The sequence below is a fragment of the Sodaliphilus sp. genome (genome assembly GCF_045598405.1).
In the GTDB taxonomy this organism is placed as follows: Bacteria; Bacteroidota; Bacteroidia; order Bacteroidales; family Muribaculaceae; genus Sodaliphilus; species Sodaliphilus limicaballi.
The window spans coordinates 1-115,343 of sequence record NZ_JAZLLZ010000037.1 but is presented as its reverse complement, the minus strand read 5'-3'; the positions used below and the strand labels follow the sequence as shown (position 1 = coordinate 115,343).

The following is a 115,343-nucleotide window of genomic DNA, read 5'->3' as shown; positions in this document are numbered from 1 at the left end:
CACTGTCGGTGCTGAGGTTAAGGATAGCAACCACCGCATCCAGGCATCAATAGGATTCCGTTTCTGATATTACATACTCTTATCATAATAACGATGGCAATTATTTCATTAAGAGATAGTTGCCATTGTTTTGCTATAACGAGTTGTTACTTTGGCGCATTTTTATTTCCTATTCTCGCTAATTTGTAGTAACTTTACACAAAATAAAAAGAAAATAATGAATATCGACCTGCCCGAAAATTTAGACCTGAACAATGCCGAGTTCCAGAATGTGTGGAACCTGGTGCAGCACACACGCCAAAGCGTTTTCCTCACCGGCAAGGCCGGAACAGGTAAAAGCACATTCCTCAAGTATATATGTGCCAACACGTCCAAGAAATATGTTGTGCTTGCACCCACTGGCATTGCCGCCGTGAACGTGGGTGGGCAGACGTTACATTCCTTTTTCAAGATTCCTTTCAAGCCGCTTTTGCCCGATGACCCTGATTTTGCTCCTCGCCAAATCAGGAAAACGCAACGTTATCCCAAGGATAAGGTGAACTTGCTAAAAAGTCTTGAACTGATTATCATCGATGAGATTTCGATGGTGCGGGCCGATATAATCGACTTTATTGACAAGATATTGAAAATCTATTCAGGCAACATGCGTGAGCCATTTGGTGGCAAACAGCTGTTGTTTGTGGGCGACATATTCCAACTTGAACCCGTCGTCACTCGCGACATGCGGGAGATACTTGGTCGATTTTACAAGCAGTTTTTCTTTTTCAACGCTCGTGTGTTTGCTGATTTAGGTTTGGTGCCCATTGAACTGCGCAAGGTGTATCGCCAAAATGATGCCGGATTCATATCGTTGCTAGACAGGGTTAGGGTGGGGCACACCAGCGCTGCCGACATGGCGATGCTAAATAGCCGTTGCGGCGCGCAGCAAACCGGTGAGTTTGCTATGACAATAGCAACTAGACGTGACACGGTAGATTCCATTAATGACGAGCACATGGCGGCTCTCAAGACTCCAGAATTCACGTTTACAGGTGTTATTGACGGCGATTTCCCTGAGAATGATTTGCCCACGGCAAAGGATCTGCAACTGAAGGTGGGTGCACAAGTGATCTTTATAAGAAACGACAAGGACAACCGATGGGTCAACGGCACAATCGGTAAAATCTCGTCACTTGAAGGGGCTGTTAAAGTAGAACTTGAAGATGGGGTAGTGCATCAGGTTGAGGAAGAAGTATGGGAAAACATGCAGTATTCTTTCGACGAGAAGAAAAATATTGTAGTCGAGAAAATACTCGGTTCATTCCAGCAATATCCCATTAAACCTGCATGGGCATTAACCGTGCACAAGAGCCAGGGACTTACTTTCAACAACATCACCATTGATTTCTCGGGAGGAGCGTTTTCTAGTGGCCAAACCTATGTAGCATTGTCAAGGTGTACGGCTATCGAGGGAATTACGTTGCTTAAACCGCTTTCGGAGAGGGATATAATCGTTAATATGGCGGTTGTACTTTTCAGTCAGCAATTCAACAACCAGAACCTTGTGAATGGTGCATTGAAGCAAGAAGAGGCCAATGTGCTGTATCGTCGCGCAGCCCATGCCTTTGACCACTTTGAATTTCAGGACGCGATAGACTGCTTCTTGAAAGCAAGCGAGATAAAGCCCTCCATACACAATCCTGCTGTTCAACGGCTGATAGCCAGGAAACTGATGCAGTTCAATAAACTGAACAACACAGTCGCCGAGTTAAAAAAAGTCATTAACGAAAAGGACGGAACACTGCACGACCTTGCTCAAGAATATACGTTAATGGGAAGTCACTCAATTACATACGCTGTCGATTCTAATAAACCTCTCGATGAGATTGCAATTAAGTCGGCTTTTGCCAATTTCAATAAAGCATTACGCATATGTCCAGACTTTTACGAGGCTCATGCCGGAAAAGCCAAGCTGTATGTTCTTATAGATGAGCAGGATACTGCCGAAGAAGAATTCAAGAAAGCCCTTGAAATTAATTGTGACTGCTATGAGGCTCATCTAGGTTTGGCGAGTCTTTACAGGGAACAAAAGAAAATCTCGTCGGCAATAAAAAGTTTTAAAAGAGCAATCAAGGCCGACAAAAAAAAATGGGAACCGCATTACGCACTTGCCGAGATATATGATAATCTCGATCTGGATGATTTGTCAACCAAGCATCGCAATACTGCTCAAAAACTGCAACAAGCAGCAAATCTGGAAGGGAAAAAATCTAAAACGAAGAAACGGAAACTGTGAACTTAATTGACTTGCAGGAAATACTTCCCGACGGAAAACCGTCGGGCACAGGGGCTTATATATATGTTTGAATTTAGAATCATAACCAATATTATGTTAAATAGACTTGCGGGGAATTTGATTATAATAAAACACGGAAGACTCTGCATAGGAATCTCCCGTTTGTTAGTGTTGACGAAATGATTGTTTTAGCGTTTAAACATTCTATCAATATTTCGTTTATCTTCGCGTTCTTTTATTGCTTGTCGTTTGTCATAAACTTTTTTACCTTTGGCAATCGCAATCACCATTTTGGCAAGCCCTCGTTCGTTTATAAATACGCGCAACGGCACAATCGAATATCCGGGTTGCTCAACGCTCTTAAAGACCTTCACTAGTTCTTTGCGGTTGAGAAGCAATTTGCGATCGCGGTGTGTGGTGTGGTTGTTGTAGGAACCATAGGAATACTCGGCAATATACATGTTTTTTACCCATAGTTCGTTGTTCTGTTTCAGGCAGTATGTATCGGTAAGTCCGGCTTTACCTTGTCTTAATGACTTGATTTCTGTACCAGTTAACACAATGCCGGCAGTCATTGTCTCTATTATTTCATAGTCGAATGACGCTTTACGGTTTTTTATATTTATATTTGATGATGCCATAGTTTTAATGTATCAGGTGTAAAAAGATTGGGGCAACCAGCAACATGGCTGATGCAATAAACACAAACTTGTTTTTCTTCTCTTCTTTTATGCCCAAATAAGGTGCACCCACGTTGACCAGCCAGATGACATAAAGCATCATGAATAATCCGGGCGTGAAGTCAATGGGCAACAGGTTTTCGATGATGCTCAAAAACATGAGATATATCAAGTTGAACAAAATGAAATCGTTCACTCGTTCCTTACCAGCTTTGGTCTTCACGAGTTCGGGGTAAAAACCTCCAAGTAAATAACTCACCAAGTAGTAAGACAAGAAATAGGCCGAGAAATGAAAGATAGAGCTGATAATTGCTGACACAAAGGTCAAGTTTGCGTCATAAATTAGCGGCGCAAACGCAGTCAAAGCCAGGAATATGAGCATTGGAAAGAATGCTTTAGACAAGATGTCGCTGGTCTTGACACTTGAGCGATTCACTTCGTCCCACCCGATGCGTGGAGACACCACTACAAGCATTATTATTTTAAGCAAATTCATGGAAAATCTATTTTGAAATGCAAAATTACTAAATTTATTTACATTGATACCTATTTTTTGAGTACTTTTGTAAAAAAAAGATTGAATAATGAATTTTGAACTTTTCATAGCTAGCAGACTAAAGTTGAACAAATCGTCCGATGCCGGAAGCCCTGGCATGAATATCGCTTTGCTGGGCATCATATTGGCAGTGGTTGTGATGATTCTCTCGCTGGCTATTGTCATGGGGTTTAAAAACGAGATAACCGGCAAGATTTTCCAACTGGATCCTCACCTGCGTGTGACAAACGCTGCTCTCGGCCTGGATGAAAACTACAGCACGGTCAACGGGCGAGACATATGCGAGGCCATTGTTGCCGATGGCGATTTCTCGAACAAGATACACTCTATCAGCCTCATTGCCGAAAAACCTGCTATACTGAAAACCGATGATAACTTCATGGGGGTACAATATCGAGGCGTTGACAATCGGTTTGACTGGACCTACCTGGAGTCTCGCATCGTTGAGGGACGTGTGCCTTGTCTTGCCGATAGTGCCAACGTGTCAGAAATCATTATCTCGCAAGTAGTTGCTAACTCGTTGAATCTCAAAAACGGGGATAAGGTGCTCACCTATTTTATTGATAATGACGTCAAGGTGAGAAATTCTTGCATTGTGGGCATTTACAGCACTGACTTTGAGGAGTTTGACAAGTCTATTATATTGGGTAACATAGCATTGTTGCAGAATGTCAACGGGTGGCATGGCGATATAGGTAACTATGTGGGGATTAACCTGAAAGACGTTGGCAAGGCGGGTACTGATGCCTATACCCTATTCTCTACATTGGCACAGGATTGTTATAATAAGGAAGGTAATACTCTGCACAATGTGTCTAACACATTTAATAATAATGTGTCATTTTTCTCCTGGCTATCTATGCTTGACATGAATGTTGTTATCATATTGGTGTTGATGATGATAGTCTCGGGTTTTACCTTGATCTCGGCACTTCTCATGATCATCCTTGAACGCATCAAGATGATAGGCACGCTCAAAGCCTTGGGATGCACCAATGGTTCGATACGTCGCATATTTATTTTGCTAACCCAAAAAATCATATTCAAGGCGCTGGTCATAGGTGACGTAATAGGGCTGGGGCTTGCGCTTATACAACAGTATTTCCATGTGATAAAACTCAATGCCGAGGTTTATTACATGCCTTATGTGCCCATTAGCTTGGATGTGTGGTCGATAGTCATTCTAAATGTTGCAGTTATAGTGGCTTCTTACGTGACGCTGGTAGGTCCCAGTTACATCATCTCAACGATCAAGCCTACTGCTACAATGAGGTTTGATTGACAAGCGTTGCCACTGCATCTTGCATGTTTCGCTTGGCTGTTGCGGGTTTTATTGCGTCATTAAGCAGCATCTCCGCAGGGGTTATTGCTGCTGCATAAATAAACCCCGCTTCAAGGAATTTCTTGGGGCAACTCATGCCGCCAGAGAGCAGAACTGCGGGAATCCCATGCCTGCGGGCGCGCGTCAATATAGCACAGGGGATTTTGCCCATTAAGGTCTGTTCATCGCTTCTCCCCTCCCCTGTGATTATCATGCTTGCGCCTTTGATTGTGTCGTCAAATCGGTTAGCCTCGAGAATGATGTCAGCGCCAGCTCTGAAAGCGCATTTGAAAAACGCGAGGAAAGCAAACCCCAGCCCGCCAGCGGCACCTGCGCCGGGCGTACACGAATGATCGGTCCATAAAGTGTTTGCCACGACATTGCTGAACCTGCGGGTTGCCTCGTCGAGCGACAAAGCAATCTCGCGTGTAGCGCCTTTCTGCTGCCCGTAAACCATTGCAGCCCCCGACAGTCCGCATAGCGGGTTGCTAACGTCGCTTGCAATAATCACATCCATGCTATGGCTGATGATGTCTAGCAATGGCGATGACTCAATTCGGGCTATTTTACCGATGTTTTCGCCACAAGCAGTCACTTTGCAGCCAGCGGCGTCAAGAAACCTCACCCCCAGAGCTTCGAGCATGCCAGTCCCGGCGTCGTGGGTAGCAGTGCCGCCGAGCCCAATTATTGCTCTCTTGCATCCCTTTTCATAGCAATACTTTATCATATCCCCCACTCCATGAGTGGTTGAGCGGAGCAAGTTGCGTTTGTCTGGGGATATTAAGGTTAACCCACAAGCTTGTGCCGACTCGATAATTGCGGTGTCGCCATTATCAATAAATGCGATTGTTGCGTTGGTTGTAGTGTTCAGGAATGGACCATTTACTTCGATTGTCTCGGTAGTGCTGTGCTCAAAACAGGAGATAAAACCCTCTCCCCCGTCGCTCACCGGCATCGCTAGACATTCGCACGAAGGAACCGTTGCTTTCAGGGCATTGCTCACAGCACTGCATGCCTCTTTCGACGACATGCACCCCTTGAATGAGTCCATCGCAACGACTATTTTCATTCTAATATGAGTTTGCCGAAAAATTGCGGACAGTGGAAATTAGGCTTCTCTGTTTTTATGGGGCTCCACGACACATAATGAGGATGACTTGTCTTGTCGGCGCACTTATAGAAATTGGCCATTATATATTCGGGAAAAGCGTCTGGACTCACGCCTATAAGGTCCATAGGTATGGCTATTGTCAATGACCATGTGTGAATGCCGTGTTTCTCGTCAAAAGGATTAAATCCACACGATGGGAAACGCTTGATTGATGCGATTTGTTCGTCGTTTAGCCTCACAGCATCCGGTCTGGCGACGCGATGGCTAGCGTTAACCGTACCTATGCAGTTGAACTCAAAGTTCCAGTACTCGGGGCTTCCGGGTACTTGCAGGAAGAATTCTACACAACTGTCCTGGGCCACGGGGCTCAGATTTGCGTGATTCACAGCCTTGAGGTCCTCACCGCACACATTAAACCGCACGTAGATGTGCTGCGAGTCGTGGGCTATTGAAAATGACGTGAGTGGAGAGTAAGAGTGGATTTCGGGCCAGTTCACGCAGCCGATGCTATGTTGCTGCAAATTTGTCAACTTGTTGTCAATAGCGGAGATTGACAACTCTTTCAATTCCTCAATGCGTGAAACAACTAGAGATTTCATTCTCTACGATTTTGTAGGGTTAAAAGGTTATGAGTCCTGCCGCATTAGCAATGCCATAGAGCGACATGGCTAGCAATATCGAGCCCATCACACGATTAATCTTTATCATGCTCTTGATATTGAACTGTGAGCGCACCTTATCGACGGCATAAGTGATAACCGCCCACCACAGCATAGCGCCCAGCGCAATAAACACGTAACCGATTATTATACCGTAGAATGGTATGTCGCTGCTAGGGAAGGAGAAGCGTGCGAATAGCGGAAATATCAAGAACAGGATGAGGGGATTTGATACCGTGAACAGGAATCCTGTGATCATGTCACGAGTGGGATTGACGTTCACCTCTGAATCTTTCACGCGATTCACTGGATTGTGTATGATCATGTATAAGGCATATATGACCAGAATCACGCTTCCCACAATCTGCAGTACCTTGGAGTTTGTTTCGATAAATTGCGTCACTACCGAGATTCCCAGTCCACCCAGCAGGCAGTAAAATATATCGGAAACAGCGGCACCTATACCAGTATATAAACCAGAGCTGCGACCTTTATTGAGTGTACGCTGAACGCACAAAATCCCAATAGGCCCCATCGGAGCCGAGAGTATGACTCCAATCGAAATGCACCCGATTATTATTGATATAAGTTGTTCCAAAATTCTAATTTCAAAATATCATACAAAATTACAAAATTTTGCGTGAATAATAAAATGTTTTGACAACAATTAATGTTTTTTCTTCGCAAGGGCTCGCGAGAGTGTCTATTCAAAAGTGAAAGTCAAGCGTTTTTCCCAAATATCAAAAAACGAAATACCCGGTTATGCCTGCGCACACAATAACCCAAATGGGGTGAATGCGAGTGAAATACACGACGCAGAAAGATGCTAGACAGATGAGTATCGACGCAATCCTTTCCATCGTCTCAACACCGAAGTTCTCGCTATTCATCAGCAACAAAGCTGCCGAGGCTATAAGACCCACTACCACAGGCCGCAGCCCTGTCAAAGCACCCTTTATCAGCGCGCTGTCTTTGTGTTGGGAAATATAATGGCTAGACAGCAACACTAGCACAAACGGAGGAAGCACAACAGTGATAGTCGCCACAATTGACCCCCACACGCTTCCTGTGATCACATAGCCAATGTAGGTCGCGCTATTAATTCCTATGGGGCCTGGCGTCATCTGGGAAATCGCGACGATGTCGGTAAACATTTGGTTGCTTATCCATCCCGAATTTACCACCTCGCTCTGGATAAGCGACAGCATCGCATACCCGCCGCCGAAACCGAACAGACCTATCTTCAGATAAGCCCAGATCAATTTGATATACACGTTCATTTGCCGTCCTCCTTTCCTTTGAGTTTGGAGCGTGAATTAATAATCACACCCGCCACTGCTCCCATGACTATATACAGGATGGGATTGGACACGACTGGCAGGCTTGAATATATTAATACAGCAACCGTAGCAGGGATAATTACCGTCTTCCATGTGATGCCAGAACTGCGCGCGGTAGTTATAACGGGCACAATTATCAATGCGACAACGGCCGGCCTGATGCCCTTGAAAACTTTGCTTATAATCTCGTTGTTCTTGATGGTGTCGGGAGTCAGGAACATAGCAATGAACAGTATGATGCAGAATGACGGTAAGATAGTGCCTAGCGCCGCGACAATGCTGCCTTTCAATCCTCGCAAATGGTCGCCTATCACTGTGGCTATGTTCACCGCAAGTATGCCAGGCATCGCCTGGGCCATGGCAAGTAGGTCGAGGAAATCCTCGGGGCTGATCCATTTGTATTTATCAACTATCTCGCGTTGGATTATCGATATCATAGCCCATCCGCCGCCGAAGGTGAACAACCCTATTTTGAAAAAGGAAAAAAATAGTTTCAGATACATGGCCTTAATCGTGTTTAGCATCAATGTGAGCAAACATTTCGGCTAGCACATACATGCTGCCTCCTACATAAACAACATCTTTAGGTTTAGCGTTGTTAATAGCTGTCTCATAGGCGATAGCAACGTTGTTAAAACAATCTCCGAGCAATCCGCGTCGCTGGCACATCTCGGCTAGTTTTTCGCTGCCCATGGCTCGCGGTGTTGACGCTTGCGTGAAATAATAACGAGCACCTGTGGGCAATAATTCCAGGACGCTTTCCACATCTTTATCGGCCATAAACCCAATGACGATGTGTAGTTGCTCGCACTTGAGAGTGTTGAGCTGGGCCATTGCGCACGACAAACCTGCCACATTGTGCCCCGAGTCGCACACCACAAGCGGGGTGTCATTGACAACTGTCCACCTGCCCCTAAACGACGTGAGAGTGCATACTGTGGCAAACCCTTGTTTCACGGCGCTATCGTCTATTTTAACTCCTATTTCTTTGAGGACGTTGATTGCGGTGAGTGTGGTCAGGGCATTCTTTGCCTGATAGGTTCCTGTCAACTGGCATGAAATCACCCCATGCGAGCGCGTGGTCAGTTCCATTGACAAGGCCCCAGGCTTCACATCTTCGATCTCATCGTGGTCTTGGGCAAAACGCACCTGTGCTCCCACGGTTCTCGCGCAGTCGGCAAACACGGTGCGCAGCTCGTCATGGGCCTCGCCTATCACTACCGGCACTCCTGCCTTCATTATTCCGGCTTTCTCTCGTGCAATATCAGCAACAGTGTCGCCCAAGAAATCTGTATGGTCAAGCGAGATATTGGTAATCACGCTCATAATGGGAGTGATTATATTTGTGCTGTCGAGCCTTCCTCCTAGCCCCACTTCGATTACTGCAAAGTCAACATCACACTCTGCAAAATACTTGAAAGCCAGTATGGTGGTGAGTTCAAAGAACGAAGGGTTCAAATCGTTTTCTTGCTGCTGGCAGTCATTGACAAATTCCACTACCCTGTTGAGAGGTATCGGTTTGCCATTCACCTTTATTCGTTCGGCAAAATCCACGAAATGCGGTGAAGTGTAAAGGCCCACTTTGTAACCTTGCGACTGAAGCACGGCGGTTAGAAGGTGTGACACCGATCCTTTGCCATTAGTGCCAGCCACGTGTATGGTCTTGTATTTGCGATGTGGATTACCGTAAGCATTGTCTAATGCGATAGTGGTTTGCAACCCCGGCTTGTAGCCACCAGCACCTTGCCGTTCGAATGCGGGACGCTGGTTGAACAGGTAGTCAATCGCCTCGTCGTAGGTTTTCATACCGCTCCCCTATCAATCTAACACGGCTATCACGTCAAGCGACACGAGAGCCCCTTTGGCCATTTCCTTCACTGCGACCGACGTGCGCGCTGGATAAGGTTCGCTGAACTCGGCTGCATACACGTCGTTCATCTGGCTGAACAGATACATCTCTTGCAAGTAAACCGTGGTCTTCACGACGTTGTCGAGCGTGGCACCGGCATCCGAGAGGATGTTGCGCACGTTGTCGATCACTTGCTTGGTTTGTTCTTGTATGGTCAATGGTACCACGCCATTGTCGGGGTTCACCGGCATTTGTCCTGACACGAAGATGATGTTTCCGCACTTGATGGCATTGCTGTAAGCACCTATCTCAACCGGGGCCTGTTTTGCATTTATCTTCTCTTTCATAGCGAATTAAATAAAAAAAGACAGTGGAACTATAAGCCGGGTTATGTAGTTGCCCCGTGAGGCAACCGCCTGTCATTTATCTGTCCATGCCATTGCTGGCATGATATAGCAGTCTACCCCTCGGCAATGGACGAGCAGCCCTTAAATGCCGATATACTTGACCTTGCAACTCACAGGTAGTGCGGCACACGGTGTCACCATCGTGCCCGGTGGGCTCTTACCCCGCCTTTTCACCCTTACCGGCAATGCCGGCGGTTGTTTTCTGTCACCTGAACCCTGCAGTCACCCACAGCTTCCCGTTAAGAAATGTGATGCTCTATGTTGCCCGGACTTTCCTCTCGATACCCGTTGCCAGGTGACGAGCGACAAGCCATTCCACTGTCTATTTGTGAGTGCAAAGTTACAAAAAATACTTTATTCTACATTAATATTATATAAAAAACCGTCTAACTATATGACCTATGTCGAAACTCTAATATGTATATGCCGCTTATTGACTGCAGTAATTTGTTAAAATGTTAAATTTCAAATGTTAATTATTAAAGGAGTTAAAAACAACCGCCTTTCCTATTAATTTAGTTTAAAAACCTAGTGTTTTCTATTGTTTTTGAAAATATTATCTGTACTTTTGGCGTTGTAATCACATAGTCCTAATTAACTATTGTGACACATATTTGATAATAAACAAAAATTAAATTGATATGAAAACTAACAGCAAATTAGCAATCATGCTCGTCCTGGCTTCTATGGCAGGTTCGGCAACAACGCTCATGGCTACCACCGCCTTGGATGGCGTTAACACTAATCTTGACAAGTTCATCCCTTCGAAGAACACCACAGCCGAGGAAAACTTCGTGCAAGTTTCAACCCGCATGCCCGACGCATCAACCGATTTCACAGTCGTGGCAGAGAAGACCGTCAACTCTGTGGTGAGCATCAAGAGCTTTGAAACTCCTCGACAGCAAATGTATGGCGGAGGCGACTGGGATCCGTTTGAATTCTTCTTTGGCCCTGGTTTCGGAGGTTCGCAACGCAGGCAGCAGCCACAAAAGAAAGAAGACTCCAAACCCCAGGCAAAGGGCAGCGGTTCGGGAGTTATCATCAGTGAGGACGGTTACATCGTAACCAATAACCACGTTATCGACGGAGCCGAGAAACTCGAAGTAACCCTTAACGACAACAGCAAGTATAATGCAACCGTCGTGGGCACCGACCCCAATACCGACATCGCCCTAATCAAGATTTCGGCCAAGGGACTCCAACCGGTCGTTTTTGGCAACAGCGATAACATCAAACTCGGTCAATGGGTACTTGCAGTGGGCAATCCCTTCGGTCTCAACTCGACTGTTACAGCAGGCATCATCAGTGCCAAGGCGCGCGGTATGGCAGAGAGCAATGCCGGCATTAAGGCATTTATCCAGCACGATGCAGCCGTTAACCCTGGCAATAGCGGAGGCGCACTTGTAAATACCGCTGGCGAGCTCGTGGGAATCAACACCATGATTGTGTCGCAGACTGGTAACTACTCGGGATGCTCGTTTGCAGTTCCCAGCAACACGGTGAAGAAGATTGTGACCGACATCAAGCAGTATGGAACAGTACAGCGTGCAGTTCTGGGTATTCAGTACCAGGAACTCGACGCCGACCTTGCCGAAGAGCATAAAGTAACTGCAACCAAGGATGGTATCTATGTTGCTAAGGTCAATGACCTCAGCGCTGCCAAGGAAGCAGGCCTTCAGGAAGGTGACGTGATTGTTAAGATTAATGAGGCATCGGTTAAGAACAGCGGCGAACTCCAGGAGCAGATGAACAAACTGCGTCCCGGCGATAAGATCCAAGTGTCTTACTACCGTGACAACAAGCTCAAGACCACTACCGTCACACTCAAGAACAACCAGGGCAGCACCAAGATCACCAAGAGCAGTGACATGCTCACACTGGGCTGTGCATTTGCCGAGCTTACTGACCAGGAGAAGAAAGACCTCAGCATCTCAAAGGGACTCAAAGTCGTGGGCGTGAAAGCTGGCAAGTTCAAACGCGCAGGCGTTAAAGACGGATTTGTGATTACCGACATCAACAACGCACCCGTGAGCACGCGCGAGGACGTGGAGAACATCTACAACCAAATCATGCGTTCATCCGATAGTGATAAGGTAATGTTCATCACAGGCCTCTACCCCACCGGCAAGAAAGTTTATTACGCAGTAGATCTCAGCGACATCGACGACGAGTGAAATTCTCGATAAAATGAAAAAAGCAGGGAGAAGACAATGAGTTTTCTCTCTGCTTTTTTACGTTAAAGCTGATAAAACAAAGGTGTTTTTAGCGGATTGACCTGACTTGTTATCGCATTTTCAGCGAGTATAGAGTTGCCCCAATCAGTTACCGTGAAATCTTATGCTCCTGTTGGGTTATATTCCATCTCCCTGGTGTATTCGCCTTTGAGGATGGCTGTCAGCTGGTCACACACTTTGCAGGTGTCTTGGAGTTCGCGTTTGAGGTTCTTCTGGTGACGCAATCCTATCAGGTAGAATGGCACACTCAGTGGCAACAGTGCTGCAAGCACGACACCTAAGGCGGGAATTGCCGCAGGACGGTATGTGAGAAGTTGGCGAATTATGGGGAAGTCCATTGCCTTGTTGATTACCATTAAGTCGCGTGAGTTAGACAGGTAGTCAACAAGTTCGTCAAGTTCGCTTGAAATTTCACGAAGTTGTTTCTTGTCAAATCCATATCTCCAGTATTCGACAAACGATTGACGTTTAGGATACTTGTCAAGGAATGCTTGGCATGAGACTCTCAATGCCGCAATCTTTTCGAGTGCAATAGTATGTTCAACTTCATTAATGATAACCTCCTTGATAGTGAGTTTTCTCACTTGATGCAAACCGGTCGCCTTGCGCAAGAAGTTGCGCCATGCATCGGGGTTAAACACTGCGCTGTCGTTAACGGCCTTTCGCGTAAGGAATATGCCCAGAGGCATGAGTATAGCAGAACTGAGCCACATGCCTTCCCACACTACCCAACGGCCTTCACGGGCAAGTTTGTAGCCCATGTTGTCAATTATGTAATAAATAATAAACAAGATGATAGAGATGACAATGGGTGTTCCCAGTCCGCCCTTGCGTATGATGGCTCCAAGCGGCGCTCCTATCAGGAAGAAGATGATGCACGCAAGCGATAAGGTGAATTTCTTCTGCATCTCAATTTCATGTCTCCTGATGATGAATTGGTCGTCCGACAGCGAGAAGCCTCTGAACTCGTAGTCCTGCTTCTGGTTCATGGCTGACGACATCGCTTGCTGCACAAGCATTGTCCTTGCCGATGGGGTCAAAGCATTAAATATCGAGTCAAAATTCATTTGCTTCTCGACATGGACTTTGTTCACAATGCGTGTGTCCTTGCCGTTTTTCTTGGCAAACTTGCGAGCTGGCACACCGCACACTGGCATTGAGCGCAGGTCCTCTCCTATGGCACGCGCCACAGTATCGACGTGTGCATTAAGCGAGTCAATGGTGAATCGCAGTTCAGAAATGTTCTTGCCGATGTATTGCGACGCCATGGCATCTTCGTCCATGCGGGTGAAGTTGTCGTCATATCTAATCATGATTTCCTTCTCCTTGAAGGTTTCTCGACGATACAGCTGCTGGCCCATTTGCGATGAACTTCCCGAATGCATGTCCTCATACCAATTACCGTGATACAAGTTGAGCACAAGATGTCGCTTGTCGTCGGTGAAACTGAGCCGTCCGGAGTCGGCTGCCACGATGCGCGGGTAGCCCGAACCATTAGAAACATCATAGATGAGCATGCCATAGAGCATGTCGTTATTCACGCCCTTCTTCTTCACATACAGGTTGTAGCCAGGGATTTGGGTATAAACTGTGCCCTCGGGGATGTCAAGGGTGGGTGTCTTTTGTCGCATAGAGAACATGAGCGTCCACATCTTGACTTGCGACCTGGGCAAAACATCGTTCTGGAAAAAGAAAGCACCTATCGACACGGCTACCATCAATGCAAAAAGCGGTGCCATCACCTTGGTGAGCGATATTCCCGATGATTTCATTGCCGTGAGTTCCACATGCTCGCCCAGGTTGCCGAAAGTCATGAGCGATGCCAGCAATATGGATAGCGGCAATGCCAGCGGGACCATTGACAAAGCGGCATAGAAAAACAGTTCGGCAATCACATCGATGCTCAACCCTTTGCCCACAAGGTCGTCAATGTATTTCCACAAAAACTGCATCATCACGATGAACAAACATATAAAGAATGTCATCGCAAAGAGCGGAATGAATGTCTTCAACATGAAAACGTAAAGTTTCTTTATTCTCAACATTGCTTCTTTATTTTTGTGGAAATGTGATGCAAAATTACAACAAACATCAGTTTAACGCAAATGAAAATTGTATTTTGTGCGTTTATATTATATTTTTAGGTAAAGATAAAGGCGTTGATAGAGAAAAAATGATTAAATTTGCATGTGAAATGCTCCTCCCAAGGGACAAATGACATATAATACATTAACAATCAAAATATGGAACCTCTATTTGAGAAACTAAGACAAAACGCTGTTGCATGCAAGCAACGCATTATCCTTCCCGAGAGTACAGAACCTCGCACTCTGCGTGCCGCTAACCGCATTATCGGTGACGATGTGGCCGAGATAATCTTGATTGGCAATAAGGATGACATCTTGGCAAAGGGACGTGAACTCAATCTCATCAATCTTGAGAAAGCAACATTTGTTGATCCTGCCGATGAACAGGCGATGGAAAAATACGCACAGCTGTTCTATGAACTGCGAAAAAGCAAAGGCGTCACTATCGAAGACGCTCGCAAGAAGATACAGGATCCTCTCTACCTGGGATGCCTCATCATCAAGAACGGTGATGCCGACGGTCAGGTTGCTGGTGCTGGTAACACCACAGGCGATGTGTTGCGCCCTGCTTTCCAGATTCTCAAGACTGCTCCTGGCATTAAGGTTGTGTCAGGTGCATTCATCATGATGATGCCCGAAGGCTCGCCCTATGGCGACAATGGCGTGATGGTGTTTGCCGATTGCGCTGTTCTCCCCGACCCCTCGGCCGAAGAACTTGCACAGATCGCCGTGTCGGCCGATAAGACTGCACGTGCGCTTGCCGGCATCGAGCCCCGCATCGCTATGCTCAGTTTCTCTACAAAGGGCAGTGCAAAGCACGAAAAAGTTGATAAAGTAGTTGAGGCTACCCGCCTTGCGCTTGAACTCAACCCCAATCTCAAAATCGACGGCGAACTCCAAGCCGATGCTGCTATCGTTGCTTCGGTGGGACAAAGCAAAGCCCCTGGTAGTGAAATCGCTGGAAAAGCTAATGTTCTCGTGTTCCCCAATCTTGAGGTTGGCAATATTGCCTATAAACTCGTTCAGCGCATAGGCGGCGTGACAGCAGTAGGTCCTGTGCTGCAAGGTCTTGCTGCTCCTGTCAACGACCTCTCTCGCGGTTGTAACGAGGAAGACATCTACAAGACAATCCTTCTCACCTGCAACCAAGCCATAAACAAGTAATAACCATAATTTAACAGATAAAGCTATGAATATATTAGTGTTAAACTGCGGTAGCAGTTCGGTAAAGTATAAGCTCATCGAGATCAAGGCCAATAAGACTCTCGCAGAGGGCGGCGTGGAGAAAATCGGTCTCCCCGATGCATTCATCAAGCTCAAGTTTGAGGACGGCGGCAAGAAAATCATTCCCCTTAACATCACTGACCATGTGGGCGCAATCAAGTCAATACTTGACGTTCTCACTCATGAAGAGTATGGCTGCATCAAGTCATTTGATGAAATCGATGCTGTGGGCCATCGTGTAGTGCACGGCGGCGAGAAGTTCAGCAAGAGCATGCTCATTACCGACGAGGTTAAGGCGATGATTAAAGAATGTTATGGCATAGCTCCCCTTCACAACCCTGTGAACATGCAAGGCATTGAAGCTATCGACGCAGTTCTTCCTAATGTTCCCCAAGTGGGCGTGTTTGATACTGCTTTCCACCAGACTATGTCTCCTGCGGCTTATCGATATGCTCTGCCCGAGAAATTCTACACCGAAGACCACGTGCGTCGCTATGGTTTCCACGGAACCAGCCACCGCTTTGTTGCATCACGCGTGTGTGAAATGCTGGGTGTGTCACCCGAGGACAAGAAAATTATCTGCTGTCACATTGGCAACGGTGCAAGCATTTCGGCCATTAAGAATGGCAAGTGCGTAGATACCACTATGGGTCTCACTCCCACCGAGGGTCTTATGATGGGTACTCGCTCGGGTGATGTTGATCCCGGAGCCCTACTCTTCCTCATGGAGAAGCACAACTTCTCGGCAAAAGACATGCTCGGCATCCTCAACAAGGAAAGTGGCGTGCTGGGTGTTACTGGAATCTCGAGTGATATGCGCGAAATCGTCGAGGCTGCCGAAGAGAAAGGCGATCCCAAGGCACAACTCGCTCTTGACATGTATGAACTTCGCATTCTCAAATATATCGGTGCTTATGCCGCCGAACTAAATGGTGTAGACATCATTGCATTCACAGGTGGTGTGGGCGAAAACCAGTATGGAACCCGCAAAGTTGTTTGCCGCAACCTTGAATACCTGGGAGTAAAACTCGACGAGAAAGTAAACGACGAGACTTGGCGTGGCAAGGAAGGTGTTATCAGTACCCCCGACAGCAAGGTGAAAGTTGTTGTTGTCATGACCGATGAGGAATATATGATTGCTCATGACACCGAGGCTATCGTTGAAGGACGCGAGCCCTGATATTAAAATAGTTATTCTATCACAAATAAGAGTGCTTGCCCTCCATGGCAGGCACTCTTTGTAGTAAAAATCACGGAATTGGTGGATAAAAACGACGATTTGTAATATTATATATGTGTTACTGCAAAAAAAAAGAGATAATATTTTTGCATTTTCACATTTAATTGTTAATTTTGTGCCGTAATGTTAATTTTTTATTGATAATTACACAGTATGAAAAAATCAACTATTTGGCTTTTGACCATAGTCATGGCGTTTGCCATGATCGGTTTGCTGTTCATGCAGATCATGTATATGGAAAACATGATCAAGATGCGCAACGAGCAATTCAAGGAAATTGTGGTGCGCAGCATGTATAGTGTGACTACTATGCTTGAACAGAATGAGACCAAATATTACCTAGACCAAGATTTAAAGGAAGCATCAGCAACCTATAGTATTGCCAGCGATGCTATCACCAACGATTTCAACTTGCCGAATGACAAGGTTGACACAGGATTATCGGTAGATGAAATTAAAGTGCCCAAGCGTTCCAACTTGAGTCCTATTAAAGACCTCAATGATAGTTATCAGACCAAGCAGGAAATCCTCAAAGGACAATATCTGTATCAAAAAGGCCTGCTCAATGAGGTTATCCTTAACATATTGTCGCAGTCGAGCGATCGCCCCATCAGTGAGCGTGCCGACTCGGCGACAGTGCGTGAATATCTCAACACCGAGTTTGCCAACAATGGGTTGCCGCAGCTGCCATTTGGTTTTGCTGTTGTCAATAAGAGTTCGGGCATCGTTTACCAGTCGCCCGAGTACTCCCCCGACGACGTGGAAGACGTGTACCAGCAGCAACTCTTTCACAATGATCCGGAGGGAAAGATATATTATCTAAATGTGTTCTTCCCCACTAAAAGCGACTACATTTTCTCGACGGTGAAGTTCATGATTCCGTCTTTCATGTTCTCCTTCGTATTGCTGGTTATCTTTATTTTCACCATCATCGTTGCTTTCCGCCAGAAGAAACTCACCGAGATGAAAAATGACTTCATCAACAACATGACTCATGAGTTCAAGACTCCCATATCTTCAATATCTATTGCGGCGCAGATGCTCAATGATGATTCGGTGCGCAAGAGCCCTGCAATGCTCAAGCATGTTTCAACGGTCATCAACGATGAGACCAAGCGATTGCGTTTCCAGGTTGAGAAGGTGTTGCAGATGTCCATGTTTGACCGCAAAAATGCCACAATGAAGCCAGAGGAGATTAATGCTGATGAGATTATCTACGGTGTTATTAATACCTTCAAACTCAAGGTGGAAAAGTATGGAGGCAGTATCGGTGCCACGCTTGAAAGCGAAGATCCCATTATCAATGTGGATAAGATGCATTTCACTAATGTGATTTTCAATCTGCTCGACAACGCTATCAAATATCGCCGAGAGGATGTGCCGCTAGAACTCAATGTCATCACATCTAACCCCGATGAGGATCACATAAAGATTGTCATTGAGGATAACGGCATAGGCATCAAGCGTGAGGACTTGAAAAAGATATTCGAAAAGTTCTACCGCGTTTCCACCGGCAACCGCCATGACGTGAAGGGGTTTGGACTTGGACTTGCTTATGTCCACAAAATGGTCACTCTCTTTGGCGGCACAATCAAAGCCGAGAGCGAAGTGAACAAAGGAACGAAATTTATTATATTATTACCACTTATAAAATAGAAAATTATGGAAGAAAAACTGAAAATCCTTTTGTGCGAGGATGACGAGAATCTGGGAACACTCACCAGAGAGTATCTTGAGGACAAAGGCTACAAGGCTGAACTCTTTGCCGATGGCGAAAGCGGATACAAGGCGTTCTTGAAAGGCAAGTATGACATCTGTCTGCTCGACGTGATGATGCCTAAAAAGGACGGTTTCCAACTGGCTCAAGAAATTCGCACAGTCAACAACGAGGTGCCTATTATATTCCTAACAGCAAAGGCTCTCAAAGAAGATGTTCTTGAGGGTTTCAAAATCGGCGCCGATGACTACATCACCAAGCCTTTCAGCATGGAGGAGCTTGTGTTGCGCATCGAGGCAATCTTGCGCCGCGTGAAGGGCAAGAAAGGCAAGGAGGTTACTGTTTACAAGATCGGTAACTTCACGTTTGACACTCAACGCCAAATGCTCTTCACCGATGAGAAAAGCGAGAATCTCACCACGAAGGAGTCAGAGTTATTGAGTTTGCTTTGCGCTCATGTCAACGAGATTCTTGAGCGTAATTTCGCACTCAAGACCATCTGGATTGATGACAATTATTTCAACGCCCGTTCGATGGACGTTTACATCACTAAACTCCGCAAGAAACTCAAGGCTGATCCCAACATTCAGATTATCAATATTCATGGCAAGGGTTATAAACTCATTGCTCCCGACACAGAGGTTAAGTGAAATTCTCATTTTAGGTGAGTTGGCTTCGCCTTTAAAATCGGCGTTACTTCATTCTTTTTATTAATAAAGTTGGAAGTATCGCCGTTTTTTTTTAATTTTGCAGCCAAATTGACTAGAAATTAGAGATGAAATTGTTTCTTTATCGCATATATCAGTGGTGCATTGCTACTCCGCTTGTTATTATATTCACTATCATATATGCACTTCTGTCGTGCATAGGCAGCATTGTCAGCCCTAACCGCTGGGCGCACTATATGGGTGTTGCTTGGGGGTGGACATGGTGCACGCTCATGCTTGTGAGGGTCAAAGTTGTTAGAAGTCCAAAGGTTAGCAAGAATTCTTCATATGTATTTGTTGCTAATCATCAGAGTGCTTATGACATATTCTCTATCTATGGTTTCTTGGGTTACCAGTACAAGTGGATGATGCGAAAGGCACTCACTAATATACCTTTTATAGGATGGGCATGCCGGACAGCGGGTCACATTATGGTTGATAACAAGTCGGCTACTGGCATCAAGGCCACTATTGCCGATGCCAAGAAAAAACTGCAAGGCGGAGTCTCGGTTGTCATCTTTCCTGAAGGTCGTCGCACTGATACCGGTAAAATGGGTCCGTTCAAGAATGGTGCTTTCAAACTCGCTGTAGAATTTGGACTACCTCTTGTTCCCGTAACAATAGATGGCGCTTACAAAGTGATGCCCCGCAACACTTTTAATGTGACACCAGGAACAATCAAGCTTACGGTACACGATCCTATAGAACCGGGCGAAGACGGCCATAACGTATCGCACGTCAGTGAGTTGTGTCGCAAAACCATTCAATCATGCTTGCCTGCCGAAAACTGTGACTAGATAAAAAAGTGATTTTTTTACAAAAAAAACACTGAAATATTTTGCAGGTTCAAAAAAAAGCAGTAATTTTGCAACGCAATTGACGGAACGCAATTGACAAACTGTCTTATGGTGTAATGGTAGCACGACAGATTCTGGTCCTGTTAGTAAAGGTTCGAGTCCTTTTAAGACAACAAGAGAGGTGACCGTAATGCGGTTACCTTTTTTATGAAATTTACTTTTTTAACAATTTAAACTAATTATCACAAATGGCAACTAAAATCAGATTGCAGCGCCACGGTCACAAGGACTACGCGTTCTATCCCATTGTAATCGCCGATAGCAGGGCACCACGAGATGGTAGATTTATTGAAAGGATTGGTTCTTATAACCCAAACACTAATCCTGCTACAATAAGTTTAAATTTCGAGCGCGCACTCTACTGGGTGAATGTAGGTGCAATTCCTACTGACACAGTTCGTAACATTCTTTCTCGCGAAGGCGTTATGCTCATGAAGCATCTCCAGGGCGGCGTTAAGAAGGGCGCATTTGATCAGGCTGAGGCTGAGCGTCGTTTCAACGCTTGGAAGGCCGAGAAGGATGCAAAGCTTGAGAATGTTAAGAACCAGGAGCGTGAAGCTAAAAAGGCTAACGCAAAGCAAGCTCTTGAAGAGGAAGTAAAGAAGAATGAAGCTAAGGCTGAGGCTGTAGCAAAGAAGAAAGCTGAGATCGCTGCCGCTAAGGCTGCTGCTGAGGCAGAAGCTGCTGCTGCACAGGCTGAGGCTGAAGCTCCCGCTGAAGAAGCAGCAGAGGCTTAATTCTCAAAAAAGACGAAAACAAAAAATCCTGCTTTTTGTGAGCAGGATTTTTTTTCACCCTTTTCTGTCTGTTAATCACTGAAAATCGTTGGCGAGGCACTCGGCACATCTCTCACCGTCAATAGCACTTGACACAATGCCGCCGGCATAACCTGCCCCTTCTCCACATGGATAAAGCCCTTTTATAGCGATGTGACATAAAGTCTCGTTATCACGGGGAATACGCACGGGTGATGATGTCCTTGTCTCTACACCAATCACAATCGCATCGTTAGTGAGGAATCCAGGTCTAGTACGGTCAAATTCCTTAAAACCCTTACGCAACCTGTTACCTATAAACGGAGGTAACCATTTGTCCAGACGTGATGGTTGCACTCCTGCTGGATAAGACGACGGAGGGATGAGTTTAGACGGTTTACCTTCCACAAAGTCTTTCATGCGCTGTGCTCCTGCAACCAGGCTGTTACCTGCTTGTTCATAAGCCACTCGTTCTAGGTCTTCCTGGAAACGCATCATTTTCAACACACCCATGTCAGAATATTTTTCGGGCAAATCTTCTGGATGAATTTCAACCACCATGCCCGAGTTTGACCAATAGGTGTTGCGCAAGCTAGGCGACATTCCGTTCACAACAAGTTGTCCGGGTGCACTGGCAGCAGGCACAATCACGCCACCAGGACACATGCAGAACGAATATACGCCTCGTCCATTCACTTGGGTCACAAACGAATATTCCGCAGCAGGCAGATACTTGCCACGTCCTTCACGAGAGTGATATTGCAACTGGTCAATAAGATGCTGCGGGTGTTCTAGTCGCACTCCCACGGCGATTCCCTTGCTTTCAAGTTCAATGCCTTGTTTGTTGAGCATCTCATAGACGTCACGGGCCGAGTGGCCGGTAGCGAGGATAACAGGTCCCACATACTCCTCGCCCGTTGATGTTACAACACCATTTACCTCATTATTGTCAACCTGCAGATTTGTCACACGAGTCTGAAAATGTACCTCGCCGCCACATTTGATAATTGTATTGCGCATGTTTTCAATCACATGCGGCAGCTTATCGCTACCTATGTGGGGATGAGCATCAATTAAGATATCCTCTTTGGCTCCATGCTGGTGCAAAATGCCCAATATTCTTTTTACCGAACCACGTTTCTTGCTGCGGGTGTAAAGTTTTCCGTCACTATATGCTCCTGCCCCACCCTCGCCGAAACTATAATTGCTGTCGGGGTCCACAACGCCTTCTCTAGAAATGCGTGCCACATCCACTCTACGGTCCTTGACATTCTTTCCGCGTTCAAGCAAAATGGGTTTTATGCCAAGTTCAATAAGCCTCAATGCGGCAAATAGTCCGCCAGGGCCAGCACCCACAACAATAGCCTGCTTTGTGCCGGTTACCTCTTTGTAGTCGATGGGGTCAACAAGATTCTCTTCGGCTACGGGTTCATCGATGTAAGCTCGAACTGTTAGATTTATCATTATCTGACGTTGACGAGCATCTATTGAGCGCTTTATGATTCTAACACCATTTATTCGCTCAATGTTTATCTTTAATTTGCCAGCCACAGCACGTATTATCTCATCGGTACACGATGCTACGCGGGGTATTTCTCTTATTTGTAGTTCTTCTACCATTTCTTTTGTACTTTTTCAATGCAAATTTAATGCTTTTTTGCCTATTTAGTTGTATCTTTGTAAAGTTTTTAACTCACAATGGTTGACAATGACTAAAATAAAAGGAGTATTATTTGATTTAGACGGTGTTTTGCTAGATACCGAGGGGATTTATACTGAATTCTGGGACGCTGTAGAAGAGCGCTACCCTACCCACATTCCTAACTTTTCAAGCGTGATCAAGGGATCTAATCTTTTTGAGATTCTTCATGACCATTATGCCGACGAGAATACAAGGCAACTCGTTACCGAGATGCTTAATGACTTTCAGCGTAGCATGAAGTATGAATATTTTCCTGGGGCGATTGAATTTGTTGAACAACTCAACAAAGCTGGCATTGCCACTTGTATTGTCACCAGCAGCGACCAGAAGAAGATGGATGCGGTATATGCTCAACACCCTGACTTCAAGGAGCACTTTAATGCCATTGTCACTGGTGATATGGTAAAAAACGCTAAACCCCATCCTGAATGTTTCCTTCTGGGGGCAAAACTCATCAACTGCGATTGCTCGCAATGTCTAATCTTCGAAGATTCGATTAAAGGATTAAGAGCAGCGCAAGCTGCCGGGGGTAAAGTCATAGGACTTCCTACTACCAATCCAGAGGATGTTGTCAAGCAATATGCTCATGTCGTGATTAATTCATTTGAAGGTCTCTCTCTTGAAAATTTATTATAACGGCATGAAGTTCACACTCATGGTTGTTGGCAAAACTGCCACAGGGTATCTCAAGCAAGGTATTGATGAGTATGTCAAGCGTTTGTCGCATTACATTACATTTGACATAGTGCATCTATCTGACGCGAAAAACACGAAAAAGCTCACTGAAAGCCAGCAGAAACAAGCCGAAGGCATCACAATCTTGCAGAAACTGGAGAGCAGCGACTATGTGGTATTGCTCGATGAACATGGCAAGGAATACACATCGATGAACTTCTCGGCCTACATTCAGAAACGCATGGCAAGCGGTTCGCGCAGGGTGGTATTCATTGTGGGAGGGCCTTACGGGTTCTCGGAGGATGTGTATGCAAGGGCTAATGACATGCTTTCATTGAGCAAAATGACATTTTCGCATGAGATGATAAGGCTCATTTTCACCGAGCAGCTTTACCGAGCATGTACTATTCTTAACCACGAACCCTATCATCACGAGTGATGTGTGGCATGTTTTTTGCAATTTATATTCTGTGTAAATAATTTTATATTGTATAGATGAACAATTACTTTGACGATAACAATAACGAAATGAGCGAATGCTCACCTACTAGAGTTATGCCTATAATCACTGAAATACACCATACTAAGGACGAAGACCCTGTTGTTGACGAGAACGGCAAGATGTCAGTTGCAATGCTGGCACTTCGCGACATGGTCCTTTTCCCTGGCATGACTATGCCCGTAGCTGTGGGAAGAGAAAAGTCACTTAAAGTAGTGCGTGAAGCATCTAAAAAACACCAGCGCATAGGTGTTTTCTGCCAAATTGACCGCGCAACCGAAGATCCCGGACAAAAAGACCTATATAATTATGGCACACTTGCCGAAATTATTAAGGTCATCGAGATGCCCGACGGCTCGGTTAATGTCATTCTGCAAGGTCGCGTTGGACTTTGTCTTGACGAAGTGACCGAGACTGTGCCTTATCTCAAGGGAACGGTTTCTCTCACCGAGGAAATCAAATCACCTAATAGAGACACAGAGTTCAAGGTGCTCATTTCTTCGATCACCGAGGTTACTTTTAACATGCTGGCCAACATGGGCGACAGCGGACGTGAACTCGCCTTTGCGATGAAGAATATTGATAACTCTTATTATCTGATTAACTTCTTGGCAACAAATGTGCAGTTCGACCCTGAAAAGAAGCAGGCGATGCTCGAAGAACGTAACATGAAAAAGCGTGGTTACATGCTTTATTCTTATCTTCGTCAAGAAGCCCAATTTGTTGAAATCAAAGCAGAAATCCAATCTCGCACGAGAGAAGATATATCTCAACAGCAGAGAGAACATTTCCTTCAGCAACAGATTCGCACCATCCAGGAGGAACTGGGCGCTGCTGGCGGCGATGACATTGATGTTCTCGAAAACCGTGCTCTCAAGAAAAAGTGGAGCGACAAAACTAACGAGCAGTTCCAGAAAGAACTGCGCAAACTCGAGCGTCTCAACCCGCAGTCGCCCGACTATGCAGTCCAGTTTGCCTACCTTGACAACTTCCTCAACCTTCCCTGGTTGGAGTACAGTAAAGATAATTTTGACTTAAAGAAGGTAGAGAAAAAACTTGATAAAGACCACTATGGTCTCGACGATGTCAAGAACCGCATCCTTGAACACCTTTCAGTGCTTAAATTGCGTGGTGACCTCAAGGCTCCCATCATCTGCCTCTATGGTCCTCCGGGAGTGGGCAAGACATCGCTCGGACGTTCTGTTGCCGAGGCGCTTAACCGCAAGTATGCACGCATCTCATTGGGCGGACTCCATGATGAGGCCGAGATTCGCGGACATCGTCGCACCTACATAGGTGCTATGCCGGGACGCATCATTGACGCTATGATCAAGAGTGGCACATCTAACCCCGTGATTGTTCTTGATGAGATTGACAAGGTGGGCAAGGATTACAAGGGCGATCCCTCTAATGCACTGCTTGAAGTCCTCGATCCCGAGCAAAACAACAAATTCCACGACAACTATCTGGACGTGGATTACGATTTATCGAAGGTGTTGTTTATCGCTACCGCCAATTCGCTTGCAACCATCAGCCAACCACTGCTCGACCGCATGGAAATCATCGAGATAAGCGGTTATATCCAGGAGGAAAAGCTGGAGATAGCCAAGCGTCACCTTATTCCCAAGCAACTTGAGCAGAATGGATTTGATCCTAAAGAAGTGAAATTCAGCAATCAAGCTGTTTCTAAGGTCATAGACCTTTACACAAGGGAAAGCGGTGTGCGTGAGTTGGAGAAAAAAATCGCAAAGGTATTGCGCAAGATTGCCCGCCTCAAGGCTTATGGTGACGAATATCCCACGACGGTTAAGCCCGACATGGTCTCTGATTATTTAGGTCCCAAGACATTCACTCACGACATCTATGAGGGCAATGACTATGCGGGCGTAGTGACTGGTCTGGCATGGACCGCAGTGGGCGGTGAGATCCTTTTCGTTGAGTCTTCGCTTTCAAAAGGAAAAGACGGCAAACTCTCGCTCACAGGCAATCTGGGTGACGTGATGAAAGAATCGGCCGCTATCGCAATGCAGTACATCAAGGCTCACTGCGAAGAATTAGGCATCAGCATGGACACTATCAACTCTCACAACGTGCACATCCATGTTCCAGAAGGTGCTGTACCCAAAGACGGACCTTCGGCTGGTGTCACAATGGTAACGTCACTTGTATCTTCATTCACACAGAGAAAAGTGCGCAACAAACTTGCAATGACAGGCGAGATTACCCTACGCGGCAAAGTGTTGCCAGTGGGAGGAATCAAGGAGAAAATCCTCGCTGCCAAGCGCTCTGGTATCACCGATATAATCTTGTGCGAAGAAAACCGCAAAGACATCGAAGATATCAAACCTGTTTATCTCGAAGGCGTGACTTTCCACTATGTAAAGACAATATCCGATGTCCTTGACTTTGCACTACTTGACGAGATGGTAAAGAATGCGCTCACGCTGTGATGCCCGAGTTGAATACGGTTCTATTAGAAGATTAAATTTAACTTAATAAGTCCGGAGGGAATTGCTCTCAGGACTTTTTTCTTGACTGTCAATGATGTTTATCAGCTATTTAATGATATAATATCATTGGTGTCCAATAAAAATGGACGAGTTAATTAATTTAATCAAATAGTCCCTTAAAAAGGGGATAATCGAGTACGCTCGTCACCTCCATGTGCAGTGCTGCCGAGTTCCTTGACATCAATTCTACCAGAATGACTCGAGGAACAGGCGATCGCTGTATGGGACTAACCATTCGTCCGGTGCGAGCGGTTAAGACGGAATAAACCATTTAAAAAATGTTATAACACATTGGTATATCAAATAAATTATTTAAATTTGAAAAGTAATTTTTATATCAATTTAGGTTATGAACGATATATCTGATTTATTAAGAGAATTATTGGATCGATGTGGCAATAATGAGACACTCGACAGTGAGTTTCAAAATCTATTGCAGGCCGACGTTAGACTACAAGATGAGTATAAATTGTGGTGTAACGCACATGGCTACACTGTGCGCAACGGCTATCGTGACTATATAAATGAACTTGTTGAATCTCAAGATTCTATTTGGGATAATTATAAAGAATTTGGAAACGAAATTTAAACATGAGCACTAATTTACGTTTTCCTGCCGAGTGGGAACTGCAAGACGCTGTGATGATTACGTGGCCTTTCGATACCACCGACTGGGCATATATTATTGACGAAGTGACCCAATGCTATGTCAATTTGGCACATGCCATTGTTCAGGACGAGGATTTGGTGATTGTCACTTCTTGCATTGATGACACGAAGCAGGCACTTGGCGATATTGACTTGACTAGGGTGCATTTCTATGAAATGGCCAATAATGATACATGGGCAAGAGATTTCGGACCTATCACTGTGATAAGAGATGGCAAATTGCAACTTCTTGATTTCACATTCAATGCATGGGGTATGAAGTTTGCTGCCGACTGCGACAACCTCATCAACTTGCGTCTTCACGATATGGGCGCGTTTGCCGTCGATATGCAATCATGCCGAGAACTTGTGCTTGAAGGCGGAAGCATAGAGAGCGATGGCAATGGCACAGTCATGACTACCTCGATGTGCTTGCTGCAGGAGAACCGCAATCCCTGGCTCAATCAAGCGCAGATTGAAGCAGAATTGAAGAACCGGCTTGGTGCCAAAAAGATTCTCTGGATTGAAAACGGTTATCTCACAGGTGATGACACCGATGGCCATATTGATACTATCGCTCGTTTTGCTCCTGACAATACCATAGTGTATGTGGGGTGTGACGACCCCAGCGACGAGCAATTTGAGTCGCTCAAGGCTATGGAAGACGAACTCAAGGCTGCTACCAATGCGCAAGGCGAGCCCTACCGACTGCTGCGTCTCCCCTCTCCCGCCCCTATCTTCGAGAACGACATCCCGGCTTTCCGTCTGCCTGCCACTTATGCCAATTTCTTGATTATGAACCATCAAGTTTTGGTTCCCGTTTACGGCCAACCCACCGACGAGCAGGCTCTTGAAGTCATAGGGCAAGCATTCCCCGGACGTAAGGTCGTGGGCATAGATTGTAATTCACTCATTAAACAACACGGATCTCTGCATTGCGTCACAATGCAACTTTTCAAAAACACATTGAAGAAATGAAAGTAGGCATTATCCAGCAACACAATACCAGCGATATCATTGACAATCGCAACCGACTGATTACAAAAGTTAGGAAATTGGCAAGTGAAGGCGCGCAACTTGTTGTGCTTCAAGAACTACATGATTCGCTTTACTTCTGCCAGGTTGAAGACGTTGACAACTTTGACCTCGCTGTGCCCATTCCTAGTCAAGAGACCGACCTATACAGCAACGTTGCTCGCGAGTGCGGCATCGTGCTTGTTACATCGATGTTTGAACGTCGTGCAGCGGGACTATATCACAACACTGCTGTTGTGTATGATACCGACGGCAGCATTGCAGGAACCTATCGCAAGATGCACATCCCCGACGATCCAGCCTATTATGAGAAATTCTATTTCACCCCTGGCGATTTGGGATTTGAACCCATCAACACGTCACTAGGTCGTCTTGGTGTACTGGTATGCTGGGACCAGTGGTATCCCGAAGCGGCTCGCCTCATGGCTCTCAAAGGGGCACAGCTACTCATCTACCCCACTGCCATCGGCTATGAAAGCAGCGACACCCTTGATGAGCAAAACCGCCAGCGCAATGCTTGGATCACGGTGCAGCGCGGACATGCTGTAGCCAACGGCCTTCCTGTCGTTACTGTCAATCGTGTGGGTCACGAGTCAGACCCGTCAGGACAAACCAATGGAATCCAGTTCTGGGGCAATAGCTTTGTTGCTGGACCACAGGGCGAATTGATTTTCGAGGCTCCCGTTGATGAAGAGGTGGAAACAATTATCGACATCGACATGAAACGCAGCGAGAACGTGCGTCGCTGGTGGCCGTTCCTGCGCGACCGCCGCATCGAGAACTACGAAGGTCTCACCAAGAGATTCCTTGACTAAATACAATTATTTATAAACCAATACAAAATTTATTAGCTTATGATAAAGAAATTATTGCTCTTGTTAACTGTAGCCGTTACGGAACCCTGAACAATATGTCCGCGTGAGCGACATCAACGATGACAAGGTCACAGATGTAAACGACCTCAACACCATCATAAACAAGCTTCTGGGCAAATAAATCATCAAAGCGAATAAAGTCCAAAACAGCACCATCAAGTGGATTCCACTATTGATGGTGCTGTTGCTTTATGAACAATACTTCTTAATCAGAATGTAAAGTGGAGTTGGATGCGGACGCCGTGGCGGTCAACACCGGGGGTGTCACGGTAAGTAAGTCGCCACACATAATCTACTCGCAAGAATGTGAGGATGTTATCAAGGCCCACGCCCATTTCCATATAAGGACTCTTTCCCATTTCTTGCGATAATGTTCCGTCGGGGAACATGAAGACATCACCGCATTTTGCTGGATTATTTCGGTCGCTAAGGCTGCCCCATAGACCTCTGAACGATACAACCTCACGCAGTTTGAGTTTCTTAATCAATGGCAAATGGTTCATCAGCAACCCATTGGCCCAGTAGGTCACATCCCACGACAAGTACTGGTCGTTCACAAATTCCATGGGGCTCATGAGGGCATAAGACTCGGGCTGCACCGTGTATGACAAATTGGCATTGGGCAGCAACAAGTCGGGGTAACTCACTTTGCTCCAAATCTTTCCGCCTTTCAAAATGATATCTGTATAGCCGAATGCTGAGAACCAGAACCTCTTCTGCAACCCCACTTCGGTTTTGTTGATTTCATACAAGTTGCCCATAAACCCTTTGGGCATATAGGTGTGAGACAATGTGATAATGGGAGCATCCATGTTGACGGGAAAGCGGAACAGGCGTGTTTGGTAGAACTTCTCGCCTCGGGCATATCGCAATGTGGCTTTGAAACCCGCCTCGGTGTATTTGTTGCGGGTTGTTCCATCTGGATAAATAAAGTTGAGGAATTTAGAATGCTCATGTATATTGTGCTCAAATCCCACCGCTACCGAGAAGTGGTTAAGCGTCTCCAGCTTATACTCCAGTTGAGTCTTGCGGAGGTAAAGTAATTTGTTGTCTTCTTGTCTTTTCAGTGCCAAGAAAACGTTGTCGGTATTGGTGTAAAGGTATTTCTGACCCAGTTTGTCCACGTCATATTGGTGCATGAGCCTTATCGAGTGTATTGGGAACTCTTGGTCGAGATGTTGCTTTTCATTGAATGAATATTCCAGTTGCCCTTGGTATTTCAACTTCTCGTCACGGCACCCATAGGCCACGTATGCTCTTGTGAACCATCTTTTGCTCAGGTTTACAGTGGACATGCCGCCCAGCCTCAATCTCACTCCTTCAAGAGAGTTGCCGCTTATAGTTGTGTTGAGCGGGCCGAAATCCCATTTGCTGTTCTTCCCGTTGGTGGGTATATAGCCATTTACGAATGTCACGATGATTTTCTCTCCCCAGTAAAATATTTTGTTTTGCCTCAAACGGTTGAGCATGTTCTGCACTGTATTGCCGTCAACGCCATGAGTTTGCGGCCGGTTAAAGGTCCAGTAGGATTCTTCACGCTTGAAAGCCTTGCTGTCGATAATTTGCTCGCCAGGTTTCTCAAATATCAGCATGTCGTTAGGACTGTAAAAGCTGTGGTTGCTATAGGAGGTTTCACGACGCGCAAACATGCCCGGCGTGCCCTTTACAAGACGAAACTCTACTTCTATGTCATCACGCAACTTGAGTCTTGAACCGTCCTCGGCCTTTTGGTAATCTTGTATTATGTGCATGCGCTCCACATAGTTCAGGTTGATATTGTGCGGCACATTCATTGTCACTCGCTTGATAAACAAAGTGGTGTCGTTCAGCGGGATATACATTCGTCCCAGGAAACCAAATCCCTCGGTGTTGAACGGCACAAAGCTCAATTCGATACACTTCTCGCCTCCTATGTCGAGCGTGTCGTTGAGATAATATTTGTAGAATGTGGTTCCTATCGATGACAAAGGGCTCACAAACTTATTAGACATCAATGTCACGTCATTGCCAAAGATGTCCACTTCCCTAAATACTTCGTTAAGAAAGGTCTTAATGCTTGTTTGGTCAAACGATTCGTCAAGACCATTGCTTTTGAGAGCATCGATATATTCCTTGTGCGACTTGGGTGACTTGCGGAAATACTCGGTAGAAAGCTGTTCCTTTATAGATATGGGCAAGACTTTATGCCCGGTCAGTGTCGATGTGTCGGCATATTCTTCGAGGAACTTGTATTTCCTCAACAAAGAGTTTTTGCCTCCTGCTTCTTCTAGGTCGTTAAATCCATAGGCCAACCGCTCGTATTTGTTGAAAGAATAGGAAGAGTTGTTGGTGGGATCTCCTTCTTTGCGTTTAGCAATCAGTTTTTTTGCCAACTCTACTGCGGGATTGTTCTTCTTGCTGTATTTTTCTTTTCCTCGTTTAATAACTACCTCGTCGAGCGAGACAGCGTCGGCACTCATTTCGATGATTGCAACGCTTTGTCCTGGCTTTATTGTAATTTCTTTGGTCGCATAACCCACGGCCGACACGCGCAGTTTGGTTATTTTCTCTCGTGTGTTTATATTAAATCCGCCATGTTCTGTAGCTATCAAGCCCACATCAGATCCGGGAGCTGATATCGATGCAAAAGGGACAGGCTCGTGTGATATCGAGTCTCTCACCATTCCCGTTATTTGCACCATTGATTGAGCCGATAACTGTAAAACTGACGATAATACAAGTATTAAAAAAATATTTACTTTTCCCATAATTGGTTGCAAAATTAATAAATTTATGTTTTTATGCCAAATATACCTTTGAAATAGACCGCGTTTTTGTAAATAATTACTTACACATGTGCCACTTTCTTTGTAAGTAAACAAAAATGTTGTACCTTTGTACTTTAATATAAGTATTATGGATAGTGTAAGAAATATTGCCGTCCTTGGCAGTACTGGTTCAATAGGACGGCAAACCCTCGACATAATAGCAGAATATCCTGCTCTATTCAAGGCATGGTTGCTGGTGGCCAACAACAGTGCCGATTTGCTCATTGAACAGGCATTGAAGGTTATGCCCCATGCCGTTGTGATTGGCAATGAGGCTTTGTATGATAAGGTCAAGCAAGCATTGTCTCACACCGATATTGAAGTGCATGCAGGTGCCAAGGCCATCGCACAGCTTGCTGCACATCCCGATGTCGATACCGTGGTCACTGCTATGGTAGGTTACAGCGGACTGGAATCAACCATTTCGGCTATAAACAACGGCAAGAAAATTGCGCTTGCCAACAAAGAAACACTTGTTGTTGCTGGCGAATTGATTACTAAACTGCTTGAAACATCAACCTCTGTCCTGTACCCTGTCGATAGTGAGCATGGTGCATTTTACCAGTGCCTTGTGGGTGAGAGGCATGAGGATATTGAGAAACTTATCCTCACAGCTTCGGGTGGTCCATTCCGCAACACGCCCATTGAGCAACTTGCCCATGTCACTGCGAGCGATGCGTTGAAACACCCCAACTGGAGCATGGGTGCCAAAATCACAATCGATTCGGCAACAATGATGAACAAAGGCTTTGAAATGATAGAGGCAAAGTGGCTATTCGGCGTGAAGCACGACGATATTGAAATTGTTGTTCATCCGCAATCTATCGTGCACTCAATGGTACAGTTTATAGACGGGTCGGTAAAGGCACAACTTGGACTCCCCGACATGCATTTGCCCATACGCTATGCGCTGGGGCTTCCTGAACGCCGACTTCCGACCGACGAGCGCAAGATGACACTTTGCGACTATGCATCACTCACTTTTGAGAAACCCGATTTCAACAAGTTCCCATTGCTTAATGCTGCTTACGAGGCGGCTCGTCGTGGCGGCAATGTAGCGTGCGTGATGAACGCTGCCAATGAAATAGCCGTGGCTGCATTCCTCAAGGGCGAATTGAGCTTTAACGGTATCTATGAGACTGTTTACAAGACTATGCAGTTCATTCCGTTTATTGAAACGCCCACCTATGAGCAGTATGTTGAGACTAATCTTGCTGCACGGCAATATGCAACATCACTTTTAAAATAAGAATATTAAAACACATACATAAGGTTCAATTAAATGAGTACTACTTTTTGGTTTAAAGCACTTGAATTAATTCTTGCATTAGGACTGCTCGTGATGGTTCACGAGTTTGGACACTACTTCTTCTCACGCATTTTCGGCGTTTGGGTAGAGAAATTCTATTTGTTCTTCAATCCTTGGTTTTCTATCGCGAAATGGAAACCAAAAGCTAAAGTTGATAAAGACGGCACAGAACTCAAGAACTCATGGAGAGCAACAACTTATGGCATAGGTTGGGTGCCTCTGGGAGGATATTGCAAGATAGCAGGTATGATTGATGAGTCGATGGACAAAGAGCAGATGAAGCAACCTGCACAACCCTACGAATTTCGATCTAAACCTGCATGGCAACGATTGTTCATCATGGTGGGCGGTGTGCTGTTCAACTTCCTGCTTGCCATTGTCATCTATGCCGGCATCGTTTATACCTATGGTGAGATGATCATAAACTTCACCGATGTCACCGAGGGTATGGATTTCAGCACCAGCGCTCACAAGGCTGGACTTGTTGATGGTGACATCATGCTCATGGCCGATGGCAATAACTTGTCATCGGTAAATAGCGAAGAACTCCAAACTGTTCTTACCGCTAAGACTCTCAAAGTGTTGCGCAATCACAAAGACACTGTTGACATCAAACTGCCGTCGGACTTCGTTTTCCAGATGAACAAAGATGCCGAGAACGGAGAATCTCCCATTAGCATCAGAATACCTGTGGTTGTTTCACAAGCACAACCAAATTCGGGTGCCGAAAAGGCAGGGCTCACAAAAGGTGATCGCATCCTTGCAGTTAACAACGATACAACACCTTCATTCACAGAGCTTAACCCTACCCTGCTTAAATATAAGAACCAAGTTGTGAAACTTAAATACTTGCGTGAAGGAAAAGAATGTGTGACCGATGTCAAAGTTGACGATAACGGCAAACTGGGCATTCAACTCACTTCGCCCACCGATATTTATAAAGTGACAATTGTTCAATACGGTATATTCCAGTCTATTCCACGTGGCATCAAGATGGGTGTTGACAAGCTTGTCAACTACGTCAAGTCGCTCAAACTGCTTTTCTCACCTCAGGGTGCACAGAGCCTGGGCGGTTTCGGCACGATAGGAAGCATATTCCCCGACTCATGGAACTGGCTCAGTTTCTGGGAAATCACAGCATTCCTTTCTATCATTCTTGCAGTAATGAACATTTTACCCATACCTGCACTAGACGGCGGGCACGTGCTGTTTTTGCTGTATGAAATGATCACAAGACGCAAACCAAGTGAGAAATTCCTTGAGCGGGCACAAATCGCAGGAATGGTTATTCTCTTGCTTCTTTTGCTTTTTGCTAATGGAAATGACATCTATAGGTTCTTTATTAAATAATATTTTACAATGACCTACAAAGCAATAAAAATTCGCCGCGGCAAGGAAGAATCGCTCAAGCGTTTTCATCCTTGGGTGTTCTCGGGCGCAATCGATTCTTATGACGAAACAATCGAAGAAGGCGATCTCGTCACTGTCTATACCCACGACGGCAAACTCATAGGAAATGGCCATTTCCAGATAGGCAGCATTGCCGTGAGAGTCTTGGCCTTTGATGATTCAGAGATTAATGAGGAATTTTTCCTCCAGCGGCTTCAGCATGCTTTCAATGTGCGCAAGTCATTGGATCTCATGCGCGACGACAATAACGCTTTCAGACTTGTGCATGGCGAGGGTGACTTCCTGCCAGGGCTTGTTGTTGACATCTATGGTGCAACTGCCGTCATGCAGGCTCACTCACCAGGAATGCACTTTGCACGCAACCTTATCGCCTCGGCACTCACAAAGTTGCCTTGTGGCATAGTTAAGAATGTGTATTACAAGAGTGAGACCACCCTACCCTTCAAGGCTCAACTTGACCCACAGAACCAATACATTATAGGCAGTTACGAAACCGACGAGGCAGTTGAGAATGGACTTAAGTTCCATGTGGATTGGCTCAAAGGTCAGAAAACAGGATTCTTTGTTGACCAGCGCGAAAACCGCAGTTTGCTGGAAAAATACTCACACGACCGTCGAGTGCTCAACATGTTCTGCTACACTGGTGGTTTCTCATTCTATGCAATGAGAGGCGGAGCAAAATTAGTTCATTCAGTTGACAGCAGTGCAAAGGCAATAAAACTCACTAACGACAACGTAGAACTCAACTACCCTGGTGATTCCCGTCACACAGCCTACGCCGAAGATGCATTCAAGTTCCTTGACAACATCAAGAAAGATGAATATGATCTTATAATCCTTGATCCGCCGGCGTTTGCCAAGCACAAGAGTGCACTCAAAAATGCACTTATAGGCTATCGCAAACTCAACGCAAAGGCTTTTGAGAAAATTCAGTCGGGTGGCATACTGTTCACTTTCTCTTGCTCACAAGCAGTCAATCGCGAGCAGTTCCGTCTTGCAGTATTCAGCGCAGCAGCAATGTCGCACCGCAAAGTGCGCATATTGCACCAGCTCACACAGCCTGCCGACCATCCCATCAACATATATCACCCTGAAGGAGAATATCTCAAAGGACTTGTGCTTTATGTAGAATAACATACAAAACATTTATATATGAAAAAATCTATTCTAGCCGCTGCAATAGTGGCATTATCAACAAGTGCTATGGCGCAAAACAATGACTTCAACTATGTCGTTGACCGCTTTGCCGACATTCAAGTGCTTCGATATGAAGTACCAGGCTTCAACGAACTATCTCTCAACCAAAAGAAATTAGTGTATTTCCTTCATGAGGCTGCTTTGCAAGGTCGTGACATTCTCACCGACCAGAACTGCAAGTACAACTTGCAGGTGAGACAAGTCCTTGAACAAATCTACGTTAATTATAAGGGCGATCGCAATAGCGAGGACTTTAAAGGTCTTGAACTTTATCTCAAGCAGGTGTGGTTCGGCAATGGCATCCATCACCACTACGGCATGGACAAGTTCGAACCAAAATTCTCTATCAACTTCTTCGTTGAAGAGTATGACAAATTGCCCCTTGACAAACTCCCTATCTACTCTTGCGACCGTTGCACCGAGGAAGGCAAGTGTGACAAAGCAGTGAGACTGCGCAAGACCCTTGAGAAAGTTATCTTTGATCCCACATTTATGGCCAAGAAGGTAAACCAGGCCGATGGCGAGGATTTGATAGCAACCTCTGCAACAAACCTTTACGAGGGTGTTACTCAACAAGAAGTTGAGGACTATTTCAATGCACTTAAAGACCCCAATGATGAAACTCCCATTTCTTACGGTCTCAACACAAAGGTAGTAAAGGAAGATGGTAAGGTAGTTGAGAAACCCTATAAAGTGGGCGGACTTTACTCCGAAGCTATTGTCAACATTATCTACTGGTTGCAGCAGGCTGTTAAGGTGACCGAGAACAGTGCACAACGTGATTACATCAACAGACTCATTGATTTCTACACCACAGGTTCACTCAAAACATTTGACGAGTATTCAATCATGTGGGCAGAGGAAACTAAAGGCGATGTGGATTTCATTAATGGTTTCATTGAGAGCTATGGCGATCCTCTGGGTATGACTGGTTCTTGGGAAGCAATGGTTAATTTCCGTAACAAGGCTGCTTCACGCCGCACTCAACTCATCAGCGAGAACGCACAGTGGTTTGAGAACAATTCTCCTGTTGACAGCCGTTTCAAGAAAGAAAACGTGAAGGGTGTGAGCGCTAAGGTTATCACTGCGGCTATCCTTGCCGGCGACAGTTATCCTTCTACCCCTATCGGCATCAACTTGCCCAACAGCAACTGGATACGTGCTGCACATGGTTCTAAGTCAGTGACTCTCGAAAACATCACTGATGCTTACGACGAGGCTGCTAAGGGTTCGGGCATGAATGCTGAATTTGCTTATAGCGAGGTAGAGATTGACCTCATGAAGAAGTATCTCTCGATTGCCGACAAGCTGCACACCGACCTTCACGAATGTCTCGGTCATGCGTCGGGCAAACTCCTCCCTGGTGTAGATCCCGATGGCTTAAAGTCTTACTCGGCAGCTCTCGAAGAAGGCCGTGCCGACCTGTTCGCTCTTTATTATCTTGCTGACCCCAAATTGGTTGAACTCGGAATCTTCCCCAATAATGAAGTGTACAAGGCAGAGTACTACAAGTACATCATGAACGGTCTTATGACCCAACTCGTCCGTATTGAGCCTGGCAAGAACATTGAGGAATCTCACATGCGCAACCGCAAGTTCATCAGCGAATGGTGCTACAAGCAGGGCAAGAAAGATAAGGTTATTGAATTGGTTAAGCGTAAAGGCAAAACTTATGTAAAGATCAATGACTATGAGAAATTGCGCGTACTTTTCAGCAAACTCCTTGCCGAGGTTCAACGCATCAAGAGCGAGGGTGACTATGAGGCTGGTCGCCAACTCGTTGAGAACTATGGTGTGGTTGTTGACAAGAAACTCCACCAGGAAGTTCTTGCACGTTACAGCACTCTTGACATTGCTCCTTACAAGGGATTTGTTAATCCCATGTATCACGTGGTTAAGGATGCCGATGGCAACATTACCGACATCACAATCACTTACGATGAAAACTATGTAGAGCAGATGCTGCGTTACTCACGCGACTACTCTCCTCTCACCAACAAGAAATAATTGGTATTATCACAAACGACGGGTGTGTGCTTTATGTGACACACCCGTCGTTTTCAATTAATATTCTATGCTCAACGACATTAACAGTATCAAGAAAGAGTTTTTTGCCTTTCGCAATGGCATTATAGCCGACGGCCTGCGCAATAATGGTGATCCGCATCAATACATCATGGGATGCCAGTTAGTTGATGTGATAGCAATAGCGTCTCGTGTTGAGCACTCGGCCGCATTGGCGCAAGAGTTGTGGAATGACTCAAAGCATCGAGAATGCCGCATGGTGGCATCTATGCTCTACCCTTGTGAGATTATGGATTATAACACCGCTCACGATTGGGCCACAAGCGTTGAGAGTAAGGAAATTGCTGATGTGCTGTGTCACAGGTTGCTGCGTCATTTGACCTTTGCAGAGGCATTGGGATTTGACTTGGTCGCATCATCAGAATATCTTGTGAAATATACGGGTTGGAGGCTTATCCTCAATCTGGTGTTGAACGGCAATATCAAGAACCTGCCGTCGGTTAAGGACGCTGTCTTAAAAGAAAGAGTTGCACAGGCTCAACAAGACATAATGCAACTCCTTGATAGTATCTCGGAAGAGCTATAATTCTATTTTAAGAAGGGGTTATACCTCTTTTCTTCTCCCACAGTCGTACAATCGCCATGACCAGGATAAATGACGGTGTTTTCGGGCAACGTCATTAATTTTTTATTTATAGAATTTATTAGTTGTTCATAGTTGCCACCAGCCAAGTCGGTACGGCCTATTGACATGGCAAACACAGCATCGCCCACTATGACTTTCTTACTCTCGCTTGAATGAAACGACAAAGACCCCAACGAATGTCCTGGAGTCGCAATCACATCTATTTTCTCTCCATTAAGGTCTAACACTTCGCCATCGACAAGAAACCTTGTTGCGGCAAACTGCTTAAATTCATATTTAAGACCAAATGAGCGAATTTGCTCTGGAATCAACTCGCGCATGAAGTCATCATCTTTGCTGTATTCCACGCTGGCGCCATATTTCTCGACCATCCATGAAACAGCAAGCACATGATCAACGTGGACATGAGTCAGGAGAACCTTTGTTACATTAAGATTGTGTGAATCAATAAATCTGGCAAATTGATCACACTCGTAATCATCACACATACCTGGATCTACCACAAAAGCGTCACTCCCGTCCTCATGCCATAGCACATAAGTAGATTCAGCAAACGGGTTTACTACAAGTCTTGTTATTTTCATAAAGGAAGATATACAACTTTCTTGGTCTTGAAGAACTCTTCTTTAAAATAATTGCTCAAGTCATCAATGAGAACATCAGACTTATACTTTTGCGTCTCACCTGTTAAGTCTCCACCTTTCAGGCAAATGAGTCCGTTGGGCACAGCGTTTTTCATCTCGGGCGCAATAAGTCGTTTCACTAGTGGTACGAGATCGTTAAGCGGCATCACTGCACGACTCACTACAAAGTCAAATTTTCCTTTAACTTCTTTCACATCGCCATGCTGTATTGTCACATTTGATAATCCCAGCTGATCAGCAATATCTTGTGCAACTTTTAGTTTCTTGCCTATGCGGTCAACTAGGTGAAACTGAACTTCGGGATAGAATATAGCAAGCGGTATGCCGGGCAAACCACCTCCAGTACCCAGGTCCAGAACTCGTGTGCCAGGCGTGAACTTGACAAACTTAACTAGCCCTAGTGAATGAAGGATATGATTAACTTCAAGGTTTTCAATGTCTTTCCTAGAAATTACATTTATCTTTTCGTTCCATTCGGGGTATAATTCTAGTGCTTTTTCTAGTTGCTTTACCTGAATTTCGCTTAACTCGGGGAAATATTGTGAAATGAACTTCATTTTAATACTGTATGTATTTAATTACCGACTTTTCGTTGATATAAGGTTCAAGTACCTCGTATGGCATTGTCACCTTGGGTTCGCCCAGTGCCTCCACTGCTAGTTCATTAGGAAGATAACTCCATGTGATGCCTTTGTCCTCGAAGTAAAAGTTATTTGTGACGTTTAAGTTGTCAATGTTATAGTAACCTAACTCGTTCAGTTGGTCATCATTTGAGACCTTATTGCTGCGCTTCAATTCGTTTCTCAATTCATTGTTAACCATTGATAATGCATCTTCGTTGAACACTTTGTTTAAGTCAATGAAGCAATGGTTTTTCATGTCGAAATTGTAGTACTTGTGAGAGATAGAAGAAACCTGGTCGTCTTTTTTCAGCATTTCAACTTTACACAGTGTCAACACGTTGAATTTATTGTAGATAACGTATATGTTGATGCTTGTGGTAAAAGTCTGCACAGCGTTGTCGGTGGGTTCATCTCCTTCAATGATCTCATTGTCGTCGGGAGCATCAGAGAAATCATACTGGTGCAACGTGCCATTGAGCATGTGGGCAACACCATCCTTGATTGTCAACGAGTCGCCGCAGTCAAGGACATAACGGTTGATCAAGTCATTAAGTGTTTTCACATCGTCGTCATTTTTGCCATATTTTACCGGGATAGCAACAGATGCCTCAACAATGACATTGCAGCGCTCTCCACTGCTTTTCACAAAACTTGACGAATCGCTCATTTTATAAATTTCTACTGACACAGTGTCGCCGGTGTAAGTTTTGTCGGCCGATGAACTGCTGCCACATCCCACCATCATTCCACATGATAGAACGAGCATCATGCACAAAATAAATAGATATGCGTTGTTAGTTTTCATTGTGTATTTGTTTTTTCACGTTAAAGTTACTACTTTTTTCAGAAATAGCGAAATTTCTCAACCATTTTCTCTATTTCTTGTGTCAAATGAAAAAAATAAGTAACTTTGTACAAGAAATTAATAGAGAAACATGAACATAGGTGAATATAACAGTTTACGCATAAACCGAAGTGTTGACTTTGGCTTTTATTTAATTGACGACCAGGGTAATGAGGTGTTGCTCCCCAAGCGATACATTTCGCCCGGCATGCACATTGGAGATACTATTGACGTATTTGTTTACAACGATTCAGAGAATCGGCCAGTAGCGACTACCGAGCAACCTAAAGCTGTGGTTGGTGATTTTGCCATAATGAAAGTGAAGGCCGTCAATGCTGTCGGTGCTTTCCTTGACTGGGGGCTTGCCGCAAAAGACCTGCTAGTTCCTTTCAGAGAACAACGTGTGCGCATGCAGGCTGGCCGCAGTTACATTGTGCACGTGTACCTTGATCACGAGAGCGGACGCATTGCTGCCTCGGCCAAACTTGACAAATTTCTTGACAACAAGATGCCTGATTATTACCACAGGCAAATGGTCGACGTACTCATCGTGCAGCGCACTGAATTAGGGTACAAAGTGATTGTCAATAATTTGCATTGGGGTATGGTGTATCAAAATGAGACCTATTCGTCGGTTAACGTCGGCGAAAGGCACAAAGCATTCGTCAAGCAAGTGCGTGAGGACGGAAAGATTGACTTGACTTTGAACAAGATAGAGAAAATTAGAGTTGATGACTTGTCGCAGGCAATTTTGTCAAGGATGAAAGAAAATAATGGCACACTTGACCTTAATGACAAATCGTCGCCCGAAGACATTGCGAAGGTGTTTAACTGCAGCAAGAAAGACTTCAAGAAAGCAACAGGCCAGTTGTATAAACTCAAACTCATCACGCTTGACGGACTGATGTGGACCCTAGCTGAAGAATAAAGACTGCTTCTTTTGCTTGTTGTTTTTTGAACTTTTGTTGTCCGGTTAAAAAAAAGAAAATATTTTGATTTTGATGCTTCGCTTAGAAAATAGCCTGCTCTGCAAGCAAAATGGAATTACCTCACAGATAGTGTATTATCATTTTGAAGACAGAGTCCTCCATTTTAAGGGAGGTTCGCTGGTCGCGGCACGGTTCTTGGCGTGAGCTCTTTATTTTCTGTCAGGCTTGGACAGCAAGTTTGAGTTCTTTTTCAATCTCGGCTATCTCGCTCTGGAAATTTTTCTCTACGGTGAGTCGCTGTTCAATCTGCTTGCATGCATGAAGCACAGTCGCATGGTTCCTTGACAGGCGCATACCTATGTTTGTAGAGGAGAGATTAATCTCTTTCTTTGCAAAATACATGAGCAACTGCCTTGCGTCATTTATCTCACGCTTGCGCGACTTGCCGTAAAGTAAATCGGTGTCAATGTTGAAATGCGCAGCAATGGCCTCGGCCAGCTTTTCAAATGTGAGTTGACGCTTGTTGACGTGCACGCTATTACTTATCACATTGTGTGCCAAGTCTATTGTGATTTCCTGGCTCAACATCGTGGCATGAGCTAGCAGTGAAATTATTATACCTTCTAGTTCTCTCACACTGTCAGTAACATGTGTAGCTATATAGTCGAGCACTTCGCCGGGAATGTCAAGGCCGTCTTGCATTGCCTTGCGGTAAAGTACCTCACGCCGCAGGTTGTAGTCAGGCTTCTCCAGTTCAACGGTCATTCCCGACTTGAAACGTGAAATCAACCTCGGAACCATTCCCTCCATATCACTTGGGCGACAGTCGCTGGTCATGATTAACAGCTTGTGGTGATTGTGCAAGTGGTTGAATATGTGGAAGAATGTGTTCTGTGTTGCAGTCTTACCAGCAAATTCTTGTATATCATCAAGCAACAACACGTCGATGCTCAGGTAGAAATTGATAAAGTCGTTGACCTTGTTCTGTCTAACCGCTGTTGTGTACTGGTTCTCAAACACACGTGCAGTCAGATACAACACTCTGGCTTGTGGCATGTTTTCCTTTATCTTGATGCCCACAGCCTGCATTAGGTGCGTCTTGCCCACGCCTGTTGCCCCGAATATATACATCGGGTTAAACGGGCTTGAATAAGGATTTTCCGAGACTGATTGGCCTATGCTTATTGCCAGTTGGTTGCTCTTGCTGCCGCAGTAGTTGTCAAAAGTGTAGCGCAGGTTCAACTGGGGATCAATCTCGTCGGGTGCTAATTCAATAAACGGATTGCTAACCGATGAACCGTTTTTGGCCTCTTTATTTTTAAGGATTTTGCTTCTGCCATCATCGGTCTCGTTGACGGTCCTGTCGGCAACGCGATAGCTGTAAATGAGTTTTATTGAGTTGCCAAATGCTTGGCGAAGGGCCGACGACAACAAATCCAGATACTGCTCTTCGATTTTCTCAACAAAGAATCGCGAGGGAGCAGATAATGTGACTGTATTATTTTCAAAACGAACAACATTAATGGGTTTGAACCAAGCATCAAACTGCTCGGCCGTGAGTTTGCCTTGTATGAAATTAAGGCATTGTTCCCATTGTTGTTTTAATTTTTCCATTTATCTACTACGAAAACCGACTAAACCTTGATTAGAAAATCTTTACATTAATATAACGCTTGGGATTCTTCTTGATGTCAATAAATAATGAATCAAGACTTGCAACGGCATGGTCGGCGTTGTTATACAGCGACTTGTCGTTGAGCAGCAGCCCCACAGTGGAATTTTTGTCATTCAGTTTCTCGGTGAGCGACTGTATGTTAGCAATGGCGCTGTTGAGGTTGTTTACAGTTGAGTCCAGAGGCATGTTGTTGAGGTTGGTTGTGAACTCATCAAGGTTGCTTGTTGTTGTCGATAAATTAGAGGTGATGCCGTTCACATTGTTCATCACGCCGGGCACGTTCTTGTTGAGGTTGTTCATGAGCAAAGTGAGTTGCTGCGAGCTTTTTGCCAGTTCGAGCGTGATGGCATCCAGACGCGCAATCGATTGTGCAAGCGCAGGATTGCCCACCAGTCCATTGACGTTGCCCATAATGGAATCCACCTTGGGAAGAATATTGTTGACCTGCGGCAATGTGTTGCCTGCAAGCTGTTCCATGAGTCCAGCGGGAGCAACACCTTGGAGTTCTCCGCCCACTTCGACATATTGCTTTGAGTCACCCAGCGTGAGTTTCAAAGTCGATGTGCCTGTAAGCGAGGATTCCACAGACGCTGTTGTGCCCGCAGGAATCTTCAACTCGTCATCAAGGCTCATCATCACCGAGATCATGTTTGTCTCATAGTCATAGTTGATCTCTTTCACAAGTCCCACCTGGAAACCATTGATAGTAACCGGCGAAGCCTGTGATAAGCCATCTATTTTCTCAAACTTGGCATAGTAGTAATTAGACGGTTTAAACATGTTAATACCTTTCAAGAATTCTATACCCCACACCAGCAAGCATAAGCTTACCAGCACCGTCACAGCAATGAGAATATTTTTTTTCATTATATCTTTATTCTACGTTACATTTTGTTTCAAGATGCGAAGTTACTACAAAGTTTTCATTTAGCAATAATTCTAATGCTATTTTTAATATTGTTTTAGTTTTTAATATATCCTTTTCATGGGCTAAACATTTTTTTTTGCAATCAGTGTGGTTTTATTTGTTTATATAAACATTTTTTTGTAAATTTACACCGCATAAACTGAAACAAACGATTTACTAATAAACAACTAATTTTTAATTAACTCATTAACATGAAAGTTAAACTGTTTCTCGCAGCCACTCTTCTAGGTTGCGCAAGCATGATGGCACAGCCGATCTCTTTCTCGCAGCCACGCATGCTTATCAAGGCCCCCCAGGGACTAATGAATCCCGTGTGGTCTCCCGACGGTTCTAAACTCGCAGTTACTGGTGACAACTTCATCGGTATCTGGGTTGCAAACGCCGACGGTTCAGAACTCACACAAGTGTCTAACGCTACCGGTGCTGGTTACCAGATGACATGGAGCGATGCGCAAAACATCACTTCTACTCCTTATGAGATGGTTAACAACCGTCGCATGACCCGCATCGAGAATGTAAACGTGCAGACTGGCGCTATCAAGCAAGTAGCTGCTGCCGAGCGTAACTTCAAACGCTCGAAGGCGCTTAATGCTAAGTCGGCGTTCCAGGTGATGCTCGACAATCCCAAGGATGCGACTTCAATGATCGCTTCACTCGGCGACTTCGCTGGCAAGTGGGTCATCAATCCAGCTCTCTCTCCCGACGGACGCAAGATTGCATTCCAAATTCAGGGCAAGGGCGTGTTTGTATGCAATGCTGATGGTTCTGACCTCAAAGCTCTTGGCAAGGGTTCACATGCTACATGGCTGCCCGACAGCGAGAACATCATGGTTACCCTTATCAAGGACAACGGCGATGTTTTCACTTCAAGCGACATCTATTGCGTGAGCACTACAACAGGCAAGTCACAAAACATCACTGCCGATACCGACGTGATTCCCGTGACCATGGCTGTTTCTCCCGATGGTTCGAAGTTGGCATTCGACAACGATGTCGATGGTTGCATTTATATTATTGACCTCAAATACTGATTGAACTATGAAGAATCTTACTAAATATATGATGGCTGCAGCAGTGGGCTGCATGGCCGTTAGCGGTTTTGCTCAGTTGAAGCAGGACTGGGGTGATTTCAAGCTGTGGATAGACCCGGGTCACTCGGGACGCGAGAACGCTGGCCTTTACAACTATACCGAGGCACAGAAGGTACTGCGTGTGGGTCTTGCTACACGTGAATTCCTTTTCCAATACACCACTGCAAGCGAGAATACTATTCAGATGACCCGCGATGATGACCAGGATAACGTTTCTCTCGAGGAACGCTCTGACATGGCCAACGCATGGGGTGCCGACTTCTTCTACTCAATCCATAGTGACGCAGGCCAGGGTGCTAACACTACCCTCTTCCTGTTTGGTGGATGGAAAAAGAACGGCGCTTATGTAGAGAAGACTCCCGCTGGCGGTAAGCGTTATGGCGACATCCTGTGCCCCAACCTTACCGGCGTGATGTACAAAACTGGCACTCGTGGCAACTACTACGACCGCATCTATTATAATGGTGACGTTGATACTCATGAGAACCAGTATCCCTACCTGTCAGTTAACCGTCGCACCAACATGGCTTCGCTCCTCAGCGAGGGCGGTTTCCACACTCATCCTGTGCAGCAGGGTCTCAACATGAACGAGAGCTACAAGCGCCTTGAGGCATTCGGTACCTTCCGTTCTATTATGGAGTATCTGGACCTTGCTCGTCCCGAGAAGGTTATGCTCGCAGGTGTTGTTACCAACAGCGAGAACGGCGAGGCTCTTGACGGCGTCTCTGTTACCGTTGATGGCAAGACAATCGTTACTGACACTTATGAGTCACTGTTCAAGCAATATGTGCGCAGTGCCGGCATCGTTCACAACGGTTTCTTCCTCTTTGAAGACCTCGTTCCTGGCCAGGAGTATGAAATCACTTACTCTTGCCCCGGCTATGCACCCAAGAGCCAAAAGGTGACAATTAAGAGCGATCCCCAGGGACTTGCAGGCGACAACGTTACATGGGGTAACATGCAGCTCACTAGCAACGCTCCCGCAGTGGTTGCTTCTAACAGTGTGCTCGACCCCACCAAGGTTAGCACTCGCAACGACATCGTTCTCACATTCTCACGCAACATGGACCGTGCAAGTGTAGAACAGGCATTCAGCATCACAGGTGTTGACCCCGTGGAACTCAAGTGGACTAACGACCACACATTGCGCATCATCATCAACAAGCTTAAAGACGACCGCGACTACACCATCACAATTGATGGTACAGTTGCAAAGAACGCCGAAACCCAGCAGTTCCTTGATGGTGACGCCGACGGTCAGGAAGGTGGCAATTATGTATTCGAATTCTCAACCATTCCCGCCGATACCGAAGCGCCCTTCATCACAAGCACCACTCCCGCTGAAGATGCAACCGAGCTCTACACTCAGCGTCCCGTTATCCGTATCGAGTACAACGAGGAACTTGCTTGGAATGAAGACCTCGCTATCGATGCTATCGTAGTTGAGGATGCCGATGGCAAGAAGTACGAAGGCCGCCTCACTCACGAGGTTGTGCGCGACGCTTCTGTCCTTCACCTCTACCTCAACGAGGATCTCGCGCTCGACAAGTGCTTCAAGGTAACCGTTAAGGGTGGCTTTGCCGATCTCGCTGGCAACGTGAGCGAAGGCAAGGTATTCAAGTTCCTCAGCGAGTACCGTCCTGTTAAGGACAGCACTCCTCTCGTAGGCGAGTATAACACTAGCGAGTGGTTCAGCCCCGGCGGTTCAGGCTCATCAAAGGGCTTCACCGACATGGAGAGCCAGATACTCGAGAAGGGCAGCCTCGTTCACGATGCTTCAATTCCTTCTTCTTACCACATCCACTTCCAAATGGATCCCGAGACAAGCGAAGCTTATTGGGGACTCCGCGTTTACTGCAAGGCTACCGACAACGGTTCTTACCTCACAGCAACAAAGGCCAAGGACGCAGTTATCCAGGCTTATGTTTACGGCGATGGTTCTGGCATGTATGTAGGTCACGGTCTGCGCATGCGCAACGACAACGCATCAGTTAAGCGTTACACCAAGCAGCAGACTCACCGCGGTTGGGAGAACGTTTGCTGGGATGTAAACAACGAGGAATGTTCAATCGTTTCTGGCGAAGCTACCAAGGTTGAAGGCATGTGGAAGTACGATGCATTCTGGGTATGGAAAGGATACGTTAGCGAGTTCGAAGATGAGGATCCCGACTTCCCCGAAATCGCTTGGGAAGGTGACATCTACTTCGACGACCTCAAGTACGTTCACTATGACAACACCGTAGAGCAGACAGCTTCGCTCGAAGATATCCCCTTCACTGCTGTAAACGACCTCAACACAGGCAAGACTGTAAAGAGCGTTAAGTACATCAACGTTGCAGGTATCGAGAGTGCAACACCCTTCGAAGGCGTCAACATCGTAGTAACCAACTACACCGACGGCACCAAGAGCGCAATCAAGGTGATCAAGTAACAAACACTGATTACACCTAATTATAAAAAGTCCCGCCCTACCCCGGCGGGATTTTTTTTGCCTATACCCCATCTGTTTACCCCTCACTCAAAAAAAATCTGCGCAAGCAGCGTAATCCGCGAAAAAAATAACCCCGAATTCCCTGAGAGGGAAAAAATCGGATAATTTTTTCCCGTTCTATACCATTTATTAAGCAAAAAATTACTAACTTTGCGACAATTCAGCAACAAGTGGCAGAGGCTGCGGCTGATGACATAAAGTTTTAGAAAGCGTTTCGCTTCTTTTCCAGTTAGGAAAAATCGCCAAATTTTATCAAACAAGGGAAAAAGAAGCAGTCATGAAACGCCTTCGCTGTGCTTGTATATTCCACCCCGTACAAGCGGGAGGAAGTCTATATATAGGCTATGGCGTGGGGTGGACTGTTTTATCTTGTTTGAAGGCGTTTGGCGATGCCGTCCTAACTATAGACAGTGACATCGTCCCACGCTTTCTTTTTGCGCATTATTTAAATGTTTCAAAGGGGACGTGAGAAACACAGTGTATTATTTATGCCTATAACTAAAAGAAGGGGGCGTCTTCGTGTCAAACTACCCGATGGTTCTCTCATCCAAGAGAGAACTTCTGCTGATACATTTACAAAAGCAATTGACATTGCAGTTTCCAAGACAAACATAAATGAAGTACTTAACACAAACATTATTTGGTGCAAATTCCCATTAATCTCTATGGATAAAAACATTTACACCAAAGAGAAGTATATCAAAACACTAAAGAAATGTGAGTGTGGACTATATGTAAACACATGTTCCAATAATAAAGATAAAAGAAAACTTTTACTTAGAATTTTAGATATTCTTAAATTAAATTGGAATGTTACTATTATATAGCAAACAATTCAGTATGTATATTAATCATTTATTCTCAAAAAGATGAAAAAAATACTATTCTTATTAACTATGTTCCTAACAACATGGAACATTGCCTTTGCCTACGATTACTATATCAATGGCATCTATTATAGTTGGGACAATACCAACAAAACGGCGTTGTGTGTGGTAGGTCGAGGAAGTGCAAGTGATTCAAAGTATAGTGGAGACATTATAATTCCTAGTTCTGTATTAATAGGTAGTAATTACTATAGCGTTATTAGAATTGGAGGCAGCACATTTTCTAACTGTACTGAGTTAACCAGCGTCACCATCCCCAACACAGTCAAAACGATAAATGGATATGCTTTCAATGGTTGCTCGGGGCTAACCAGTATCACCATACCCAACTCCAACCTTACTATAGAAAAAAACGTATTCAATGGATGTTCAAGTCTAAATAAGGTAGTATGGAGTGGTAATAAGATAACGACTGAATCCATATTTCCTTCGTCGCTCAAAACGGTTGAAATTGCTTCCGATTTTAAAACCCCTACCAGCTGGCCATTTGGCAGTTCTGTTACAAATCTACTGTACAATTCTACTAATGTACCACTTGTCAGCGAGACAAAAATCCCAAGTGTAAATTTCATTTCATTTGGAAGTAATGCAAAAACTATTCCTGCCAACTTTGCAAAAGGTATAACCACATTGACTTCAGTCACAATTGGTAACATGGTTACAGGAATCGGTTCAATGGCATTTGATGGATGTACAGGACTGTACTCATTGTCAATCGGCAATGGAGTGACTACTATCGGTGACTACGCATTTCGAGGGTGTACAGGGCTGACTTCTGTAACTATTCCTGGTAGTGTTAAGACGGTTGGGACATATGCATTTAGTGGCTGTACAGGTCTAACGAAAATCACCCTGAACAACGGAATAGAAGAATTGAAATTACGCAGTTTATCAGGATGTAAGAAACTCACAAGTGTTACCATTCCCAACTCTGTAAAAATAATCAGAGAAAAAGCTTTCTGTGACAACACTGCGGTTACGTCAGTCAACCTTGGAACAGGAGTAACTGCTATTGAATACATGGCATTTGCCAATAATAACTCTTTAAAAACAGTCACTGCCAATAGTGTTGTCCCACCAGCGACAAGTGCTAGTTACGCATTCAATGGAACGACACCGGCAAGAAATAGCATTACATTAAAATTTCCCATCGCATCTTATTATGCATACTCAACCGCACATGAATTTGAAGAATTTAACTTTGATTTTGCCATAGGCACAGAGCAGGGACCTGGCGGTTTCTCGGGTTCTGGAGCAGGAACAGAGAACGATCCATACTTGATTTTCAATCCTATCCAACTCTATAATGTGCGCAACTTTAATGGTAAAGCAGGCGTAGTGTTCAAGCTAATGGCAGATATTGACTTGACCGACTTTATAGCGGACAATAACCCCAATAATGGTTGGGAACCCATCGGAACCAACTCATCACCATTTATGGGCAAATTCTATGGCGACAACCACAAGATATCTGGTTTAAAGATATCACGAACAAATGACTACATTGGTCTGTTTGGATGCACAAATGGTGCCACCATAAACAATCTCACTGTTGAAGGAACAACCGTGAGCGGTGGGGCATACACTGGTGTTGTTGCAGGTGCTGCCGTAAACACTACTATCAACAACGTGACAGGCAACGCAAGTGTCAACGGTAAGAGTTATGTGGGCGGTTTTGCAGGCCTTTCCCACGGTTCTACCTTGTCTAAATGTTACCATACAGGAACGGTTACAGCAACAGACTCAATAGTTGGTGGCTTTATAGGTAATATAGCAAAAGGAACTTTAACGACAGGCTCACACAAGGGAAATGTTAAAGGAGGATTAAAAACTGGTGGATTTGCAGGAAACTGCTTATCAAGTACAGTAACCACCTTTACTCAATCGGGAACTGTATCAGGAGGACAATATACTGGTGGATTTGCAGGAAATTGCAGATTATGTACAATAACAGGCTTCACGCAAACAGGCGATGTAAGTGCTTCGTCAGGCATTGTGGGAGGTTTTGCAGGATATTTATACAATGGTATAGTAAAGAACTCTGTTTTCAATGGATCTGTTTCTGCACCCAATTATCAATATGTGGGTGGATTCTGCGGTTCAGCTGAAGGTGATGCCATTAGCAATTGTTCCTTTACCAACTGCAAGGCTATTAATGGTAATATAACTGGTGGATATCGTGTAGGCGGTTTTATGGGTCAAACAATAAAAGCAACCATCACAAATTGCTATGCTGAGAACAATGTAACTGCTACAAGCAAAACGATTTACCCTAATACGGGCGGTTTTATTGGAAGAAATGCACATATCTTGTCAATCAGTAATAGTGGTTCGGTAGGAAACGTAACTAGTCAAGACTATAATGATAATGGTGTTTCAAACGCAGGTGGATTCGTTGGTACAAGTATTGGTGGGTTACTGACAATGACTAATTGCTATGCTATTGGTGACGTGAGTGGTACAGGAAATCGCTGTGGTGGGTTAGTTGGTAATTCAGACGGAGACCTCTCTATCAGCAACAGTTACTACAGTGGAGATATTAATGGTGTGAATAATGTGGGCGGTATCGTTGGCAATGCAGTAGCAAACACTACAATCAGTAAGTGTTACGCATCTGGTTCTATCAACTCCACCCAAAACACAGGCGGTATCGCTGGTAATATCACTGCAGGCGAAATCACTTCGTGCGTGGCTTCTCAAAATTCTATCAACGCTGCAAGCGGTAGTGTTGGCCGCATTTACGGAGTTGCAGGAAGCGGAGTCGTTATTGGCGAAAACGGAACCAACACCGGCAACCAGGCACTCGAAAGCATGAACGTTGTGTCACAGGGCAGCTCTTTGACCATAAACGATAATGCACAGCATGGAACTTCACTGGGCAAACTGATGCTAAAATACATCTCAAGCTACCAGGGTAAAGGATGGGACTTCTCTACCGACTGGACTATTCAAGAGACCGAAAGCTATCCCTACAAGCCAAGCCAATGTGCTCCTCCTGTATTTACAGGCACCCTTACATCGGGCATGACCACGGTGACAGGAAAATGTGCATCGGGAGCCGAAGTATATGCCGTTGTTGAAGGCAAGGAATATAAGGCAAATGTAAGCGGTTCCACATGGACTGCTACTGTCCCTGCATTGAAATCAGGTATCACAGTGCGTGCTTACGCCAAGACCAGCACACTCATGCATTCTTACTACAACAGCAGTATTGTGGGATTTGCAGGAAGCGGAACCGAAAACGACCCCTATCGCATCTATACTGCTGAAGACCTTGCAAACATCAACAGTTATGCATATTATAAGGTAATGAACGACATCGACCTCACCGATTGGATAAACACCAACAATAAGACCGGAGGCTGGAAACCTGTAGGAATCAACGGTGGCGGAACAATGAAACAACTCGACGGAAGTAACCACACAATCAGCGGACTCTGGGTTAACTCAACACTGGACAACGTGGGACTCGTGTCAAGCATTGAAAACGCAACCATCAAGGACATCACCGTGAAGATTGCCACAGGCAAGAGCATTGCAACTACCAAGGGACATGCAGGTGTAGTTGTGGGTAAAGCAATGAACAGCGTGATAAGCAACTGCAAAGTGACAGCAGGTAAACTTAGTGCGACCGAGAGCAACGTGGGCGGTGTTGCTGGTTATGCAACTGGTTCTACATTTACCGACTGTAATGTGGAAGGTGTTACCGCTACATGTGGTGGTGCCAACGTCGGTGGTATATGCGGTTACACAGAAAGTGACACATTCAATAATTGTGCATTGACCGAAAGCAGTTTCACAGGTACAGGCAATTATGCCGGTGGTATTGCATCGGGCTCTAAGTCAAACAATAATTTTGAGAAATGCGTTGTAAGCAATTCTACCATTGGAGGTCAGAGCTACGTGGGTGGTATCACTGGTAGTTTGAGTACAAATATATCGGAGCTTACAGTAGACGGATCTACAATAAAAGGCACAGGAAATCATATTGGAGGAATAGTTGGAAATACAAGTAAATTAATCAATATGTGTAGTGCAAATGTTACTTTGACAGGTGCTCTCAACCTTGGAGGTATTGCAGGTAATGCAACCGCTGCAATTACACTCTGTACTTCTGAAGGTACAATCAAGTCAACAGATATGGCTACTAGTAAGGTTGGTGGTATCGCTGGTAACACAACTGCTGCAATAAGCAATTGTTATAGTACCGCTTCTGTCTCAGGAGGTCAATATGTTGGCGGTATCGCTGGTTATACTACAAACTCTATAGACAAATGCTATGCAAGCGGAAATCTTGCAAGCAAATACTTCGCAGGTGGTGTTGTCGGTTATATGGACGGAGCAAACGCTAAGACCAATTACTGCTTCGCAATGTGTACCAAGATTGATGTAGAAGACCAGACAGGAACTGCAATGCGCGTGATTGGTGGTTTCAAGAACGGTGCTCTCACGCCTGCTGCTACTAACTATGCACTCAAGAGCATGGTTGTTTCGGTAAACGGTGTGACCCAGACAATCTATGACGATGTGCTCGAGGGCAAGGGCGTGCAACTCGCTACTCTCAAGCAGCAGCCCACCTATACAGCACAGGGCTGGGACTTCAACGAGACTTGGGGTATCAACGAGGGAGAAGGCTTCCCCTACTTGCAGTGGACTGCTGTTGAACCCGAGCCTGAGTATGTGACTGGTGACGCTAATGGTGACGGCTTTGTTCGCATCAATGACGTGGTGACTACATCTAACTATATCCTAGGTGATGAACCTGCCGGATTTGTGTTTGCGGCTGCCGATGTTAACCAAGACGGTTTCGTTCGCATCAACGATGTGGTTCTTATTGCTAACATTATCCTTGACGGCGGCATGAACGCTCCCGCTAAGGTTGCTGTAATGCAACTTGCTGGCAACGACTACATGACTGCACAGGGAGTTGAAATTAAGGCTGGCGAGACTCGCTTCATCGACATTGAGTTGAACAACGACAACGCATTCAGCGCTCTGCAGATGGACATCAACCTTCCCGACGGTCTCATGCTCAAGGGTGCAACTCTCACAGGCCGTGCCGATGGCCACAACCTGATGACTGGCCGCACTGTTAACGGCAAGGCTACAATCGCTGTAATCTCAACCGAAAGCAACAACTTCGCCGGCAACAACGGTGCAGTTATTCGCCTTGAGGTGATGGCAACAGGCAATGTAACCGAGGACATCATGCTTGACAACATCTTCGCTTCAACAGCCAAGGGCGTGCTCAAGCAGCTTGATGCTGTGAGCGTGGGCGTGAACGCTGTCAGCGGCATCAACGACATCACAGTGGGCAACGGCCTCGTGAATGTTTACAACACTGCCGGCCAGCTCGTGCGCCGCAACGCCAATGCAAGCGAAGCAACACGCAACCTCCCTGCAGGTCTTTACCTCGTGGGTGGCAAGAAAGTGGTAGTTAAGTAAAAAAATAACCTCTCGCAGATTACGCGGATTTCGCAGATATTAAATTTATCTTTGAATCTGCGCAATCAGCGCGATCTGCGAGAAATAAAAAATAAAGTATTATGAAGAAGATAATTTTTGCTATCATAGCAGTCCTTGCGGCGTTTAATGCTCATGCCGACAGGATGTATATCGACAACTTCTCGATTGAGGCTGGCGAGACTAAGAAAGTGAGCATCAATCTTGACAATAGCAAAGCACTCTCGGCGTTCCAACTGGAGCTGTATCTGCCCGAAGGTCTCACCATGGCTCTTGACAACCGCGGTCGCCTGCGCTATGGCGTGAACGCCGACCGTGCCGACGACCACACGCTAACATTCAAGGATCGTGGCAACGGCCAGTATAACGCCACCTACTATTCAACCAACAGCTATGACATCTACGACAATAGTGGTGAGGTGGTTTACTTCTATGTATCAGCTGCCGAGGATTTCAACGGCACTGCAACCATTTCGCTCAAGGAAATCTATGTGAGCGATGCCGCTGGCAACATGACTCAGCTCGATAATACCACATGCACAGTTACCGGTCCTCAGCCCGTAAATCCTCCCGCTGGTCCCACATCGATGTATATCAATGACTTCTCAATTGAGGCTGGCGAGACTATGCAGGTGAGCATTAACCTGGACAACAGCATTGCCCTCTCGGCGTTCCAACTGGAACTTTATCTGCCCGAAGGTCTCACCATGGCTCTTGATAACCGCGGACGCTTGCGCTATGGCGTGAACGCCGACCGAGCCGACGACCACACGCTCACCTTCAAGGATCGTGGCAACGGACAGTATAATGCTACTTACTACTCAACAAATAGCTACGACATCATGGGCAACAGCGGCGAGGTGGTTTACTTCTACGTTACAGCTGCCGACAACTTCACTGGCGCAGCAACCATTTCGCTCAAGGAAATCTATGTGAGCGATGCTGCTGGCAACATGACCCAGCTCGACAACACCACTTGCACAGTGACTGGTTCAAGCACACCCGGCCCTGAGCCAGGCGGTGACAAGGCAATCTCAATCACACTCGACATGAGCGAATTTAAGACTACCGAGACAGCTCTGGTACAGGTTTATCCCACTATTGAACCTGCCGCTGCAGCAAGCCAGGAAATTGCTTGGAAATCTAGCAACGAGGAGATTGCAACAGTTGATACTCACGGACGCATCAAGGCCCTGAAGCCCGGCAAGGTGACTGTTACTGCTACGACAACCGACGGCAGCAACCTGAGCGCACAGTGCGAAGTGACAATAATGATGAAAGGTGACATGAATGAGGACTTCGTAATCGACGTCACCGACATGAGTTCTATCATCAACATCATCCTTTCAAGCAAATAAACATTTTGCAAATAAAAAAAGCCGGGGAATCTCTATTTAAGGTTCCTCGGCTTTTGAGTGTAAGCAAAACAATCTTTTCTTATTCTTCGCTTTCGTTGTTGGGAAGATATTTCTTGAGGGCCTTGATAACGCCTGATTTCCAGTTGTTAATGCTCTGGTTGTCGAGCTCGAGGCTGCTCACTAGCTTCACTACTTGCTCGATGGGCATGCCGTAGCGCAGTACTCCTGAAATCAGTTTGGCATAGTTCCAGAACTCCGGGTTGAATTTTTCAGACAATCCTTCTATTGTGGTCTTGAAACCTCGCTTGTTGATGAACTGGAAGTCATATCTCTTCTGTCCGTTTTCGTCGAGGGCTTTAATGATTTTACCTGAATTGACCGATTTGGGGCAGAAAATTCCTTCCTCATCGTCCTGGATGCCAGTAAAAACTTCGTAAGGGCGACCGTCAATAAGACCCACGAAGGCAATCCATTTTTCTTTTTTGTTCTGGAACCTCACCACGTCGGCCTCGAGCGACTGCGGGCGTTTAAGGATGTATTCCTCGTCGGCCATATAATGTTGGTTTCCCTTGGCTGAGGTGTTTGATACCAGGCAAAAGTAGTCGCAGTCACACTTGCATGCAGTAAAGCACAGGTTTCTTTGTTCTTCGGTTCGCAACCCCTTTGACAGGGTGTGCTTCGATATTGTGCAATTACGTGCACAGGTCTCGTCAATAACGCTGGTGATTGATTGCTTAATCTCGACATCGTCGATGGCTCCGAGCACTTGCAGCAGAGTCTCAAATTGCTCAAAAACTAGGTGCAATGCACCCGCCTCGCGTGTAGCACCAAGGATCTTGGCCAGCAAGTCTTTCTCTACCGCATCAGTGTTGTCATCAAGGAGTGCACCCAATTTTGAAATCAGTGCTTTTTTACTCTCTTTGGAATCCTCGACCGTCGTATTGCACAGTCCCTTTAATCCTTTATAGTCAAGATACTCGCCATTGTCGCCTATTTTCACAAGCTGCATCAGGTCGATTGTCTTAACCTCCTGGAGGCGATAGTGCACGATTTCGGGCGCCTTGAAACAGACATTGGCAACATTTCCAATCGCTTGCCACATTTTGCCTTCTTCGATGGTTGCATATCCCTGGTCTTGCGCCAAGGCTTGCATGAATTGTTCGTTAACAACAAGCGAGAGATGTCGTTTCAATTCTTTCTTGCTTAAAAGTTGAGCCAGGCATGGGTGCTCAACGTCGATCCACATGCCCAACTTGCCGTCAACCTCCTTGGCTGTGCGGCAAAACCTTAATGCCGCCATGCATGCATAGCTCTCCCCTATTGACGACAAGTCAACCCACACCTCGATGCCTCGAGCCAGGAGTAATGCTATCTCATGGTCACTCTGCAGGATTGAACTATAGGAATCACCGTTGCATCTCACTGCAACGCAGCACCCTGATAGTGGCAGATTCTTGTATGATATTGCGTTATTATCCACAGTAAATAAAATTTTTTATGCAAAAATACTAATAAAACCATTATAATGGAAATCTCGTTACAGGTTTTTTTGTAATTTTGCACAAAACATGGTATTTGATGACAAGCGAAGACTTTTTCGACGTTGTCCTTTATTTAATGAAAATAGATTATGATAAATGTTAATATAGACCAGCGTATTGCCGAGGTGTGTCCCGAAATTAAGATAGGGCTTATCAGGGCTAATGTTGTTAATTCTCCCACCTGTGACGATCTGTGGAAAGAGATTGAACAGGCTGCCCAAGACATCACGGGACAATATGAACTGCTTGCAATCAATGCCCGCCCTGCGATTGCCGGCACTCGCAAACTGTATAAAGCGCTGGGCAAAGACCCCGGCCGCTATCGCGTGGCAAGCGAGCAACTGTGCCGACGCATCGTGAAAGGACTGGGAATTTATCGACTCACGACGCTCATTGATGTAGTCAACCTTGTGTCAATCAAGAGCGGTTATGCCATCAGCGGACTAGACGCCGACAAAATTGAAGGCAATACACTGACACTAGGGGTTGGCGAGAAAGACGAGGTGTACCATGGCATAGGCCGAGGGTTGCTCAACATCGAGAACATGCCTGTTTACCGTGACGAGATTGGCGGTATAGCAACTCCCACTAGCGACGAGGAGAGAACGAAATTCACCGATGATACCACATGTGTGCAGATCAACATCAACGCTTTCGCCCCCGAGATGCCCATCGAGCAAGCTGTGAAATGGATGGTGGAACTGCTCGAAAAATATGCCCAAGCAACTAATATAGAAACTAAAATATTATGAAAATCTTATCAATTAAAGGTGGCGCAATCAATGGCCGTAACCTAGACGAAGTGGTGAAATGCCTTGAAGATGGCGGCATTATCATCTACCCTACCGATACCGTGTATGCCCTCGGTTGTGATGCGATGAACAACCAGGCGATAGAACGAATATGTGCAATCAAGGAGATGAAGTCGGCTAAAACAAATCTCTCTATTATATGCAGCGAGATTTCAGAAGTGTCGCAGTATGCCAAGTTTGACAATTCCCAATTCAGACTAATGAAAGCCCACTTGCCAGGTCCATTTACCTTCATCTTGCAAGCATTGTCAAGGTTGCCCAAGGCATTCAAGGGGCGCAAAACTGTGGGAATAAGAATCCCCGACAATGACATTGCCCTGACTATAGAACGTGCATTGGGCAAACCCATTCTTACGACCTCGGTTGAAGGACCTGACGATGACTACCGTTGTGAGCCTGAACTCATTGCCGAGACCTATAAGTCATCGGTTGACATAGTGATAGACGCAGGACGCGGCGAGCTGGAACCATCGACCATTGTTGACTGCACTGGCGATAAACCAGAGGTAGTGCGTCAAGGTAAGGGCGAACTGGATTAGTTATCCTCTGCTTAATTCTTTTACAAGGGAGATGCGCACGCGTTTCCCTTTGATTTTGGCTTGTTGCAAGCGGGATAGCGTTTCGTTGATATTATTTCTAGGCACAGCGACTATTGCATAGTGATCACGCACATCTATCTGTCCTATTTCCTTTGCCGAGACGTTGCCGCTGTTGTTAGCTATAAACCCAACTATATCACCTTTAGATATTTTCTCCTTTTTTCCTGCCATGAAATAGAGTGTTGCCATTGCCGCGTTGATGTTGTTGCGCGTGAGTGTCGCCGGAATGTGCCATTCGTCATCGAAAGCGACATAATCAGGCACCGATTCGGTGGGACCGACAATCACAAAAGCGTCACCGCAGGCTTGTTGCCTGGCAGTGCGTCCGTTGCGGTGAGTATAGCTCTCGCTCGACACTGGCATGTGGTAGTGGATGATGTTTTTCACTTCGCTAATATCTAGTCCACGTGAGCCCAAGTCGGTGGTGACGAGCACAGGGTAAGTCCCATTATGGAACATGCTCACTGCCATCTCGCGGCTCAACTGGTCGAGTGCGCCATGATATAGCCCTGCTGCGATATGGTTAGCCACTAGTGAGGCATGAATACGCTCGACAGCATCACGATAATTAGCAAAGACGATGCTCTTCCCTTCGGGCAACGAAAGTAACAATCGCTTGAGGGTCTCAAGTTTATCGGGAGCGTCGCTACTTACCTGCCACACTTTTAGTTTTGACGTGCTGCGGTTATGCGAGAAATTAATTTCAATGGGACTGTTTAGTCTCAAATATTCGGGCAGGGTATCAATCATAGTTGCTGACGTGAGGAAGCGTCGTGACAAGTTGGGCATGCGCTTAATGAGCTTCTTCATCTCGTCCTCAAAACCAAGCTCTAGGCATTTGTCAAACTCGTCTATGACAAGCTGTTTTGTGTTGGTAATGTCGATGTTGCCGCGCTGGCAATGGTCAAGGAGACGTCCTGGGGTTGACACAATAATCTCGGGCACCACAATCAGTGAGTTTTTCTCGTCCTCAACCTTGTGGCCGCCGTAACAGCATGTCACCTTGTGCCCTTCTGCAATCACACGCAGTATGTCAAAGATCTGCAAAGCCAGTTCGCGTGACGGCACTATGATAACTACCTGAAGTTTTTCTGGCAGGTCTTTCAACGCCTTTAATACCGGAATGATATAAGCAAGAGTTTTTCCTGAACCGGTGGGAGAATACAAAACGATGTCACCATTCATGGAAGAAGACTTGCTAAGAACTGCCTTTTGCATGTCGTTTAGAGAACTAATGCCCATGCGGTTTTCGATTATACTTAATATTTCGAGTTCTTTCATATTAATTTTTTTTGCAAAAGTACTTATTTTAATAGACTTCACGAGTAATATAGGAGTAAAATTAGCGATTTTCTTGCTCATTTATGAGTAAATCGCTAATTTTGCATAATATTTTTATAGATTATGATAGAAAACACTACAACTGGCAAGAAAGATTTAAAATATTTGAAGTTGCTTTCTCGCAGTTTTCCTAATATTGCTACAGCAGGCACCGAGATTATAAATCTCGAAGCAATTCTCAATTTGCCAAAAGGCACCGAGCATTTCCTTGCCGACCTTCATGGCGAGCACGAGGCATTCCAGCATGTGCTTCGCAATGCATCGGGTACAATCAAGCGCAAAGTAAAGGAAATCTTTAATGAAACGCTTGGCACTCGCGAGCAAAAAGAACTGTGCACACTTATTTATTACCCTCAAGAAAAACTTGAATTAATCAAGGCTGACATATCTGACAATGAAGAACTTACTGATTGGTATTTTATTACCATCAACCGTTTGGTGAAAGTGGGTCGCAATGTGTCGTCAAAATACACGAGGTCAAAGGTTAATAAAGCACTTCCTGAAGACTTCTCTTATATAATTCAAGAGTTGTTGCACGAGAGTGCGGTTGACCCCAACAAGCAAGCCTATGTGGACGTGATTGTGCGTACAATCATTTCAACTGGATGTGCCGACGACTTTATCGTGGCAATGTGCAACCTCATACAGCAGCTTACCATCGATTTGCTCCACATCCTGGGTGATGTGTATGACCGTGGTCCCTCGCCTCACCTCATTATGGATATTTTGTGTTCGTATCACAACTTTGACTTCCAGTGGGGCAATCATGATATCTTGTGGATGGGCGCTGCTGCCGGCAATGACTGCTGCATAGCAAATGCGGTGCGCATGGCATTGAGATATGGAAACCAGAGTGTGCTTGAAGACGGATATGGAATAAACCTTCTCCCGCTTGCTACTCTGGCAATGGATAGATATGGCGACGATGACTGCACTCAATTCTGGCCGAAGGACTGCGACAATACTGACACGCAGATAAGTAGTTCGCTGGTAGCAATGATGCACAAGGCCATAACAATCATTCAGTTTAAACTTGAGGCGGCTACTATCATGAGGCATCCTGAATTTGACATGAATGACCGTCTCCTGCTCGACAAGATTAATGAAGACTACACCAAGGTCAATATAAATGGTACTGACTATGAACTGGTAGATCATAATTATCCCACAGTTAATTGCATTGCCCCGTTCACACTCACTGCCGATGAAGAGGCTGTCGTGGCTAAACTGAATGCATCGTTCACTGGTTCGGAAAAACTCAGGAAACACATGAAGTGCTTGTTCCGCAATGGTTGCATATATAGTGTGGTAAATGGCAATCTGCTATTCCATGCTTCCATACCGCTCAATGCCGATGGCACTCTTAAAGACATTGATATTCAAGGCGAGAAGTATCATGGCAAGGCTCTTCTTGACAAAGTGGGAGCAATGATTAGGGAAGCATATTTTGGCGCAACGACCGAGGCACAGCATGAATATGCCCTTGACTATGTGTGGTACTTGTGGTGTGGCAAGAATTCGCCTGCATTTGACAAAGAAAAGATGGCAACATTTGAACGCTATTTCGTAGCCGACAAAGAAACCCACAAAGAGGAAAAAGGTTACTACTATCAATTGCGTGACAATGAGGCAATTTGCGACATGATTCTTGATGAGTTTGGTGTTACAGGACCGTTCAGACACATCATTAACGGGCATGTTCCTGTCAAGGCCACCAAGGGCGAGAACCCAGTGAAAGGCAATGGCAAACTAATGGTGATAGACGGTGGGTTCTCGAAGGCTTATCAACCGCAGACCGGCATTGCTGGATATACGCTTGTGTACCACAGTCGCGGATTCCAGCTTGTTCAGCATGATCCTTTTACGTCTAAAGAACAGGCTGTACAAGAAGGTAAGGACATCAAATCGACACTGCAACTTGTGGAGATGACTAACAGAAGGATGATGGTAAAAGATACCGATATAGGCATTGATTTGCAACAACAGATTAAAGACTTGCAAAACTTGTTGCTTGCCTATAGATCAGGTTTGTTAAAGGAAAAAGCATTTAGGCCATTGACTAACAAACGATGACGTCCATTAGGAAGAAAGACTCCTAAATGTCATTAAAAATCGGTATATAGTTGTTAAAATTGCACTTTTTGCTACTTTAAGTTTTTTACTTTTTAAAAAAACTTGTAATTTTGTAATTAATGAAATTTTGTATAATATAAAATATTAAGTAAAATGAAAAAGATTTTATGTATCGTATTAAGTGCAGCCATGCTTTTAGGCGCAACAGGCTGCGGTATGTCAAACACAGGTAAGGGTGCCATCATCGGTGGTGGTGGCGGTGCTGCTCTCGGTGCTGCCGTAGGTGCTATCTTCGGCAAAGGTAAAGGTGCTGCTATTGGCGCTGCTGTAGGTGCTGCCGTAGGTACTGGTGCTGGTGTTCTTATCGGTAAGAAGATGGACAAGCAGAAAGCAGAGCTTGAAAGAATCGCAGGCGCACAGGTTGACACTATCACTGATGCCAACAACCTGACAGCTATTAAGGTTACTTTTGATAATGGTATCTTGTTTGCAACTGGTAAGAGTGCTCTCAGCGCTGCTGCAAAGAATTCTCTGTCACAGTTCGCTACTTCACTCATCAACAACCCTCAGACCAATGTACAGATTTGTGGTCACACCGACAATACTGGTTCACGTGCTGTAAACGAGAGGTTGTCAAAAGAACGTGCTAACGCCGTGCTCACCTATCTCAACAATTCTGGTGTTCCCGTTAACCGCATGACTAGTGAAGGTTATGCTTATGACTATCCCGTTGCTAGCAACAACACTGAAGCAGGTCGTGCACAGAACCGTCGCGTTGAAGTTTATATCAGCGCTAACGAAGACATGATCAATGCTGCTAATAACGGCACACTCAAGTAATCCGTTATTTTCGTTATTATAATCAAGCCAGGGCATGATCGCACTGGCTTTTTTTCTCTGTATAAGAAAATATACAACAAGAATGTTGGATATAAGTATATTTTTGAGTAATTTTGTTCTGAATATATAAACTTTAGAACTATGAGAATTTTAAACAGATTAATCTTTGTTGTGGCAATGTTGCTAGGCGCATGTGCCATCAACCAGACCTATGCCCAAGATTTTACCGATGTAAACTCGTTGAAATATTACAACGGTCTTAATTTCAGAATGATAAACTATGCCTTTGACAAGACTTTGCGCAGTCGTTTCCCTGAATATCTTGAAGATAGTATTCGCCCCACATTGAGCGATAGGGCAAAATGTACTAGCGGTAAGGCTATACGTTTTGCAACAAATTCTACTGCAGTGGGTGTGCGTTACAACTTGCTTACTAACATGCACATGATGCACATGGCCGATACCGGCATCAAAGGTTCAGCACTCTATATACTTGATGATGATGGGACTTGGCAGTTCGTCAACTGCAACCGCCCTGTACGCATAGACAGCGACATACGTCCACGTGAGGATTCTATACAAACCAAAATATACGTTGACAAGCTAGACGGCAAGATGCATGAATTCATGATTTATCTTCCATTATATGATGGCGTTCGCTGGCTCGAAATAGGTGTGGATAGCACTGCTACCATTACTCAACCTATGGTCAATTCGCCCAAGCAAGGTAAGAAGCTTGTATTTTACGGAACCAGTATCTTGCAAGGTGGTTGCGCTTCTCATCCAGGCATGGTTGCCACCAGCATTCTCCAGCGTGATCTCGATATCGAATGTGTAAATCTGGGCTTCAGCGGCGAGGGCAAGATGGACAACTGTGTTGCTCGTGCGATGGCTACTATCCCTGACGTGGCTGCATTTATTCTTGACCCAATTCCCAACTGTACAAAAAACATGTGTGACTCGCTCACCTATGACTTTGTTAAAATCTTGCGCCAGGCACGCCCTGATGTTCCTATTTTCATGGTTGAAGGCCAAGCATATAGTTATGAAAAATATAGCGGATTTTATAGTAAATATCTGCCGCAAAAGAACTATGAGTTCCACAAGAATTATCTTAAACTGAAAGCCGAGAATCCTAATAATCTATATTATATTGACCGCAAGAACATATATGGTCCCAATAATGACGGCACTGTCGATGGCATTCATTTGACTGACTTGGGATTTCATTACTATGCAGAGAAATTAAAGCCGTATATCAAGGCTGTTCTTGAAGGCAAGAAAGTCCCCTTCCAGAAAGAGGTTGACAGACCATATCCTGAAATCAAAGACTAATGTGTCATGAAACATCTGGTATCTTTTGCAATAATATTATTTGTTTCTATCGGTGTGAGTTCATCAGGAACCGACATCGACAAGATGGCTTATCATAATGCTCTTGATTTTACACTCGTCAATAAGGGATTTGACGATACCACTACCCCATTCACTCGATTGCCGGCATACTTGAACGACACATTGCGTGATGGTCACAAAGTTGTGGCAGAGCATAGTGCAGGCATTGGGATCCGCTTTGCTACTAATAGTACTGCTATTGGAGTAAAGTACATGCTCACTACAAATTTCCACATGAATCACATGGCCGATACTGGCACCAAAGGCACTGACCTTTACCGAATGCATGACGATGGTTCGTGGCACTTTGTTGCAACAACAATTCCTGGAAAAGATTCACTTCAAAACAAGAAATATGTTGACAATCTTGACGGTTTAACCCATGAATATTTGATTTATTTGCCTTTGTATGATGGAGTAGAATGGATAGAAATAGGTGTTGATAGTAGTGCTGTTATCAGCAAACCATACATTGACTCTCCACGAAGCAATAAGAAAATCGTTTTCTATGGCACAAGCATCACGCAAGGCGGTTGTGCAAGCCGCACAGGCATGGTGGCAACAAGTATTCTGCAACGTCAACTAAATGTGCAGTGTGTGAATTTAGGTTTCAGCGGGCAAGGACGTCTAGATCCATATATAGCAGAGGCTATGGCTAAAATAGAAGATGTTGTGGCCTATGTGGTCGATCCTGTGTCAAACTGCAAGACAGAAATGATTGATACTTTGACCAATTACTTTGTGGAGACATTACACAAAGCTCATCCACATGTCCCAATTTTCCTAGTAGAAGGCCAAGTCTATGCACACGAGCCTTACGATACAAAGCAGAAAATCAAGATGCCTGAAACAAACAGGATGTTGTTTAAAAAATATCAGGAACTACATGAAAAATATCCAGCTAATGTTTTTTACATTGACAGGAATAATCTTATTGGGCCTGATGGCGAAGGTACAGTTGATGGCGCACACTTAACCGACTTGGGGTTTGTGTATTATGCTGCCAAACTTAAACCATATCTTGAGGCTGTGCTAAATGGCACAACCATACCATTCCAAGACGAAATCCGGGAACTATATAAATAGTTCATACATAAGAAATGAAAAAGACTGACTACATATTATCTTTGATAGCGCATGGCGAACACGAACATCAAGATTTCAAATATCAAATCTCTGATGCACGGAAGATAGCCCGAAGCATCGCAGCCTTTGCCAACAACAGCGGAGGTCGTTTGCTCATAGGCGTCAAGGATAATGGCAACATAGCAGGAGTGAAAAGCGATGAGGAAATCTACATGATCGAACAAGCTGCCGAGATGTATTGTAGCCCTAGTCAGACGGTCCATTTCTCGATATACAATGTTGAAGGAAAGAGCATACTTAAAGTGGATATTGATGAGGCCATCGATAAACCTGTCAAAGCTAAAGACGACAATAATCGTTGGCGTACCTACTATCGTGTTGCTGATGAAAATATTTTAGCATCGGGCACTCATGTCAAGGTGTTAAAACACAGCAGCGACAACAACCAAGGAACTGCAATTTCATTTACAGAAAAAGAACGAGAATTTCTTGATTATCTCAATAATCATGGAGGTATTACAATTAGCAATGTGAAACAACTGTTGCATTGCTCACAAATTGCTGCCGATGAAATGATTGTAAACTTGTGTGCACTGGGCATTGTTGAAATTAATTATCACGACAGCGAGTGTCTGCTCACTCTAAAAGATTAAATATTAAATAAATATATAATTATAGTTAAAATGAAAAAGATTATTTTAGGAATTGCTGCTCTCGGTCTTGCGGCAAATGCTATGGCTGATGACAAGGTTGTTATCCCCGATAGCACTGGATTCAAATTCAAAGATGTTAAAATTGTCAAGACCACTCCAGTTAAAAATCAGAACAAATCTGGTACATGCTGGTGCTACTCTACCAACACATTCTTTGAGGCTGAAATCTTAAGAGTTTCAGGAAAAGAGATCCATTTGAGCGAAGGTTTCGTTGTTAATCACTGCTATATGGATAAGGCAATTAAGTTTATCCGAATGGATGGTAAGATCAATTTTGCTGAAGGCGGTGCATGTGCCGATGTTCCTTATGTTTGGAACAAATATGGTATGGTGCCCATTGAGGCATATACAGGCATGACTTATGGCGACACAAAGTTTAATCACGCAGAGTTGGTTGATGCTCTTACTGGATATGTAAGCGTGATTAATAAGCACCAATTAAAGAAACTCACCCCCGCATGGGTATCTGGTTTCCAAGGTATCCTTGATGCTTATATGGGAAAAACTCCTGAAACATTCACCTACGAAGGCAAGACTTACACTCCCAAGTCTTTTGCTGAATCACTTCCCATCAAGATGGAAGATTACGTGACAGTTACTTCATTTACACATCATCCTTTCTATGAGCCATTTGTGCTTGAAGTTGCCGACAACTGGCTTTGGACTTCAATGCAGAATGTGCCTGTTGACGAATTGCTTGAAATCACCAACAACGCTATTGATAAAGGTTACACTGTTGCTTGGGCATCTGACGTGAGCGAACCAGGTTTCAAGTATCGCAAAGGTTATGCAGTGCTTCCCGTTGACAAGGAAGTTCCCGACCTGAAAGGCAGCGACATGGATCGTTGGTTACAGCTTAGCAATAAGGATCGTGAGGCCGAGAAGTGGGACATTAAAGGCCCGGTAGAGGAAATGGTTGTCACACAGGAAGTTCGTCAGCAGATGTTTGACAACAAAGAAACAACCGACGACCACGGCATGGTTATTGTGGGAAAGGCTGTTGACCAAAAAGGGAACAAGTATTTTAAGGTGCAGAACAGTTGGGACACTAACCAACTTTATGGTGGTTTCTTCTACGTGAGCGAGGCTTTCTTTAAGGCTAAAACAATGAATGTCACAGTTCATAAAGATGCAATTCCCTCAAAGATAGCACAGAAGATGGCAGCAAAATAAGTAGTTACTCATAAACAAAATAGGCGGCAAGACTAAAAAAAATAGTCTTGCCGTCATTATTTATTGGGGTTTTCTTATAATTTTTTTTCGATGAATTTATTGACTACTGCGGTGAATTGTCGCCAGTATTTTTCGGTTTTCACCTCTCCTACTCCATACATAACGCTAAACTCTGCCTTGGTGCGTGGCATCTCTTGTGCAATCACCGACAATGTTTTGTCGTTAAGCACCATATATGGCGCAATGCCTTGTGCACGTGCAATAGCAAGACGTTGAAGCCGAAGTTCTTCAAAGAGTGACTTATTAGTGTTTTCAACCGATGGGGAAACAACACTTTCTTTTTTCTTCGTTGTGCGATTTTCGATAGTTACTTCAGTGAACTCAACACGACGTTGCCCTTTAAGTACTTCCTTTCCCATCTCGGTGACTTTTAAATGCTTATGCTCGTCATAGGCAACTTCAATCAAACCTAATTGCAGCATCTGCAGGATATAGTTGTTCCACACAGGGAAACTGATCTCACGCCCTACTCCGAAAGTGGGCAGGAGGTCATAGCCCGAGCTAGTGATTTCGGCTTTCCTTGCACCCTTTACGATGTCAATAGCCGTAGTCATGCCTACGTTTTGATGGGTTCTTATCAAAGCGCTCAACACCATTTGAGAGGGAATAGTGCCATCGATGCGACGTGGAGGGTTATTGCACACGTCGCAATTCTTGCAATCATGGTCATAAGGCTCATTGAAATAGTTGAGCAAAATGCGCCTACGGCACACTCCCGACTCTGCATATTGCTGCATACGCCTCAATTTATCAAGATTTACCATGCTTTGACCTGATTCTTGGGCAAACTTGGTGAGTTGTATGACGTCGGCATAAGAATAGAACAACAGAGTGTCGGCAGGCATGCCGTCGCGGCCAGCTCGACCTATTTCTTGGTAATACCCTTCGATGTTCTTGGGCATGTTGTTGTGAATCACCCATCTCACATTGCTTTTGTCTATACCCATGCCGAATGCTATTGTCGCACAGATGATATTAATGTCATCATTAATAAACGCTTGCTGCACTGCATTTTTCCTTGCAGTGGGCAATGCAGCATGGAATGGAGCGCTTTTATATCCCAGTTTATTCAAGTCGGCCGACAGCTTCTCTGTGGTCTTGCGGCTCAAGCAGTAAATGATTCCGCTTTCGTTTTTGTGTGATTCGATAAAGCGTATCATCTTACTCATCTTCACACGACCTGATGTGTTGCACACAACATTCAACGAAATATTGGGACGGTCAAATGAATTAATAAACATTTTAGCATCAGGAATATTGAGCTGTTTCCTAATGTCGTCACGCGTTATGCGATCAGCAGTTGCTGTGAGAGCCATGATAGGGATATCAGGGAAATGTTGCCTAAGCACTGACAGTTGTGAATACTCTGGTCTGAAATCATGCCCCCACTGTGAGATGCAATGTGCCTCGTCAATCGCAATAAGCGAGAATTTAATCATTTTAGACCACCTGTCAATCTCTGACAGAAGTTTTTCGGGCGAAACATACAGCAATTTTATCTTTCCTGCAAAAACATTGTCCATTATCTGCCGGTTATGGCTGTCGCTCTGCTGGCTGTTGATAGCTGCTGCAGGAATTGCATTAGCCACAAGTGATGTTACTTGGTCGTGCATCAATGCCAGCAAAGGCGAGACTACAATGGTACAACCGTCATTGAGCAAAGCGGGAATTTGGTAACACATGGATTTTCCTCCACCTGTGGGCATGAGCACGATAGCATCGTTGCCTTGTGCTACATGCTTTATCACTTCCCACTGCGTGGGATAGAACTTATTATAACCGTAAAATCTCTTGAGTAAGCCTAGTGCTTCAAGTTCCAGTTTTTCTTTATCCATCATTTAATATGCGTTTTTGTCGCCCTTAACAATATTAAACACAGTGAGGAAAATGATTTTCATGTCAAGCAAGAAGTTCCAATTCTCGGCATACCACACATCACATTCCACGCGTTTCTCCATCATCCACAACTCTTCGGTTTGACCACGGTAACCGAGCACTTGAGCCCATCCTGTAATGCCAGGTTTGACAATGTGCCTTACCATGTATTTTTCAACTATCTCACGGTAAGTCGAAGTGTGTTCAACCATGTGTGGCCTGGGTCCAACGATTGACATGTCGCCCTTGAGGACATTATAGAATTGTGGCAATTCGTCAATGCTGTAATGACGCAAGAAACGCCCCACCCTTGTAACTCTGGGGTCGTGCCGTGTAGCTTGGTGACACTCGGTCTCATTTGAGGTGTTCATGGTCCTAAACTTGTAGCAATCAAATTGCTTGCCCCTATATCCAGTGCGTTTTTGCTTGAAGAACACTGGTCCAGGAGAGGATAACTTGACAGCTATTGCCACCGGAATAAACACAATGGGCGATAGGGTGAGCACTGCAAGCGAAACTATAATATCAAATGCTCTTTTTATTGTCTTATTAATGGGATTAAGACTAGGATTTGGTCTTACAGCCATAACTGGGATATTGCCAAACGAGAGCAACGAGAATGTCCTGGTAATCCTGGGGCCTAATGATGGTATATAATAAAAATCAATGGCGTGGTTCTCGGCCATATTGATGTACGATACCAGTAAGTTGTCGTCATTGCCGTAGATGCCACAGTATATCTCATCAACGTAGTTTTCCTTTATAAAATCCTCTAGGTTTTCTGGTTCAATGTGTTTCAAATCAGGGAAATGCTCATCATTACACCCTGTGACTCCTACGATGTGGTAACCATAGCCCATGTCCCCTTTGATTTCTTCGACAAAGCGTGCCACGGCACCACCTCCACCCACTACTATGATATTGCGGTAATTAAATCCCTTGTTACGATACCATTTCAACACTTTGCGTGAAAGCAACCACCAGGTAACTAGCAAAATTGAGAACACAGCATAAAACAACACTAGTCCTGTGAATGGTAAGGTCATGTAAAGGAATGAAACTAGCGACAGTGTTATGCCTGCATGAAGCAACACCGATTTCATTGCATGAAGTGCGACATGGTCGGCATAAAGAACGCGACGGTCATGAATGTTATTGCGGCATAGCAACACAATAATATAAGATAGATTAAGTATAATACATGCAAGTCTCTCATTCTCTCTCATACCAGCAGATGCAAGCCACACAATCCCATAAGAAAAATTGAGCATTATCAAATCGACAATGCTGACAATCCATTTAATCAAATGACCATATCTTGCACGTGTTTTCATACATATATATAACGTGTTTACAATGCCATATATTGTATGTTTAGCACGAAGAAAATCACTCTCAAGACTATTGCATGAGAGTGATTTTTCTTAAATCTGCCACTATGTGAGATTGACTTAAAGTTTTTCGTCAATCATCTTGATTTTCTGTTCAAGGAGCGCTATGTCTTCCTTGATGCGTTCAATCTTGCGTTCAAGCTCTTTTACCAATGAGTTGCCTGACTTTGAGCGAGCATTTAAGAATCCCATATTGTTCTCATAAGTCTTTAACTCGTTGCACTTGGTCTCGTAAGTGCGAACCAGTCGTTCACGCTCGTGATAAGCTTTGTCGGTAGTGATTTGGTTGAGGTTGTTCTCAAAGTTCTGAAGATTAGCACGTGAGCCCTTCATGTCAAACTTTGCGTAAGCCTTATCAACAGCCTCACGATATTCTGCATAAATCTTGTCTTTCTCCTTGAAAGGCACATGACCTATCGCCTGCCATTGTGTCATGAGTTCGCGCACTGCAGCTGCACCTTCTTTTGTATCCTCTCCAGCAAGTGCTTCATAGAGTTTGGCAATTACCTCTTTCTTTTGTTTGAGGTTCTCATGCTCTACTGCGTGCACATTGTTGTTGAGTTTCTTCTTTGCCTCAAAGAAAGCGTCGCAAGCCACATTGAAGCGTTTCCACACGGCATCACTATGTTTCTTTACTACGGGACCAATGGTCTTCCATTCCTTTTGCAGGGCAACAAGGACGTCGGTAGTAGCTTTCCAGTCGGTAGAGTCTTTAAGTGCCTCCGCCTTCTCGCACAATTCAATCTTGCGGGCAAGGTTGCTGGCAAGTTCTTCCTTCATAGTCTTGAAAAATTCGGCTTTTTTAGCGAAGAATTCATCGCATGACTTGCGGAAACGAGCGAAAAGAGTCTTGTTGACCTTAACTGATGCAAAACCAAGTTTCTTCCATTCTTCCTGGAGGTTAATGATTTGTTTAGTTGCATCGTCCCAAGCGGCATAAGTTTTGAGACCATCGGTCGAGATTGCCTCTATTTTCTCACAAAGAGCAGTCTTGGCATCGGCATTTTCCTTCTCAATGCTCTTGCGTTCCTCAAAGAAAGCCTGATGCTTTTTTCTCACTACTGAAGATGCGTTCTTGAATCTTTCCCACAGGTCTTCACGAAGCTCCTTTGCTACAGGACCGGTTTCACGCCAAGTGTCATGCAGTTCCTGAAGTTTCTTGAATGCAACAACAACGTCCTCTACCTCGTCGAGAGCTTCGGCATCGGCACAAAGCTGTTGCTTGATTTCAAGGTTCTTCTTGAAGTCGTAGTCGCGAAGTTCTTTATTGATTTTCAGCAGGTCATAGAATTTTTCATTGGTCTGCTGGAAAAGTTTCCATATTTCGGTTTCGCTAGTAGCGGGAACAGGACCTACCTCCTTGAATTCCTGCTGGAGTTGCTGCACCTTGGTGAACTGTCGGTTAATGTTGTCAGGATCGTTAGTGATAGCAACAATCTGTTCGATAATTGCTTGCTTCTTTTGGAGGTTCTCATTTTTTACCGCTTCTTGTTCGGCAATGAGTTGAGCACGTTTTTCCTTGACAACATTAAGCAATTCCTTGAAACGCGCTTCTTTTTCGTCATCCTTGATGGCAAATGCAGATTCTTCATTGCCTTTTTCAAGGAATTCGGCTTTTTCTTTTTCAATCTCACCCTTTCTGATCAAAGAAAATGCAGCCTTCATTGCAGCAACATCATCCTTGATTTCCTCTACAGGTTTCTGCAGAGCTTCTTCAAGAGCATTGATAATTCCATCTTTGTCAAGCCCGGCAAATTTGTTACCCTGCTTAACATTCTCTTCACTTTCAACAACTGCTGAACCAGCATCGGCGGGTTCCGAGTTCAAGATTACATCCTTCTCGAGTTGTTCCATCGATTCAGACATTTCACGCGTTTCCATATAATTTAATTTTTTAGTTAACCATTGCAAGCAATGATATGTTTACAAATTCCACCAAATTTACACACTATTTTCTTAATATCAAAGAAAATCATGTTTTTTTTTGATTAATCCTATATTTTTTAAGAAAATCAACTGATTAATCTTGTTTTATACTGTAAATTTATCAATATATTTAATCTTTCTTTGAATAATATATTCTAGAACAATTAGAGGGGTCAAACAATTCCCTGGCCGTTTCAACAAGGCTATCTGTTGTTGTCAATCGATATCGGTTAACCTCATTGTTGAACAACTGTGCATCGCCCAGAAGTTCATATTCGCACAGTTTTGTCGCTTTCTCTTGATAACTGATGTTGTCAAAGAGCATTGCCGCATGAAATTTGTTCAGGCATTTGTCAAGTTCATACTGTGTGACACCGTCTTGCAACAAAGCAGATAGTTGTTTGTCAATTATTTCGTCGGCTTGTTCAAACGACACGCCATCGACAAGACGTCCTCTTATCAAGAACAACCCCGGTTCATTAGTCCCTTCAATGGCAGCATCAAGATCAGCAAAAACGCCACTTTTTGACAATATGTTCTGGTAAAACCTGGATGACTTGCCATTAGACAACACATCCGACAACAAATCACATGCTGGATAATCCTTACCACACCTGCCTGGCATGTGATAAACTCGGCAGATAAGGTTTTGCGGGACATCTCCGCTCATGTTCATAATGCGTTGTTCGCATTGGCGGGGTTCTGCATCAATTACAGGTGAATGGACTGCCGAAGGGGTGATGTCACCGAAATATTTCTCCACAAGCCGTACTGTGTCATCGAAACTGATGTTGCCCGACACGCACATGATGAGATTATCAACTGAATAAAATCGCTTATAGAACGATATGATGTCATGTTTGCTCACATCACTTATGTGCTCGACACGCTTTCCTATGGTGGGCCATTTGTAGGGATGCTTCACATATGCCAAGTCATGCATGGCATGTGACAAGTCACCGTATGGCTCGTTGAGGTATCGTTGCTTGAACTCCTCAATCACGACATCACGCTGTATGTTGATGCTAGCGTCTGATAGGGTTAAGTCAACTAATCGGTCACTCTCGACCCACAAAGCGGTCTCGATGTTATGCACAGGAAGGGTCTCGTAGTAGTTGGTCATATCGACATTAGTCCATGCATTGCTACTACCGCCTGCTGTCTGGAGCACATCATCAAACCCTTGCACGTTTTTAGAACCGCTAAACATCAAATGCTCCATGAAATGAGCCAAACCAGTCTTGTTAGGATCCTCGTGCTTGGAGCCCACATTATAGAGCAAATTAAGCGCCACCATCTTGGTAGCGCTATCATAGTGATGTATCAGCCGGAGGCCGTTATCTAGTCTTATTTTGTTGAACTGTATCACAATACTCTCATTGAAATTACCTTGACGTCATCAACAGGGCGATCGTTAACGCCAGTCTGTACGTTTTGGATTTTATCTACTACGTCCATGCCCTTAACGACCTCGCCAAAGACAGTGTATTGTCCGTCGAGATGAGGTGTTCCGCCCACAGTGGTATAAGCCTGGCGTTGCTCTTGGGTCAACTTCGCAGGATTCTTGGCATATTCAGCCTCGACTTGAGGGATGAGCTCGTTTTGCAGTCTTTCGAGACCAGCACGGTCACCGTTGCGCTGCATCTCTTCTATCTCCTGGCGGTGCTGCATTGCCAGCGACTGGAACAATGACTGCTTCATGCCATACTCCATGTTTTGTTCAATCATGTGCAGCTGATCCTCGCTATATACTTGTCCGGTAACAATGTAAAATTGCGAACCAGAACTTGCACGCTGAGGATTCACTTGGTCGCCTGTGCGAGCAGCGGCAAGTGCTCCTTTCTTGTGGAAATACTTGGGGTACACAAACTCTGCTGGGATTGTATATCCGGGGTCACCTGCGCCAAGCATGTCGTCCTTCTTGGCGGTTTTTGATTTGCCATCGCCAGTCTGAACCATGAAGTCCTTGATTACTCTATGGAACAGCACGCCATCGTAATAGCCTTCTTTGGCAAGTTTTATGAAATTGTCCCTGTGTTTAGGTGTTTCATTGTATAACTCGACAACGATGTCGCCCAGTGATGTCTTGATTTCTACTTGTGTCATTTTAGTTGAATCTGTTTTTTCGTTACTATTAGAGTCGCTAGCCGACCCATTTCCATTTGTCATTGAGCATGACAAGGCCGCACACAACACAACGGCCAATAATAATACTTTCTTCATGTTAAAATTAATTATAAGCCTACAGGGAACAAACGCTTGTAAATGCGGCGAAAGTTATCATCCGTAGCATTTAGCACCTCTGCCCTATCGGCATAATCAGGTCCCCAAATCGATGATGCAAGAGCTCCGATATAAACATGGTCACGATCCTTATTTATTGCAGCCTTGATGAGAGCGTCAATTGCAGCTGCATACTTCTCCTTGTCAATAGCGTTTAGGTATCGAGCGGTGCTCACTACAAACTGCCCAGTGCGATCAACAGTAATAATATTGTTGATCAATTCAGGCAAGTCAGCATCTATTGCCTCTATATTGTTTGCAATATATTCGTAGGTCAATAGTCCGTTAGAATCCGACTCTAATTGTTTCTTTAAATTTGTTTCCATTTATGATATTACTATGAATTAATCTGATAAAATAATGTCTAATCCAGTGCGGTGGCATATATCGTTGAGCAGTTGAATCTCAACATCCTTAACAACACCGTCGGCATCTATAATGCGTGTAATGTACTTGGCAACTTCCAGTTTTTTCTCGTCGCTCATGTGCTTGACTAACTCTACTGAATAGTTGAAATCAAGTGCCTTACCCAACAAGAAAACTTCCTCGGTTATGTTTAAATCACGATTGATAACATTAATCTCATCCATTTCTTTAAGTGAGATAACATTATCTACATTAATCATTTCTATGAGTAAACTCACGATTGCTGACTTCTCGTTGTCGCTATATTTTGCCATCCTTGATTTTTTATTATGTGCAAAGATAGTCTTAATTCTTGAATAAATAAAATGAACAACGAAAAAAATGAATCACTCACCTGATTTAATAAAACAATCATCGGGGACTTGACTATAAAAAGCAGTCCCCGATGTGTAGAAGTGTAATTTGTATTCAGTATTATTCGGCCGTGAATGGTGGCGGAGTTTCTTGTGCTTCGCTGTCGTTGTTTGAAACAGCTTCGGCGGGATTATCTCCGTTTGACGATTCGGCGTTTTCGCTTTTCTTGGCTTCTTCGGTTGCCTTGAGAATTTCCTCTGTGCGCGAAGCCCACTTGCGCTTGCCGAATACGTGTTCAACGTCTTCGGTGAAAATCACTTCGTTAGTGAGGAGCAACTCGGCAAGTTCATTATGTCCCTTGGCATATTCCTCAAGCAACTGTCGTGCTCTCTGGTATTGCTCGGCAATAATGGCTGCGACTTCATCGTCAATCGACTTGGCACTTGCCTCGCTGTACGGTTTGCTGAATCCGTATGTCTGTCCGGTAGAGTCATAGAATGACACGTTGGGCAACGATTCGCCCATACCATAGAACGTAACCATAGCGTAGGCAATCTTGGTGGCACGCTCAAGGTCATTCAGCGCACCAGTGTCAATGAAGCCGAGGAACATTTCTTCAGCCACACGTCCTGCAAGGAGAGAACAGATCTCGTCGAGCAACGCTTGCTTGGGTTCTATCTGTCTTTCTTCGGGCATATACCATGCTGCACCCAGAGCTTTGCCGCGAGGAACAATAGTCACTTTAATTAATGGGCTAGCATATTTGAGGTGCCAACTAACTGTTGCATGACCTGCCTCATGAATAGCTATTGAACGACGCTCTTCCTCGGTGATAATCTTTGATTTCTTCTCAAGGCCACCGATGATGCGGTCGATAGCGTCCATGAAGTCCTTGCGCTGAACTGCAAGTTTCTTGCGACGTGCAGCAATCAGTGCTGCCTCGTTGCACACGTTAGCAATATCAGCGCCCGAGAAACCGGGAGTCTGGCGTGCCAACTGCTCTACATCCACGCTGCCATCAATCTTCACGTTGCGCAGGTGAACGTTGAAAATTTCCTGTCGATCGCTCAACTCTGGCAACTCTACATAAATCTGACGGTCGAAACGACCAGCACGCATCAACGCCTTGTCGAGGACGTCGGCACGGTTAGTAGCAGCTAGGATGATAACACCGCTATTGGTACCGAAACCGTCCATCTCGGTGAGCAACTGGTTAAGTGTGTTTTCGCGCTCGTCATTAGAGTGCATGCTAGCATTCTTGCCACGGGCACGACCCACTGCATCAATCTCGTCGATGAACACAATGCAAGGAGACTTTTCCTTGGCCTGCTTGAAGAGGTCACGAACACGTGACGCACCCACGCCGACAAACATTTCAACAAAATCAGAGCCCGACATTGAGAAGAAAGGTACTTCGGCTTCGCCGGCTACCGCCTTGGCGAGCAGGGTCTTACCAGTCCCCGGAGGACCTACTAGAAGAGCACCTTTGGGAATCTTGCCACCCAGTTTTGTGTAGTGCTGGGGATTCTTAAGAAAGTCAACAATCTCCGCTATCTCGACTTTGGCCTCGGCTAGTCCTGCAACATCCTTGAATGTCACATTAGTGCCATTGTTTTTGTCAAAAAGCTTCGCCTTGGACTTGCCCACACTGAAGATACCTCCACCTCCGGCACCACTCGACATGCGTCGTGAAATGAAAATCCAGAAGAGGATAAGAAGCACAATGGGACCAAATCCCCACAAGATGTTAGTGAACGTGCCAGTGCGTTCATATTTGCACTTGCCTTTGAACACACCTTGCTGACGCCACGCATCGATCTTATCATCAATATTTTTGGGACATTGCGCTTGGATAGAGGCCTTTGTACCCTTCTGGGGTTTGTAGTTCTTGAACACGACTTTAGCAAGAGAGTCGCTAAGTATTGCCTCTGCCCTACTGTCGTCGGGATAAACGATGATGTTCTCAACACCCCCCTTCATAACCCAACTTTCAAAGTCGCTCCAACTCACCTCCTGGCTAGTTCCTTTGTCCTTGAAGAACCATACGCCCAGGATGAGAGCCAGCACGAGGGCATACATCCAGTAAATATTGAATTTGAACTTGTTAGATGATTTCTCTGACATAAAAATGTTTACTTACAAATTAACGGAAATTAATCCAAGTCAGGAATCACATCAACCTTGGCGTCACCCCACAGCTGCTCCAGTCGATAGCGTTCCCTGAACTCGGGTAAAAATACATGAGCATAAATCGTGCCATAGTCAAGGACAATCCATTCTCCGTTTTGGTAACCATCATAGTTATAAGGGCGTACCGATATTTTTTCTTCAACGTATTCTCTCACGCTGTCGGCGATTGCTTCAACCTGCATTTTAGAATTTCCATTGCATATCACAAACCCTTGAGCAGCAGCATACTCAATGTCACTCATATCGACATGTACAATAGATTTACCCTTTTTCTCTTGAATTCCTTCAATTATCGCTTTTACAAGCGTTGCATTATCAATTTCGTTATTTTTCATATTCTTAATTTAAATTAGTTTGCAAATATACAAAAAAAGAGCCAAAACCATTGCTGTCTTAACAATCTTTTTCAAAATAGAATATATTAATTGCGCCTAAAACACCACACTCCGAGTCAAGTGAAGTATATAGTTTATTTATAAATGTGTAGTTTTTTGAAATATGCTTGCCGAAAAGGAGAATTTTTAGTAATTTTGCTCATTATTATGCACGAAAATAAAACTTTATAACTATGATATTATCAATGACAGGATTTGGAAAGGCGGTTAAGGTTTTCAATAACAAGAAAATCACTGTCGAAATCAAATCTTTAAACAGTAAGCAAGTGGATATGTCAGTGCGTCTGCCACTGGTTTATCGCGAGCTGGAATTAGAGTTGCGCAACAAGATTTCTACCGCCTTGCAGCGAGGGAAAATTGATGTGAATATCTTCTGCGAGGCAATAGATAACAGCACATCAGTGAGCATCAACATTCCGGTGCTGATGCAATACAAGCAACAAATCACAGCTATGTCAGAGCAACTCGGTATAGAGCAACCCTCCGACTGGTATGCGACATTATTAAGACTGCCTGAAGCTTTAAAGAGCGATGCCAACTCTAATGAAGTTTCCGAAGACGAACTCGCTGCTGTGAAAGAGGCTGTGAACGAGGCTATCGTTGCGCTTACTGAATTCCGCACCCAGGAAGGGAACAGGCTGCAAGGATTCTTTGCTGAAAAAATCGAAGAGATACAGTCGTTGCTCAACGAGGTTCCCAAGTATGAAACCGCACGAGTTGAGAAAATCAAGAATCGCATCGCCGATTCTCTTGCCAAGTTTGAAAACATCACAGTAGATAATAACAGGTTTGAACAGGAGTTGATTTTCTATATTGAGAAACTTGACATCACCGAGGAGAAAATCAGATTGCAAAATCATCTGAACTATTTCATGGATACTATGCAAAATGGTACAGGCCAAGGCAAGAAACTGGGTTTCATCGCACAAGAAATGGGACGCGAAATTAATACCACAGGTTCAAAAGCCAATGATGCCGAACTGCAGAAGGTGGTTGTTCGCATGAAGGATAACTTGGAGCAAATAAAGGAACAAGTTCTTAATGTATTGTAAATAAAGATTTACACATGGACACAGGTAAATTAATAATTATATCAGCGCCATCAGGCACTGGTAAATCAACGATAATCAATGCTATTATCGGCGACCCTAGCCTCAAACTGGAGTTCTCGGTTTCAGCAACTACTCGTTCTCCGCGTGAGGGTGAGGAAAACGGCGTGAATTACTATTTCTTGACGGTTGATGAATTCAAGGATAAAATTCAAGCTAATGCCTTTGCTGAATATGAAGAAGTCTATGCCGGACGCTATTACGGCACACTTAAAAGCGAGATCGAACGCATCAACAACGACGGCAAGAATGTAATTCTCGACGTGGATGTGATGGGTGGCATCAATGTGAAGAAACTCTATGGCAGTCATGCACTGGCAATATTCATCCAGCCCCCCAGCGTGGAAGTGCTGCGCAAGAGACTGCTTGCAAGAGCCACTGACTCTATTGAGGAAATCGAGAAGCGCATAGGCAAGGCTGAATTTGAAATTAGCCATGCCCAGCAGTTTGACCGCATCGTCGTGAACGACAAACTAGAGACCGCAGTAGATGAAGTGCGCTCTCTTATCTTTGATTTCATCAACAAGTAAATAAGCAGAACGATGAATATAGGAATCATGGGCGGCTCGTTCAACCCCATTCATGTGGGACATGCAATAATCGCCAACTACATCATCCAGAACACCGACATCGACCAGCTGTGGCTGATGGTATCGCCCGAGAACCCGTTCAAGACAGGGCAAGCCATGATAAACGAGGCACAGCGTTTGCGCATGGTTGAAATGGTTACCCGCAGGTTAGACAATGTCATTACATCTGGTTTTGAACTCACCCTGCCCCGGCCTTCCTATACAATCGACACACTAACTGCTTTAAAGGCAAAGTTCACCAGCGATAACTTCACGCTAGTGATAGGTGCTGACAACTGGGCAGTGTTTAACAAATGGCGCAGTCATGATGAGATAATCAGCAATTTCAAAATTGTTGTTTACCCTCGAGTGGGTTATGATATTGTGATACCACCCGAAATGAGCGATCGAGTCATTGCTGCAGATGCTCCAGTCATCGAGGTGTCATCGAGCAAGATTCGTGAACAACTATCGATGGGTCATGACATGCGTTTTTTCATGCCTGACGAAGTTTATGAATATATATTGAGAAATGATTTATATAAAAAATAATGGAAAACAGTACATTATCAAACAATAGCTTATCGGTAATCGCACTCACAAATGAGTATTGCCACGCCATAGAGCATTGCCTAGAGGGCACTCGCGACACTTTCATGGCTCGTATGCTCAAAATATTGCCACGAGTGTATATGGCAATAAGTGATGTGGAACTTGAGGGCGGTTATAGCGACTACTATATCGAACCCGTTCTCGACGAGATGGCTTACGACCAAGTGAGGGACACTATCGCAGGTGTAATGGCCGAAGAAGATGTGTACCTTGAAGTATTTGTTGAGGACATGAAGTATAGCGACACGCCAATCTCCTCATTCGTAAGCGAAAATTTGGCTGATCTGTACCAAGAGTTTTACAATCTCATCCAGTCGGTCAAAGATGCACCGTCAGAGGTGCGTCAGTCACTTGTAGAACAGTGCAAGGAGAATTTCATAAACTACTGGGGACAGACACTGTGCAATGTGCTCCGTGCGCTTAATAATGCTTTTTATAATTCTAGCGACGACTTTGATTATTAACAAATAACATCATACGAGTTATGGCAAACATTGATTCATTGCTTAAATTCATGGACAATAGCCCATGCAATTTCCTGGCAGTAAAGACCATTAAGGAAATTCTGTTGCAAAACGGTTATTTCGAGAAATCTTTGAAAGACAAACTTGACGCTAAACCAGGCGAAAAGTTCTTTGTAACAAAGAACGACTCGGCAATCTTTGCATTCAAGATAGGACATAAACCAGTAACAGAGACTGGATTCAGAATAGTTGCAGCCCATAGCGATTCTCCCTGCTTCCGCATCAAACCGCATGCCGAGATGTGTAGCGAAGGTGGCATCGTGAGACTCAACACCGAAGTTTATGGCGGTCCTATTCTTTATACATGGTTTGACCGTCCTCTCTCCATTGCAGGACGTGTTATCCTCAAGGGAGAGAATGCGCTCGAGCCACTCACCACCACGGTGAAAATTGACCGGCCGTTATTGAGCATCTCACACCTTGCTATCCACTTCAACCGTGCAGTGAACGAGGGCAATAAACTCTCGAAGCAGAAAGACATGCTGCCCATCATTGCTAAAGTGAATGAAAAACTGGAGGCTGACAATATGCTCTTGAAACTTGTCGCACAAGAGTTGAAAGTGAATATTGAAGACATACTCGACTTTGATCTCATGCTGTATGATACTGAAAAGGCATGCACATTTGGTCTAAACAACGAGTTCGTTTCATGCGGACGGCTCGATGACTTGAGTATGGCTCATGCCGCAATCACCGCACTCGTAGAATCAACAGGCGATGATGCTACTTGCATAGCAGCAATCTTTGACAACGAAGAAACTGGCAGCGGCACAAAGCAAGGTGCCGGATCTCCAGTGCTCGCCAATGTGATGCGTCGCATTGTTGAGGCTCAATGTGGTTCATTTGATGACTTTTCTAGGGCAGTAGCACGTTCATTCATGATCTCGGCCGACAATGCACACGCGTTTCATCCTAACTATGCCGAGAAATATGACCCGACCAACCATCCTCACTTGGGCGGAGGTCCTTGCATAAAGATTAATGCTAACTGCAAATACATGAGCGATGCTCACTCGGCAGCGATATTCAAGAGCTTATGTATCGAAGCTGGATCGCCCTATCAATATTTTGTAAACCACAGTGATGTTGCTGGTGGTTCAACATTAGGCAACATCCTAACCTCGCAGATGGACATTGAAGGCGTAGATGTGGGCAACCCGTTGCTGGCAATGCATTCGGTGCGCGAAACTGCATCGGTCGATGATCACATAAATATGACCAAAGTCATGACTTTATTCTTCAATAAATAAAATAAAAAACATATAAAAATTTAAATTATGGCAGACGAATTATTAATTAAACAAGTCACAGAGAAGGCACAAGGTTGGCTTTCAGCAGGCTATGACGAAAAGACACAAGCACAAGTTAAGGCAATGATTGAGGCCGAGGACAAGACCGAACTCATTGAATCGTTCTACAAAGACCTGGAATTTGGTACAGGTGGTTTGCGCGGCATCATGGGTGCAGGCAGCAACCGCATGAACATCTACACAGTAGGTTCAGCTACACAAGGTCTTGCCAACTACCTCAAAGAAGCGTTCAAGGATCTTGAGCAGATCAAGGTTGTCGTTGGTCACGACGTTCGCAACAACAGTCGTCTGTTTGCCGAGACCGTTGCAAATATCTTTTCGGCTAACGGCATCAAGGTTTACCTCTTTGAAGGTCCTCGCCCCACTCCCGAGGTGTCATATGCAATCCGTCATCTAGGGTGTCAGAGCGGTGTAAACATCACTGCATCACACAACCCCAAAGAATATAACGGCTACAAGGCTTACTGGGATGATGGCGCACAGGTGGTTTCTCCCCACGACGTTAACATCATTGATTATGTAAATCGCATCAGCGACGTGAGCGAAATAAAGTTTGAAGGCAATCCTGCCCTCATAGAGACAATCGGCGAGAAGATTGACAACGAGTATCTTGAGGAAATCCACACACTTTCTCTCAGCCCCGAGGTTAACAAGCGCCAGCATGACCTTAAAATCGTGTACACCCCTATCCATGGTGTAGGTCGCTACATTGTGCCTCGTTCGATCGAACGCTGGGGATTTGACAACATTATCCATGTTCCCGAGCAGGACGTGATGAGCGGAGATTTCCCCACAGTGGACTCCCCCAACCCCGAAAATGCAAGCGCTATGGCACTCGCAATAAAGAAAGCCGAGGAAGTTCAGGCCGATATCGTTCTCGCTAGCGACCCCGATGCCGACCGCATTGGTCTCGTTATCAAGAACACCAAGGGCGAGTATGCACTAGTTAACGGTAACCAGATTCAGATTATCTTCCACTATTACCTCATGGCACGCAGCGCCGAACTCGGTCTGCTCAAGGGTGATGAGTATATCGTTAAGACTATCGTTACTTCTGAAACTATCCGCAAGATCGCCGAGAAGCAGAACATCAAGATGTTTGACTGCTACACAGGTTTCAAGTGGATCGCTACCGTGATGCGTGAGATGGAAGGCAAGGGCCGTTACCTGGGTGGTGGCGAGGAAAGCTATGGCTTCCTGCCCCAGACCTTCGTTCGTGACAAAGATTCAGTGTCTTCAATTCCCTTGATGTGCGAGATCGCTGCTTGGGCAAAAGACAGGGGTATGACCATGAACGACATGCTCATTGACATCTACAAGACTTATGGTTACTCAAAGGAACTCGGAATCTCTGTAGTTCGCCCTGGTAAGACTGGTGCAGAGGAAATCGTGGCAATGATGAAGAACTTCCGCGAGAACCCAATGAAGGAAATCGCTGGTTCTCCCGTAGTTACCATTAAAGACTTCAAGACGCTTGAGCAAAAGAATGTCGTTACAGGCGCTGTTGAAAAACTCGATATGTCCACTACAAGCAACGTGCTCCAGTACTACACTGAAGATGGAACAAAGGTTTCTATCCGTCCTAGCGGTACTGAACCCAAGATCAAGTTCTACATTGAGGTTCACGACACCCTCGACAGTGCCGAGAACTACGATGCCAAGAACGAGTGGGCACAAGCTAAACTCGACCAGATTGCTAAAGACCTGGGTATTGCATAACTTAATTTTTTAATACTTTTAAAAATTATGACTGAAAAAATAAAGAAATATTTAAATGACAGTGCTGTTGCTCGATGGTCAGCACTCGTGCTTATTGCTTCAATGATGTTCTTCGCCTACATGTTTGTAGATGTAATGTCACCATTGAAGTCAATGATTGAGTCAGAGCGAGGCTGGACAAGTGGCGCATTTGGCAATTATGCTGCTTCTGAATATTTGCTTAATGTGTGTGGATTCTTGATTTTCGCAGGTATAATCCTCGACAAGATGGGAATCCGTTTCACAGGTATTCTATCAGCATCTGTTATGGTTATCGGTGCAGGTATCAAATATATCGGTATCAGCGATTGGTTCCAGGCTACATCATTTGCTGCATGGCTTAACTCATGGTGGGTATCTATGCCAGCTAGTGCCAAGATGGCTTGCCTTGGTTTCATGATTTTCGGTTGTGGAGCCGAGATGGCAGGAACAACTGTGAGCAAAGCTATTGCAAAGTGGTTTAAGGGCAAAGAAATGGCTCTAGCAATGGGTCTTGAAATGGCTATCGCGCGTCTTGGTGTATTTGCTGTGATGTGGATCGCCCCCATTATCTATAATTCTTGCGACAAAACAGTTGTTGCCCCCCTTGCTTTCTGCTCTGTACTGTTGCTCATTGGACTTATCAATTTCATCGTCTTTGCATTAATGGACAAGAAACTTGACAAGCAACTCAAGGCCGAGGGTGAATATGCCGAAGAGGCTAGCGAAGAGGAGTTCAAGGTTAGTGACCTGGGCAAAATCTTCTCAAGTAAAATGTTCTGGATTGTGGCACTTCTGTGCGTATTGTATTACAGCGCAATTTTCCCATTCCAGCGTTACGCTCCCGACTTCTTGGCCAAGACACTTGATGTTGATGATAGCACAGGTGCGCAGCTCTTCTCTTTCTTCCCCATTCTCGCGATGATTCTCACCCCATTCCTGGGCGGTTTCCTTGACATGAAGGGAAAGGGTGCTACCATGCTCTATGCTGGTGCAATCATTATGGTTGCTTGTCACTTGAGTTTTGCATTCTTGCTGCCACTGTTCCCCAGTAAAATCCTTGCAATTGCACTTGTTGCAATACTTGGTTTGAGTTTCTCTCTTGTTCCTGCCGCATTGTGGCCTAGCGTTCCCAAAATCATTGACGAGAAGGTACTCGGATCTGCTTACTGCTTGATTTTCTGGATTCAGAACATCGGCTTGTGTATCGTGCCTATGATTATCGGTCATGTTCTTGAGTCAACAGGCGGTTATACAATGCCTATGATTATCTTCTCAATGTTTGGTGTTGCTGCATTTATTCTTGCATTCTTCCTCAAACTTGAAGATAAGAAGAAAGGTTATGGTCTTGAAGAACCCAACATCAAGAAATAAAAATTTTAACCTATAATACTTGGGGCTGACGCGTGGTTGTGGCAGCCCCAAGTTTATGTAAACAAAAATGACTGATAAGGTTAAATCAACATTAGCACAAAGCACAGCGGCACGCTGGGTGGTACTTGCAATCGTTGCATTCACAATGATGACGGGATATATTGTTGCAAAACAAGTCTCTCCATTGCAATATTATCTTGAGCAATTACCTGCCGACGGTGGCATGGGCTGGACGTCTAGCGAATTTGGTTTCTTTGCCGGTTCAAGAGGATTCTTCAATGTCTTCTTCTTGATGCTGTTTGTGAGCGGATTTATACTTGACAAAAAGGGTGTGAGATTTGCAGGCATGCTGTCTTGCTTGCTCATGCTTGGAGGCACAGTGATTGATTACTATGCGATAGCATTCATGTCGCCAGTTCCCACAATGAGTTTCTTCGGAGACACCATGAAAGTTCAAGTACTTGTTGCCGCGGGCGGTTTTGCGCTCTTCGGCATAGGTTATGAGTTGTGTGGAATTGCAGTGTCAAAAGTAATCGTGAAATGGTTTACTGGCAAGGAAATGGCATTAGCAATGGGATTGCAGGTCGCTTTGGCGCGCCTGGGCACGGCACTTGCATTAGGTTGCAGTCCGCGTGTTGCCGATGCATTCACGCTGTCAACTCCATTGTTGCTGGGTGTATTCTTTGTAGGGCTTGGCACTGTGGGGTATCTCGTTTATTGCTCGATGGATAGGAAATTTGATGAAAGCAACTCTTCAACTGAACTAACTGATGATAGTGACAAGTTCAAGTTTTCTGACTTGAAAAGCACCCTCTCTAATAGCGGGTTCTGGTTAATTACCATTTTGTGCATGCTTTACTACTCGTCGCTTTATCCTTTCCTGGATTTTGCAACCAAGTTAATGATCACAAAGTATAGTGTTGGTGCCGATGTTGCTGGTTTCATTCCGGCCATCCTTCCATTCACTTCAATCATTCTTACACCTTTGTTTGGAGCGATGTATGACAATATAGGCAAAGGGGCATCAATCATGATAATAGGTACAATTATGCTTACCCTTGTCCTTATGGTGTTTGCCCTACCCTTGTCATCTACCTGGATTGCTGTTACTGCAATGATTGTGCTGGGCATTGCGTTCTCGCTGCTTCCCAGTGTTCTGTGGCCAGCAGTGCCAAAGATTGTTCCTATCGCGTTGTTAGGCACGGCCTACTCAATTATCTATTTTATTCAAAACATAGGATTGATGATAGTGCCTTGGGTAATAGGCAAAGTGCTTGATGCTAACACGACTGGTGGTAAAACCGATTACACCCAGGCTATGTGGGTATTCTCGGGCATAGGAGTTGCAGCAATAATTGTTGCGATAATGCTTCTCGTGATGGACAAGCGCAACAACTATGGCCTTGAACTTAAAAACAATAAGTGATTTATGAATTGAGAAACAATGCCAGTGCCTCGTCACGGCCAGCGTTCACCAGTTCGGGATAGTGAGTGTCACTATTTATTAGAACAGGAACATTGTGTTTCTTGAGCATAGCAAAGAATTTAGAGTGTGGGAATAGGCGATGATGCTGTTCCCACGCTTTTGTATTAATCTCGACGATATATTTCATGTCCATAATTGCCTCAAAGTGACGATTGAGCAATACCTGGTACCAATCTTCATCTTCAATGCCTGGTCGATAGCAGCTAGCATTTAATCCTATCTTGTCACAATGGGCAATCACTTCGAATCCCCCACACTCAACCAATTTGAGCGATTGGGCAAAATAAGAACGCACAACCATCTCGATGTCATCATTGAAATACTTGGACATCTTTATTTTGAAATTTTCAAAACGCCCGTCAATATCTACATACTCGCTCTTGTCTAAAAAAGAGGGAATAAAATGAACTGAACCTATGCGGTAGTCAAGAGGCAAAGACTGATAACTAGCATGTGCAGGACCATATCCGTCGATATAGTCGATCTCCATCGAAGCATATAAATTTATCTTGCCATGATATTTCATTTTGAGCCGGGCAAACTCGTCTAGATATTTATCGACATCATCCCACGACATATTACACGAAGACTCGATTGCTATGGGTGAATGTGGACTAAATCCATAATGATTTAAACCATGTGCAATTGCACTCTCTACAAATTCTTCCATGCAAGCCCTGCCGTCACAAAACTGTGTGTGGCTGTGGAAATTGTATTTTGTGGTTTCTTTTGCAAGTCGGATTAAATCTACCATCGTTTATCAAAATAATTTTGAAATTTGCTCAAAAGTTATAGTATTAATCACATTCTTCCCGTCGGGCGTGTAATTGGGCTCGGGTAATCGCAACAAGTCAGCCACTAGTTTGTCCATTTCTTCCTGGTTGAGAGTGCGCCCATAGGGTAATGCGGCTGATCGTGCTACGTTGAGCGCAATGTGCTCATGAACTTTCGTCTTGATGCTTTCACCGCCATTCTCTACCGAATCTATGACCTGGATTAAAGTGTCGGTCACATGAGATAATGTGTCAAAACCCGCAGGAATGCTATTGATCGACCAGTCGTTTCCTCCAAGAGATGCAAGCGTGAATCCCATCAGCTCTAAATCAGGCATTATTTCATTGAGCACCACATTCTGCGAGTTGGTTAGATGCAAAACCTCGGGGAACAATACGGTCTGTGAACTAAGGCTTGTACCTTCCATCTTGCTCATATACTGGTCAAACAAAACCCTGACATGAGCCCTGTGCTGGTCTATTATCATTAATCCTGAAGTAATAGATGCCAGGATGTATTTTCCCTTGAGCTGTATATACACCGACTGTTGATGCACTTCGTTGTCGAAAACATTTCTCACATTTGTGTCATCATCAACAGGCAGTTCTGGGATGTCGATAGAACTATTATCGGTAATATCTTGCAGAGCACTGCTTTTCTTTTTTTCAAAATTTTTGTAAAGTTCGTCCCAGTTAGTGGTCACAGCATGCTGTGAACGACTACCCTGCACGAAGGGATTATATGACTTATCGACATTAATTTCAGGCCGGGCAACAGAAGTGTTGGGGGTGTAGGCTGGAATCTCGGGAGCGTCTTCCACGTCAAACTCAATCGAAGGAGTCTCGCTGAATCGCCCAAGTGCCTCCTTTACACCAGCGCTGAGAATCTGCCAAATGGGCATCTCATTCTCAAACTTAATTTCAGTTTTAGTGGGATGTATATTGACATCGATACTCTCCGGATCAACGTCAAATCGCAAGAAGTAATTAGGTTGCTCATCGTCAGGTATCAACTGACTGTAAGACGACAATATTGCTTTGTGGAAATAAGGATGACGCATGTATCGCTCATTAACAAAAAGATATTGCAGATAATTACGCTTGCGGGCAGCAGATGGTTTGCCTATGTATCCTGAAATCTTCACTATTGACGTGTCTATATTCACAGGAATAAGGTTCCCTTCTATAGAGCGGCCCAACAGATTGGTGATGCGTTGCAAGAACGACCCGCCTTGCAGTTTATACATGACAGCACCGTTATGCAGCAATGTAAAATCAACATTATTATTAACCAAAGCAAGTTTCTCAAATTCCTTTATTATATTGCTCAATTCCACCTGGTTGCTTTTCAGGAATTTGCGGCGTGCAGGGACGTTGTAAAAGAGATTCTTGATTTGGAAGTTTGATCCTTTGGGACACATGTCGGGTTCCTGACTCTCGCATTTAGAGCCATTTATCACGATCTTTGTGCCTAGTTCGTCCTCGGCACGGCGTGTGCGCAATTCAAGCTGGGCTATAGCTGCAATCGAAGCAAGTGCTTCGCCACGGAAACCCATGGTGCGTAGAGAAAACAAGTCTTCAGCCGAACGAATTTTAGAAGTGCTGTGACGCTCAAACGCTAATCGAGCATCAGTGTCGCTCATGCCGCAACCATTGTCAATAATCTGAATGAGAGTGCGTCCGGCATCCTTCAAGATAATTTGAATGTTAGTGGCATGTGCGTCAATAGCATTCTCCACCAGTTCTTTAATAACCGATGCAGGGCGTTGAATAACTTCTCCTGCTGCTATTTGATTAGCAACCGAGTCGGGCAATAATTTAATCACATCACTCATCTTGATTATTCTTTTTTAGATCTACGACCTGTTTTTTCGGGTTCAGACATGAGTTTTTTCATCTCATCACTCACGTCAAAAATTTCATCGGGATGCTTGGGCCTTAATGCATCATACCAAGCAAAACCAGGCAAGAATTGCTCGCTCTTCTTGAGCAGGAACAATGGTGATACTTTGCCGCTGACATCGGGCCACATGGCTATTTTCTCTATCTCTTGCTTTGCTTTTAAATTCAATTTGAGATAACTAGACTCGGCATTTACTTGTTTATTGTAAGTAGAATCTTCCTCTTGTGGATACATGATTACTTGCACATTGCCATCACAATCCATCTGCCGTAATTCCTTCTTTTCGAAAAATGCTTTAATTTTTTTAGCACTTAACTGGTCATAATAGGTTTCGCCCACATGCTGTGCCATGAAGCCAAAGTTAGGGAGAGTGGCCCAGTCACAAGTACTGTCGTTCATGTGAGCATTGATCTCATTTCCAGAAATCTGTCTGTCGTCACTCCACAAGACAGCATGACGATACATGTTGAGAATTGTATCGGCAGCCGACATCTGCAGCGAGTCGCATATTCCCTGCACATCATTCCTGTAAAACCTGACTTTATTGAAAGCTCTTAACAATCGCACTGAATCAACATCCAGCAAAGTGCACAATGTATCGGCATGCAGGTAAATTGTATCTTTCTGGGAGAACTCACGAGCCCTGGCACGATTAGTTACATAACTATAGTGGGTGTTTTCGTCATGATAGCCATATTCACCATCCAGAATAACACTGTTCTTGGCATCAGTTATCACCACATTGCCGCGAGCCTCGCCATAATTAAGTTGACGGTTGTAATACACAGTGTCGCCTACAAGTGTTTTACCATCCTTTGAGTTAATCACCGAGCGGTCATATAGCGTGGCATCGTCGGCCGATGTGTTGTACCATCCGCTAGTTGTGAGCACAGTGTTACCGTCACTCTCAATACTGGTTTGGTCAATGATGCGAGCGATGTGTGTACCGGTGTTGTATTGCAACAAATTAGTTTCCATCGTGTATTTCTCGTTAACCAAACGCACATCAGTGGTAAACTCTGCTTGCTTTGTATCGAGTTCATAACGACCATATCTCGACGTCAACTCGGTGTTGTTCTTTCCATCAATCAACTTTCCGCCTTCAAAGTAATAACCCACGTTAGACGTGATCTCATAATCAAGGCTATCGGTGATCAGCGTTGTCTTGCGGTTTTCTAGACGCACATTGTTTCTCAACTGTGCCACCTGCTCGTCGCCATAATAGTGCATTACATCGGCATAGACAAACAATGTGTCTCCTTGCGTCATTTTGACATTGCCAAATGCATCGAGCGAACTTGTCAAGTCATAGAAATAAGCACTGTCACAGAACATATACATGTCGCCACGGCGAAAACGCACATTTCCTTTGAGCACCTGGTACTCCGTACTTATTCGGTCATCGGCAGTAAGTATATCAGAATTTTCAAGAAAAACCTTATCCTTTTGGTAGCGGTTTGACTTGGGAATCTGTGGAGTGATTCTCTGCACATGCCCTGCTTTAGCGCCAGGATTAGCGGCCTTGGGTTTTTGAGGTGTAGCAGCCCAGGCATAGTCAAAACCCAAAGACAGTCCACACATGACAATACACATGCACAGGACAGCAAATGCTATCCTGTACCCTTTAGTGTATGTGAAGAATCTTTGAGTCATTTTTCTTGATTAGTTAGACGTTGCTCCCTTGTGTAACCAGTCGTACTTAAACTCACAGTTACGCCAGTTGTCCTCTATATACACATAAGTGCTCTTTTGCTTTTGTTTGATCCAGTTCTCAATGATATCGCCGCGCTTATGCTCTTCATAGATGCCTTTGAGAGTTTGATAGTCATCAGCAAGATCGGCCTTATGGCCTTCGATGCGGCGGTTGAGTTTGACGATAGCAACTTGCTCACGTTGTGTCTTGGCATTGATCATCAAGAATGGTTCGCTTAATTCACCCACTTCCATCTTGTCGATAATTTTTCCCACCTCAGGAGGAAGTTGAGACATCTGGAACAAGTTAGAATGGCTCTCTTCGTTGAGCATGATGCCGTTGTTATTGCGAGAGTCCTTATCTTGTGACACATAGAATGCCGCTTGCTCAAAAGTAACTTTTCCTTCGGTGATTTCGTTTTTGAGCGTGTCAAGGCGAGCGATTGCGTCGGTCAAGTCTTTATCAGACACTTTGGGACGAAGCAGGATGTGACGTGTGTTGATGCGGTCACCTCGCTTTTCGATGAGTTGAATGATGTGATAACCATCCTCGGTCTCAACGATATTAGATACTTTCTTTGTGTCGTTGAGATTAAATGCAGCAGTTGCATACTCGGGAAGCAGGACAGAACGGTTCTGGAAACCCGTTTCACCACCATAAACAGCAGTACCCTTATCCTCACTATATAAGATAGCCATTGTCGAGAACTCTGCTTCGCCATTAGTAATACGCTGTGCATAGTCCCTGAGACGTGACTTGACCTCGTCAATCTCTTGCTGGGGAATAACAGGATTGATGGTGATAATCTGAACTTCAACCTGCTTGGGAATAAAAGGAAGAGAGTCGGCTGGAAGTGTGTTGAAGAATTTACGCACCTCTGATGGCGTTGCCTTAATCTTCTTTGTAAGGTTATTCTGCACCTGCTGAATACTGTACTGGTCCCTAAACATGTCAGCAATCTTTTCCCTCAACACAGGTAATGGCTTGTGAAAATATTCTTCCACCTTCTCCTTTGAACCAAGATTGGCAATGAAAAAATTGATTCGAGAATCAACTTCCTTCGCAATCTGCGACTCTTGAACAACCACTGTGTCAATCTTTGCCTGATGGAGGAAAAGTTTATTTAAAGCCATTTGCTCAGGAATCACACAATAAGGATTACCATCAATAGCAGCACGCTCCGATTGAAGATTAAGATACTGTTCTTCTATATCACTCTTGAAGATAGGTTCGTCACCCACTACCCATGCAATTTCCTCTGCAACATTGTTTTGCGCGAAGGAATTAACAGAAAGCAATGCTACGCAGCACGCTAATAGAAATTTTATTTTCATAAACTTATATTTTTCTAAAACTCATTGTAAAATGCAAAAGTGCACTTTATCGCAAATAATATGCAAAGTTCACTATTTTTCGGCACTTTTCAAAATCTATTTTATTAAAAGTTTATTAACCATGTTAAAATGTCAATAAAAATCGGCCGAGACAAGCTGTACACTTGTCTCGGCCAACCGAAATCTATGATAGGTTACAATATTATCACCTGAGCTTTTTCAATACTCGCTTATCAACTACAACGGGATATTTAGCCTTGAGTTCTTCAACCCACTGCTTTTCGAGGACATCTTGATAATCGCTGGTGAGCTGACCCTTTACGTCGGTATATACTTCAGGAGCGTTAATGAGTCCGCCTTCAAGAATAATAGCCCTGTTGTATTTAGCAGTTTCGGGAATCGCGGGACCGTTGAAGCAGAGGAAATCGGCAAGTTGGTTCTCACCCTTAACAACAACCATGCGCTCCATCTTAATTGAGTTGCTATACTTCTTGTGGAGGTAAGTGGGAAGTGAATCAACATGACCTACTTTTAAGATATCAGCCTTGACAGCGTCCAAGATAGAGTCACCCTTGGCACTCAAAATGATACCCTTGAAGTGGGGTTCGCTCCATGTATATTTAGCACGGTTCTGCTCAAAGTAATTCTTCAGTCCGGTAGTGTCTTTGCCTGCACCCTCCCATACTTTACGGTTGCTAATCTCGAACAACAGCATGCCATCACGATACTCATTAAGGAGATTGCGGAACTCGGTGTTGTCGTTGATCAAGTTGTCTGTGTAATATTTCATGACCTGTGCATCAGCGATATCACCTATAAGTGACATGAAATAACCCTTAGCCGATTCAGCATTGAGTTTTGTTTTGGGGTTAAGTTTGGCAGCAATAACCGATACGGGTGTTGCTTCATTAGCATAAGTAAATGCGGGGAAATTATCACTGCGCAATGTAGCTACGAAAGTAGAGTCATATCCGCCATTTGCCTTGATTGCATCTTCGATGTGCTTCTCGAGTTTGGGGTTCACTTGGTAGTTGTATTGCTTTTTTGCCTCTGCCAACTTAACCATTTGAGGCATCTTGGCACGCTCATCCATACTGATTGCTTTCTCGATGCGGGGACGTGCTTCCTCAAGGGGCATGAAACCCTTGTTCTCAAGACGCTGCACGATGTGGTAACCATAAGATGTTTCAAAAGGCTCTGAAATCTCGCCATTCTTCAAAGTAAAAGAAACCTTGTCGAACTGGGGCACCATCTGACCACGGCTGAAGAAACCAAGGTCACCACCACGCTTGGCCGAACCGGGATCTTCAGAATATTGCTTTGCAAGTTCCTCAAAGTTGCCGCCAGCTTTTACCAACTCGAAAATTGAATCTATCTTCTGCTTAACTGCTTGCTTCTCCTCGTCGGTAGGTTTGTGTGTGCGAGGGAAAAGTCGCAAGATGTGGCGAGCACGCACTGTACCTTCGTCATCGCGAATAGCGTTGACTCTTACCAGATGGATACCAAAATCTGTGCGGATGGGCTGGCTTATCTCGCCAACAGGTGTGTTGTAAACACCATATTCAAATGAATAAGGGAACTGCCCTGCTCTGATGAAACCATAGTGACCGCTGTTGCGGGCAAACGACGGATCGATTGTGTACTTTGCTGCAACAGAGTCCCACACGGCTCCATTCTTGAGAACTGTGCGCAAGCTATCGGCCAGCGCGAGTTGCTTCTTGTTGTCGGCATAATCTTTTCCCAAAGAAAGCATCAAGTGGTCAACATCTACATTCTTTGTGAAACGTTCATAAGCTTCTCTCACAAGACGCTCTTTAACGGTAGTGTCTTCAAGGAAAGGACGAACCATTTCGTCACGATAACCGTCAAGCTCTTTCTTGAATGAAGGCAGAGTATCTAACTTGGCAGCCTCGGCATCAGTAACTTTAAGTTTGTATGTTATAAAGCGATCAACATACTGGTCGAGAGTTTCTTTTTCAACCTGTTGCTTGCTGTTTTTATTATACAAATACTCAAACTCAGAGAGTTTAACATCCTTACCATTAATTTTCATCAACACGGGATCCTTAGCAGCAGTTGCCAAAAGAACCGAACCGACTAAAACTGTCGAGAGTAATAATTTATGTTTCATTTTACAATAATTAGTATCTACACATTTCTATATATAACGTGAAATGTGCAATAAAATTATATATTCCTGAAAAAATAATTAATTTTTAACTGGGACTGTAGTTGGGAGCTTCGCTAGTTATAGTCACGTCATGCGGGTGGCTCTCGGCAACACCTGCATTAGTAATGCGGACAAATTGAGCATGGTGAAGTTCATTAATAGTAGCGGCACCGCAATAACCCATACCAGAGCGAAGTCCACCAAGCATCTGATAAATCACCTCATACAGAGATCCTTTATAAGGAACACGTGCAGCAATTCCTTCGGGCACAAGCTTCTTGGCGTCGGTAACGCTACCTTGGAAATAACGATCCTTTGAACCTTTCTCCATAGCTTCGAGAGATCCCATGCCGCGATAAGTCTTGAATTTCCTACCATTGAAAATGATAGTTTCGCCCGGAGACTCCTCAACACCTGCAAACATACCGCCAAGCATAACAGAACTTGCACCTGCAGCAAGTGCTTTCACAATATCGCCAGAATAACGTATGCCACCATCAGCAATCAATGGGACATCAGTTCCTTCAAGAGCCTTTGCCACATCATAAACAGCCGACAACTGGGGAACACCTATGCCTGCAATGATACGGGTTGTGCATATAGATCCAGGACCAATACCCACCTTTACACCATCAGCACCGTTCTCAACAAGAAACTTTGCGGCCTCGCCAGTAGCAATATTACCTACTACAACATCAATCTGAGGGAATTGTGCCTTCACCTGCTTGAGAACCTCTACCACGCCACGAGTATGGCCATGTGCTGTGTCAATGACAATAGCGTCAACTCCTGCATCAACAAGTGCCTTTGCACGCATGAGGCTGTCGGCAGTGACACCGATGCCGGCTGCTACACGCAGTCGTCCGCGTGAGTCCTTGCATGCGTTGGGTTTGTCCTTGGCCTTTGTAATATCTTTATATGTAACAAGGCCCACAAGCTTGCCTTCAGCGTCTATAACTGGAAGTTTTTCAATCTTATGGGTCTGGAGAATTTTAGCAGCTTCTTCAAGGTTGGTCGATTGGTTAGTTGTCACAAGGTTTTCACTCGTCATCACATCATCGATTGCACGATCAAGGTTGGCCTCAAAGCGAAGGTCGCGGTTAGTGACAATTCCCACAAGTTTGCGGTCATCATCAACAACAGGAATGCCGCCAATGTGGTATTCACACATCATGTTCAACGCATCTCCCACAGTAGAGCCTCGCTTGATGGTAACGGGATCATATATCATACCATTCTCGGCACGCTTGACCATGTGGACCTGACGAGCTTGCTCCTCAATAGACATATTCTTGTGAATCACGCCAATACCGCCTTCGCGAGCAATCGCAATAGCGAGTCTCGCTTCAGTTACTGTGTCCATTGCGGCCGAAATGAGCGGAACATTCAATTCAATGTTTCGCGAAAAGCGCGTCTTTAAACACACATCCTTAGGAAGAACTTGGGAATAAGCAGGAATTAACAAGACATCATCAAACGTGAGTCCATCCATTTTCACACGATCTGCAATAAATGACATAAGAAAAAATTTTTAAATGCTAAATCAATTATTGCATGCAAATTTACTAATTATTCTGCACATGGCAAAGTTTAAACTTCATTTTTACAGAAATTTAAATGTCTATGGCCGTCAATGTGCAGCCTCTTGCCATTAATCTAATGAATCTTGATACGTTTAATTCTTTTTATCAGACTAGTTGCCCATCTCGCTTATAAACTTGATGCGCATCATTCTTATCTCTTCTTCGGGATATTCAGGTCCTAGTTCACGGAAAGCTGTTTCAAGATCGTCGGTCTCGCTCTCGCGGAAATAATCGAAGATCTCATCTTGTATGTCGGGATCAATTTGTTCATTGATATAATAATCAATATTAATTTTATACCCGGCATAAACAATAGAATCAATCTCCTTGAGCAAGTCGCAGAAATCCATATGATTAGACTCGGCTATGGCATCAAGAGCAATCTTGCGGTCGATACTTTGTATCAATTTTATTTTTAGATTAGTCTTGCTAGCGACCGACAGAACCCTGAAGTCTTCGATTCGTTCGATTTCGTTCTCCTCAACATATTTTTTAATGAGTTTCACGAATTCCTCGCCATAACGCTTGGCCTTGCCCACTCCCACTCCAGGAATAAGGCTCAATTCCTCGATGGTGATGGGGTATGTAGTAGCCATAGCATCTAACGATGGATCCTGGAAGATAACATAAGGCGGCAGACTATTGCGTCTAGCGATATCTTTGCGTAAATCTTTGAGCATGCTGCACAATTCTGGACTCAACGAACTGCCGGCAACACTTGCGCCCTCGGTATCGTCAATGTCGCTGTAATCAATATCTTCCACTACCTTAAACGACTTTTTGTTAGTAAGGAATTGCTTGCCTGCCTCTGTGACTTTGAGCACTCCGTAGTTTTCAATATCTTTATTGAGATACCCCGATATCACTCCTTGTCGTAATACCGACCCTAGCAAGCGAGCTTCTACTCCCTTCATGCAGCCAAACACATCTTCAAGTTCATGATGCTTGTAGGACTTGACCTCTGGCGTCACGTCACCACGCATCACTGCCACTACATATTCGCTCTTAAAACGTTCTTTAAGCGCAAGTATAGTCTCAATGGCTGCACACAGTTCATCTCGAGCTTCTACCCGTTTCTTGGGATACAAACAGTTATCGCAGTTGCCGCACTCGTCGGCTTCAAAATTCTCGCCGAAGTAGTGAAGCAGTGTCTTGCGTCGACATACGCTTGACTCGGCATAAGCTGTTGTCTCATTGAGCAGTTGCTTGCCTATCTCTTGTTCGGCAACAGGCTTGCCTTGCATGAATTTTTCAAGTTTGAGCAAGTCTTTCTTTGCATAGAATGTGATGCATTTGCCTTCTCCTCCATCACGTCCCGCACGTCCAGTTTCTTGATAATATCCTTCAAGGCTCTTGGGTATGTCATAGTGGATGACATAACGCACATCAGGTTTGTCGATACCCATACCGAAAGCAATGGTAGCAACTATCACGTCAACTTCCTCATTCAAGAAAGCATCTTGGTTTTCCGAGCGCTTGACGCTGTCCATTCCTGCATGGTAAGGTAACACCTTAATGTCATTAATAGAAAGAAATTCGGCCAGTTCTTCAACTTTCTTGCGGCTCAAGCAATAAATGATACCCGACTTACCTGCGTTAGACTTGATGAACTTGCATATTTCTTTGTCAATATCACGGGTCTTGGGTCTTACCTCGTAATACAGGTTGGGACGGTTGAAAGACGACTTGAACACACTCGCGTCGTTCATACCAAGTGTTTTCTGAATGTCATGCTGCACCTTGGGGGTAGCTGTTGCTGTCAATGCGATGATGGGGCGAGTGCCAATACGCTCTATCAGGGGTCTGATGCGTCTGTATTCTGGTCTGAAGTCATGTCCCCACTCCGAGATGCAATGTGCTTCATCCACAGCATAGAAAGAAATTTTCACTGTCTTCAGGAAATTAACGTTTTCTTCCTTGTTGAGCGACTCGGGTGCTACATATAACAACTTTGTTCGACCTGCCACAACATCCTCTTTAACCTGGTCGATGGACTGGCGGTTGAGCGAGGAGTTCAGGAAATGTGCAATACCATCGCTCTCGCCATAGTTGCGCATGGCATCAACCTGGTTTTTCATGAGAGCAATGAGCGGAGATATTACAATCGCAGTTCCCTCCATTAGTAATGCAGGTAACTGATAGCACAATGATTTTCCGCCACCAGTGGGCATGAGCACAAAGGTGTCACGCTCATTTAGGACATTCTCAATGATAGGTTCTTGATTACCTTTAAAGGTATCAAAACCAAAGTATTCTTTGAGTTCGGCAGTCAGTTGCTCTCGGTTGAACATGATGGTATATTGTTATGGGTTAATATATTTCTCTGTGAAATAGTTTAAACTAGGCTTGCGACAACATTTCAAAATTGGACTTCTCCAGTTGTTCTTTTGCATACTGTCGCGTGAGCATAAATTCGGTCACTCCGCTTGACGGCACTTGATACATGGCATCAATCATCACCGTCTCGAAGATAGACCTAAGTCCTCGTGCTCCAAGTTTATACTCTATCGCTTTATCTACAATATAATCAAGCACATCGTCATCGATATTAAGTTTCACGTTGTCCATCTCTAGGAGTTTGACATATTGCTTGACAATAGAATTCTTGGGCTCAATGAGAATGCGACGCAAAGCATCACGGTCAAGCGGCTCAAGATTAGTGAGAATGGGCAAGCGACCGATGATTTCTGGAATTAATCCGTAAGACCTCAAGTCCTGTGGTGCCACAAAGTGAAGCAGTTTTTCGCGGTCTTGCTGACTAACGTGGTTATCTACACCAAACCCCACTACATGAGTATTCATGCGTTGTGCTATTTTCTGTTCAATGCCTTCAAAAGCACCTCCACACACGAACAATATATTCTTGGTATCGACAGCGATCATCTTCTGGTCAGGATGCTTGCGTCCACCTTGAGGCGGTACATTCACGATTGAGCCTTCAAGCAGTTTTAGCAGACCTTGCTGTACGCCCTCGCCGCTCACGTCGCGAGTGATTGACGGGTTATCTCCCTTGCGAGCAATCTTATCAATCTCATCAATAAACACGATGCCACGTTGAGCTTGCGCCACATCATAGTCACACGCCTGCAGCAGCCTGGTGAGCAAGCTTTCAATGTCCTCGCCCACGTAACCGGCTTCGGTGAGCACTGTTGCGTCAACGATAGCGAATGGCACTTTAAGCAATTTGGCAATGGTCTTTGCAAGAAGGGTTTTGCCAGTTCCTGTGGGACCAACAATGATAATGTTAGACTTCTCGATATCGACGTCGTCCTTATCCTGTTTTAGGCGTTTATAGTGATTATAAACCGCTACCGAGAGATATTTCTTGGCCGTGTCCTGCCCTATCACATATTGGTCGAGATAAGCCTTGATTTCTTCGGGCTTGGGCAGAGACTCTAATTCCACGTCATCTGCATCAGCCTTGGCTTGATGCAGGTATTCGTGTACGATTTCATTGGCACGTCCAGCACACTCGTCGCATATACAACCAGCCATTCCCGGCAACAGCAGTCTCACTTCGTCACTGCCACGACCGCAAAAACTACACGTCAACTCTTCTTGCTTCTTTTTTGCCATTGATTAATTATTTTTTTGCTCTGACTAATACATTATCAATCATACCATAGGCCAGTGCTTCGTCGCTGGTCATCCAGTAATCGCGGTCGCTGTCGGCATAAACCTTGTCGTAGGGCTGTCCCGAGTGGTCGCTGATGATTGTGTAAAGTTCTTTCTTGAGTTTCAGTATTTCGCGTGAAGTAATCTCGATGTCAGACGCCTGTCCTTGGATTCCGCCCATGGGCTGATGTATCATCACACGTGAGTGTTTCAGAGCATGGCGCTTACCCTTCTCGCCAGCAACGAGCAACACGGCAGCCATCGATGCAGCCATGCCAGTGCATATTGTGGACACATCGCTCTGGATATACTGCATTGTGTCATAAATGCCCAGTCCGGCATATACCGAACCGCCAGGAGAATTGATATATAATGAAATGTCCTTGCCGGGATCAGCCGAGTCAAGGTATAACAACTGTGCTTGAATTACATTAGCAGTGTAATCATCTACTTGTGTGCCTAAGAAAATAATACGGTCCATCATCAAGCGCGAGAACACATCGATCTGTGTCACGTTAAGTTTACGCTCTTCCATGATAGTAGGGTTGATATAACTATCACTAACATGACTTGCATACTGGTCAAGCGAAAGGCCGTTCATTCCTAAATGATTCACGGCAAATTTGCGGAAATCGTCGTTCATAATATTATATTGATTATTTATGTTTCTTCAAAGTTACTACTTTTTTTTGAAACAAGGTTAAATTTTTGTGTGTTTTTTTCAAAAAAAGGGGCGAATATCAGAGATACCGCCCCTATATTGTGTCTAAGAAGTTTGATTATTGCTCAAACAGCTTGTTGAATTCTTCAACGCTCACGGTCTTCTCATCGAGAGTAACAGCATTCTGGATCTGTGCGAAGATCTTGTCTTCCATTGCACGATTTGTGATCTCGTTGTTGTACTTCTCGTCCTCGAGAATGCGGTGTGCATAGTCTTCAAGAGTGTCTTGAGGCACATTGGGCATACCATACTGTGCGAACTGCTGAGCGGCGAAGTAGCGAGCCAGGCGAAGTTTGTCCTCTGTCTCAACCTTCAAGGCAAAATTCTTAGCAACTTTCTCCTTGATGAGATGCCATTGCAATTGAGCCTTTGTCTTGGGGAAGTCCTCCTCAATCTTTGCGGGATCAGCATTCTCTTCACGAGCAGCGAGGAAACGCTTCAAGAAGTCCTCGGGCAGTTCAAGGTCGCCAACCACGCCCTTGAGCACTGTCTCGGCATCAAGAGTGAAGCGGTAATTGCTATCGTTCTTTAATTGAGCAGCAAGCATTTCCTTAACCTTAGCGAAATATTCTTCCTCGGTCTTTGCCTCATCCTTGCCAAGCACATTGTCGAAGAGTTCCTGATCGAGAGCAGCATCCTCGTTAACAAGTATCTCCTCAACGACAAACTTGAAGTCACTCTTCACGTCGGCCTGCTCCTTATCTATATTAAGAAGAGCTGAAAGTTCAGTCACGTTACCGTCAACCGAAGCGTTGGGGTTGTAAACCACGCCGTCGCCAACTTTTGCACCGACAAACTTTTTCTTCTCATCTTCGTTCTTGAGATATAAGGGGCAGATAACGGTCTTCTCAACCTTGATACCATCTTCGAGTTCAGCACCCTCGGCGTTGAGCTCAACGAGTGAACCGCGAAGGAGAGAATCTTCTTCAGCAACTTCACCAGCAACCTGCTTGCCGTAACGTTTGCGGAAGTTTTTGTCCTGGTTCTGAACCATTTCGTCGGTAACTTCAATATTATAGTAAGGAACCTTTACGTCCTTGTCGAGCTTAAGCTCAAATTCGGGAGCAAGACCAAGCTCGAATTTGAACTCAAAGTCTTTCTGACCTTTAAGATCGATGGGGCCATCATTGATGGGCATGGGTTCGCCAAGCAGATCAATCTTGTTGTCAACGATATATTGTGTGAAAGCACGTCCAACCATACGGTCAAGAACCTCGCTCAATACTTGTTCACCATAGAATTTCTTCAACAATCCAGCAGGTACATGACCAGGACGGAAACCTTTAATAGGACGCTTCATGCCCACTTCAGCAAGGCTTTTTTTCACGTCGTTCTTGTAGTCTTCTTCAACAATTGACACTGTAATTTTAGCGTTTACATTGCCAATCTTTTCAAAATTTACGTTCATTTTTTAATATAAAATTTTATTATAACTTAGTATTTATCCAAATTTATGCAAAATTACATCATATATTATCTACTGGCAAATATTGTGCCATTTTTTTTACTTTATTCACATTTAAATATATATAAAACACTTTGAAACGTGCATTATGATGAAAAAAGTGCTAGTAAATTTAATAAAAGTTCAGGTCGGTCATTATGTCACACTCATTGTGTCATATTTATTGTACCTACCTAGCAAAACAAACGGCCAGCAAAAATGCAAGGCCGTTTGTCCAAATAAAGTCACTTCTATATTCTAGATTACATTGTGAGTGCAATATTGTGTTCGTTAGCTAATCGACGCAGGTTGATCAGGGCATATCTCATTCGTCCCAACGCAGTGTTAATGCTCACACCCGTGAGGTCGCTGATTTCCTTATAACTCATGTCCTTGTAGTAACGCATGATCACGACGTCACGCTGGCTCTTGGGCAACTCCTTGACAAGGCGTCGTATGTCCTTGTGGATTTGCAGCACAACGAGAGAGTCCTCTATGGTAGATTCGCTAAATTCCTTACGGTTCAATATGTTTACTTCGGTAGCATCGGTCGACTGCAAACCTTCATTTTTCAGCTGGCGATAATAGTCAATAATCCTGTTATGGGCTATGCGTGTAACCCATGCAGCAAAACGACCGTTCTCAACATATCGTCCAGAGTTGAGGGTCGAAATTACCTTGACAAATGTTTCTTGAAATATGTCATCTGCCACATCTGCATTTTTAACATTGCGGAATATGTAACCATAAACAGAATCCTTGTGACGATCAAGGAGAGCGTCAAAGGCCTCGTTACATCCACTGACATACAACGAGATCAACTTCTCGTCGCTCTTGTCAAAAAAACTGTCCATATACCTTTCTATTAAAATTACTAGGTAAAGGTCTATTCTATAGGCAAATGAATTTAAATGAATAATAATATTTTCTTCTCAACTATCACGTTGAGATTGCAAATTTACATAAAAAAAACTTTTCTGCAAAAAAAAATGCAAAAAAGTTGTTTTCTAAAATAATAAATATCGTTTTTCTGCGTTATTAATTTCTTTTTCTGTTTCTGAACTTTATAAACATTTTCACTGCCTTCCACCCCAGCAGTGCATAGTCCATTGCTTTAAGTTTGGTCAACTCGTTATCGGTAAACAGAAGCCCCTTGATACCATTGACCGACATGGCATTCTTGGTATGAGCAAATTGCATAGCGATTTTCTCGCGTCCAAGTTCACGTCGCACCATCGCAACAATCCTGCGGCGCTTCAGCTCGTCCATTGTGTATCCGTTCCACTGTTCGGGAGTCACAACATCGGCAGTCGTAGCCGTGTTATCATTAGTCAACTTGCTCATCAGTCATTGGGGTTAAAAAACAACTTTGTGATAAATCTAGTAGCAGGATCTATAATTAATTGTTTCCTGAATGCATAAACAAGAAGCAATAGGAACAAGTGGATGCCTGCAACAATCAGGTTACCTAGCCACACATGTCCAGTGACATCGGCCAGAACTGCTACCAGTGAAGAACTGACAAAGTATAAAACAAAACTGCAAGCCACGATCATAACAAGTATCAAGATAATGCGAGATAGCAAAATTGACACTTTCTCGGCAACCGTGAGTTTGCCATACTCAATTTCAATCAACAAATGCTTCTTTGCATCTTGAAATATTTTTTTGAAATCTATACCCTCGTTCATTGCTTTATTTATTATGGTGTGTTCCCGTCTATGAGAACACACCATATTTACGTGATAATATTATTCTTCTATTTGCGCACTGATTTGCTGCACAAGCTGCTCTACCTCATCGTCGCTGAAATCGATGCCTTTTTTCTTCAACATCGCTTTGATGCGAGAACGCAAGTCACTTCCTTTTTCAGGAGCAAAAAGCACTGCAATAGTGCAACCAACTACGGCACCACCCAAGAATGCGTAAAGAATTCCTAATGCTTTGTTCTTTCCCATATTTCTATAATGATTTTAATTAACCCTCGATCTCCTCTGCGATTTGATCTACAAGCTCGTCCATCTTCTTGCCCTTCAATGCAAGACCTTTCTCTTTGAGAACGCGAGCAATCTTCTCTCTTGTGTCCTTGCCTTTTTCAGGGGCGAACAGCAAACCGACAGCAGCGCCTGCAATAGCACCACCAATCACGGCTAACACGATGTGTAATGGTTTCATAAATAAAATATTTAATGGTTAGTATAATACATTTCAACTACTCTGGTTGTTTTGAGCGGTTAAAATTATCCTTTTTTTTGCAAATATACAACATTTCTCTTGTTTTTTTTCATTATTTCAACGATTAATGCATGTTTGTTTCGCTTTTACTGAATTTATTGGTAATTTTGCACATTAAATTTTTACTTTTTGGCGATGAAAGCAAACAACATAGTAATCAAAGGTGCACGTGCAAATAATCTTAACAATGTCGATGTAACAATTCCTCGAGGCAAACTTGTGGTCATTACTGGCTTGTCGGGGTCGGGTAAATCATCCCTGGCATTCGACACCATTTATGCCGAGGGGCAACGTCGCTATGTTGAGAGTCTATCGTCTTATGCCAGACAGTTCCTGGGTCGTATGTCAAAACCTGACTGTGACTTTATCACAGGACTGCCACCCGCCATCGCCATAGAACAAAAAGTAAACAACCGCAACTCGCGTAGCACAGTGGGCACATCGACCGAGATTTATGATTATTTGAGGCTGTTGTTTGCACGCATAGGCAAGACCTACTCCCCTATCTCGGGAGAACTTGTCAAGAAACACACGTCTAACGATGTGCTTGACTGTATCAACTCCTATGGCGACGGTACCCGTTTTGCTATCGTTTCACCCATAATCGTGCCTGCCGATAGGACGATAGCCGATCATCTCGATATCTTATCAAAGGGCGGATATTCACGATTAGAGATAAACGGGACATTCAAGCAGATATCAGAGGCTGGCGAAGGCATCGATACATCAATCGCCAATCTGCTCATTGACCGCATGAGTGTTACTCACACAAAGGAGGACGACATGCGCATCTTCGACTCGCTCGAAACAGCTTTCTACGAAGGCAATGGAACTTGCATGATTCTTGTGTGGGATGGAGGTGAGATTGTTCGTCACACTTTCTCAAAACGTTTTGAGGCCGATGGCATAAAATTTGAGGAACCTTCTGATTTGATGTTCAACTTCAACAATCCTGTGGGCGCATGTCCTTCATGTGAAGGATTCGGCAAAATAACTGGTATTGACGAGAATCTCGTTGTTCCCGACAAAACCCTGTCGGTCTATGATGACGCTGTGATGTGCTGGCGAGGACAAGTCATGGGCGAATGGAAGCAAGAGTTTATACACTGGGCATCAAACCACAATTTCCACATTCACAGGCCCTATTATGAACTCAGCGAGGCCGAGAGAGATCTCCTGTGGCACGGCGACGCTTCTTTTCCTGGAATTGACGGTTTCTTTGAATACATCAAGAGCAAATCATATCAAATACAATATAGGGTCATGCTGTCACGATACCGTGGCAAGACGGTGTGCCCCGTGTGCCGTGGGTCAAGACTCAAACCCGGAGCATCTTATGTTAAGATAGCAGAAATGTCAATCGGCGACTTGGTGAAGATGTCGATCGAAAATCTCACCACTTGGTTCAAGCAACTATCTCTCGACGAACATGACACTATCATTGCCAAGCGACTTCTTGCCGAGATAAACAGCCGCCTTGAATTCCTCAATGATGTGGGGCTTGGATATCTCACTCTTGATCGTCTATCGGGGACTTTGTCGGGCGGAGAGAGCCAACGAATCAACTTGGCCACTTCGCTGGGTAGTTCGCTGGTGGGGTCAATCTACATCCTCGACGAGCCAAGCATTGGGCTGCATTCACGCGACACAAACAAACTTATTCACGTCTTGCAGATGCTAAAACAACTGGGCAATACAGTGGTTGTAGTGGAACACGACGAGGACATCATGCGAGCAGCCGACTATATTATAGATGTAGGTCCTGAAGCAGGACGTCACGGCGGCAACATCATCTTTCAGGGACCTATCGAGGAACTACCAAGTGCTTCAAATAGTTACACGGCAAGGTATTTAACCGGTGAAATGAGTATTCCTGTGCCAAAGCAACGACGCAAATGGCGTAACTTCATCGAAGTAAAAGGCGCTGCCGAGAATAATCTTAAAGGCATCAACGTGAAGTTCCCGCTTGAAGTGATCACTGTGGTGACCGGTGTTAGCGGATCGGGCAAATCGACTTTAGTCAACGATATCCTTTTCAGGGCGTTAAACCGCCATTATGGCGAGAGTTCTGACGCACCTGGCACCCATTCGTCAATCTCGGGCGACCTCGACCGCATAACTGGCGTTGAGCTAGTGGATCAGACTCCCATCGGCAAGTCGTCACGAAGCAATCCAGCAACTTATCTCAAGGCATTCGACGAGATCAGGCAACTATTCAGTTCACAACAACTTGCCAAGCAGATGGGTTACGGCCCAGGGTATTTCTCATTCAACTCACAGGGCGGACGCTGCGAGGAGTGTAAAGGAGAAGGCAAGATTTCCATTGAAATGCAATTCATGGCCGACATCACCCTCACGTGTGAGGCATGCCAGGGCAAGAGGTTCAGCCGCGAAGCGCTCGATGTCACCTATCAAGGAAAGACTGTATATGATATCCTCAACATGACCATCAACCAAGCCATTGAGTTCTTCTCACAGCACAAGACTCTCAATGAGGCAAAAATCGTGAAAAGACTCAAGCCATTGCAAGATGTGGGTTTAGGATACATCAAGTTAGGTCAATCTTCCTCTACCCTATCAGGCGGTGAAAACCAGCGCGTTAAACTTGCCTATTTCTTGAGCGGGGAACATAGAGGGCGCAAAATGTTTATTTTCGATGAACCCACTACCGGACTCCACTTCCATGACATCAACACGTTAATGAAATCATTTACCCAGCTCATCGACAAGGGACATACTGTGGTAATTATCGAGCACAATATGGACGTGATTAAGTGTGCCGACCATATAATTGACCTAGGTCCCGACGGAGGCAATGACGGAGGTTATTTAGTAGCTTGCGGAACTCCCGAAGATATAGTAAAGAACAAAGATAGCCATACAGGCAAGTACCTAAAAGAAAAAATCGGTTGATCAACCGATTTTTTCTTTTATAAATTGAGGTCTCTATATTATATAAATTACCTAATACGCTCACTGTCGCTCAACAGTTTTTTATCATGCTTCATGCCTTTGCTAGCCATCATTACAAGCACCATAGAAACAAACGGGAAAGCAATGGGCCATTGCATAATAGCAACAGCATGACCATGTTGAGTAACCATCATCACACCTATGGTTACAAGAAGTGCAACGACAAGCAAAAGCAAAACATTAGTGACCTTAATCTGTTGTTTGAGATTTTTATACATGAATATCACTATCACTGACAAAACAGAGATGAGCACGTCAAGGCAAAGAAGCACATAAGAAACCGCACTAATTTCACCTAGCGGCAAAGCCCCGATAAAAAACACGCCCGCATCCGAACGAAGTTCAATCACTGGCATGAATGCAAACACAATCATCAATATTGATGCTAATAACAAGTAAAGACTTTGAATTCGTTGTATTACCATTACCTTTATTTTTTTGTTAATTTGAATACAAAATTAATATTTTTTTTATTACGAAGAAACTAAAACGTCTTATTTTTGCAATAGATTTGATTAACAACACTTTTTTTAGTAACTTTGCATTAAATTTCAATATTCCTATAAATATGGCAGAATCTGCACTACTGCAACGCCTTGAAGGCCTTGACGCTCGTTTTGAAGAAATCGGCACACTCATCACCGACCCTAACGTGATTGCCGACCAAAAGCGATATGTAAAACTCACCAAAGAATATAAAAGTCTTGAAACATTGCTTAACGCTACCAATAAGTATCGTCGCATGTTGAGTGACATCGAAGACGCTAAACTTCTTCTTGAGACTGAGAAGGACGAAGACATGCGCGCCATGGCTCGCGAAGAACTTGATGCAGCAACCGAACAAATACCCAAGGTGGAAGAGGAAATCAAGCTATTGCTTATCCCCGAAGACCCCGAAGACTCCAAGAATATCGTTCTTGAAATCAGAGGTGGCACAGGCGGTGACGAGGCAGCACTTTTTGCTGGTGACCTTGCACGCATGTACACACGCTATTGCGAGTCTCGTGGATGGAACGTCCAGGTGTCAAGTTGCAGCGAGGGAGCATCTGGTGGTTTCAAAGAAATCATTTTCAGCGTAACTGGCGACAATGTATATGGAACAATGAAATATGAGTCGGGCGTGCATCGCGTTCAACGTGTGCCGGCAACTGAAACACAAGGCCGAGTGCACACTTCGGCTGCTTCAGTGGCAGTATTGCCCGAGGCCGAACCGTTTGACGTTCATATTAATGAAGGTGAAATCAAGTGGGACACTTTCCGCAGTAGCGGTGCCGGTGGACAAAACGTGAATAAAGTGAATTCGGGTGTACGACTCAGGTACATGTGGACCAACCCCAATACTGGTGAAGAACAAGAGATCCTCATCGAGTGTACAGAGACACGCGACCAGCCCAAGAACAAAGAGCGTGCACTTGCCCGCCTACGCACATTTATCTACGACAACGAGCACAAGAAATATGTCGATGACATTGCATCGCGACGCAAAACACTCGTCTCAACAGGTGACCGCTCGGCAAAGATACGAACCTACAACTATCCCCAGGGACGTATTACCGACCACCGCATAGGCTACACCATCTACAACCTTCCGGCATTCATGGACGGCGACATACAGGGATGTATTGATCAACTCACTGTTGCCGAAAATGCCGAAAAACTTAAGGAAGCAGAACTTTAATTTTTTACAGCTATATGAATCGTCAACAATTATTTGCCAACATCTTGCGCAAGCGTTCTTTCCTGTGCGTAGGACTTGACCCTGACCTTGACAAGATGCCTGCCTCGCTGGAAGGAGATCTCTTTAAGTTCAACAAAGCGATAATCGATGCCACCGCACAGCATGCTATCGCTTTCAAACCAAACCTTGCTTTCTATGAAGTGCAAGGAGTCAAAGGTTACAAAGCCTTTGAGGACACAGTGAGATATATCAGGAATAACTATCCTGACGTCATGATTATCGCCGATGCCAAGCGAGGAGATATAGGAAACACCAGCCGCATGTATGCTCGCAGTTTCTTTGAGACTCTTGATGTAGATGCAATCACTGTTGCACCCTACATGGGCGAAGATAGCGTTACTCCTTTCTTGGGATATGACGGAAAATGGGTTATTGTCTTGGGGTTGACTTCCAACAAAGGATCACATGATTTTCAACTCACAACCGATGCCACAGGTACACCTCTCTACAAGAATGTACTATCCAAAGTCAGTTCATGGGGCAATGATAGTAACATGATGTTTGTTGTGGGAGCCACGCAGGGACAATTATTTGAAGAAGTACGCCAAGTCGTTCCGTCGCATTTCCTGTTGGTTCCTGGTGTGGGTGCTCAAGGTGGAAGCCTAGCCGAAGTAGCGAAATACGGCATGACTCGCGAGTGCGGGCTAATTGTAAATTCGTCTCGCGGAATAATTCATGCTTCAAGCAATGACGATTTTGCACAAGTCGCAGCAGCCAAAGCCGCCCAACTTAATGCAGAAATGGCACATATTTTAGAGAATTATAGATTTTTTTCTTGAATTAATTCTCTAATTAAATAATAATAATTAATTTTGTGACGCATTCCACACAGGAGTGTCACGACCATATGGTAAATATTTTTTATTAAATAACAAAAAATGGCTAATATTAATGATTTTAACTTCGCTGGTTTAAAGGCGATTGTACGCGTTGACTTCAACGTTCCCTTGAACGAGAATGGTGTAATTACTGACGACACACGCATCCGCGGTGCGCTACCCACTCTCAAGAAAATCCTTGCTGATGGCGGTGCTCTGATCGTCATGTCACACATGGGCAAGCCCAAAGGCAAAGTGAATCCCAAGCTCTCTCTTGGTCAGATTAAGGATGCTGTAGCTGCTGCTCTGGGTACTCCCGTGCAGTTTGCCGAGGATTGTGCAAAGGCAGCTGATGCAGCTGCTGCATTGAAGGCTGGTGAAGTTCTTCTGCTCGAGAACCTCCGCTTCTACCCCGAAGAAGAAGGCAAGCCCGTAGGCATCGACAAAGAAGATCCCGCTTATGCTGACGCAAAGAAGGAAATGAAGACTCGTCAGGCCGAGTTCGCCAAGACACTTGCTAGCTATGCCGATGTTTATGTAAACGACGCATTCGGTACTGCTCACCGTCGTCATGCTTCAACAGCAGTTATTGCCGACAGCTTTGATGCTGACCACAAGATGCTCGGTTATCTCATGGAGAAAGAGGTAGTCGCTATCGACAACGTTCTCAAGAACGCACAGCATCCCTTCACCGCAATCATCGGTGGTAGCAAGGTAAGCTCTAAACTCGCAGTTATCAAGAACCTCCTCGACAAGGTTGACAACCTCATCATCGGTGGTGGTATGGGCTTTACTTTCATCAAGGCTCAAGGTGGTAACATCGGTCTTTCGCTCCATGAGGACGACCTGATGCCCGAGGCTCTTAGCGTAATGGCAGCAGCCAAGGAGAAAGGTGTGAACCTGAGTCTTTCGGTTCAGACTGTATGTGCACAGGAATTCAAGAACGACGCTGAACGCCAGGTTGTTGATATTTTCAACATTCCCGAAGGCTGGGAAGGTATGGATGCTGGTCCCAAGTCACTTGAAAACTGGAAGAAGATCATCCTCGACTCAAAGACTATCCTCTGGAATGGTCCCGTCGGCGTGTTTGAACTTGACAACTTCGCTGTAGGTACAGGTGAAATCGCTAAGTATGTTGCCGAAGCTACTGCCAACGGTGCTTACTCTCTCGTAGGTGGTGGCGACTCTGTTGCTGCTGTCAACAAGTTCGGTTTGGCCGACAAGGTATCTTATGTATCAACAGGTGGTGGTGCTATGCTCGAGGCTATCGAGGGCAAGACTCTTCCTGGTGTTGCAGCAATCAAGGGTGAATAATTTCACACTGACTTCTTATCATAAACGGGGTGCATCAGCATCCCGTTTTTTTACACACCACAATTAACCCCTTCAACAGGCAAACAATGCTACAGAGCAATAGAAAACTCCTTCAACCCCATATTTAACGAAATTGTCAAAAATATACTATTTTTTTGGGTATAATTCAAAGAATTATTACTACCTTTGTATGTTTATTTGTCGCAATACAAAAACAACGGCTTAAAACAAATTGTTACTATATAATTAATCAAAAAAATCTTATGGCAGAAACAAGACAAAAACTGTTCGACATGTTTCCTCCCGTCTCTCCCGAAGAGTGGCGTGCTAAAGCCGAGGTTGACCTGAAAGGTGCTGACTTTGGCAAAAAGATGGTATGGCGAACAAACGAAGGTTTCGACGTTCAGCCTCTCTATCGTGGCGTTGACATCGAGAACTTGAAAGCAACAGAATCACTTCCTGGTGAGTATCCCTTCGTACGTGGTACACGCACTAACAACGACTGGCTGTCACGTCAGGACATCGTTGTTGAGGATGTAGCTGAGGCTAACGCTAAGGCTCTCGACGTGCTCAACAAGGGCATCGACTCTCTGGGCTTCAAGGTGAATGGTGACGTTAAGCTTGCCGACCTCCTCAAGGGCATCTATCTGCCCGCATGTGAGATCAACATCATGTGCTGTCCCAAGTGCGCTCTTGGCTATGCAACCGAGCTCGTTGAACTCGTTAAGGCTGCTGGTTGCGAGGAGACTTTCAAGGGTTCAATCGACTTCGATCCCTTTAAACGTCAATTCAAGCATGGTGTTGCTTTCCCCAGCGACGTGAAAGCAATGGCTACCGAGCTGCTCAACGCTGTTAAGGACGTTAAGGGCCTCAAGGTTCTGAGCGTAAACACAAAGAATCTCACTAATGCTGGTGCTTACATCTATCAGGAGCTCGGTTATGCTCTTTCATGGGGTAACGAGTGGATGGCAATGATGACCGAGGCTGGTTTCAGCGCCGACGAGGTTGCTCACCGCATTAAATTCAACATGGGTGTATCTACCATCTACTTCATGGAGATCGCTAAGTTCCGCGCTGCTCGTCAGCTGTGGGCTCAGATTGTTAAGGAGTACAAGCCCGAGTGCGAATGTGCTTGCAAGATGGTTGTAAACGCCGAGACTTCTAAGTTCAACCAGACTCTGTTTGACTCACACGTTAACCTCCTCCGTTCACAGACCGAGGCTATGAGCGCTGCTCTGGGTTGTGTTGATTCAATCGTGGTTGTTCCTTTCGACGCTCCTTATCAGAAGAGCGACGATTTCTCAGAGCGCATCGCTCGCAACCAGCAGATCCTGCTGCGCGAAGAGAGCCACCTCGACAAGGTAGTTGACCCCGCTGGTGGTTCTTACTACATTGAGATGCTCACTGCTTCTCTGGCACAGGAAGGATGGAAACTCTTTCTCGACGTTGAGGATAAGGGCGGTTTCAATGCTGCTGTAAACGAGGTTGTTGCTGCTGTCAACGCAAGCGCTAAGGACCGCTTCGGCAAAGTTGCTAAGCGCCGCGAGCAGCTACTTGGTACTAACCAGTTCCCCAACTTCACCGAGGTTGCAGGCGACAAGGCTGCTGCCAAGTGTGAGTGCAAGTGCGAGTGTGCTTGCGAGGAGGGCGAGGTTAAGCTTAACGACAAGCGTCTGGGCGAAGAGTTCGAAGAAATTCGTCTTGCAACCGAGAAGGCAGCCAAGCAGCCTGTTGTATTCATGCTCACTATCGGTAACCTGGCAATGCGTCTTGCTCGTGCACAGTTCTCTGACAACTTCTTCGCATGCGCTGGTTACAAGCTCATCGACAACAACGGTTTCAAGACCGTTGAAGAAGGTGTGAACGCTGCTATGGAACAGAATGCCGACATCGTTGTTCTGTGTTCAAGCGACGACGAGTATCCCACTCTCATTCCCGAGGCAGTTAAGCTTCTCGACGGCAAGGCTGAACTCGTGCTCGCAGGTCCCGAGACCGACGAGTTCAAGGAGATGGGTGTAACTAACTTCATCAACGTGCGTACAAATGTATTAAGTTCACTTAAAGCTTTCAATGCAAAACTTTTAAAATAACAGTTGACTAATATGAGACCTAATTTTAAGAATATAGATATTGCAAACGAGGCTTTTAACGTAGAACACAAGCCTCTGGTGATGGCCGAGCCTTGGAAAAACGCCGAGTTGCTCGACATCAAGCCCATTTATACAAAGCAGGACCTCGAGGGTCTTGAGCACCTTAACTTTGTGGCTGGTATTCCTCCCTTCCTGGGCGGTCCTTACAGCCTTATGTATCCCTTCCGTCCGTGGACCGTTCGCCAGTATGCAGGTTTCTCTACTGCACACGAGTCAAACGCATTCTACCGTCGTAACCTGGCATCAGGCCAGAAGGGTCTTTCAGTAGCATTTGACCTTCCCACTCACCGTGGTTACAATGCCGACAACCAGCGCGTTGTGGGTGATGTAGGTAAGGCTGGTGTATCTATCTGCTCTGTTGAGGATATGAAGGTCCTCTTCGATGGTATCCCCTTGAACAAGATGTCAGTGTCAATGACAATGAACGGTGCCGTTCTTCCCATCATGGCATTCTACATCGTTTCTGGTCTGGAGCAGGGCGCTAAGCTCGAGGAAATGGCTGGTACAATCCAGAACGACATCCTCAAGGAGTTCATGGTGCGCAACACCTATATCTATCCTCCCAAATTCTCTATGCAGATCATTGCGAGCATCTTTGAGTACACATCTCAAAACATGCCCAAGTTCAACAGCATCTCTATCTCTGGTTACCACATGCAGGAAGCAGGTGCAACAGCCGACATCGAGCTCGCCTTCACACTGGCCGACGGTATGGATTACATCCGCACCGGTGTAAACGCTGGTCTTGACGTTGATGCATTCGCTCCCCGTCTGTCATTCTTCTGGGCTATTTCTATGAACTTCTTCACCGAGATCGCTAAGATGCGTGCAGGTCGTCTGCTGTGGGCTAAGATCGTTAAGAGCTTCGGCGCTAAGAATCCCAAGTCTATGTCACTGCGTACACACAGCCAGACATCAGGTTGGTCACTCACAGCACAGGATCCCTTCAACAACGTTGGCCGCACATGTATCGAGGCTATGGCAGCAGCTCAGGGTCACACCCAGTCACTGCACACCAACGCACTCGACGAGGCTATCGCACTGCCCACCGACTTCTCAGCTCGTATCGCTCGTAACACCCAGATCTACATCCAGCAGGAAACTTATGTAACCAAGGCTATTGACCCCTGGGCTGGTTCTTACTATGTAGAGAAGCTCACCGACGAACTCGTTCACAAGGCATGGGCTCACATCGAGGAGATTGAGAAACTTGGCGGTATGGCTAAGGCTATCGAGACCGGCGTGCCCAAAATGCGCATCGAGGAAGCTGCTGCTCGCACACAAGCTCGTATCGACAGCGGTCGCCAGACTATCGTTGGTATCAACAAGTATGCTCTCGAGAAAGAAGATCCCATCGACATTCTCGAAATCGACAATACCGAGGTTCGCAAGGAACAGGTTGCTAACCTTGACAAACTCCGCGCTGAGCGTGACGAGGCTAAGGTTCAGGCCGACCTCGAAGCAATCACTAAGTGCGTAGAAACCGGTGAAGGCAACCTCCTCGCACTCGCAGTTGAGGCAGCTAAGGATCGTGCATCACTCGGTGAGATCTCTGATGCTTGCGAGAAGATCGTGGGCCGTTATAAAGCAGTTGTTAAAACAATTAGTGGCGTGTATTCATCTGAAACTCAAAACAATCCCGACCTCCAGCGCGCACGCGAGCTCACAAGCTTGTTCGCTAAGAAGTATGGTCGTCAGCCCCGTATCATGATCGCTAAGATGGGTCAGGACGGTCACGACCGTGGTGCTAAGGTTGTTGCTACCGGCTATGCCGACTGTGGCTTCGACGTAGATATGGGTCCCCTCTTCCAGACTCCCGAAGAGAGCGCTCGCCAGGCAGTTGAGAACGACGTAAACGTTCTCGGTGTATCTTCACTGGCAGCAGGTCACAAGACCCTTATTCCTCAAGTAATCGCTGAGCTCAAGAAGCTCGGTCGCGAGGACATCATGGTATCGGCTGGTGGTGTAATCCCCGCTCAGGACTACGACTTCCTCTATCAGGCAGGTGTAGCTTGCATCTTCGGCCCCGGTACTTCAGTAATGAAGTCAGCAATCGCCGTTATGGAGCTCCTTCTCAATGAGGAATAATCATTTATAACACCTAATCAATTAGGGAGAAAACCACAGGTTTTCTCCCTAATTTCGTTTATAGTAAACACAATGTGATAGTATTTTTGCTGGACAAAAATTTAGTAACATATATGTTGTTGAAAATATATGGCTGCGTCGGTTATGACACAGCCATATAGCAAACTAAATTATAAATCACTTATACTAATTTGACACAAGATGTCAAATGTACTAACTATATTTACTCAACTTTAGCATTTGATAATAAATATTGCTAATTTGTTGTCCGGCAGGACAATACCTAAATAACCCCCACCGCCGAACGAAGTGGCGGTGGGGGAAGAAATGCAACACGCACTGCGTCCAGCAGGACGCTAATCGGAGC

92 protein-coding genes, 1 tRNA gene, 1 other RNA gene and 2 pseudogenes (1 of these 96 running past the window's edge) are annotated in these 115,343 nt (G+C 44.8%); 51 read left to right on the top strand and 45 right to left on the bottom strand.

Annotated elements, in window-relative coordinates; genetic code table 11:
- Nucleotides 1–67 carry the 3' portion of an OmpP1/FadL family transporter gene (locus tag ACKI3C_RS03340; RefSeq protein ID WP_407402026.1) on the top strand. Its footprint begins 1,517 nt before the window's first position, so only the last 67 of its 1,584 coding nucleotides appear in the window; the start codon falls outside the window, past its left edge; its stop codon occupies nucleotides 65–67.
- A 150-nt stretch (nucleotides 68–217) separates the two neighbouring features.
- Nucleotides 218–2,275, top strand: a complete 2,058-nt coding sequence (locus tag ACKI3C_RS03335; RefSeq protein ID WP_407402024.1) for an AAA family ATPase — start codon at nucleotides 218–220, stop codon at nucleotides 2,273–2,275.
- Nucleotides 2,276–2,463: 188 nt separating this feature from the next.
- On the opposite strand, the gene smpB is transcribed toward ACKI3C_RS03335, so the two are convergent.
- Both smpB and ACKI3C_RS03325 read right to left on the bottom strand, forming a co-directional pair.
- Nucleotides 2,464–2,916 (bottom strand): SsrA-binding protein SmpB, encoded by a 453-nt coding sequence (gene smpB / locus ACKI3C_RS03330; RefSeq protein WP_407402022.1) that lies wholly within the window; start codon nucleotides 2,914–2,916, stop codon nucleotides 2,464–2,466.
- A gap of 4 nt (nucleotides 2,917–2,920) precedes the next feature.
- Nucleotides 2,921–3,451, bottom strand: a complete 531-nt coding sequence (locus tag ACKI3C_RS03325) for a hypothetical protein (protein ID WP_407402020.1) — start codon at nucleotides 3,449–3,451, stop codon at nucleotides 2,921–2,923.
- A gap of 88 nt (nucleotides 3,452–3,539) precedes the next feature.
- Here ACKI3C_RS03325 and ACKI3C_RS03320 point away from each other — a divergent pair, with 88 nt between their 5' ends.
- Nucleotides 3,540–4,793, top strand: a complete 1,254-nt coding sequence (locus ACKI3C_RS03320; RefSeq protein WP_407402018.1) for an ABC transporter permease — start codon at nucleotides 3,540–3,542, stop codon at nucleotides 4,791–4,793.
- Here ACKI3C_RS03320 and ACKI3C_RS03315 read toward each other — a convergent pair.
- The 8 genes from ACKI3C_RS03315 to rnpB all read right to left on the bottom strand — a co-directional run bounded on the left by ACKI3C_RS03315 (nucleotide 4,774) and on the right by rnpB (nucleotide 10,520).
- Nucleotides 4,774–5,901 carry a glycerate kinase gene (locus tag ACKI3C_RS03315; RefSeq protein WP_407402016.1) on the bottom strand — a complete coding sequence of 376 codons (1,128 nt, stop codon included), beginning with the start codon at nucleotides 5,899–5,901 and terminating at the stop codon, nucleotides 4,774–4,776. The two genes, ACKI3C_RS03320 and ACKI3C_RS03315, sit on opposite strands and share 20 nt — an antisense overlap.
- Nucleotides 5,898–6,542: a carbohydrate-binding family 9-like protein gene (locus ACKI3C_RS03310; RefSeq protein ID WP_407402014.1), complete on the bottom strand. Its 645-nt coding sequence runs from the start codon at nucleotides 6,540–6,542 to the stop codon at nucleotides 5,898–5,900. The genes ACKI3C_RS03315 and ACKI3C_RS03310 overlap by 4 nt, the downstream gene beginning before the upstream one ends.
- A 19-nt stretch (nucleotides 6,543–6,561) precedes the next feature.
- Complete coding sequence (locus ACKI3C_RS03305) at nucleotides 6,562–7,200, bottom strand: LysE family translocator (protein ID WP_407402012.1); 639 nt, start codon at nucleotides 7,198–7,200, stop codon at nucleotides 6,562–6,564.
- A gap of 142 nt (nucleotides 7,201–7,342) precedes the next feature.
- Nucleotides 7,343–7,882 (bottom strand): chromate transporter, encoded by a 540-nt coding sequence (locus tag ACKI3C_RS03300; RefSeq protein ID WP_407402010.1) that lies wholly within the window; start codon nucleotides 7,880–7,882, stop codon nucleotides 7,343–7,345.
- The gene (locus ACKI3C_RS03295) at nucleotides 7,879–8,445 is read right to left on the bottom strand and encodes a chromate transporter (protein WP_407402008.1); all 567 of its coding nucleotides are present in this window, start codon (nucleotides 8,443–8,445) and stop codon (nucleotides 7,879–7,881) included. The genes ACKI3C_RS03300 and ACKI3C_RS03295 overlap by 4 nt, the downstream gene beginning before the upstream one ends.
- A gap of 4 nt (nucleotides 8,446–8,449) precedes the next feature.
- Nucleotides 8,450–9,748 (bottom strand): bifunctional folylpolyglutamate synthase/dihydrofolate synthase, encoded by a 1,299-nt coding sequence (locus tag ACKI3C_RS03290; RefSeq protein ID WP_407402006.1) that lies wholly within the window; start codon nucleotides 9,746–9,748, stop codon nucleotides 8,450–8,452.
- Between the two features lie 12 nt (nucleotides 9,749–9,760).
- The gene (locus tag ACKI3C_RS03285) at nucleotides 9,761–10,138 is read right to left on the bottom strand and encodes a Rid family detoxifying hydrolase (RefSeq protein ID WP_407402004.1); all 378 of its coding nucleotides are present in this window, start codon (nucleotides 10,136–10,138) and stop codon (nucleotides 9,761–9,763) included.
- A gap of 16 nt (nucleotides 10,139–10,154) precedes the next feature.
- Nucleotides 10,155–10,520, bottom strand: an RNA gene (rnpB, locus tag ACKI3C_RS03280) — RNase P RNA component class A.
- A 319-nt stretch (nucleotides 10,521–10,839) separates the two neighbouring features.
- Here rnpB and ACKI3C_RS03275 point away from each other — a divergent pair.
- Nucleotides 10,840–12,372: a Do family serine endopeptidase gene (locus tag ACKI3C_RS03275; RefSeq protein WP_407402002.1), complete on the top strand. Its 1,533-nt coding sequence runs from the start codon at nucleotides 10,840–10,842 to the stop codon at nucleotides 12,370–12,372.
- Nucleotides 12,373–12,533: 161 nt separating this feature from the next.
- Here ACKI3C_RS03275 and ACKI3C_RS03270 read toward each other — a convergent pair whose 3' ends face one another.
- Complete coding sequence (locus tag ACKI3C_RS03270; protein WP_407402000.1) at nucleotides 12,534–14,447, bottom strand: LptF/LptG family permease; 1,914 nt, start codon at nucleotides 14,445–14,447, stop codon at nucleotides 12,534–12,536.
- Between the two features lie 228 nt (nucleotides 14,448–14,675).
- Between ACKI3C_RS03270 and pta the strand changes: the two genes are divergently transcribed.
- The 7 genes from pta (at nucleotide 14,676) to ACKI3C_RS03235 (ending at nucleotide 21,001) form a co-directional block, all read left to right on the top strand.
- Nucleotides 14,676–15,683, top strand: a complete 1,008-nt coding sequence (pta, locus tag ACKI3C_RS03265; protein ID WP_407401998.1) for a phosphate acetyltransferase — start codon at nucleotides 14,676–14,678, stop codon at nucleotides 15,681–15,683.
- Nucleotides 15,684–15,708: 25 nt separating this feature from the next.
- Nucleotides 15,709–16,923 carry an acetate kinase gene (locus ACKI3C_RS03260; RefSeq protein WP_407401996.1) on the top strand — a complete coding sequence of 405 codons (1,215 nt, stop codon included), beginning with the start codon at nucleotides 15,709–15,711 and terminating at the stop codon, nucleotides 16,921–16,923.
- Between the two features lie 213 nt (nucleotides 16,924–17,136).
- Complete coding sequence (locus ACKI3C_RS03255) at nucleotides 17,137–18,639, top strand: sensor histidine kinase (RefSeq protein ID WP_407401994.1); 1,503 nt, start codon at nucleotides 17,137–17,139, stop codon at nucleotides 18,637–18,639.
- Between the two features lie 6 nt (nucleotides 18,640–18,645).
- Nucleotides 18,646–19,350 (top strand): response regulator transcription factor, encoded by a 705-nt coding sequence (locus ACKI3C_RS03250; RefSeq protein WP_407401992.1) that lies wholly within the window; start codon nucleotides 18,646–18,648, stop codon nucleotides 19,348–19,350.
- 125 nt (nucleotides 19,351–19,475) lie between these two features.
- Nucleotides 19,476–20,204 (top strand): 1-acylglycerol-3-phosphate O-acyltransferase, encoded by a 729-nt coding sequence (locus ACKI3C_RS03245; protein WP_407401990.1) that lies wholly within the window; start codon nucleotides 19,476–19,478, stop codon nucleotides 20,202–20,204.
- 102 nt (nucleotides 20,205–20,306) lie between these two features.
- Nucleotides 20,307–20,377 (top strand) — tRNA-Gln (locus ACKI3C_RS03240).
- Between the two features lie 75 nt (nucleotides 20,378–20,452).
- On the top strand, nucleotides 20,453–21,001 hold the full coding sequence (locus tag ACKI3C_RS03235) for a 30S ribosomal protein S16 (protein WP_407401988.1): 549 nt from the start codon (nucleotides 20,453–20,455) through the stop codon (nucleotides 20,999–21,001).
- Between the two features lie 75 nt (nucleotides 21,002–21,076).
- On the opposite strand, the gene ACKI3C_RS03230 is transcribed toward ACKI3C_RS03235, so the two are convergent.
- Nucleotides 21,077–22,639 (bottom strand): NAD(P)/FAD-dependent oxidoreductase, encoded by a 1,563-nt coding sequence (locus tag ACKI3C_RS03230; protein ID WP_407401986.1) that lies wholly within the window; start codon nucleotides 22,637–22,639, stop codon nucleotides 21,077–21,079.
- Between the two features lie 88 nt (nucleotides 22,640–22,727).
- Between ACKI3C_RS03230 and ACKI3C_RS03225 the strand changes: the two genes are divergently transcribed.
- The 6 genes from ACKI3C_RS03225 to ACKI3C_RS03200 all read left to right on the top strand — a co-directional run bounded on the left by ACKI3C_RS03225 (nucleotide 22,728) and on the right by ACKI3C_RS03200 (nucleotide 28,903).
- Entirely contained in the window at nucleotides 22,728–23,357 is a 630-nt protein-coding gene (locus tag ACKI3C_RS03225) for an HAD family hydrolase (RefSeq protein ID WP_407401984.1), read from the top strand.
- Nucleotides 23,358–23,361: 4 nt separating this feature from the next.
- On the top strand, nucleotides 23,362–23,835 hold the full coding sequence (gene rlmH / locus ACKI3C_RS03220; RefSeq protein WP_407401982.1) for a 23S rRNA (pseudouridine(1915)-N(3))-methyltransferase RlmH: 474 nt from the start codon (nucleotides 23,362–23,364) through the stop codon (nucleotides 23,833–23,835).
- 116 nt (nucleotides 23,836–23,951) lie between these two features.
- Nucleotides 23,952–26,345, top strand: a complete 2,394-nt coding sequence (gene lon, locus ACKI3C_RS03215; RefSeq protein ID WP_407401980.1) for an endopeptidase La — start codon at nucleotides 23,952–23,954, stop codon at nucleotides 26,343–26,345.
- Nucleotides 26,346–26,754: 409 nt separating this feature from the next.
- The gene (locus ACKI3C_RS03210) at nucleotides 26,755–26,994 is read left to right on the top strand and encodes a hypothetical protein (protein WP_407401978.1); all 240 of its coding nucleotides are present in this window, start codon (nucleotides 26,755–26,757) and stop codon (nucleotides 26,992–26,994) included.
- A gap of 2 nt (nucleotides 26,995–26,996) precedes the next feature.
- Nucleotides 26,997–28,031: an agmatine deiminase family protein gene (locus tag ACKI3C_RS03205; protein ID WP_407401976.1), complete on the top strand. Its 1,035-nt coding sequence runs from the start codon at nucleotides 26,997–26,999 to the stop codon at nucleotides 28,029–28,031.
- Nucleotides 28,019–28,903, top strand: coding sequence for a carbon-nitrogen hydrolase (locus ACKI3C_RS03200; RefSeq protein WP_407402122.1), 885 nt, complete (start codon nucleotides 28,019–28,021; stop codon nucleotides 28,901–28,903). Before ACKI3C_RS03205 ends, ACKI3C_RS03200 begins: the two co-directional genes overlap by 13 nt.
- Before the next feature lie 269 nt (nucleotides 28,904–29,172).
- Here the strand turns inward: ACKI3C_RS03200 and ACKI3C_RS03195 are convergent, their stop codons facing one another.
- Nucleotides 29,173–31,644, bottom strand: coding sequence for a DUF5686 family protein (locus ACKI3C_RS03195; protein WP_407401974.1), 2,472 nt, complete (start codon nucleotides 31,642–31,644; stop codon nucleotides 29,173–29,175).
- A 214-nt stretch (nucleotides 31,645–31,858) separates the two neighbouring features.
- Here ACKI3C_RS03195 and ACKI3C_RS03190 point away from each other — a divergent pair, with 214 nt between their 5' ends.
- The 5 genes from ACKI3C_RS03190 to ACKI3C_RS03170 all read left to right on the top strand — a co-directional run bounded on the left by ACKI3C_RS03190 (nucleotide 31,859) and on the right by ACKI3C_RS03170 (nucleotide 38,297).
- Nucleotides 31,859–33,019, top strand: coding sequence for a 1-deoxy-D-xylulose-5-phosphate reductoisomerase (locus tag ACKI3C_RS03190; RefSeq protein WP_407401972.1), 1,161 nt, complete (start codon nucleotides 31,859–31,861; stop codon nucleotides 33,017–33,019).
- 33 nt (nucleotides 33,020–33,052) lie between these two features.
- Complete coding sequence (rseP, locus tag ACKI3C_RS03185; protein ID WP_407401970.1) at nucleotides 33,053–34,429, top strand: RIP metalloprotease RseP; 1,377 nt, start codon at nucleotides 33,053–33,055, stop codon at nucleotides 34,427–34,429.
- A gap of 9 nt (nucleotides 34,430–34,438) precedes the next feature.
- Nucleotides 34,439–35,623 carry a class I SAM-dependent rRNA methyltransferase gene (locus tag ACKI3C_RS03180; RefSeq protein ID WP_407401968.1) on the top strand — a complete coding sequence of 395 codons (1,185 nt, stop codon included), beginning with the start codon at nucleotides 34,439–34,441 and terminating at the stop codon, nucleotides 35,621–35,623.
- An 18-nt stretch (nucleotides 35,624–35,641) separates the two neighbouring features.
- Complete coding sequence (locus tag ACKI3C_RS03175) at nucleotides 35,642–37,693, top strand: dipeptidyl-peptidase 3 family protein (protein WP_407401966.1); 2,052 nt, start codon at nucleotides 35,642–35,644, stop codon at nucleotides 37,691–37,693.
- Nucleotides 37,694–37,760: 67 nt separating this feature from the next.
- Nucleotides 37,761–38,297 carry a DNA alkylation repair protein gene (locus ACKI3C_RS03170; RefSeq protein ID WP_407401964.1) on the top strand — a complete coding sequence of 179 codons (537 nt, stop codon included), beginning with the start codon at nucleotides 37,761–37,763 and terminating at the stop codon, nucleotides 38,295–38,297.
- Between the two features lie 2 nt (nucleotides 38,298–38,299).
- Here the strand turns inward: ACKI3C_RS03170 and ACKI3C_RS03165 are convergent, their stop codons facing one another.
- From ACKI3C_RS03165 to ACKI3C_RS03155, 3 genes are read right to left on the bottom strand one after another with little or no spacing between them, the layout of a single operon-like run.
- Nucleotides 38,300–38,941: an MBL fold metallo-hydrolase gene (locus tag ACKI3C_RS03165; protein ID WP_407401962.1), complete on the bottom strand. Its 642-nt coding sequence runs from the start codon at nucleotides 38,939–38,941 to the stop codon at nucleotides 38,300–38,302.
- The gene (gene rsmG, locus ACKI3C_RS03160) at nucleotides 38,938–39,558 is read right to left on the bottom strand and encodes a 16S rRNA (guanine(527)-N(7))-methyltransferase RsmG (RefSeq protein ID WP_407401960.1); all 621 of its coding nucleotides are present in this window, start codon (nucleotides 39,556–39,558) and stop codon (nucleotides 38,938–38,940) included. Before rsmG ends, ACKI3C_RS03165 begins: the two co-directional genes overlap by 4 nt.
- A 1-nt stretch (nucleotide 39,559) precedes the next feature.
- Nucleotides 39,560–40,429 carry an RsiV family protein gene (locus ACKI3C_RS03155; protein WP_407401958.1) on the bottom strand — a complete coding sequence of 290 codons (870 nt, stop codon included), beginning with the start codon at nucleotides 40,427–40,429 and terminating at the stop codon, nucleotides 39,560–39,562.
- A gap of 130 nt (nucleotides 40,430–40,559) precedes the next feature.
- Between ACKI3C_RS03155 and ACKI3C_RS03150 the strand changes: the two genes are divergently transcribed.
- Entirely contained in the window at nucleotides 40,560–41,396 is an 837-nt protein-coding gene (locus ACKI3C_RS03150; RefSeq protein ID WP_407401956.1) for a S1 RNA-binding domain-containing protein, read from the top strand.
- Between the two features lie 220 nt (nucleotides 41,397–41,616).
- On the opposite strand, the gene dnaA is transcribed toward ACKI3C_RS03150, so the two are convergent.
- Together dnaA and ACKI3C_RS03140 are read right to left on the bottom strand one after the other, a co-directional pair.
- Nucleotides 41,617–43,011 carry a chromosomal replication initiator protein DnaA gene (gene dnaA, locus ACKI3C_RS03145; protein ID WP_407401954.1) on the bottom strand — a complete coding sequence of 465 codons (1,395 nt, stop codon included), beginning with the start codon at nucleotides 43,009–43,011 and terminating at the stop codon, nucleotides 41,617–41,619.
- A 31-nt stretch (nucleotides 43,012–43,042) separates the two neighbouring features.
- Nucleotides 43,043–43,939: an MlaD family protein gene (locus ACKI3C_RS03140; protein WP_407401952.1), complete on the bottom strand. Its 897-nt coding sequence runs from the start codon at nucleotides 43,937–43,939 to the stop codon at nucleotides 43,043–43,045.
- A gap of 252 nt (nucleotides 43,940–44,191) precedes the next feature.
- Between ACKI3C_RS03140 and ACKI3C_RS03135 the strand changes: the two genes are divergently transcribed.
- The 6 genes and pseudogenes from ACKI3C_RS03135 to ACKI3C_RS03110 all read left to right on the top strand — a co-directional run bounded on the left by ACKI3C_RS03135 (nucleotide 44,192) and on the right by ACKI3C_RS03110 (nucleotide 55,290).
- Nucleotides 44,192–45,031 (top strand): hypothetical protein, encoded by an 840-nt coding sequence (locus ACKI3C_RS03135; protein WP_407401950.1) that lies wholly within the window; start codon nucleotides 44,192–44,194, stop codon nucleotides 45,029–45,031.
- A gap of 7 nt (nucleotides 45,032–45,038) precedes the next feature.
- Nucleotides 45,039–47,522 (top strand): Ig-like domain-containing protein, encoded by a 2,484-nt coding sequence (locus tag ACKI3C_RS03130; protein WP_407401948.1) that lies wholly within the window; start codon nucleotides 45,039–45,041, stop codon nucleotides 47,520–47,522.
- A 548-nt stretch (nucleotides 47,523–48,070) separates the two neighbouring features.
- Nucleotides 48,071–48,409 carry a hypothetical protein gene (locus ACKI3C_RS03125; protein WP_407401946.1) on the top strand — a complete coding sequence of 113 codons (339 nt, stop codon included), beginning with the start codon at nucleotides 48,071–48,073 and terminating at the stop codon, nucleotides 48,407–48,409.
- A 42-nt stretch (nucleotides 48,410–48,451) separates the two neighbouring features.
- Nucleotides 48,452–48,898 (top strand): annotated as a pseudogene (locus ACKI3C_RS03120) (leucine-rich repeat domain-containing protein); the annotation flags it as partial.
- 225 nt (nucleotides 48,899–49,123) lie between these two features.
- Nucleotides 49,124–53,914, top strand: a complete 4,791-nt coding sequence (locus ACKI3C_RS03115) for a leucine-rich repeat protein (RefSeq protein ID WP_407402120.1) — start codon at nucleotides 49,124–49,126, stop codon at nucleotides 53,912–53,914.
- Nucleotides 53,915–54,015: 101 nt separating this feature from the next.
- Nucleotides 54,016–55,290 carry an Ig-like domain-containing protein gene (locus ACKI3C_RS03110; RefSeq protein WP_407401944.1) on the top strand — a complete coding sequence of 425 codons (1,275 nt, stop codon included), beginning with the start codon at nucleotides 54,016–54,018 and terminating at the stop codon, nucleotides 55,288–55,290.
- Between the two features lie 97 nt (nucleotides 55,291–55,387).
- Here ACKI3C_RS03110 and ACKI3C_RS03105 read toward each other — a convergent pair.
- Nucleotides 55,388–55,822: pseudogene (locus ACKI3C_RS03105) on the bottom strand (ribonucleoside-diphosphate reductase, adenosylcobalamin-dependent); the annotation flags it as partial.
- A 1,098-nt stretch (nucleotides 55,823–56,920) separates the two neighbouring features.
- Here ACKI3C_RS03105 and ACKI3C_RS03100 point away from each other — a divergent pair.
- Nucleotides 56,921–57,583 (top strand): B3/4 domain-containing protein, encoded by a 663-nt coding sequence (locus tag ACKI3C_RS03100; protein ID WP_407401942.1) that lies wholly within the window; start codon nucleotides 56,921–56,923, stop codon nucleotides 57,581–57,583.
- Complete coding sequence (locus ACKI3C_RS03095; protein WP_407401940.1) at nucleotides 57,580–58,182, top strand: L-threonylcarbamoyladenylate synthase; 603 nt, start codon at nucleotides 57,580–57,582, stop codon at nucleotides 58,180–58,182. Before ACKI3C_RS03100 ends, ACKI3C_RS03095 begins: the two co-directional genes overlap by 4 nt.
- Here ACKI3C_RS03095 and ACKI3C_RS03090 read toward each other — a convergent pair whose 3' ends face one another.
- Nucleotides 58,183–59,523, bottom strand: a complete 1,341-nt coding sequence (locus ACKI3C_RS03090) for a DEAD/DEAH box helicase (protein WP_407401938.1) — start codon at nucleotides 59,521–59,523, stop codon at nucleotides 58,183–58,185. It abuts the gene before it with no gap.
- Between the two features lie 123 nt (nucleotides 59,524–59,646).
- Between ACKI3C_RS03090 and ACKI3C_RS03085 the strand changes: the two genes are divergently transcribed.
- From ACKI3C_RS03085 to ACKI3C_RS03060, 6 genes are all read left to right on the top strand, one after another.
- Nucleotides 59,647–61,656, top strand: a complete 2,010-nt coding sequence (locus ACKI3C_RS03085) for a fructose-1,6-bisphosphatase (protein WP_407401936.1) — start codon at nucleotides 59,647–59,649, stop codon at nucleotides 61,654–61,656.
- 153 nt (nucleotides 61,657–61,809) lie between these two features.
- Nucleotides 61,810–62,496 carry an OmpA family protein gene (locus ACKI3C_RS03080; RefSeq protein WP_407401934.1) on the top strand — a complete coding sequence of 229 codons (687 nt, stop codon included), beginning with the start codon at nucleotides 61,810–61,812 and terminating at the stop codon, nucleotides 62,494–62,496.
- A 141-nt stretch (nucleotides 62,497–62,637) separates the two neighbouring features.
- Entirely contained in the window at nucleotides 62,638–63,831 is a 1,194-nt protein-coding gene (locus ACKI3C_RS03075; RefSeq protein WP_407401932.1) for an SGNH/GDSL hydrolase family protein, read from the top strand.
- A gap of 6 nt (nucleotides 63,832–63,837) precedes the next feature.
- Nucleotides 63,838–64,977 (top strand): SGNH/GDSL hydrolase family protein, encoded by a 1,140-nt coding sequence (locus ACKI3C_RS03070; RefSeq protein WP_407401930.1) that lies wholly within the window; start codon nucleotides 63,838–63,840, stop codon nucleotides 64,975–64,977.
- Nucleotides 64,978–64,991: 14 nt separating this feature from the next.
- Nucleotides 64,992–65,630: a helix-turn-helix domain-containing protein gene (locus ACKI3C_RS03065; protein WP_407401928.1), complete on the top strand. Its 639-nt coding sequence runs from the start codon at nucleotides 64,992–64,994 to the stop codon at nucleotides 65,628–65,630.
- Between the two features lie 30 nt (nucleotides 65,631–65,660).
- The gene (locus ACKI3C_RS03060) at nucleotides 65,661–66,863 is read left to right on the top strand and encodes an aminopeptidase C (protein WP_407401926.1); all 1,203 of its coding nucleotides are present in this window, start codon (nucleotides 65,661–65,663) and stop codon (nucleotides 66,861–66,863) included.
- Nucleotides 66,864–66,937: 74 nt separating this feature from the next.
- Here the strand turns inward: ACKI3C_RS03060 and recQ (ACKI3C_RS03055) are convergent, their stop codons facing one another.
- From recQ (ACKI3C_RS03055) to rsfS, 9 genes are all read right to left on the bottom strand, one after another.
- Entirely contained in the window at nucleotides 66,938–68,761 is a 1,824-nt protein-coding gene (gene recQ / locus ACKI3C_RS03055) for a DNA helicase RecQ (protein WP_407401924.1), read from the bottom strand.
- Nucleotides 68,762–70,069 (bottom strand): undecaprenyl-phosphate glucose phosphotransferase, encoded by a 1,308-nt coding sequence (locus ACKI3C_RS03050; protein WP_407402118.1) that lies wholly within the window; start codon nucleotides 70,067–70,069, stop codon nucleotides 68,762–68,764. It abuts the gene before it with no gap.
- A gap of 180 nt (nucleotides 70,070–70,249) precedes the next feature.
- Nucleotides 70,250–72,070 (bottom strand): DUF349 domain-containing protein, encoded by a 1,821-nt coding sequence (locus ACKI3C_RS03045; RefSeq protein WP_407401922.1) that lies wholly within the window; start codon nucleotides 72,068–72,070, stop codon nucleotides 70,250–70,252.
- A gap of 175 nt (nucleotides 72,071–72,245) precedes the next feature.
- Complete coding sequence (locus ACKI3C_RS03040; RefSeq protein WP_407401920.1) at nucleotides 72,246–73,484, bottom strand: M16 family metallopeptidase; 1,239 nt, start codon at nucleotides 73,482–73,484, stop codon at nucleotides 72,246–72,248.
- Nucleotides 73,481–74,338 carry a peptidylprolyl isomerase gene (locus ACKI3C_RS03035; protein WP_407401918.1) on the bottom strand — a complete coding sequence of 286 codons (858 nt, stop codon included), beginning with the start codon at nucleotides 74,336–74,338 and terminating at the stop codon, nucleotides 73,481–73,483. The genes ACKI3C_RS03040 and ACKI3C_RS03035 overlap by 4 nt, the downstream gene beginning before the upstream one ends.
- A gap of 11 nt (nucleotides 74,339–74,349) precedes the next feature.
- Nucleotides 74,350–74,724, bottom strand: a complete 375-nt coding sequence (locus ACKI3C_RS03030; RefSeq protein WP_407401916.1) for a hypothetical protein — start codon at nucleotides 74,722–74,724, stop codon at nucleotides 74,350–74,352.
- Nucleotides 74,725–74,742: 18 nt separating this feature from the next.
- Nucleotides 74,743–75,078 (bottom strand): hypothetical protein, encoded by a 336-nt coding sequence (locus ACKI3C_RS03025; protein ID WP_407401914.1) that lies wholly within the window; start codon nucleotides 75,076–75,078, stop codon nucleotides 74,743–74,745.
- A gap of 160 nt (nucleotides 75,079–75,238) precedes the next feature.
- The gene (gene ftsH, locus ACKI3C_RS03020) at nucleotides 75,239–77,242 is read right to left on the bottom strand and encodes an ATP-dependent zinc metalloprotease FtsH (protein ID WP_407401912.1); all 2,004 of its coding nucleotides are present in this window, start codon (nucleotides 77,240–77,242) and stop codon (nucleotides 75,239–75,241) included.
- A gap of 29 nt (nucleotides 77,243–77,271) precedes the next feature.
- Nucleotides 77,272–77,643, bottom strand: a complete 372-nt coding sequence (gene rsfS, locus ACKI3C_RS03015; protein ID WP_407401910.1) for a ribosome silencing factor — start codon at nucleotides 77,641–77,643, stop codon at nucleotides 77,272–77,274.
- Nucleotides 77,644–77,876: 233 nt separating this feature from the next.
- On the opposite strand from rsfS, the gene ACKI3C_RS03010 reads away from it, so the two are divergent.
- The 8 genes from ACKI3C_RS03010 (at nucleotide 77,877) to ACKI3C_RS02975 (ending at nucleotide 86,364) form a co-directional block, all read left to right on the top strand.
- The gene (locus ACKI3C_RS03010; protein ID WP_407401908.1) at nucleotides 77,877–78,755 is read left to right on the top strand and encodes a YicC/YloC family endoribonuclease; all 879 of its coding nucleotides are present in this window, start codon (nucleotides 77,877–77,879) and stop codon (nucleotides 78,753–78,755) included.
- Between the two features lie 14 nt (nucleotides 78,756–78,769).
- Nucleotides 78,770–79,342: a guanylate kinase gene (gene gmk, locus ACKI3C_RS03005; RefSeq protein ID WP_407401906.1), complete on the top strand. Its 573-nt coding sequence runs from the start codon at nucleotides 78,770–78,772 to the stop codon at nucleotides 79,340–79,342.
- A 12-nt stretch (nucleotides 79,343–79,354) separates the two neighbouring features.
- Nucleotides 79,355–79,933 (top strand): nicotinate (nicotinamide) nucleotide adenylyltransferase, encoded by a 579-nt coding sequence (gene nadD / locus ACKI3C_RS03000; protein WP_407401904.1) that lies wholly within the window; start codon nucleotides 79,355–79,357, stop codon nucleotides 79,931–79,933.
- Nucleotides 79,933–80,457, top strand: coding sequence for a DUF5063 domain-containing protein (locus ACKI3C_RS02995; RefSeq protein ID WP_407401902.1), 525 nt, complete (start codon nucleotides 79,933–79,935; stop codon nucleotides 80,455–80,457). Before nadD ends, ACKI3C_RS02995 begins: the two co-directional genes overlap by 1 nt.
- A gap of 20 nt (nucleotides 80,458–80,477) precedes the next feature.
- Complete coding sequence (locus ACKI3C_RS02990; protein ID WP_407401900.1) at nucleotides 80,478–81,767, top strand: M18 family aminopeptidase; 1,290 nt, start codon at nucleotides 80,478–80,480, stop codon at nucleotides 81,765–81,767.
- Between the two features lie 27 nt (nucleotides 81,768–81,794).
- Nucleotides 81,795–83,546 carry a phospho-sugar mutase gene (locus ACKI3C_RS02985; protein WP_407401898.1) on the top strand — a complete coding sequence of 584 codons (1,752 nt, stop codon included), beginning with the start codon at nucleotides 81,795–81,797 and terminating at the stop codon, nucleotides 83,544–83,546.
- A 27-nt stretch (nucleotides 83,547–83,573) separates the two neighbouring features.
- A complete protein-coding gene (locus tag ACKI3C_RS02980; protein WP_407401896.1) occupies nucleotides 83,574–84,938 on the top strand; it encodes an MFS transporter in 1,365 nt (454 codons plus the stop codon).
- 67 nt (nucleotides 84,939–85,005) lie between these two features.
- Nucleotides 85,006–86,364, top strand: coding sequence for an MFS transporter (locus tag ACKI3C_RS02975; RefSeq protein WP_407401894.1), 1,359 nt, complete (start codon nucleotides 85,006–85,008; stop codon nucleotides 86,362–86,364).
- Between the two features lies 1 nt (nucleotide 86,365).
- Here ACKI3C_RS02975 and ACKI3C_RS02970 read toward each other — a convergent pair whose 3' ends face one another.
- The 15 genes from ACKI3C_RS02970 to ACKI3C_RS02900 form a co-directional block, all read right to left on the bottom strand.
- On the bottom strand, nucleotides 86,366–87,178 hold the full coding sequence (locus tag ACKI3C_RS02970; protein ID WP_407401892.1) for a histidinol-phosphatase: 813 nt from the start codon (nucleotides 87,176–87,178) through the stop codon (nucleotides 86,366–86,368).
- Between the two features lie 6 nt (nucleotides 87,179–87,184).
- Complete coding sequence (mutL, locus tag ACKI3C_RS02965; protein WP_407401890.1) at nucleotides 87,185–89,032, bottom strand: DNA mismatch repair endonuclease MutL; 1,848 nt, start codon at nucleotides 89,030–89,032, stop codon at nucleotides 87,185–87,187.
- Nucleotides 89,033–89,037: 5 nt separating this feature from the next.
- Entirely contained in the window at nucleotides 89,038–90,753 is a 1,716-nt protein-coding gene (locus ACKI3C_RS02960; RefSeq protein WP_407401888.1) for an OstA-like protein, read from the bottom strand.
- A gap of 9 nt (nucleotides 90,754–90,762) precedes the next feature.
- Nucleotides 90,763–92,127, bottom strand: coding sequence for a peptidylprolyl isomerase (locus tag ACKI3C_RS02955; protein ID WP_407401886.1), 1,365 nt, complete (start codon nucleotides 92,125–92,127; stop codon nucleotides 90,763–90,765).
- 205 nt (nucleotides 92,128–92,332) lie between these two features.
- Nucleotides 92,333–94,258 carry a peptidylprolyl isomerase gene (locus tag ACKI3C_RS02950; protein WP_407401884.1) on the bottom strand — a complete coding sequence of 642 codons (1,926 nt, stop codon included), beginning with the start codon at nucleotides 94,256–94,258 and terminating at the stop codon, nucleotides 92,333–92,335.
- 85 nt (nucleotides 94,259–94,343) lie between these two features.
- Entirely contained in the window at nucleotides 94,344–95,816 is a 1,473-nt protein-coding gene (gene guaB, locus ACKI3C_RS02945) for an IMP dehydrogenase (RefSeq protein ID WP_407401882.1), read from the bottom strand.
- Between the two features lie 174 nt (nucleotides 95,817–95,990).
- The gene (recQ, locus tag ACKI3C_RS02940) at nucleotides 95,991–98,171 is read right to left on the bottom strand and encodes a DNA helicase RecQ (protein WP_407401880.1); all 2,181 of its coding nucleotides are present in this window, start codon (nucleotides 98,169–98,171) and stop codon (nucleotides 95,991–95,993) included.
- 49 nt (nucleotides 98,172–98,220) lie between these two features.
- A complete protein-coding gene (gene clpX / locus ACKI3C_RS02935) occupies nucleotides 98,221–99,456 on the bottom strand; it encodes an ATP-dependent Clp protease ATP-binding subunit ClpX (RefSeq protein WP_407401878.1) in 1,236 nt (411 codons plus the stop codon).
- Nucleotides 99,457–99,463: 7 nt separating this feature from the next.
- Nucleotides 99,464–100,138 (bottom strand): ATP-dependent Clp endopeptidase proteolytic subunit ClpP, encoded by a 675-nt coding sequence (gene clpP, locus ACKI3C_RS02930; RefSeq protein WP_407401876.1) that lies wholly within the window; start codon nucleotides 100,136–100,138, stop codon nucleotides 99,464–99,466.
- A 136-nt stretch (nucleotides 100,139–100,274) separates the two neighbouring features.
- On the bottom strand, nucleotides 100,275–101,624 hold the full coding sequence (locus ACKI3C_RS02925) for a trigger factor (protein ID WP_407401874.1): 1,350 nt from the start codon (nucleotides 101,622–101,624) through the stop codon (nucleotides 100,275–100,277).
- A gap of 299 nt (nucleotides 101,625–101,923) precedes the next feature.
- Nucleotides 101,924–102,514, bottom strand: a complete 591-nt coding sequence (locus ACKI3C_RS02920) for an RNA polymerase sigma factor (protein WP_407401872.1) — start codon at nucleotides 102,512–102,514, stop codon at nucleotides 101,924–101,926.
- Between the two features lie 184 nt (nucleotides 102,515–102,698).
- Nucleotides 102,699–103,004 carry a hypothetical protein gene (locus ACKI3C_RS02915; protein ID WP_407401871.1) on the bottom strand — a complete coding sequence of 102 codons (306 nt, stop codon included), beginning with the start codon at nucleotides 103,002–103,004 and terminating at the stop codon, nucleotides 102,699–102,701.
- The gene (locus tag ACKI3C_RS02910; protein WP_407401869.1) at nucleotides 103,004–103,351 is read right to left on the bottom strand and encodes a hypothetical protein; all 348 of its coding nucleotides are present in this window, start codon (nucleotides 103,349–103,351) and stop codon (nucleotides 103,004–103,006) included. Before ACKI3C_RS02910 ends, ACKI3C_RS02915 begins: the two co-directional genes overlap by 1 nt.
- A gap of 60 nt (nucleotides 103,352–103,411) precedes the next feature.
- Complete coding sequence (locus ACKI3C_RS02905; protein ID WP_407401867.1) at nucleotides 103,412–103,618, bottom strand: YtxH domain-containing protein; 207 nt, start codon at nucleotides 103,616–103,618, stop codon at nucleotides 103,412–103,414.
- A 19-nt stretch (nucleotides 103,619–103,637) separates the two neighbouring features.
- Nucleotides 103,638–103,835: a YtxH domain-containing protein gene (locus ACKI3C_RS02900; protein ID WP_407401865.1), complete on the bottom strand. Its 198-nt coding sequence runs from the start codon at nucleotides 103,833–103,835 to the stop codon at nucleotides 103,638–103,640.
- Between the two features lie 195 nt (nucleotides 103,836–104,030).
- On the opposite strand from ACKI3C_RS02900, the gene uvrA reads away from it, so the two are divergent.
- Nucleotides 104,031–106,808 (top strand): excinuclease ABC subunit UvrA, encoded by a 2,778-nt coding sequence (gene uvrA / locus ACKI3C_RS02895; RefSeq protein WP_407401863.1) that lies wholly within the window; start codon nucleotides 104,031–104,033, stop codon nucleotides 106,806–106,808.
- 47 nt (nucleotides 106,809–106,855) lie between these two features.
- Here uvrA and ACKI3C_RS02890 read toward each other — a convergent pair whose 3' ends face one another.
- Nucleotides 106,856–107,293 carry a DUF4293 domain-containing protein gene (locus ACKI3C_RS02890; RefSeq protein WP_407401861.1) on the bottom strand — a complete coding sequence of 146 codons (438 nt, stop codon included), beginning with the start codon at nucleotides 107,291–107,293 and terminating at the stop codon, nucleotides 106,856–106,858.
- A gap of 143 nt (nucleotides 107,294–107,436) precedes the next feature.
- Here ACKI3C_RS02890 and prfA point away from each other — a divergent pair, with 143 nt between their 5' ends.
- The 5 genes from prfA to scpA all read left to right on the top strand — a co-directional run bounded on the left by prfA (nucleotide 107,437) and on the right by scpA (nucleotide 114,976).
- Nucleotides 107,437–108,546, top strand: coding sequence for a peptide chain release factor 1 (prfA, locus tag ACKI3C_RS02885; RefSeq protein ID WP_407401859.1), 1,110 nt, complete (start codon nucleotides 107,437–107,439; stop codon nucleotides 108,544–108,546).
- Nucleotides 108,547–108,560: 14 nt separating this feature from the next.
- Nucleotides 108,561–109,385, top strand: a complete 825-nt coding sequence (pyrF, locus tag ACKI3C_RS02880; protein WP_407401857.1) for an orotidine-5'-phosphate decarboxylase — start codon at nucleotides 108,561–108,563, stop codon at nucleotides 109,383–109,385.
- A 99-nt stretch (nucleotides 109,386–109,484) separates the two neighbouring features.
- On the top strand, nucleotides 109,485–110,738 hold the full coding sequence (locus ACKI3C_RS02875) for a phosphoglycerate kinase (RefSeq protein ID WP_407401855.1): 1,254 nt from the start codon (nucleotides 109,485–109,487) through the stop codon (nucleotides 110,736–110,738).
- Between the two features lie 263 nt (nucleotides 110,739–111,001).
- Nucleotides 111,002–112,828: a methylmalonyl-CoA mutase family protein gene (locus tag ACKI3C_RS02870; RefSeq protein WP_407401853.1), complete on the top strand. Its 1,827-nt coding sequence runs from the start codon at nucleotides 111,002–111,004 to the stop codon at nucleotides 112,826–112,828.
- 12 nt (nucleotides 112,829–112,840) lie between these two features.
- Nucleotides 112,841–114,976, top strand: coding sequence for a methylmalonyl-CoA mutase (gene scpA / locus ACKI3C_RS02865; RefSeq protein WP_407401851.1), 2,136 nt, complete (start codon nucleotides 112,841–112,843; stop codon nucleotides 114,974–114,976).
- Nucleotides 114,977–115,343: the final 367 nt, after the last annotated feature.

Excerpts from the sequence above, each read along its gene's own strand:
- ACKI3C_RS03025 (WP_407401914.1), bottom strand. The coding sequence starts at position 75,078 with ATGGCAAAATATAGCGACAACGAGAAGTCAGCAATCGTGAGTTTACTC.
- ACKI3C_RS02985 (WP_407401898.1), top strand. The coding sequence starts at position 81,795 with ATGGCAGACGAATTATTAATTAAACAAGTCACAGAGAAGGCACAAGGT.
- ACKI3C_RS03195 (WP_407401974.1), bottom strand. The coding sequence starts at position 31,644 with ATGGTGCAAATAACGGGAATGGTGAGAGACTCGATATCACACGAGCCT.
- ACKI3C_RS03290 (WP_407402006.1), bottom strand. The coding sequence starts at position 9,748 with ATGAAAACCTACGACGAGGCGATTGACTACCTGTTCAACCAGCGTCCC.
- ACKI3C_RS03115 (WP_407402120.1), top strand. The coding sequence starts at position 49,124 with ATGGTTACAGGAATCGGTTCAATGGCATTTGATGGATGTACAGGACTG.
- ACKI3C_RS02995 (WP_407401902.1), top strand. The coding sequence starts at position 79,933 with ATGGAAAACAGTACATTATCAAACAATAGCTTATCGGTAATCGCACTC.
- ACKI3C_RS02925 (WP_407401874.1), bottom strand. The coding sequence starts at position 101,624 with ATGAACGTAAATTTTGAAAAGATTGGCAATGTAAACGCTAAAATTACA.
- clpX (WP_407401878.1), bottom strand. The coding sequence starts at position 99,456 with ATGGCAAAAAAGAAGCAAGAAGAGTTGACGTGTAGTTTTTGCGGTCGT.
- recQ (WP_407401880.1), bottom strand. The coding sequence starts at position 98,171 with ATGTTCAACCGAGAGCAACTGACTGCCGAACTCAAAGAATACTTTGGT.
- ACKI3C_RS03270 (WP_407402000.1), bottom strand. The coding sequence starts at position 14,447 with ATGTTGAAGACATTCATTCCGCTCTTTGCGATGACATTCTTTATATGT.
- guaB (WP_407401882.1), bottom strand. The coding sequence starts at position 95,816 with ATGTCATTTATTGCAGATCGTGTGAAAATGGATGGACTCACGTTTGAT.
- mutL (WP_407401890.1), bottom strand. The coding sequence starts at position 89,032 with ATGAGTGATGTGATTAAATTATTGCCCGACTCGGTTGCTAATCAAATA.
- ACKI3C_RS02900 (WP_407401865.1), bottom strand. The coding sequence starts at position 103,835 with ATGAAACCATTACACATCGTGTTAGCCGTGATTGGTGGTGCTATTGCA.
- rsfS (WP_407401910.1), bottom strand. The coding sequence starts at position 77,643 with ATGAAAAATAACGAAATTGATAATGCAACGCTTGTAAAAGCGATAATT.
- ftsH (WP_407401912.1), bottom strand. The coding sequence starts at position 77,242 with ATGTCAGAGAAATCATCTAACAAGTTCAAATTCAATATTTACTGGATG.
- ACKI3C_RS03090 (WP_407401938.1), bottom strand. The coding sequence starts at position 59,523 with ATGAAAGAACTCGAAATATTAAGTATAATCGAAAACCGCATGGGCATT.
- ACKI3C_RS03255 (WP_407401994.1), top strand. The coding sequence starts at position 17,137 with ATGAAAAAATCAACTATTTGGCTTTTGACCATAGTCATGGCGTTTGCC.
- ACKI3C_RS03095 (WP_407401940.1), top strand. The coding sequence starts at position 57,580 with ATGAAAATCTTATCAATTAAAGGTGGCGCAATCAATGGCCGTAACCTA.
- ACKI3C_RS03130 (WP_407401948.1), top strand. The coding sequence starts at position 45,039 with ATGAAGAATCTTACTAAATATATGATGGCTGCAGCAGTGGGCTGCATG.
- ACKI3C_RS03100 (WP_407401942.1), top strand. The coding sequence starts at position 56,921 with ATGATAAATGTTAATATAGACCAGCGTATTGCCGAGGTGTGTCCCGAA.
- ACKI3C_RS02955 (WP_407401886.1), bottom strand. The coding sequence starts at position 92,127 with ATGAAAATAAAATTTCTATTAGCGTGCTGCGTAGCATTGCTTTCTGTT.
- pyrF (WP_407401857.1), top strand. The coding sequence starts at position 108,561 with ATGAATCGTCAACAATTATTTGCCAACATCTTGCGCAAGCGTTCTTTC.
- ACKI3C_RS02875 (WP_407401855.1), top strand. The coding sequence starts at position 109,485 with ATGGCTAATATTAATGATTTTAACTTCGCTGGTTTAAAGGCGATTGTA.
- ACKI3C_RS03070 (WP_407401930.1), top strand. The coding sequence starts at position 63,838 with ATGAAACATCTGGTATCTTTTGCAATAATATTATTTGTTTCTATCGGT.
- ACKI3C_RS02980 (WP_407401896.1), top strand. The coding sequence starts at position 83,574 with ATGACTGAAAAAATAAAGAAATATTTAAATGACAGTGCTGTTGCTCGA.
- ACKI3C_RS02990 (WP_407401900.1), top strand. The coding sequence starts at position 80,478 with ATGGCAAACATTGATTCATTGCTTAAATTCATGGACAATAGCCCATGC.
- ACKI3C_RS03205 (WP_407401976.1), top strand. The coding sequence starts at position 26,997 with ATGAGCACTAATTTACGTTTTCCTGCCGAGTGGGAACTGCAAGACGCT.
- ACKI3C_RS03335 (WP_407402024.1), top strand. The coding sequence starts at position 218 with ATGAATATCGACCTGCCCGAAAATTTAGACCTGAACAATGCCGAGTTC.
- ACKI3C_RS03285 (WP_407402004.1), bottom strand. The coding sequence starts at position 10,138 with ATGAAAGAGAAGATAAATGCAAAACAGGCCCCGGTTGAGATAGGTGCT.
- ACKI3C_RS03300 (WP_407402010.1), bottom strand. The coding sequence starts at position 7,882 with ATGAACGTGTATATCAAATTGATCTGGGCTTATCTGAAGATAGGTCTG.
- ACKI3C_RS02910 (WP_407401869.1), bottom strand. The coding sequence starts at position 103,351 with ATGAACGAGGGTATAGATTTCAAAAAAATATTTCAAGATGCAAAGAAG.
- ACKI3C_RS02890 (WP_407401861.1), bottom strand. The coding sequence starts at position 107,293 with ATGGTAATACAACGAATTCAAAGTCTTTACTTGTTATTAGCATCAATA.
- rseP (WP_407401970.1), top strand. The coding sequence starts at position 33,053 with ATGAGTACTACTTTTTGGTTTAAAGCACTTGAATTAATTCTTGCATTA.
- ACKI3C_RS03210 (WP_407401978.1), top strand. The coding sequence starts at position 26,755 with ATGAACGATATATCTGATTTATTAAGAGAATTATTGGATCGATGTGGC.
- gmk (WP_407401906.1), top strand. The coding sequence starts at position 78,770 with ATGGACACAGGTAAATTAATAATTATATCAGCGCCATCAGGCACTGGT.
- dnaA (WP_407401954.1), bottom strand. The coding sequence starts at position 43,011 with ATGGAAAAATTAAAACAACAATGGGAACAATGCCTTAATTTCATACAA.
- ACKI3C_RS03235 (WP_407401988.1), top strand. The coding sequence starts at position 20,453 with ATGGCAACTAAAATCAGATTGCAGCGCCACGGTCACAAGGACTACGCG.
- ACKI3C_RS02975 (WP_407401894.1), top strand. The coding sequence starts at position 85,006 with ATGACTGATAAGGTTAAATCAACATTAGCACAAAGCACAGCGGCACGC.
- ACKI3C_RS03080 (WP_407401934.1), top strand. The coding sequence starts at position 61,810 with ATGAAAAAGATTTTATGTATCGTATTAAGTGCAGCCATGCTTTTAGGC.
- ACKI3C_RS03225 (WP_407401984.1), top strand. The coding sequence starts at position 22,728 with ATGACTAAAATAAAAGGAGTATTATTTGATTTAGACGGTGTTTTGCTA.
- rlmH (WP_407401982.1), top strand. The coding sequence starts at position 23,362 with ATGAAGTTCACACTCATGGTTGTTGGCAAAACTGCCACAGGGTATCTC.
- ACKI3C_RS02970 (WP_407401892.1), bottom strand. The coding sequence starts at position 87,178 with ATGGTAGATTTAATCCGACTTGCAAAAGAAACCACAAAATACAATTTC.
- lon (WP_407401980.1), top strand. The coding sequence starts at position 23,952 with ATGCCTATAATCACTGAAATACACCATACTAAGGACGAAGACCCTGTT.
- ACKI3C_RS02920 (WP_407401872.1), bottom strand. The coding sequence starts at position 102,514 with ATGGACAGTTTTTTTGACAAGAGCGACGAGAAGTTGATCTCGTTGTAT.
- ACKI3C_RS03230 (WP_407401986.1), bottom strand. The coding sequence starts at position 22,639 with ATGGTAGAAGAACTACAAATAAGAGAAATACCCCGCGTAGCATCGTGT.
- ACKI3C_RS03030 (WP_407401916.1), bottom strand. The coding sequence starts at position 74,724 with ATGGAAACAAATTTAAAGAAACAATTAGAGTCGGATTCTAACGGACTA.
- ACKI3C_RS03140 (WP_407401952.1), bottom strand. The coding sequence starts at position 43,939 with ATGAAAAAAAATATTCTCATTGCTGTGACGGTGCTGGTAAGCTTATGC.
- ACKI3C_RS03110 (WP_407401944.1), top strand. The coding sequence starts at position 54,016 with ATGAAGAAGATAATTTTTGCTATCATAGCAGTCCTTGCGGCGTTTAAT.
- ACKI3C_RS03045 (WP_407401922.1), bottom strand. The coding sequence starts at position 72,070 with ATGGAAACGCGTGAAATGTCTGAATCGATGGAACAACTCGAGAAGGAT.
- clpP (WP_407401876.1), bottom strand. The coding sequence starts at position 100,138 with ATGAACGACGATTTCCGCAAATTTGCCGTGAATCATTTAGGAATGAAC.
- ACKI3C_RS03325 (WP_407402020.1), bottom strand. The coding sequence starts at position 3,451 with ATGAATTTGCTTAAAATAATAATGCTTGTAGTGGTGTCTCCACGCATC.
- ACKI3C_RS03135 (WP_407401950.1), top strand. The coding sequence starts at position 44,192 with ATGAAAGTTAAACTGTTTCTCGCAGCCACTCTTCTAGGTTGCGCAAGC.
- recQ (WP_407401924.1), bottom strand. The coding sequence starts at position 68,761 with ATGATGGATAAAGAAAAACTGGAACTTGAAGCACTAGGCTTACTCAAG.
- nadD (WP_407401904.1), top strand. The coding sequence starts at position 79,355 with ATGAATATAGGAATCATGGGCGGCTCGTTCAACCCCATTCATGTGGGA.
- prfA (WP_407401859.1), top strand. The coding sequence starts at position 107,437 with ATGGCAGAATCTGCACTACTGCAACGCCTTGAAGGCCTTGACGCTCGT.
- ACKI3C_RS03170 (WP_407401964.1), top strand. The coding sequence starts at position 37,761 with ATGCTCAACGACATTAACAGTATCAAGAAAGAGTTTTTTGCCTTTCGC.
- ACKI3C_RS03260 (WP_407401996.1), top strand. The coding sequence starts at position 15,709 with ATGAATATATTAGTGTTAAACTGCGGTAGCAGTTCGGTAAAGTATAAG.
- scpA (WP_407401851.1), top strand. The coding sequence starts at position 112,841 with ATGAGACCTAATTTTAAGAATATAGATATTGCAAACGAGGCTTTTAAC.
- ACKI3C_RS03250 (WP_407401992.1), top strand. The coding sequence starts at position 18,646 with ATGGAAGAAAAACTGAAAATCCTTTTGTGCGAGGATGACGAGAATCTG.
- ACKI3C_RS03190 (WP_407401972.1), top strand. The coding sequence starts at position 31,859 with ATGGATAGTGTAAGAAATATTGCCGTCCTTGGCAGTACTGGTTCAATA.
- ACKI3C_RS02960 (WP_407401888.1), bottom strand. The coding sequence starts at position 90,753 with ATGACTCAAAGATTCTTCACATACACTAAAGGGTACAGGATAGCATTT.
- ACKI3C_RS02915 (WP_407401871.1), bottom strand. The coding sequence starts at position 103,004 with ATGAGCAAGTTGACTAATGATAACACGGCTACGACTGCCGATGTTGTG.
- ACKI3C_RS03320 (WP_407402018.1), top strand. The coding sequence starts at position 3,540 with ATGAATTTTGAACTTTTCATAGCTAGCAGACTAAAGTTGAACAAATCG.
- ACKI3C_RS03065 (WP_407401928.1), top strand. The coding sequence starts at position 64,992 with ATGAAAAAGACTGACTACATATTATCTTTGATAGCGCATGGCGAACAC.
- ACKI3C_RS03180 (WP_407401968.1), top strand. The coding sequence starts at position 34,439 with ATGACCTACAAAGCAATAAAAATTCGCCGCGGCAAGGAAGAATCGCTC.
- rsmG (WP_407401960.1), bottom strand. The coding sequence starts at position 39,558 with ATGAAGTTCATTTCACAATATTTCCCCGAGTTAAGCGAAATTCAGGTA.
- ACKI3C_RS02950 (WP_407401884.1), bottom strand. The coding sequence starts at position 94,258 with ATGAAACATAAATTATTACTCTCGACAGTTTTAGTCGGTTCGGTTCTT.
- ACKI3C_RS03125 (WP_407401946.1), top strand. The coding sequence starts at position 48,071 with ATGCCTATAACTAAAAGAAGGGGGCGTCTTCGTGTCAAACTACCCGAT.
- ACKI3C_RS03165 (WP_407401962.1), bottom strand. The coding sequence starts at position 38,941 with ATGAAAATAACAAGACTTGTAGTAAACCCGTTTGCTGAATCTACTTAT.
- ACKI3C_RS02905 (WP_407401867.1), bottom strand. The coding sequence starts at position 103,618 with ATGGGAAAGAACAAAGCATTAGGAATTCTTTACGCATTCTTGGGTGGT.
- ACKI3C_RS03050 (WP_407402118.1), bottom strand. The coding sequence starts at position 70,069 with ATGCTCAATTTTTCTTATGGGATTGTGTGGCTTGCATCTGCTGGTATG.
- ACKI3C_RS03075 (WP_407401932.1), top strand. The coding sequence starts at position 62,638 with ATGAGAATTTTAAACAGATTAATCTTTGTTGTGGCAATGTTGCTAGGC.
- ACKI3C_RS03275 (WP_407402002.1), top strand. The coding sequence starts at position 10,840 with ATGAAAACTAACAGCAAATTAGCAATCATGCTCGTCCTGGCTTCTATG.
- ACKI3C_RS03010 (WP_407401908.1), top strand. The coding sequence starts at position 77,877 with ATGATATTATCAATGACAGGATTTGGAAAGGCGGTTAAGGTTTTCAAT.
- pta (WP_407401998.1), top strand. The coding sequence starts at position 14,676 with ATGGAACCTCTATTTGAGAAACTAAGACAAAACGCTGTTGCATGCAAG.
- ACKI3C_RS03035 (WP_407401918.1), bottom strand. The coding sequence starts at position 74,338 with ATGAAGAAAGTATTATTATTGGCCGTTGTGTTGTGTGCGGCCTTGTCA.
- uvrA (WP_407401863.1), top strand. The coding sequence starts at position 104,031 with ATGAAAGCAAACAACATAGTAATCAAAGGTGCACGTGCAAATAATCTT.
- ACKI3C_RS03150 (WP_407401956.1), top strand. The coding sequence starts at position 40,560 with ATGAACATAGGTGAATATAACAGTTTACGCATAAACCGAAGTGTTGAC.
- ACKI3C_RS03085 (WP_407401936.1), top strand. The coding sequence starts at position 59,647 with ATGATAGAAAACACTACAACTGGCAAGAAAGATTTAAAATATTTGAAG.
- ACKI3C_RS03295 (WP_407402008.1), bottom strand. The coding sequence starts at position 8,445 with ATGTATCTGAAACTATTTTTTTCCTTTTTCAAAATAGGGTTGTTCACC.
- ACKI3C_RS03155 (WP_407401958.1), bottom strand. The coding sequence starts at position 40,429 with ATGAAAACTAACAACGCATATCTATTTATTTTGTGCATGATGCTCGTT.
- ACKI3C_RS03315 (WP_407402016.1), bottom strand. The coding sequence starts at position 5,901 with ATGAAAATAGTCGTTGCGATGGACTCATTCAAGGGGTGCATGTCGTCG.
- ACKI3C_RS03310 (WP_407402014.1), bottom strand. The coding sequence starts at position 6,542 with ATGAAATCTCTAGTTGTTTCACGCATTGAGGAATTGAAAGAGTTGTCA.
- smpB (WP_407402022.1), bottom strand. The coding sequence starts at position 2,916 with ATGGCATCATCAAATATAAATATAAAAAACCGTAAAGCGTCATTCGAC.
- ACKI3C_RS02870 (WP_407401853.1), top strand. The coding sequence starts at position 111,002 with ATGGCAGAAACAAGACAAAAACTGTTCGACATGTTTCCTCCCGTCTCT.
- ACKI3C_RS03060 (WP_407401926.1), top strand. The coding sequence starts at position 65,661 with ATGAAAAAGATTATTTTAGGAATTGCTGCTCTCGGTCTTGCGGCAAAT.
- ACKI3C_RS03245 (WP_407401990.1), top strand. The coding sequence starts at position 19,476 with ATGAAATTGTTTCTTTATCGCATATATCAGTGGTGCATTGCTACTCCG.
- ACKI3C_RS03175 (WP_407401966.1), top strand. The coding sequence starts at position 35,642 with ATGAAAAAATCTATTCTAGCCGCTGCAATAGTGGCATTATCAACAAGT.